Raw genomic sequence first — 114,328 nt, forward strand, 5'->3', positions numbered from 1 at the left:
GCCGGCGACAATCTACTGATTGAAGCGGCACGCCGGATCTCCAGCTGCCTGCGGGGCACCAGTACGGTTGCCCGACTCGGTGGCGATGAGTTTCTTGTCATACTGCCTGGTTTGACCGGCCCGGAGGCCTCATCTCAGGTTGCAGAACGTATTCTCAAGACGTTCGCACCACCCTACATACTGAATGGTCAGGAAGTATTCGTAACTACGAGTATCGGGATTGCGATCTTCCCGACAGACTCCGACAACAGTGGCACCCTGCTTCAGCACGCCGATGCCGCCATGTACCAGGCCAAGCACAAGGGCAAGAGCTCCTACGCCCATTTTGCCCCGGAAATGACCGAGGTGTCCCACGAGCGTCTGAAGATGGAATCCAGTATGCGGCGTGCCCTGGAGCTAAAGGAATTCGAGCTCTACTTCCAGCCCATCGTGAATACGAATTCCGGCAACCTTTTTGCTGTCGAAGCGCTGCTGCGCTGGAATAATCCCGCCATGGGCATGGTGATGCCGGATCGTTTCATCCCGTTGGCGGAGGAAACCGGCCTGATCACGCCCATCGGCGAGTGGGTTCTCGAGGAGGCCTGCCGGGCGGCAATGGGTTGGAAACAGTCTACCGGTAAGGACATCGGTATCTCCGTCAATGTCTCCCCCCGCCAGTTCCGGGATCCCGGATTTACCGAGACCGTAATGCATGCGCTCTCAGCCAGCGGCCTGGCGCCGGAACAGCTGGAACTGGAAATTACCGAACGCCTGATCCTGGACAACTCCATCGAGACAGCGGAAATCCTGCGCCAGCTCGACAAAGCCGGCATTCGCTTGTCGGTCGACGATTTTGGTACCGGCTACTCCGCGCTCAGCTATCTGAAAAGCTATCCGTTTGATACCCTGAAAATTGACAAATCCTTTGTCCAGGATGTCATGAAGGAGCCTGACGATGCCTCCCTTGTCCGGGCGATCATCAACATGGCCCATAGCCTGGGCCTGCGGGTCATCGCTGAAGGGGTGGAAGAAGAAGCACAGACCCATTTCCTGAAAAAGGAAAACTGCGACTTCTCCCAGGGGTATTTCTACAGCCGCCCCCTGCCAGCCCCGGAGTTTGACGCCTGGCTCACCAACAATCATCGGGTATAGATTAAAAACCGCCGGAACCTCAACTCCATGGAAGACACCATACTTGTCGTCAATTGCGGCAGCTCATCGCTGAAACTTGCACTGTTTGACGGCCAACACCGTAAACTGGCGTCGGCTCTGGCAGAGCGTCTTAATCAGAACGATGCCTTTGCACGCATTGCTGGCGATAAGGACACCATTCCCCTGAAGCCGGGCACATCGCATGATGCGGCACTTGAGGCAATGGTCAGTGCATTCCGGGACCGTCAGTTGATAACATCCGTGCCCGCGGCCATCGGCCATCGGGTGGTTCATGGTGGAGAAACCTTTCGCGAAGCGGTCCTTATCGACGAGGACGTTGTCAGCGCCATTGAAGAGTGCGCCGGACTGGCTCCCCTGCACAACCCGGTCAATCTTTCGGGTATCCGGGCAACCCTCGCGCTGTTTCCCGGTGTCCCCCAGGCGGCGGTTTTCGACACCGCCTTTCACCAGACCCTGCCAAGACATGCGTTCCTGTACGCCCTTCCGAAAGCCTGGTATCAGGACTGGGGCGTACGCCGCTACGGATTTCACGGCACCAGCCACGCCTTTATGGCCGTCGAAGCCGCCCGCTTGTTGGGCAGGACACCGGCAACCACGTCCATCATTTCTGCTCATCTGGGCAACGGTTGCAGCATTGCCGCCATCCGCGACGGCATCAGCGTGGATACCAGCATGGGGTTGACACCTCTGGAAGGCCTGGTGATGGGCACCCGGAGCGGAGATATCGACCCGGGCCTGTTTGATTTTCTCGGTAGTAAGGGCATTCCCGGCGACGAGGTTCATCGGGTTTTGAACCAGGAAAGCGGCCTGCTGGGCCTGTCCGGGCAGACCAATGATATGCGCTCATTATGCGAGCTCGCCGACCACGGCCATGAACCCTCTAAAACAGCGATTGATGTTTTCTGCTTCCGTCTGGCCAGATACATTGGTGCCATGATGGCATCGCTCAGGCAACTGGACGCCCTGGTTTTCACGGGCGGCATCGGCGAGAACAGTGCCCGGGTGAGGCAGGACACCATCAGCCATTTGCACCTCATGGGTTTTGAGCTCAGCGAGGATCTTAACAAACACCATGGTGAATTCAGCGACGGCCGGATTGAAAGTGCCGGTTCCCGGTTCCCGGTTCTGGTGATTCCCACCAACGAGGAGCTGGTTATTGCGCGGGAGGCCTCACGGCTTGCCGGCGCGGCAGATCCGGCCTGACCACCACGCGTTACCAGGAACACGATAATGGCAAAAAGTCTCTTTGTTGCACCAACCTCCATGGAGTCCGGCCTGACCTCCGTTTGCCTCGGGCTGTTACGCGCCCTTGAACGGGTTGGCGTGAGTGTCGGTTTCTATAAACCCTTCTGCCAGTCCGTCCACCGTGCTGAATCCATGCATAACGACGGCCAGGATTCATCGACGGCCTTTGTCCGGACCAGCAGTCACCTGAATCCACCGGACCCGATTCCTTTAAAGCAAGCCCAGCAACTGCTCAACCGGGGCAAATCCGATTTCCTGCTCGAGACAGTGGTGGGCGAGTACCAGAAGGTCGCCAAAAAGGTGGATGTGGTGATTATCGAAGGGCTGGTACCCGATCGCAGTGAGGCCTATATCGCACGGCTCAATGTGGAGGTTGCCCGGAATCTGGGCTCAGACGTCATCCTTGTCAGCACCACGAAAACCCTTGACGCACGCCAGATGGATGAGGAGCTGGACTTCGCCGCACGCCTCTTCGCCAGCCCGAGCGATCCCGATGTCATCGGGGTGATCCTGAACAAGGTCGGCGAGCCGGAGCAGTCCGGCCTTGAACCCCGTTCCAATACCAGTCACCCATGCACGACGGCCATCGATTACCGGGCCAGCTGTAAGGTGTTCCTCGAAGGCCGGTTTCGACTGATCGCGGAGATACCCTGGCAGCCGGAGCTTCTCGCGCCACGAGTGTCCGATATCGCCCGGGAGCTCGGGCTACCCGTGCTGAACGAAGGCCAGATGCACTCCCGGCGGGTTCAGAAGGTTTCGGTGTGTGCAAGAAGCATCCGGAACATGACAGAAACACTGAGGCCAGGCACGTTAATGGTAACGCCGGGAGACCGTGAAGACATTGTGGTCACAACAGCAGTTGCCGCGCTAAATGGTGTTCCACTGGCGGGATTGATGCTCACCGGCGGATTCATGCCGGACCAACGGGTGATAGATCTGTGCCACCGGGCCCTGGATACCGGCCTGCCGGTTCTCGGTTCCGATGCCAACACCTACGAGACAGCCCACATGCTGGCTAACCTGTCTTCCGCTATCCCCATCGATGATCCGGACCGCATCGAAAAGGCCATGGAAGCGGTTGCGACCCGAATAGACACAGACTGGCTGCAGCAGCACCTCAAGGTCGAACGCCAGAGCCGGCTTTCTCCCCCGGCTTTCCGGTATCAGCTTTCAGAACGCGCCCGCGCTGCCAATAAACGAATTGTCCTGCCGGAGGGCAGCGAACCACGAACCGTTCAGGCGGCCATCATCTGTCACCAGCGCAAGCTGGCCCGGTGTGCCCTGATTGGGAACGCGTCCGAGATTCGTCGGGTTGCCGCTTCCCAGGATCAGGAGCTGCCGGAAGATATCGAGATCATCAATCCTTCCGACGTACGTGAGCGCTATATCGGGCCGATGGTGGAACTGCGCAAACACAAGGGCCTTACCCCGGACATGGCCGAAGCCATGCTCGAGGACAACGTTGTCCTGGGCACCATGATGGTGGCTCTGGATGAAGCCGATGGGTTGGTGTCAGGCGCCATTCACACCACCGCCAACACCGTTCGCCCTGCCCTGCAGCTGATCAAGACCCACGACCACGCGAAAGTCGTGTCATCCGTGTTTTTCATGTTGCTTCCGCAACAGGTGGTGGTTTACGGGGACTGCGCCATCAACCCGGACCCGAACGCCGAGGAGTTGGCAGATATTGCCATCCAGAGCGCCGAATCCGCCGAAGCCTTCGGCATTGAGCCTCTGGTTGCGATGATCAGCTACAGTACCGGTGAATCAGGAAGCGGTCAGGACGTCGACAAGGTAAGAGAAGCCACCCGGATTGCCCGCCAGCGCAGGCCGGATCTGCTGATTGACGGACCCTTGCAGTACGACGCCGCAGCGATAGAGAGTGTCGCCAGAAGCAAAGCACCTGACAGCAAAGTGGCGGGCAAGGCCACGGTGTTTGTATTCCCGGATCTGAACACCGGGAACACCACCTATAAAGCGGTTCAGCGCAGCGCCAATGTCGTCAGTATCGGCCCGATGCTGCAGGGCCTCCGGAAACCGGTCAACGATCTCTCCAGGGGTGCGCTGGTCGAAGACATCGTCTTTACCATCGCACTCACTGCGGTCCAGGCAAAACAGGTTGAAAACGCGGGGCTCAACGGAAGCTGAGGCTATACCCCGGAATCAGCGCTTGAGACTCTTCTGGCGCTTTTTCTTCGGGCTGGGCCCCTGTTTCTGGTCGTTATCCTTTTTCACCTTCTGGCGCGGCGTCAGCCGATCAACCTTGCTGGCAAACGGGTTTTCCCCGGCCCGGAATTGAAACCGGATGGGCGATCCGGTAACGTTCAGCACCTTGCGGAAGGTGTTTTCCAGATACCGCTTGTAAGCGCCTGGCAGCGCGTCCACCTGATTGCCATGAACAACAACGACCGGCGGATTCGAGCCACCCTGGTGGGCGTAACGGAGTTTGATTCGCCGCCCCTGCACCATCGGTGGCTGATGCTGGGCAACGGCGTCCTGCAATAGTGCGGTCAGGCGATTGGTCGGCCACTTGGCCATGGCAGAGTCGTAGCAGGCCTCGACCGATTCATACATAACGCCAACGCCGGATCCGTGAAGCGCGGAGATATAGTGCTTGTCGGCGTAATCGAGAAAATCGAGGCGGCGCTTAACCTGCTCCTTCACCCTGGCCCGGTCTTCGGGGTCCATACCGTCCCATTTGTTCACAGCGATGACCAGTGAGCGGCCCGCATCCAGAACAAAGCCGATCAGGTGCAAATCCTGATCCACCAGTCCCTGCCGGGCATCAATCACCAGAATCACTACGTGGGCATCATCAATCGCTTGCAGCGTTTTGATAATTGAAAACTTCTCGACCACTTCGCTGACATTCTTGCGACGGCGAACACCGGCGGTGTCAATCAGCGTGTACTGTTTGCCCTGGCGCTCGTAGGGGACGTACACGCTGTCACGGGTTGTGCCCGGCATGTCGAAAACGACCACCCGATCCTCGCCAAGCATGCGGTTCACAAGGGTCGACTTGCCCACATTCGGGCGCCCCACCACGCCAATGCGAATACCCGGATATCGATCTGCCCGGTCCTCTTCTGCCCGATCTTCCTCGGAGGGCAAGAGAATCTCCAGCATTGACCGGATACCCCGGTTATGGGAGGCAGCTATCAGGAAGGTGGATGCGAAGCCCAGGCTGTAAAAATCGGCTGCCGCAATGTCCGGGTTCTGACCATCGGTCTTGTTCACGACCAGGTGAGCCTGCTTACCAGAACGGCGCATATGATCTGCAATGAGTTCATCGCCCGCTGTCAGCCCGGCACGGCCATCCACCAGAAACAGAACAATGTCGGCCTCTTCCACGGCCTGCATGGACTGCCGTGCCATCTCGAGATCAAGACCCTGCTCGTCTCCCGTGAGACCGCCGGTATCAATCACAATGAAACGCTGGCCCTCGTAGCTGCCCTCACCGTATTTGCGGTCCCGGGTGAGGCCGGGGAAGTCCGCAACCAGGGCATCCCTGGAGCGGGTCATCTGGTTGAACAAAGTCGATTTGCCAACGTTGGGACGTCCGACAAGGGCAATTACTGGGGTCATAATGGGTAATTAATCCTGCGGCTGAACCTGGAATACGGCCATCTTTCCGCTGTTGCCAAAAACCAGCAGGTTACCATTGGCTAGCCGCTGGGCCGGTACGCGGATACCCTCATCATCGAACTCAAGCTGCCCGACCAGGCTGCCGTCTTCACGATCGAGGACGTGCAGATAGCCTTCATAGTCACCGACCACCAGATAGCCTTCGTAGACCATTGGCTGAGTCAGCTGGCGCCACGCCAGACGATCCTGCATCCAGAGTTCCTTCCGGTCAGAGCCGCGAAGGGCAACCAGTTCGCCATTTGCCGATGCGAGGTATATGTCACCCCCGGCTATCATGGGCGAGTATAGGCTGGATGCTTCGCGGCTCCAGATTTCCTGCCCTGTGCGGATATCAACCAGCGCAAGCTTACCCTGGTAGCCTACCACCAACACGGCTGTTTCGATCACTAATGGCTGGCCCGCTACATCAACCAGTCGCTCAAGCTCGGTACGCCCCTTCGGCTGACCGACCTCATATTGCCACAGAGGCTGGCCCGAGTCCGCAGCCAGCGCCATCAGCTTGCCGTTGGCAAATGAAGCGATGACGACATCACCACCAACCAGGGGTGCTGCGGCCGCCCTGATCGAAAGCACGGGAACCGAGCCATCATACTGCCAGCGCTTTTCCCCATCCGCGGCATTGAAACCCAGCACCTGGCCACTAATTGTCTGGGCAACCACCAGTGAACCGTTTGACTGGGGTGCAGAGAGCACTTCAGTCGGCAGTGACTGCCGCCAGACTTCAGAGCCATCCTCTCGGGAAAGCGCAACCAGTTCAGCATTCTGAGTGGTGAGGTAAAGGTGTTCACCGTCGCCCCCGAGGCCGGAAAAAACCCGATCATCAAACTCGGTTTCCCAGATTACGCTGCCGGATTCGGGGTCAACAGCGTAAAGCTCGCCGTCTGCCGCGGCGGCGAAAATCCTGTCACCCGCGTTGAGGGGCGCAAGGTAGAGAAAATCGCCATCATGTCCGTCCCCGACCGACATGCTCCAAACCTTTTTAAACTCGGCGGACGCTTCAATGTCGGGCACCGGAACGGGCTGCTCAAAGGTATCGGTGGTGCTGCAACCGGACAGCCCGGCGAAAATCATCAGCCCAATGAGCAGTGCGCGACTCAACAACCTGTTGCGAAAATCCGGCATCAGGCGTCCTCCCCGACACCAAGGTCAGCCAGTTTCATTTCCAATACACCGCTCCGTCCCTGCTGGTTCTGTTCGCGGGCAGCAAGATAGGCCTCTCGAGCCCCCTCGCGGTTGCCCTGCGCCAGAAGAATATCACCGCGAAGTTCGGAATACATGGCGTCGAAAGCGTCGGCACTGCCTGCGGCATCAATTGTTGAAAGGGCTTCATCGTGCTGGCCGGCAGAAAACTGGGCCCGGGCAAGACGATTCCGGACAACCAACGCCAGAGCCTTGTTTTCGCCGGTCTTCTCCAGTGCCCATTTGAGAGAATCTATGGCCGCCTGAGCATCCGCTGCTTCCATCAGCTGCTGGCGGGCAAGAATCAGATTGCCATATACCGCATAGGCGCTATCCGAGTAGTCTTCCCGCAGTGTTTTTGCCACGAAGGCAACAGTTTCACCGCTGGTTTCATCGGCCTGGTTGCTGAAGGCATTGAGGAGGTTGGCAAACTGGTTAGCCGCTTCGGTCCGTTGCTGCGCCTGGTAGTTTTGCCAGGCCTGCCAGCCAAACACGATGGCCAGTGCGGCACCGATACCGAGAAGCAGTGAGCTGCCATTTCTCTTCCACCAGTCCTTGATCGCCTGGATCTGTTCTTCTTCGGTGCGCATCTCAGCCATGGGGACTCCTGTAGTCGTATTTTTTGCTTTTATATCGTGGATTTTTTATCAGATTCAGTTGGCCAGGGCCTTCGCCAGTGCTGAGGCAAGTTCGTCCTGGGCAATCTCGGTCTGGGGTTCATCGGCCCGCATGGGCTTCAGCCCGGCGGTGCCGTTGGCAATCTCGTTCTCCCCGAGAATCACCGTGTATTTCGCACCACTGCGATCGGCTTTTTTCATCTGGCTCTTGAAGCTGCCGCCGCCGCAATGGGAAACAATCACCCTGTCTGGCAACGCCGCTCGCAGATTTTCAGCGAGCGCCAATGCCGGCGCCAGCACCCCGTCACCCATTGCCGTAACGTAGACATCCGCGTCGCTGTTCACGTAACCGGGAACCAGATCCAGCGTTTCAAGGAGGAGAATAAGCCGCTCGAGGCCCATTGCAAAGCCAACCGCAACGGTTGCTTTTCCGCCAAGCTGCTCAACCAGACCATCATACCGGCCCCCGGCACACACGGTGCCCTGGGCGCCAAGGCTGTCGGTAATCCATTCGAACACTGTCTTGCCATAGTAATCGAGGCCCCGAACCAGCGCAGGATTAACGGAATAGCGGACACCCGCTGCACCCAGTAACGCTTTCAGGCGCTCAAAGTGATCCCGGGATTCGTCATCCAGGAAATCGTCCAGGCTTGGCGCACCTTCAAGGATCTTGCGGGTGGCCGGATCCTTGCTGTCGAGAATACGCAGCGGATTGGTGTCCAGCCGCCGCTGGCTGTCCGCATCCAGTTCAGCCTTGAACTGACCAAGGTAGTCCACCAGTGCCGAACGATAGACCCTGCGGGATTCGGAAGTGCCAATGGAATTGATCTCGAGGCGGGTGTGCCCGGCAAGACCCAGTTCTTTCCACAGCCTGGCCGTCAGAATCAGCAACTCGGCATCAATATCCGGACCGCTCATACCAAAGCATTCCACGCCAATCTGGTGGAACTGGCGATACCGGCCTTTCTGTGGCCGCTCGTGCCGGAACATGGGGCCGGTGTACCAGAGCCGCCGGGTCTGGTTAAACAGCAGACCATGTTCTTCCGCCGCCCGCACACAACCGGCTGTGCCCTCGGGGCGCAAAGTCAGACTATCCCCGTTGCGGTCCTCAAAGGTGTACATTTCCTTTTCGACAATGTCCGTCACTTCACCGATCGATCGCTTGAACAGGTCCGTCTGCTCAACGATAGGCATGCGGATTTCCTGATAGCCATACTGGGCCAACACCTTACGTACCGTGGATTCCACAAACTGCCATACGGGTGTCTGTTCCGGCAGGATATCGTTCATCCCGCGAACCGCCTGAATCTTAGCCAATTTAAACCCTTAACTCTGTCTGGATGGTGGTGCCTGAAAACGGAAACGGATCAGTGGTCGGAACGGGCAATAATCGACTCTTCCTGCTCCTTGCGACGTGCCACTTCTTCACGAATCAGACGTTCCAGATCGTCAGTCAGTGTGGCGTTCTCCAGCTTCTGGCTGGGCTTGCCCGCCATGTAAAACAGGTTTTTCGGGCTGCCGCCGGTCAGGCCGATATCGGCTACCTTGGCCTCTCCGGGGCCGTTAACAATACAGCCGATAATTGCCACATCCAGTGACGTGTTTACATCCTCAAGTCGCGCCTCCAGATCGTTCATGGTCTGAATCACATCAAAGTTCTGGCGGGAACAACTGGGACAGGCAATAAAGTTGATGCCCCGGCTACGCAGACGGAGGCTTTTGAGAATATCAAAACCAACCTTGATTTCCTGAACCGGGTCAGCCGCCAGTGACACGCGGATGGTGTCGCCGATGCCATCCATCAGCAGCATACCGAGGCCGATGGAGGATTTTACCGTTCCTGAACGGAAACCGCCTGCCTCGGTGATGCCCAGATGAAGTGGCTGCTCAATCTGGGACGCGATCTTGCGGTAAGCCGCCACCGTCATGAACACTTCCGACGCTTTCAGGCTGACCTTGTAATCCTGGAAATCGTGACGATCCAGGATATCAATGTGGCGCATGGCGGATTCCACCAGGGCGTCGGGCGTCGGCTCTCCGTATTTGCGCTGAAGGGATTTCTCAAGGGAGCCGGCGTTCACACCGATACGGATCGGAATATTTCCGTCCCGGGCCGCGCTGATAACTGCACTGACACGATCATCACGACCGATATTGCCCGGGTTGATACGCAGGCAATCCACGCCAAGCTCCGCAACTCGCAACGCGATCTTGTAATCGAAGTGGATGTCGGCCACCAATGGCAGCGATACCTGCTCACGAATCTTGCCGAACGCCTCAGCGGCGTCCATGGACGGCACCGAGACCCTTACAATATCTGCACCGGCCTCCTGCAACGCCCGGATCTGGCCAACCGTGGCCTCGACATCACAGGTGTTGGTGTTGGTCATGCTCTGCACCGCTATCGGGGCATCACCACCCACAGGAACATTGCCCACCATGATCTGGCGGGATTTGCGTCTGATAATCGGGGAATCCTGTTTCATGTCTTACTGACCGATATGGAAAATGTGATCAAATTTCAGATTGTCAGGGAAAACTCTGACCGGTTGTTGACGGCACGATAGTCACCCAGATCCAGCGGTTCACCCTGGAAACGGATGGATCCAACGGCATCAACGGCACCGATGACAACCCTGAGCGGTGCCTGACCGGAAACGTCAATCTCGTCTCCGTCACGCAGAAGGGAATTCACCAGCAGGTTCCCGGTCGCATCACTTACCTGAACCCAGCAGTCATCGATGAAACTGATCTGAAGCCGGACAATGTCAGTGGCCTCCGCCAGTCCGGAGCGGTTTTCCAGAACCGGATCCGGAGTCTCTACAACCGTCGGAATCTGTTCCGTCAGAGGCCCGGAGGACCTGTCCTCAGCGACCAGATTCTCAACATCCGGATCCTCTGAAGTGCCCGGTTCGCCTGGTTCCGCAACAGAGCCCGGCAACACTGACTGCCCTGAGGCGATACTTTCTCCGGAATCCGGGCCTGCCGGCACTTCGTCCTGATCTGCAGCGGGAACTTCCGAATTGGCATCGGTCGATTCTGCCAGCGCCGGCACCTCGGCGTTTTCGCCCTGGCCCTGGACGGCTTCGGATGCCCCTGACTGTACCCCGCCCGCTTCAGGTTCCGGCATCAGGAAAGCAAACGCCAGATAACCGGCGATACCCAGAATCACCAGGAAAAAGAGGGTCTTGGCGAGCTGACGTTTTCTGCGCCTGCGGCGTTCAATGTCCACCAACGGGTTGGCCTCGTGCTCCTGCTCACGCTGCTGACGGATCGGCTCCAGTTCCTGGTCAAGATCTGCTATCACTGCGTCGGCATCCAGCCCTACCTGCTTTGCATAGGTCCTGGCATACCCTTTGAGAAAGAGTTCACTGTCAATCTGGCTGTAATCCCCGGACTCGATAGCCTGGATCACCGACGGTCGCAGATGCTGCGCCCCGGCCACATCGCTGACACTTAAACCGGACGCTTCTCTTGCTTTCTGAAGCTGCCGCCCGACGGGCTCTTTCATCGCTGGCTGTGAATTCTCATCAGTTGCCATTAGAAATCAGCACCTTATATTGTTGATATTCCACTGACTCCGGAAAATTGTTTCTGAGCTGAAGCGCCAGACTCCCTTCCTGGTCACCGTTGTTGAAATAACGGGCAATGCGGATTCCGGTGAAAAGACTCTCTGCGGAATGGACGAGGCGTGGGTTCCGCTGCATCATGGACGTCAGCCTTGAGTAATATCCGGCGGCGCTTTCATAGTTGCCCACCTCGACAGACACCCGGGCAAGCGCCAAAAGCGGACGTGCATCGCCTCTCATTAACTCCACCGCCCGCCGGTAAGAAGTAGTCGCTGCTTCCAGTTCACCAAGTCTCTCCTGAGTCATACCCAGGTTAAAAAACACCGAGCCCCGATCGCCATACCCGGTATCCCTTGAAGCTGCGCGAAACTGATCCCTGGCGTCGTCCATCCGCCCCTGAGCAAAGAGAAAAGCACCATAATAGACCCGTGCGCGTGTGTACCCCGGATCCTCGGAGATGGACTTTTTGAAATTCCGTTCTGCCAGCTCGGGCTCGCCCTCAGCGTTGTATATGAGCCCCATCGCGGCCCTTGCGCTGGCGTCGTCCGCATCAAGCTTGAGGGCCCGGTCGAGGTGATGGCGGGCCCGTTCAAGATTGCCTTGCCCGATGTAGGCGGTGGCAAGCTTTACATAATTATCAACAGCTTTCTGGCGATCTGCTTCCCGGGAGAACCGACTGTCAGTGGTAGTGACACAGCCTGTGACAAGCAGGGTGCACAGCATAACGGCCAACACTGAGAAACGTCGGTTTGCTGGTTTGTTTGTCACAGTCTCCCCTTCCTCAATTGGGCTGTTTCAGGTTCCCGGCTCAGGAATTAACCTGCTGAGCCTGGATGTACCGCTGGCTCCGGCGTGTTCTGTCTTCAACCCTTCCCACAAGCTGTCCACATGCGGCATCGATGTCATCACCGCGGGTGGTTCTGATTGTCGCGATATAGCCGGCCTCATTGAGAACGGCCTGGAACCGACGGGTGGCGTTCATGCTCGGCCGGCGGAAATCACTCTCCGGAAACGGGTTAAATGGTATCAGATTGATCTTGCATGGCAGATCCCGTAACAACACCGCAAGCTCCCGCGCATGTTCCGGCTGATCGTTCATTCCCTCAATCACTGTGTACTCAATGGTCACCTTGCGTTTGTCCGGTAACCGGGCAAAGTACCGCTTGGTGGCAGCCAGCAACTCAGCAATCGGGTACTTTTTGTTCAATGGAACCAGCTTGTTACGCAGTTCATCATTCGGGGCGTGCAACGAAATGGCCAGTGAAACATCGGTAACTTCCGACAGGCGGTCCAGCGCGGGAACAAGGCCAGAGGTACTGAGGGTTACCCGACGCTTGGAAATCCCATAGGCCAGATCTTCCATCATCAGGTTCATGGCATCGACAACATTGTCGAAGTTGAGCAGAGGTTCCCCCATGCCCATCATCACAACGTTGGTGATCGGCCGGTCCGGGCCTGGTTCAAACGGCATGAAGGCTTTCCGGGCCACCCACACCTGGCCAATGACTTCCGCCGCCGTGAGGTTACGGTTAAAGCCTCGCTTGCCGGTGGAACAGAAAGTACAGTCCAGACTGCAACCGATCTGGGAAGAAACGCAAAGCGTGCCACGCTCCCCGTCCGGTATCAGAACGGTCTCAACACTGTTGCCGTTGTCCATACGCATCACCCACTTGCGGGTGCCGTCTTTGGACGTCTCGTCGTAAACCACTTCGGGGCCACGGATTTCTGCGACTTCTTTCAGCTTTTCCCGTAACGCCTTACTCATATTGGTCATTTGATCGAAGTCATCAGCGCCACGCTGATGAATCCACTGTAAAACCTGAGTGGCACGAAAGCGCTTTTCTCCCAGGGATTCGAAGAAAGCCTCGAGTTTTGCCTTCGGCATCCCCAGAAGATTGGTTTTTTCAGCGGCCGCTGTCATTTCATAACCTCGATCAGATAACCCATTCGGAGACGACCACCCGGTCGCCTCCGATCAACTAATCAGCCCCGCGGGCAGATTTCGTTGTCATTAAAGAAATAAGCGATTTCGCGCTCGGCAGAAGCCGCGGAATCAGAGCCGTGAACGGCATTGGCATCGATGGAAGATGCGAAATCGGCACGGATGGTACCAGCTTCAGCTTCCTTCGGGTTGGTCGCACCCATCAGATCACGGTTCTTCAGGACGGCGCCTTCGCCCTCCAGGGCCTGCACAACAACCGGGCCAGAGGTCATGAAGGCAACCAGATCGTTAAAGAACGGGCGCTCTTTGTGCTCTGCGTAGAACCCTTCTGCCTGCTCCTGGGTCAGGTGCATCATCTTGGCAGCTACAATGCTCAGGCCGGCTTTTTCAAAACGGCTGTAAATTTCGCCGATCACGTTTTTTGCTACCGCATCGGGCTTGATAATGGAGAGCGTGCGCTCAGTTGCCATGGTCTTTCTCCAGTTTGTTTATGGTAAAAATTCTGGCCTGCGATTATACGCAGTCCGGGGCAAACTTCCTACCGCACTGCACGGAGGCGGCTAACAACATCAACAATTTGCGAGCTGGCAAAAGCGACGTCCTCTTCCGTTGTAAAGCGGCCAAAGGAAAAACGCAGTGCGCGATGGGCCTGCTCATCGTTCAGGCCAATGCCACGAAGCACATAGGAGGGTTCTATTGTGGCCGAAGCACAGGCCGATCCGGAGGAAACCGCCAGATCCCGCAGCCCCAGCATCAGGGATTCCGCCTCAACACCGTCGAACGACAGGTTCACAATGCCGGGCACACGCCGGGACTCGCTCCCATTCAAACTGACACCCTCTAGGGGCCCCAGACCTGCCAGGAATGATTCGCGCAGTGTTTCCAGCTTTCGGACTTCATCCTCAAGCCCGGACTGGGCAATCGAAAACGCCTTCCCCATTCCGACAATCTGATGAGTTGGCAGGGTTCCGGAGCGCATCCCCCGCTCATGGCCGCCGCCATGGATCTGGGCCTCGATGCGAACATTGGGAGAGCGCCTGACATAAAGGGCGCCCACCCCCTTGGGCCCGTACACCTTGTGCCCGGAGAGTGCCAGCAGGTCGACGGGCATCGACGTAACATCGACCGCCATTTTGCCGGCCGCCTGAGCAGCATCGACATGAAACAGCACGCCCCGCTGCCGTAACTCGGAGCCGATAGCCGCGATGTCCGTGATAGTTCCCAGTTCGTTATTCACCAGCATGAGGCTGACCAGCACGGTATTGTCCCTGAGCGCATCCACCACCTGCTGACAGCTGATGGTGCCATCCGGCGCGGGATCCAGCCAGGTCACGTCTGTGCCATGCTGCTCCAGCCACTTGCAGGTATCGAGAACCGCCTTGTGCTCGATTTTCGACGTTACGATGTGGGCATCCTGGCGACCAGCAACAGCCCCCTTGATTGCCAGGTTATCCGATTCCGTGGCGCCGGAGGTCCAGACGATTTCCCGGGGATCGGCGTGAATCAGGCTGGCAACCTGCTTGCGCGACGACTCGACCGCCGCTTCCGCTTGCCAGCCAAAGGCGTGGGAGCGCGAAGCGGGATTGCCAAACACACCATCCGGCGTCAGGTACTTCAGCATTTCATCGGCGACAGAAGGATCAACGGGCGTCGTGGCCGCGTAGTCCAGATATACGGGCTTTTTCATGGCTTCCAGGAGTTTGTTGGTGTCAGGCCGGCGCCTGGTCAGACAGGCGTTCGGTATTGATCGTTTCAGAGCTGCTGTCAGACTGACGGCGGTTCTGCCGGTCCGCAACCTGGCGGATTTCATGTTTTCTCATCAGGTCTCCGAGACTGATCTCGCTGAGAAACTGATGAATCTGATCACTCAGATCAGACCAGAGATGGTGGGTCAGGCACTTCTCGCCGTTCTGGCAATCGCCTTTGTTGCCGCACCGTGTGGTATCCAGTGACTCACTGACGGCATCGACAACCTCGGCAATATAGACATCAGCCGCCGGACGGCTGAGCCGATAGCCTCCACCAGGACCACGAATGCTGGTAACCAGTTTCTGGCGGCGGAGACGGGAGAAAAGCTGTTCCAGGTAGGACAGAGAGATTTCCTGACGGGCCGAAATGTCGGCGAGACTCACCGGCCCCTGGTCTCCATGCAGAGCCAGATCAAGCATTGCCGTGACGGCATAGCGGCCTTTGGTGGTCAACTTCATAATGTCAGCCCCGTGACGGGAATGAATCTCGAAACGCAGGGACGAGTATGAATTGACCCACTAATCCAGTCAAGTATTCAGCTCCGGGTGTCACCTTCATCGCGAACGCAGTCAAAGTCCTCTTCATGCAGCGGTGGCAGCTCCCCATTCTGGTATTCGCTGTTCACCTTGCGGAGGGCCTTGCACATGTTCTCGATACGGTCATCCACCGCGTGCATGTGGTCGAGCAGCGACCGCATGGCCCGGGCGACCGGATCCGGCATCTCTTCGGTAACCCCGTAGGCATCGAACCCCATGCGCTCTTCCATTTCCTTGCGGCGAACATCGTCCTCGTTGTAGCTTTTAACAATAACGCGGCCGGGAATACCAACAACCGTTGCCCCGGCAGGGACCGCCTTGGTAACCACCGAATTGGAGCCGATTTTGGCCCCCTCACCCACTTCGAAGGGCCCGAGGATCTTGGCTCCGGCGCCAACCACCACGCTGTTGCCAATGGTAGGATGACGCTTACCCTTGTTCCAGCTGGTTCCTCCGAGCGTAACGCCCTGGTAGAGCGTTACGTCGTCGCCTATCACGGTAGTTTCGCCAATCACCACACCCATGCCATGGTCGATAAAAAAGCGGCGTCCGATCGTTGCTCCGGGATGGATTTCAATGCCGGTCAGCCATCGGGCTATGGTCGAAATCGTACGCGCCAGCCACTTCAGACCGAGCCCCCACAACCAGTGGCAAAACCGATGGAAGAGCAGCGCATGCAACCCCGGATAGTTGGTCAGCACCTCAAAGGTGTTCCTGGCGGCAGGATCCCGATGGAACACGCTGTTAATATCTTCCCGCAAACGCTCAAACATGGCCATTGTCCTGTTCCGTCGCCGTGCTACCGGCCTCAGCTGGTTTACTGTTGCCCCGGGCGCCCGCTGCCTTCTGTACGGCAGTGAGAATGCCCCGGAGAATATTGATTTCCATCTGATCAAGTCTGGCTCGCTGAAACAGTCGCCGCAAGCGTGTCATCAGTTGCCTGGGATTCTCGCGTCGATGAAAATCCACATCAATCAGCATCTGCTCCAGGTGCCCGAAAAACCCTTCCACATCCTCAACTCTGGCCGGCGGCACATCCCAACCCTCATCCCCGGGCCGGGTCATCGACTTCAGATATGGGCTCCCCTCCCCACCTTCAAGGCTGCGCAGGTAATACATCCGCAATTCATAGCACATCACCTGCACCGCCATCGCCAGATTCAGGGAGCTGTAATCCGGATTGGAGGGTATGTGAATGTGATAATGGCAGCGCTGCAACTCGTCGTTGCTCAGGCCATGGTTCTCCCGGCCGAACACCAGGGCAACCGGCCCGTCTTCCGCATGTCCGGCGGCGGCAGCGGCTGCCTCTGGCGGAGCGCAGACCGGCCAGGGCACCTTTCTTCCCCGGGCGCTTGTACCCATCACCAGAACACAATCCGCCAGCGCCTCATCCAGCGAGGAAACCACCTGCGCACGATCGAGAACATCGGATGCGCCCGCTGCACGGGCATAGGAGGTCTCATCCGGAAAAGTGCACGGATTAACCAGCCAGAGATTACCCAATCCCATATTCTTCATGGCCCGGGCCACAGCACCAATGTTGCCCGAATGGGAGGTCTCCACCAGAACAATCCGGATCTGATCCTGAAATGTCTCCGTCCCTTCCTGTGGAAGTGCGCTTTTGTGCATTGTAATCGGGCCCAAGGTTGTTGATCAGGGCGGCAATGATATCAGAAACCACCGGCACCCTGCCCCTCCAGAGAACCCGCAACCTCTGGTTATCCGTGCTATTGCTGAGTCAAAAAACATACAAGCGGGGTGATCTTTTGCTATCATACCCGGCCTCCACACACCCGGATAATGAACACTCAGATGCAACCAGCGATTAAAATGGCCCTGCGCGTCGCGCGTCAGGGGTCCGATTATCTGAAAGCCCATTTCGAGCGCCAGGAACCCACCGGCAAAGACGACTCAGAACGCCGTCTCCAGCTGGAGCGGGTTGAGCAGTCAATATACGACAATTTTGCCGAGCAACTCGAAAAGGCCTACAAGGACCACAGCATCGCCCCTCTGAATGAAGCGAATGCCGGCACCAGCGAGAAAAGCTGGCATATTTTCCCGGTTCTGGGCCGTGAAAACTTCCTCAGGGGCATCCCTGAATTTGCCCTGGCCCTTGCCCAGAAAAAGAATAACCGTGTTGAAAACCTGCTTCTGGTGAACCCCGTCACCGGCGAGGAATACTCTGCCAGCCGGGGCCATGGCGCTGCCCTGAACAGCCGTCGCGTACGCGCGTCGGAAATCAGGCAAGCGGGAAATGCAGCCATCGCCACCAACCTGCTCGACCAGGCACGCAAGAGCGAAGATCCTCTGCTCTGGGGTGAAATGGCCGCGGTTCTCGCGCGGGACTCCGGCATGTTCCGCACCTCCGGCTGCGTGGTACTCGATATCGCCCGTGTATCTGCCGGGCTTATGGACGCCGCAATCATTTTCCGTCCGGAAGCCGCGGAACTCGATCTCGGTGTCACACTGGCGATGGAATCCGGCGCACTGACTGGCGATTTTTCGGGCAACCCATCCACCGGCAACGCACGCCAACTGGTGGTAGCCAATCCGAAACTGTTCCGCGAAATCCTAAAGGTGCTTCATCCCTTCCGGGGGCGTTTACCCCGCTAAGACTTCAGACTCTTCCGGACACAAAAAAACCGCCAACGTTATGTGGCGGTTTTTTTGTGTCTGTGTCTACTAAGGGCGCAGAAGCTCCTATCCTACATCCGGTTCAGCCACTCCGGCGGCTGCTCTTCCTCGTCCGCATCCGCAACACCTTCTTTCGGCGGTATGATCAGATCTTCACGGGAAACACCCATCACCATCAGGAGGTTTGCAGACACATAGATCGACGAGTAGGTACCAACCACCACCCCGATAATCAGGGCAAGCGCGAAGTTATTGATCGCCTCACCGCCCCAAAAGTACAGCGCAAGCAGAACCACCAAGGTAGTCCCGGAGGTATTGATTGTCCGGCTAATGGTCTGGTGAATGGACTGGTTGATAACATCCCAGGGCTCACCAACCCGTATCTTCCGGAAGTTCTCACGAATACGGTCAGCGACAACAATGGTGTCGTTCAGAGAGTAACCGATGACCGCCAAAAGTGCCGCCAGAACGGTAAGATCAAACGTCCACTGAAACAGTGCGAACACACCAAGTACAATAATGACATCGTGAGCCAGCGGCAAGACCGATGCGATACCGAACTTGAACTGAAAGCGCATGCCCACATAAATCAGCACCACCGCCAGAGCGATCAGCAACCCCAGACCGCTGTCCTCTTTGAGCTGTTTGCCCACCTGAGAGCCAACGAACTCGGAACTGATCAATTCAAGCTCAACTCCGCCGGCTTGGAGCGTGCGGGTAACGTCAGGGGCAAGCTTATCGTTGCCGCCCTCGGCCATCCGTACCAGAACAATGGTGTCCGCGCCGAAATTCTGCACGGAAAACTGGTCATAACCCGCGGCGTCCAGCCTGGAGCGTATTTCATCGAGCTGCGGCGCCTCCGCATACTCGAACTCGACCGATGTGCCGCCAGTGAAATCCATGCCAAAGTTCAATCCACGGGTGGCCAGCAGGGCAACGGACACCAGGATAAGTGCGATCGAGACGACGGAAGCAATCTTCCGAAGCCCCATAAAATCAAACGGTTGTTTCTGATCTTCAGACATTGGCGAGCTTTCCTCCGATCGACAGGTTCTCGACCCTTCGGCCGCCATAAACCAGGTTAACAATGCTGCGGCTGATCATCAGGCCAGAGAACATTGACGTCAGGATACCGATACACAATGTTATCGCGAAGCCTTTGACCGGCCCGGAGCCCATGGCAAAGAGGATAACGGCCACCAACAGCGTAGTGATATTGGCATCAAATATAGACACGAACGCCCGGGAGTAACCGGCGTTGATCGCGGTCTGGGGCGGAGCGCCGGCCTTCAGCTCTTCCTTTATCCGCTCAAAGATAAGCACATTGGCATCCACGGCCATCCCGACCGTAAGAACGATACCGGCAATACCCGGCAAGGTGAGGGTGGCTGACAGAATGGACATGGACGCGATCAGCAACATCAGGTTGAGGGCCAGTGATGTATTCGCGATCATGCCAAAGCCCCGGTAGTAGGCCAGCATGTAAAGCATGACCAGGCCAAAGCCGAGTAAAACTGACATCATCCCGGCGTCAATATTTTTCTGCCCGAGGCTTGGCCCTATGGTGCGTTCCTGAACGAAATACATGGGAGCGGCAAGCGCACCGGCACGCAACAGAAGCGCCAGTTCCGCAGCCTCCGGGATCGAATCCAGCCCGGTGATACGGAAGCTGCTGCCCAGAGCGGATTGCACAGTGGCAAGGCTGATAATGCCCTTCTCCACAACGCGCTCTTCAAATTCTTTTGGTTCACCGTCGACCATGCGGGTTCCGGTCTCTGTCCGATACTCGATAAAGAGTACCGCCATCCTGCGGCCGATCGCGTTGCGCGTGGCCCGATTCATCAGGTCGCCACCTACCGAATCCATGGTGATATTAACCTGGGGCTGACCGTTTTCATCGAAGGCCTGCTGGGCGTTGGCCACGTTATTACCAGTGGCAATAACGTCCCGCTCAAGTCGTGCGGTTCGCTGGGGCTGGTCCCGGAAACTGAACTGTTCCGTTTCACTGGCCGGCGCATCCGGACGGGCTTCCATCCGGAATTCGAGGTTCGCCGTGGCACCGAGAACCCGCTTGGCCTGGGCGGTATCCTGCACGCCCGGAAGCTCGACAATGATTCGATCATTGCCTTGCTGCTGAACCAGCGGCTCGGCCACGCCCAGTTCGTTAACCCGATTCCGGATCGTTGTGAGGTTTTGCTCCAGAGCGTAATCCTGGATGGCCTGGACCTCAGCTTCGGACAGCCTCAGCTCCAGCAGGAATTCATCCCCCTCGGTCTGTTCATCCAGCAGAAACTCATTGTACTGATCGCGCACCAGATCGAAGGCTTCCGCACGGGAAGCTTCATCCCGGAAGGTGAGAACAATCTTGCGATCGTTCTCGAGATCACCGCCGCGATAACGAATGCGCGCTTCCCGCAATTCCCGCTTGATCTGGCCGGACATGGCCTCAAGGCGCTGGCTTACCGCCGTTTCCATATCCACTTCAAGGAGGAAGTGCACGCCACCACGCAGATCAAGACCAAGCTTCATCGGACCTGCACCGAGGCTTCTCAGCCAATCGGGTGTGGACGCTGCCATATTCAGGGCAGCCAGATACTCATTACCCAGGGCGGCCTGCACAAGGGGGCGGGCCCGCAGTTGGTCATCAGAACTGGTCAGGCGGATCAGAGCATCCCGATCCTGAAGAGTACTGCTTTTCACCTCAATTCCCTGACTCTCGAGGACATTAACGGCCCTGTCGAGCACACCGGCATTCACTTCGGTGCTGCTGCGCGCGCCGGTAATCTGGATGGCGTAGTCGTCAGGAAAGAGGTTGGGTAAAGCGTAGATAAACCCGATCACAAGCGCGACCAGGATAACCAGGTTTTTCCAAAGCGGATACTTGTTCAGCATGGGATCCCTTGTAGCCGACCAACGGGCCGGCCTTGGTGTTTCAGCCAGGAGGATTCAGTCCGGCCACCATGGATGGCCGGCCAAATGGCCCTCGCTCAGATGTCCTTGAGCGTGCCCTTGGGCAGGGCTGCGGCAACAGCGACTTTCTGGACCTTGATTTCGACATTGTCGGCAATTTCAACAACGATAAAATCGTCCGTTACCTTGGTGATCTTGCCGGCAACACCACCGGAGGTCACGACTTCGTCACCCTTGTTCAGGCCAGACATCAACGCCTTGTGCTCTTTCGCACGCTTGGACTGCGGACGCCAGATCAGGAAGTAGAAAATCAAGATGAAGCCGCCGAAAAAGATTACCTGACCCATAACGCCCATCCCCGGCGCACCCGGGTCCTGAGCCATGGCCAGCGCAGGCATCAGAGCCATCAGGCCGGCAACGAGCATTTTAATTGATTTCATTGAATATCTCCGTTGGTTAAGCGAATAGATCAAACATTGCCCAATGGCGGAGCTGTCTCTCCGCGCTGAGTATAGAAGTCGGTTACAAAGTCCGACAATGTACCTGCTTCAATGGCCCCACGCAATCCGGCCATCAGGTTCTGGTAGAACCGCAGGTTATGAATCGTGTTCAGTTGAGCGCCCAGCATTTCTCCACATTTATCCAGATGATGCAGATAACTTCTCGAAAAATTCTGGCAGGTGTAACAGTCACAACGCTCATCGAGCGGCGCGGTGTCATGACGGTGCCTGGCATTGCGGATCTTGACGATGCCGGTGGAGGTAAAGAGGTAGCCATTTCTGGCATTCCGGGTCGGCATTACGCAGTCAAACATATCGACTCCGCGCCGCACTGCCTCAACGATATCCTCAGGCCGACCAACGCCCATCAGGTATCTGGGCTTGCCTTCCGGCATTTTGGGCGGCAGATGGTCCAGAATCCTGATCATGTCTTCCTTTGGCTCGCCAACGGAAAGACCACCAATGGCATAGCCATCAAAGCCAATGTCTGTCAGTCCTTCCAGGGAACGGTCACGCAGGTTCTCATACATACCGCCCTGAACAATACCGAACAGTGCCGCCGGATTACCTTCGTGGGCATCCTTGCTGCGCTGAGCCCAACGCAGGGACAGCTCCATGGAATCCCTGGCCTGGCACTCTGTCGCGGGGTAAGGGGTACACTCATCAAAAATCATGACGATGTCCGAGCCCAGGTCACACTGAACCTGAATGGCGATCTCCGGAGACAACTCTACAGGAGAGCCGTCAACCGGTGAGCGGAAAGTGACGCCCTCTTCCGTAATCTTGCGCATTTCCCCCAGGCTGAATACCTGGAAGCCACCGGAGTCGGTCAGGATTGGTCCCTGCCACTGGGTGAAATCGTGCAGATCCCCATGGGCCCTGACCACCTCCGTACCCGGACGCAGCATCAGGTGAAAGGTATTGCCCAGAATAATTTCTGCACCAATTTCATGGATGTCCCGCGGTAGCATGCCCTTGACAGTGCCGTAGGTCCCCACCGGCATGAAGGCAGGCGTTTCAACCGTGCCCCGCGGAAAGGTCAGCCGGCCGCGGCGAGCACGGCCATCCTCACCCAGCTTCTCGAACGACATGAAACAGGTCTGTGTCACAAAGCCTCCCCGGCGTTACCAATACCGGTATCTATGGATTCCACGGCTGGGCCCAGCAACATACCGCGACTGGGTTCCTGGCCGGTAATGAGCATGGCGTCGCCGTAGCTGAAGAAACGGTAGCGTTCCCCGACCGCCTCCTTGTAGGCGCCCATCACATTGCCGTAACCGGCAAAGGCACTGACCAGCATGATCAGCGTGGATTCCGGCAAATGGAAGTTGGTCACCAGGGCATCAACTGCCTGAAAACGGTACCCCGGGTATATAAAAATATCCGTCTCGCCGGTGAATGCCGTGAGACGACCACCACGGCTTGCCGATTCAAGAGAGCGAACAGATGTCGTACCCACGGCGACCACGCGCCCTCCCCGGGCTCGGGTTCGCTCGACAGCATCAACCGCTTCCCGGGGAACGTGCACAATCTCGCTGTGCATTGCATGGTCTTCTATCTTGTCTACCCGCACCGGCTGGAAGGTGCCTGCGCCAACGTGCAGCGTGACAAAGGTACTTTCAATGCCGCAGGCGGCCAGTTTTTCCAGCAGTGCCTCGTCGAAATGCAGGCCGGCGGTGGGCGCAGCCACAGCACCGGCTTCCCGGGCGTACACCGTCTGGTACCGGTCCCGGTCAGTGGATTCGTCTGAGCGATCAATATAGGGCGGCAACGGCATGTGACCAATGCGCTCAAGTATATCCAGTATGGGTTCTTCAGATTCACACACCAAATGAAACAGTGTCTCGTCCCGGCCGGACATCCTTAAATATGTACCATCTTCAAGGATGACGTTCTGCCCCTCTTTCAGCGCCTTTGAAGCCCGGACATGGGCAATAATTTCGTGCTCTCCGGTTATCCGCTCAACCAGCACCTCTACCTGCCCGCCCGTTTCCTTTTTGCCAAACAGGCGCGCAGGAATCACCCGGGTGTTGTTGAACACCAGCAGGTCGCCGGGCTGAAGCAGTTCGGGAAGGTCGCTGAAGATCCGGTGATCGAGCTTGCCGGAAAGACCATCCAGACAGAGCAAGCGGGACGCACTGCGTTCTTTGAGCGGATAGCGGGCGATCAGTTCGTCCGGCAGGTCAAAATGAAAATCGGAGACATTCATGGAATGGACTGTTAACGACGCCGAAGGAAAAAAAGATGGTAGCGGCGGGCGGACTCGAACCGCCACGGGTTTTACCCCAACGGATTTTGAATCCGTCGTGTCTACCAATTTCACCACGCCGCCATCGGAGAGTGTGGGGGATTATACTGAGCTTAATCGCGAAAGCAATAAGCCAGCAGACACAACTGTCCACAGCTTCAGATATTTACAACCGATCAAACAGAGACAGCTGCGAAACCTGCGCAAAGGACTGCTGGGCCGCCTGAAGCACGAAGCTCTGGAAACTCAGGTTACTGATTGCTTCGGCGTAGTCCACATCCTGCAGTTGGGACCGGATTTCGTTGGTATAGACGGACGAATCCTCAAGAAAGGTCTTGGTAGACTCCACGGCGTTCATCCGGCCGCCCAGCTCGGTCTGCTTCAGGATGATACTTTCCTGGGCGTTGTCGAGGTTGGTCAGCGACTCGGCGATCAGGGCATCGTATTCGGCATCACCACGGGGGGAACCTTTGGCAATGCCCTCAAGCCCGTCAATCAGGTTTTTTATGGTGCCGAAGACGGATTGCCTATCGTTAATCCCCAGGGTGAACGAGTCCTGATCTTGCGAATCATTGATGGTGAGCTTTATACCCGCCACTTGAAACTCTTCTCCGACTACGGGATTCAGAGGCTCAGTTTGAATAGTGTTACCTGTTCTCGGATCTGTGACCGTAATTTCTAATACGCCGGAGCCATCATCATCGACACTAACTTCAAGGTCATCTGGCACATCGCTGCCAAAGGCATCCCTTAGATCTTTCGGCGCCACAACCTCAAGCCCCGAAATATAACCAGGAGGAGTAGGAGGGGTTGCACCATTAGACTTTGCCGTTACTGAGACCGCCTTGGGCACGTCTACAAAAATACCCTTACCGTGATCACTGATCGGCACGGTTACGCCATCATCAATTTCCAGTACCCGCTGACCTTCATCACCCTGATATGTCCAGTCACCTGCGCCATCCTTTGCGAAAGCAGGTGTCTGGCCCTGAAATCCACTGAAGATGTATTCACCCGAAGCATCCCGGGTATTGGCGATGTTTGCCAACTGCCCCAGACGCTCCTCCAGCTCTGAGGAAATGGAACGCCTGTCATCGGCTGACAACGACCCATTGCCCGCCTGCACCGTCAGTTCGCGGATGCGCTGGATCACGTCAATCGAGCTGGCCAACGCACTCTCTTCCTGCTTCAGGCGGTTGTCAGCCAAAGTGGCGTTGCGCTGATAGGTCTCGACCCGCGACAATTCCTGATCCAGTTTTAGAATACGGGCGGCCGCCACCGGATCATCTGAGGGCTTATTCACCCGTTTGCCAGTGGAGATTTGCTGCTGGGTGTTATTCAGGCTGGTATTGAGCTCCTGAAGGCGGTTGATGCCGCCGGAAAAAATCTGTTGTGATGAAATTCTGATCATGTCACATCACCTCAACCGTTACCGGAAACTCTGTAACAGGGTATTGAACAGGTCCTGAGCCACCGACATCACCTGGGCTGAGGCATTGTATGCGGCCTGGTATTGAATGAGCCGGCCGGCTTCCTCGTCCAGGTTGACTCCGGACACCGATTCCCGCTGGTTGGTTGACTGCTCCAGCAGGGTTTTGCCGGCATCCACATCCAACTGGCTCTGACGGGTTTTTACCCCGATGTCTTCCACCAGACCGGCATAACCCTCGGTAAAATTCTGGGTGCCACCATTCATGGTGTTCTGGGTACCCAAAGCCGCAAGTAGCTCGGCGTTGCGATTGTCGGATATGCCATTGTCGTTGTATTCAACAGTAAAAACATCGCCATTGGCGGGCTCACCCGTCATCTCGAACTGATAGCCCTGGTAAAGAGCACCGTCTGACGTGTCACCGCCAAAAACCAGATTGATCTTCTGAGGATCATAAGGCACCCCTGTTGGGTAATCAGAGGCACTGATTTCCGTGTCAGACCCATCGTAAACCCGGTACACGATGTCCGTACCATTATTTTCGAACGCGATTTTCATTGGCCCATTAGCCAGCTCGCCGCTATTCCTGAACCCCTCAAGCAATCCATTGGTATTAGGATTACGGACGTTCAGCATCTTCCCCTGATTAATCTGCCCGGTGCCCAGGTTATTTTCCCGAGTCTCAGTTGTATCGGGGTTATACCCCCCTTCCCTCGCCCGAATCGGGCTGGCAAGCGCCAAGTCTTCCTCGCGTCTCACTTCCAGGCCAATACTTTCGGCCGCATTCCGGCCGGGCTGGATCAGGTATTTGTCACCGGCGCTGAAGGTACCGCCCTCCACCCGGATGTTGAACCCGGGCATACTGATTTCGGACTGCACCGGATCCGGCAAACGTCCCTGGTTTTCGGTCTTGCCGGTTTCCTGATTGATCAGCTCATAGCTCCGGCCGTCACCGCTGAACTGTAATGTCCATCGGCCGGCTGGCAGCGCGGAACTGTCGGTTATTTCCACCGCCAGCTGGCCAGCGCCGGACACCTGATTGTTGCCATTGGGCACCACTCTGCCACGCTGGGCTTCAATTGAGTTGATATCGGTGAAGAACAGCCCCCCCAGGTCGCCCTCCAGATCCATGCCAATTTCATGCTGTTGGTTCATGGTATCCGACAGTGCAATGGCAATCCGGCCCAGCTCATCAAATGCCGGCTTGAGCCCCTCGTTATCAAACCGCAGGAGACCTCCGAGTTTACCCCCGGCAATCTGTTCGTCGACGTTCAAGGTGCGCCCGCCATTACTGAGCGTAAACTCCAGACGCGTCGGATCCTCGGCATTTTCCCGGGTTCCGAAGGTTGCCGCGTTGCTGCCAACCACCAGGGAAAGACCGTTCGAGAGCGATACGTTCACCTGGCTGCCATCTGTGGGCGTCACCTTGATATTCACCAGTTCCGAAAGCTGGCGCAGTTTTTCGTCGCGCTTGTCCAGCAACTCATTGGGCATCCTGCCCTGGGCGATGCCCGGGGACTCGGATATCGCCAGGTTCAGTTCTGCGATGCTCCTGATCAGGGTATTGGCATCCTTTACACCCTGCTGCATCTGAGTCTTGATGGATTCCCGCTGCTGGATGAACTCCTGGTTCAGCGCCTGGAACCGGTTAACGACCTGCTGGGCCTCGCTCAGCACCAGTTGGCGCTGAGGCAAAGACGTCGGGTCCTCGGCGGCATTCTGGAGACTGGCAAAAAAGTTATTCAGGGCTGTGTTCAGACCGGTGGACTCGCCCCCAAGCAGGTTATCAAGCCGGGAAAGCTCTGAATTGAGAGCTTCCTGTTCACCATAAAGGGTGCTGTCTTCCCGCACCTGCTGAACCAGATACTCATTGGCAAGGCGGCGGATATTGGCGACGTTAACGCCACTACCAATGGTTCCGGCTCCGGTACGCTGTCCTTTCTGGGTTTCAAACTGGACTTCCTGTCTGCTGTAGCCAGGTGTGTTGGCATTTGTGATGTTGTTACCCGTGGTATTCAGTGCCGCCTGATTACTGAGGATGCCGGTCAGACCAATGCCTATCAGCCCTGCCATAACGTTTACTCCTTCATCCCGTCACTGCCCATGGACAGTGTCATCAGTGAATCACGGTTCATGATCTGGCGGATTTTGCTGCCATAGTTCGGGTCGGTTGCGTAGCCGGCCTCCTGAAGTTTCTCCGCAAACACTTCAGGCTTGTCCGCCGCCGACAGCACTTCCCGGTAACGGGGGTTGGATTCGAGGAACGAAACATAGTCCCGGAAGCTGGATTCGTAATCCCGGTAGGCCCGGAAACTGGCCTGCTCTTTCATGGGCAGACCCTCGCGGTATTCCGTGGTGGTGAGGGAAACGGCATCGCCCTTCCACCGGCCATCCGCTTTGATACCAAAGAGGTTAAAGCTTGGCTCGCCCTGCTCTCCCCGGATCATATGCCGGCCCCAGCCGGTTTCCAGGGCCGCCTGGGCCACCATCAGTTTCGGGTCGATGCCGGTATCCCGGCTGATTCGCTTCGCTACCGGAAGCAAGGCACTCACGAAATGCTCCGGTGAGTCGAACCGGTCCGGCAATTCGGACACGTTTTTTCCCGGGGCCACGGCAGACTCTTGTGCCACCGAGGCGACTTTCTGAACCTGCCCGGGCAAGCTTGCCGAAAGCGCCGGCAAACTCCGGTCATAATCCGCGAGAGAAGCCTTGTGGCCAGCCAGCTTATCGCCTTCACTGTCCAGGCCGGGAATTTGTCGGCTCAGTTGCCGGACCAGCGCCTCGGCGAGACCGGTTCCCTGCCCACCGGCCATGGTCAGACTCATCTGGTTATCGAACATGTCGCGATACAGATCCGACTGATTGCTTTTCAGATAATTACCTTCGGAAAGCACGTCACCGGCCTTGCGCATGGACTTCAGCATCTCAGAAAGGAACAGGCTCTCGAACTGGCGTGCAACTTCTTCCAGCGCCGCCCTTTTGTCGGTTCGGGCCTGCGTTTTCAGCGCGTTCAGGCCGCTGAAATCGGTATACACCCGGGCCTGCTGAAGCGAATAGTCCTGCATCATGCCACCTAGATAACAATCAGCTCGGCACGCAGCGCACCGGCCTGTTTAAGAGCTTCAAGTACCGCCATAACGTCCCCCGGAGCGGCACCCACCTGGTTCACCGCCTGAACAATCTCGTTCAGGGTGACAGCCGGACCAAACTTGAACATCCTGGCCGGCTCCTCGGTGATTGCAATCTGGCTATCCGGCTCGAGGGCGGTGTCACCGCCGGCAAACGGATTAGGCTGTTTCACTGCGGGATTTTCCTGAATGGTCACCGTCAGGTTGCCGTGGGTCACCGCTGCCGGGCTGACTTTGACATTCTGCCCGACCACGATGGTGCCAGTGCGGCTGTTGATCACCACTTTGGCGGCGTCCTGGGCCGGGGCGACCTCAACGTTCTCAAGTATCGAAAGAAAGCTTACCCGCTGGGACGGATCCCGCGGCGCACGCACGGAAACCGATGTCGCATCGTGAGCGTACGCCATGTCCGGGCCGAGGCGTGCATTCACAGCCTCGACCACACGGCGGGCCGTAGTGAAATCTGGGCGCAGAAGGTGGAAGGTAATGGTGTCGCCCTGACTAAAAGGCGAGACCACTTCCCGCTCGATGGTGGCACCGTTGGGAATCCGGCCGACGCTCGGTACGTTCACGGTAATTCTGGAGCCATCCTGCCCCTGGGCACCAAAACCGCCAACCACCAGACTGCCCTGAGCCATGGCGTAGACGTTGTTGTCAGCGCCCTTCAGCGGGGTCATCAGCAGGGTACCGCCGCGCAGGCTGTCGGCGTTGCCGATGGAGGAAACCGTGATATCAATCTCCTGCCCGGCCTTGGCAAACGGTGGCAATGTGGCACTCACGGTTACGGCGGCGACATTGGTGAGTTTCGGGTTCACGCCTTCAGACAGAGTGATACCGAACTGGTTCATCATGTTCCGGAAGGTCTGATTGGTGAACGGTGCCTTGTCGCCGGTCCCGTCAAGGCCAACCACCAGTCCGTAGCCCACCAGCTGGTTGTTCCTTACCCCTTTGATGCGGGACAGGTCCTTCAGCCGGTCCGCCATCACCGGTGCCGCGACCACCGTCAGGGCAAGTATCCAGGCAAAAAAATGCCGCGGGCTCATAGCAGCCACCACTCACTGTTAAAGAAACGGGCAAGCCAGCCCATCTGGTTTGCCTGGTCGAAATCACCGGTACCGCCATAGGCAATACGCGCATCGGCAATACGGTTTGAGGCAACAGCGTTGTCCGGCTGGATATCCCGGGGACGAACCAGCCCGGTCAGGCGGATGTACTCCTCGCCATTGGTCAGCGACAGCCATTTCTCGCCCCGGATCCGCAGCACGCCGTTGGGCAGCACCTCGGTGACCGTGACGGTGATGCTGCCAGCAAGACTGTTGCTCTGATCAGCCCTAGCCTTGGTTTTAAAATCGCGCTCGTTGTTCAGTGAAGTGCCGATCCCGAAGTTGTTCTTACCCAGAATGTTTGGCTCCGGCAGCGTGATTTCGTTGTCCTTGGTGATGCGGGTGTCGGCATTCTTTTTGGCACGGGTGGATTCCTGGAGATTCACTGTCAGTACATCACCCACGTTGAGAGCGACGGTATCCCCGTAAAAGTTATAATTTCGGGAAACCTGGTAAATCGAACCAGACGCCCTGTCTCTCTGTGTCATGGCCTCAGGGCGTACCGGTGCAAACTCGGGATCATCCGGCATCGCCCGGGGCCGGCTCATGGCCGTGCAACCCTGTAGCAGGATCAGCACCACCAAGGTCACCAGGGTACTGGCGCCCCGGGTTATCCGGCTGGATGTCATCGGATTCATGACGTCACCTCTGGCGGCATTAGCCAATGTTGTTGGTAATGAACTGGAGCATCTGGTCCGTCGTGGAGACCACCTTCGAGTTCATTTCATAGGCGCGCTGGGTGGTAATCATGTTCACCAGTTCTTCCACAACCTCAACGTTGGAGGCCTCCACAGAACCCTGTTCGATGGTGCCAAGCCCGAGCAGACCCGCCTCCCCCTCAACGGGGTTCCCGCTGGCAATGGTTTCCTTGAACAGGTTGTTTCCGATGGCCTGAAGGCCCTGGGGATTGATGAAATCCACCAGGGTGATCTGGCCAAGGTTTACCGGCGCCGCCTGGTCGTCCGTTACCGCCGTTACCGTGCCGTCCTTGCCAATGGTGATATTGGTGGCGTTATCGGGAATATTGATGGCCGGCTCCAGGGGGTACCCGTCCGGATTCACCACATCACCGTTGGAGTTCAACTGGAACTGACCGTCCCGGGTGTAGGCAATCTGGCCATCCGGCAGCAGAATCTGCAGAAAACCCCGGCCATTAATGGCCATGTCCAGCGGCTGCTCGGTAATCTGGAGGTTGCCCTGGGAGAACTGCTTGACCGTGCCCACAACCCGGACACCCGTACCCAATTGCAGGCCGGAAGGCAGTTCGGAGTTCTGGGTAGTCAGGCCACCGGGCTGTCGGTTGATCTGGTACAGGAGGTCCTGGAAGACCGCCTTGTCCCGTTTGAAGCCGGTGGTGTTGACGTTGGCCAGGTTGTTGGAAATGGTGGACATGTTGGTGTCCTGCGCGCTCAAGCCGGTCTTGCTGACCCAAAGTGCTGGATTCATGCTGCTTACTCCATACCGGGGGGGGCAATCAGGCGGCCAGTTTTTGCCGCTTCAGGCCCGCCAGGCCAATGTGTTCGGTTGTTACTTAAAGGTTCTGCAACAGCCGTGCCGTTGCTTCGGAATTCTCGTTGGCGGTGGTCATTACCTTCACCTGCATTTCGTATTGCCGGGAAAGCTGCAGATTGGAAATCATCTCTTCCACCGCATTCACGTTGGAGCTCTCAAGAAACCCCGAGACCACTCTGAGATTTGCATCCGGGGGCTCAGGGCCATCGATTGCCTGGTCCGGTTTTCGGCGCATATGCCCGTCTAACCCCTTCTCCAGAGCTTCCGGTGGCGGGTTGACCAGCTTCAGACGATCCACCTCGACCAGCTGATTCGGCGGGCCGCCAACAGGAACAACAGAAATCGTGCCGTCAGTGCCGATTTGCACGTTGTCGAAAGGCGGCAGCGCAACCGGTCCACCATTGCCAAGCACAAGTTCACCATTGGCCAGGCGCACCAGACCATTCACATCAACCTGAAGACTGCCGCTGCGGGTAAACACCTCTTCGCCCTGATCGTTCTGGATGGCAAGCCACCCTTCACCTTCAACCGCCACATCCAGTTTGCGGCCGGTGTCCATCAGGGCGCCTGCGGAAAGGTCCGTGCCGGGTCGCTCTGTCATGGCATAGGCCCGGGTGGGATGGTGTTCCCCGAAGACAGGCATGCTACGGGCCTGGGCGAAGTCCTTCTTGAAGCCGGTGGTGCTGACATTCGCCAGGTTGTTGGCATGGGCTTGCTGGGCCAGCATGTTCTGCTTGGCGCCAGACATACCGATGTAGAGGGCTTTGTCCATGGGAAAACTCCTGCCGGAATTTTGACTGTTTCCAGTCTCCATGCAGGAGTCATGCCATGTTCGCTAGCTCACGAACTTAACGAAGGTTGATGATGGTCTGGGTGACCGCATCGGAGGTTTCAATGGTCTTGGCGTTCGCCTGATAGTTGCGTTGTGCAATAATCAGGTTCACCAATTCAGCAGACAGGTCCACGTTGGATTCCTCGACGGAGCTTGACGCAATCGAACCGAGGGTACCGGTGTCCGGCGCGCCAATGACAGGCTGCCCTGATTCAAAGGTTTCGACCCAGGAGGTATCACCCACCGGAGACAGGCCATCGGTGTTGCTGAATGTGGCGAGCGCCACCTGACCAAGCGCATTGGATTGCCCGTTGGTATACCGGGCGAATATGACACCATCATCCGACACATCCAGCCCGGACAGGCGACCCGTGGTATAACCATTCTGCTGCTGGTCATTGACACCGAATGCCGCGCCGTATTGGGTGGCATCGCTCAGATTCAGAACGAACGCGGAGCTGGTGGGTGGCTCCGGAATCGGGCTCACGACCGAGGTGGGATCTGCCGGAGGACCGTCCGCCCCATTAGGGTCACCGCTGGGATCCTTGGGAATCCAGTCAGCCACGATAATCTCACCACTGGGATTACCGTTGATGGAAGCCAGGACACCGTCCTGATCGAATATTGCAGTGTAAGGAGTCTGATCCGTGCCACCTACCGGCTCGCCGTCTACCTGAAGGTAAACAGACCACTGACTCTGGCCAACACCATTCCCGGGCGATGGCTCTTTGACATAGAACTGAGTCATCTCATGGGCGTTGCCCAGACTGTCGTAGATGGTGGTTGATGTGGCGTGGTTGTAAGTACGCTGATCAATGGGGTTGAAAGCGTTGATGCGCGTGGGCTGCGTGTTGTTATATGTCGCCACGAACTGAGAACCCACGGCGTCAGAGGCCACAGTATCCACACTGCGATTTGTGCTTACCGCGATCTCTCCAACGGTGTTCTCAATCGGGTTCGTACTACTACCGTCTCCCCACTGAACCTCAAGCGGTTCACCCGAGCTGTCCCGGACTAAAAGGTTGTCGCCATCCACATTGGCTGAGATGGAGTTATTGCCGAAGCTGGAAATAACGTTCGCCAGCTCATCCAGTGTCGTCACAGCGCTTACATTCAGGGGCTGACCATTGATTGAGAACTCCAGGTTGCGAGACGCAATCGTATTACTGAGAGTATCACCGGTCGTGACGCGATTGGCCGTAGAGTCTATTTCAGCTGTTGTGGTGCCGGAAGCACTGACACCGGAGGCCGCGGAAATCGCATCGGCAATCTGGCCCGCAGACGTTATCGGGCTGGGGATCACAACAGTCTCATCGGCTGAACCGTCAGAATAGGAAAAAGTCAGCGTTTCACCCGCCGTAAAGTCACCGGTCTGCAGGGAAAGGTCTCTCACCCTGCGTTCCAGCACGGATTCACGGGAATCCAGATTCACATCGGTCTGCAGGTTCGTGGTCCTGCGCGGAGCCAGGTTGGCGGTCTCAATCTGCAGGTCACCACGCACACCGGACAGGTTGCCATCACCATCAGCGGTATAACCCTGCACCTTCATGCCCTGGTTGTTGACCACAAAGCCGTCTTTGTCTACTCCGAACTGGCCGGCCCGGGAGTATCGCACTTCGCCGCCATTGTTCAGAATAAAGAAGCCATCACCGTCAATCGCCATATCCAGGCCGCTATCGGTGAAGCTGATATTGCCCTGGCCGAACGACTGCTTCACGCCCTGAACCCGGACACCGTCCCCGATCGGATTGGTGCCTGCGCTCAGGAAACCACTGGCATAAAGATCGCCGAACTGGGCCTTGCTGCCTTTGAACCCCACGGTACTGGCGTTGGCAATATTGTTACCGGTGACGTCCAGATCCACCGATGCCGCGCGAAGACCACTCAAACCCGTATTAAATCCCATGGTTCACCCCTTGGTGTTTCACCGGTATCAGTTAATTTGTTTTACATCAGACAGGGCGATGGAGCCCATACCTGCAAGATTCAGGGTAATGGAGCCACCCTGGCCCAGGGACACGCTGTCAACATTGGCACTTACCATCGTACCCAACTGCTGCGGCCCATCCGGGTAGGAAGCCTCGGCTACAATCTGGTAGGGTCCCGGCGGCAAGGGATTGCCGTTGCCGTCCTGGCCATCCCAGCGGAACGAGGTCACCCCCGCCGGACTACTACCCATGTCAATCTGGCGAACCCGTTCACCATTCTGACCCTGAATCGAAAGCCGAAGCCCGCCGGTCGATGCCGGCACTTCAACGGTGCCACTGATCTCACCGTCCGCACCCAGAATCCCGATCTGGGAAGGGGCAAGCACGGTTTTGCCGACCATGGCAGAGGCCTGCAGCGCCTGGGTGGAACGGAACTGGCCCGCCACATCCTCAACCGTACCGGAGAGGTTCTGCATCTCCTCCAGCGAGCTGAACTGGGCCAGTTGGGAGATGAATTCACCGTTGTCCTGGGGTTCCAGCGGGTTCTGGTTTTTCAGCTGTGCCAGCATCAGTTCCATGAACTCATTCCGGCCAAGCTCACTGGTGCCCTGGCCGCCATCCTGTTGCTTCAGCTGGTACTGGCTCAGAACATCCGACGCGTCTGTTGCATTTACTGCAGTCATGTTGTGCTCCTCACCGTATTACTGCTGACCAAGGGTCAGAATGCGCTGCATCATGGACTTGGCTGTGTTCATGACATCCACATTCATCTGGAAACTTCTGGACGACGACATCATGTCAGCCATCTCCTCAACCACGTTCACGTTGGGATAGAAGACATAACCGTCTTCATTGGCCGCCGGATGGTGGGGCTCGTAGCGCATCTGTAACTCCGCATCACTCTCAACAATGCCTTCAACCCTGACGCCGGCACCGGGACCTTCATCGGCAGCCATCGGCATGCCACCCTGCCCCGGGTTCAGGAGTGATTGCTGAACGGCTGAGAACACCGGCTTTCTGGCCCGGTAGGTTTCACCGGTACTGGAGCTGGCTGTTTCGGCATTGGCAATGTTGGACGCGGTTGTATTCAGCCGCAGCGATTGCGCTGTCATGCCGGAACCGGCGATATCAAAAATGCTGCCCAGTGACATGATAATTCTCCTTCGCTAACCCTGTGACTGCGGCTTATTCGCCCTTCAGGGCTTTGGTCAAACCGCTGAACTTGCTGTTCAGGAACTGGAAACTGGCCTGGAAGTCCATGGCGTTACGCATGAAGCGCGACTGCTCCTGCTGGGCATCCACAGTATTGCCGTCGACCGACGGCTGATGTGGCATCCGGTACAAAAGGTCGCTGTCTGAGGCAGACCGGGAGGTATCCATGTGGGCCTCGTTCGTTTTCGCCATCTGGAAGCCGCTGACGGACTCCTGGGCCTTCTGCATCATCGCCTGGAAATCCACATCACGGGCCTTGAAACCCGGGGTGTCAGCATTGGCCAGATTGTTTGCCAGAACTTCGGCACGCTTGACCCGCGCTTCCACCGCGTGCTGATGAATGCCCAGAGCCTTATCGAACGAAATTGCCATGTTGCCTCCCGAAAACTGCACCAGTACGCCGACCTGATTTTGCCGGCTGTGCTCTCTGACAGAACTAAAGCAAGGTAGATGCCAGAATTCGAAAGGCGCTCTAAAAAGGCGCCCTAAATAGCGCATAACCCCAGTATTGGCGGGATTAGCTGGGCTGTTGAGAGAAAGCGGGAGCGGATAAAGGGAAAGAAAGTCCTCGAAAGCGGCAAACCGCTTCCCCCGCCCACGCCGGGGGAAGCGACAGTTACCCGTTAAGGCCAGTGACGGACAAACTCGTCAACCCCGGGCCGGAGAACGGCAGGCTTTACAGCGGAGACACTCCCCGTATAAAGAAAGCCGACAATCTGCTCGTGGTCATCCAGCCCCAGCCCTTTGTGCACGGCTGAATGATAGGCGACAGCACCGGTGCGCCACATCACACCATAACCGGCATCCTGAAGGGCCAGCCCGAGAAAGCTCATGCCAGCAGCCGCAGACATCACCTGCTCCACTTCCGGAACTTTGGGGTGGGGGCTCGGCGAGGCAATACCAATAATGACCATGGGTGCCCGCAGAGGGGCGCGCCGGAGCTTTTCGATTTCCCGCTCGTCACTGTTGTTGGCACAGGTGGAGGCAAACAGTTCCCCGAGGGCCTCCAGCCCCTCACCTTCTACGACCAGATAACGCCATGGCCGCAACAAGGCATGATCCGGAGCGCGAGCGGCGCAGGCAAAGGCCTTGTTCAGGGTTTCCCTGTCCGGCGCGGGCGCCTCCAGCCTGGGTTCGGAGGACCGGTTAAGCAGGAAATCAGTAACTGCTGTCATATCGTCTCGCTATTTTATGACTGTGTGAAAATGGGCACGGGCACAATTGCTGGCTGTGAATTGTGGGTTGTACGTAATGCTGTTAATCTTTAGTCGTAGTCGGCGCTGCCAACAATTATAAAATGCCGCAGTCCTGCAACGGTGAGAAGCAACACAATGAGCAACCAGCGAACCTTCAACAGCTTTTCCGAATTCTATCCTTACTACCTTGAAGAACACAGCGATGTAATCTGTCGCAGGCTGCACTTTGTCGGTAGTCTTCTGGTTTTTCTGGTCGCTGTCTGGGCGATCACCTCCGGAAAACTTGCGTGGCTTCTGACCCTGCCGGTCATCGGCTATGGGTTTGCCTGGGTCGGCCATTTCAAGTTCGAGAAAAACCGCCCTGCAACCTTCAAGTACCCACTGTACAGCCTGATGGGTGACTGGGTCATGTTCCGGGACATGCTCATTGGCAGGATCCGTTTCTGAAATGATGAGCGTACCGGCCGATCTGCGCAATGCCAGCACCTCCGCTGTCAAGTCGATGGCTGCTGAAGGCCCCGGCAGTCCGATAGCCATACCGCCAATGCCGGATTACAACGGCCGAATACTGGCGTACACGTCTACGGCGGCAATTATCGTAACCGGTGTTCTCCAGGGTGCCTTTCCGCAGCCGTTACTGTGGCTGGTAGCAGGTGCTCTCACATGGCCACACATAGCCCATATACTCACCCGTAGAACCTTCCTGAGACATTCCGCACGCATCCGTCAGAAAATGCTCATTGTGGATTGTGTGATTGGCGGCGGGTTCATCGGTTTCATCGGCCTGATTGTCATACCCTCCCTGTCCGTGGCCCTGATGCTGATGTTCAGTTGCCTGATTGTTGGCGGCATCCGGCAGTGGCTGATCGGCACCGGTTTCATGGCCGCGGCAATTGCGATTGCTGTTGCCATCCTCGGCCTGGCCGACGGCCCCCACGCGCCGCTTTTGACCAGCATGGTGTCGATTCTTTCCACCGGGCTGTATATCTGCGTTACCGCCTATTACTCTCACCAGCAGGCCCGGGCACTGATGCTGGCCAAGACCCAGATCCAAAATCAGCGGGAACAGTCAATTGCCTTGTCCCACAAGCTGTCCAAGTACCTCTCACCCCAGGTGTGGCAATCCATCTTTACCGGGGAGCGGGATGTACGGCTGGAAACCCAGCGCAAGAAACTGGCGGTATTCTTTTCAGACATCAAAGGCTTCACCGAACTCTCCGAAGAGATGGAGCCGGAGGCGCTGACCGAGCTGTTGAATCACTACTTTAATGAAATGTCTGAAGTGGCCCTCAAATATGGCGGCACCATCGACAAATTCGTGGGCGACTCTATCATGGTATTCTTCGGCGACCCCACCAGCCGGGGCCAGCGGGAAGACGCCTTTGCCTGCGTGTCCATGGCCATTGAAATGCGCAAGCACATGAAGATCATGCGCCAGAAGTGGCGAAGCCAGGGCATCAAGACCCCCCTGGAAATCCGTATGGGGATCAGCACCGGTTACACTACAGTGGGTAACTTCGGTGCTGAAAACCGGATGGATTACACCATCATCGGCAAGGAAGTGAATCTGGCCAGCCGCCTTGAATCCCTGGCGGAACCCGGTGAGATCCTGGTGTCCTACGAGACCTTTTCGCTGATCAAGAACAAGATCATGTGCCGGGACAAAGGTGAAATAACCGTGAAAGGATTCGGCAAACCGGTGCCGATTTACGAGGTGGTGGATTTCCGGCGGGATATGGGGCCAAACCGCAGCTTCATGGAACACGAACACAGCGGCTTTGCCATGTATCTGGATTCGGACAAGATCACCGAAAAGGAACGGCAGGCCATTCTCACCGCGCTGGAAGATGCCGCGGACCGCCTCAGGCGGGAAGAAGACGTCTCCTGAGGCGCCGCCGACGCCTCATTTCACCCTGGTTACTGACGGATCAGCCGCGGCCCGGCACCCTGGCCGGTTTCGGTACTTCTCCAGGGATTGATATCCAGCCCGCCCCTTCGGGTGTATCGGGCGCAGACTGTGAGCGACTCCGGCTTGCAGCGGCCCATCAAATCCGTAAACACGGTTTCCACGCAGTGTTCGTGGAAATCCTGCTTCTGCCGAAAACTCACCACATACCGCAGCAACCCGGCCCGGTCGATTTTCGGGCCGGTGTAATGGATCAGCAGGGTTGCCCAGTCCGGTTGCCCTGTCACCGGGCAATTGCTCTTCAGCAGATGGGAACAGAGGTGCTCTGTCACTATTCCGTCGCCGGCGGAAAGTGAGTCCGGTGCATAGTCATAAACCACATCACTCACCGGTTCATCATCGATCAGCTCAAATCCCCCGGGGCGGCCAACCGCTTTGCCCGACTCATCAACGCTCAAAAGCCTCACCTGCACCGCGCCACCACAGGCACTGGAGAGATCCTGGGTGATCGTCTTCGCCATCTGGTCCCCGGTTGAATAGACAGCCTGATTCAACGAGTTCAGGTAGAGCTTAAGCGACTTGGACTCAATAATTGAGGGCGACGCAGCAGGAAAGACAATCTCTGCCCACGCCACCTCAGGCACGCCGCCCGGCCTCAGCCAGGAAATCTCCCAGGCCTGCCACAGGTCTTCCCCAAACCAGGGCCAGCGGCCATCGTCCAGGCCAAGGCGGCGACGGTTTTCCTCTCTCGCCACGGGGAACAGCAGGCCAGGGTTGTAGCTGTCCGGGTAGTCACTTGTTTTGCCAAGCGGTGCATCATTAAGTGCCATAGGTGTTCCCGAAATCAGTAGCGAATGCCTTTGCCCCGCTCCAGCATTTTCAATGCAATGACTGCCAGCACGGTGATGAAAACCAGAATCATACCAAGAGAAATGAACGGATTAACGTCTGACACACCCAGAATCCCGTAACGGAAGCCGTTTACCATGTACAGGATCGGATTGATCAAGGATACGCCCTGCCAGAACCCCGGCAACAGATCGATGCTGTAGAACACCCCGCCCAGATAGGTCAGCGGCGTCAGTATGAAGGTTGGGACAATGGAAATATCATCAAACTTGGTCGCCAGCATGGCGTTGATGAATCCGCCCAGGGCAAACAGGGCCGAGGTCAGAAACACCGTCAGAATCATCATTGGCAGGTTGTGTATCGAAAGCTGGGTAAATACCAGGGACAGCAGGGTAACAATAAGGCCGATCCCCAGCCCCCGGGCCATGCCCCCGGTCACATAACCGGCCAGGATGACCCAGTTCGGCACCGGTGAAACCAGCAACTCCTCGATACTGCGCTGGAATTTCATCGAAAAAAAAGACGACACCACGTTCGCGTAGGAACTGGTGATTACCGCCATCATGATAAGGCCCGGCACGATAAAGGACATGTAATCGAACCCGCCCATCTGGCCGATACGGGAGCCGATCAGATTGCCGAAAATAATGAAATAGAGCGTCATGGTGACTGCCGGCGGCAGCAGTGTCTGAGGCCAGATCCGGGTAAACCGGCGAACCTCCCGGATAACGATAGTGCCGAATGCCGTGAACAAGGCCTGTGGTGTCATGCTGCACCCTCCACATTCTTGCGGGAATCGACGGCGTTCTGCTCCACCATGCGAATAAACAGCTCTTCCAGTCGGTTGGCCTTGGTTCTCATGCTGATCACCTTGATGCCCATCTGATCCAGCTGCACAAACACCTGGTTCAGCCCCTGGCCTTTCTGGACCTCAACCTCCAGGGCCCCTTCCCCGTCCAGCCGGGTGTGGAAATCGCCCAGCTCGGGCGCGGCATCCAGAGGTGTCTCGGTATCCAGCACGAATGTCTCCAGGCTAAGCTGCTGAAGCAGCGCCTTTTTGCTGGTGTGCTTGAGGATCTTGCCGTGGTCGATAATGGCAATGTTGCGGCAGAGCGCCTCCGCCTCCTCAAGGTAATGAGTGGTCAGGATAATGGTGGTGCCCTGGCGGTTCATTTCCTCAAGGAAGGTCCACATCGAGCGGCGCAGCTCGATATCCACACCGGCAGTCGGCTCGTCCAGGATCAGCAGTTTCGGTTCGTGAACCAGGGCCCGGGCAATCATCAACCGGCGCTTCATCCCCCCGGACAGCATCCGGGCCGGGGTGTTACGCTTGCCCCAGAGACCAAGCTTTTTCAGATACTTTTCTGCGGAAACCGACGCCTGCTTCAGCGGAATCCCGTAATAGCCCGCCTGGGTGGTAACGATATCGAACACTTTCTCGAACTGGTTGAAGTTGAACTCCTGGGGCACAACCCCGAGGTTCAGCTTGGCATCGGAAAGGTGGGTGTCGATGTCGTACCCGAAAACCCGCACCTTGCCGGCTGTCTTGTTTACTAATGAACAGACGATACCCAGTGTGGTTGATTTGCCTGCTCCGTTGGGCCCGAGCAGGGCGAAGAAATCCCCCTCGGCTACGTGCAGATCAATCCCCTTGAGGGCCTCGAAACCGTCACCGTAAGTTTTGGTGAGGCCCTCAATTTCCAGTGCATTGGACATAAACGATCCCGATTCGGTAAAAAAACGGCAGGAAACGGCCCGCGCCCGCCCGCCAGAATTCAGATTGTTGTTTATTGTGACAAAGCCGCTTATTTCAAGGCCTTTGACGGCCTGAAAGTGTTCACCGGCCAAAACCGGAAACTGCGACAGGAATCCCGATATGAGGCAGTCCCCGCCCCTATAATGCGGTTACAATAATTTACAAAAGGGGCTGCCGCACCGCGAGTGCAGGCGCGCTGAATTGAAGGGAATATACGACAAACCATGAGATCCGTTCACCGCATCCGATTGTCACTCGCGCTTCTGAGCGCACTTGCATTCACCGGCTGCCTTGATGACGATAGCGGCTCTGGCGATGACACCAACGCAGGCCGGCTAAACTTCAATGGTTTCAGTGGTCTCAGCTACCAGACAGCCAGCCAGGCCGGTACCACCAACGCCGCGGGGGAATTCCGCTACTATCCCGGCGAAACCCTGGAATTCCGGGTTGGCGACCTGCCACTGAGCAGTGGGGTTCCTGCACAGCAATACGTCACCCTCCTCGAATTCTTTGAGACCACACGTACCACCCTGCAAACGCCCATGGTGGATGAAGAAGGCCTGACAACGCACACCCTTACCGAGCAACAGGTGCTGGAAAACACTACCCTGATGAATCTGACCCGATTCCTGATGCTGCTGAACTGGAGCGAGAACATCCCGGAGGGCGAAGGCATCGAACTCCGTAAGCGGGTCATCAGCCAGTTGAATGCTGCGCTGCCGAATCTGACCGGGCCCATCGACTTTACCGCGAGCGAATCGGAATTCACTGCCACAACCCCCTCGCTCTCCCCGGCCAACCAGCTTCTGGCGGCGATTTGCTTCTATCCGGAAGATGACGAGCGGTGCGAGGAGCCACCCTCCCAGGCTGAGATCGACAACGCGCCACCCAGGCCGGAAGACGCCGATGAGCGCGATCCGGATGTCGAGTACAAGGAAGATCTGCAAGCCAAGAAAGAGCGAATCGACAACTCGGTACGCTCGATGGAGGACACCAGTACCGAAGACGCCCAGACTTACCTCACGCGGGAACTGAAGGGCATCAGCACGGCCGTTGCCAAGCGTTACTACCTGGATGACGATGTTGCCAGCTATCCGGCCAGCGATACCGCCATCAAACAGGTGGCTGTGCGCCGGATTGGCGGGGGCCTGGCACTGGCTGAGCTGGAAGCGATAAGCACCCGCCCTCAGGATATTCAGGTGCATTCAACAGACTGGCAGAGCGCCGAGGTGGAGTACTTTGTGGCGGGCCCCACGGGCGGAGAGTCAGAACTGCTGCTGAGTTTCCGCCCGGAGAACACTTATCGGTGGGTTCGCAAGCAGCTGCGAGTGATTATCCGCTGATCAGCCTGGAGAGATTCCAGCGGGATTCCACTCCCGTCACGTCGTAGCGCGAGGGGTCCAGCCCTTCGGTGCCATGGGGTAGGCAACCCCGGACCCGGATCGTTTCTGCCGCCTCTTTTCCTTCGTTGTACCGGGCAAGATCGATAATTTTGGCGGTTTTAAGGGGCCTGGCGATGTTATCGGTCATCACCATCACCTGAGGCCAGAGCCTGCGCTCGGGAGAATGGGAAACAACAATCCCCCGCTGGCCGTCTGTCAGCTCCACCAGGCTGCCCGTGGGGTATATACCGATAGCCTGGATGAAGCTCTCCACCAGATCTTCCTGGAACTCGATGTTGCGCATCTCGTACAGCAAAGTCACCGCCTTGGCGGGTGTCATTGGCTCGGCGTGATCCCTTGGCCCAATCAATGATTCAAAAAACTCCGCAACCCCCGCAACCTTCGCCAGCAGCGGAATGCGATCACCCCGAACGCCTTCAGGGAAACCTGACCCGTTATGACGCTCCCGGTGGCCCTGAACAACACTCAGAACGGCCCGGGACAGCCCGCTGCCATCCAGCATACGAACTCCAAGGTTCACGTAACCCCGAAAGGTAATATATTCCTCAGCGCTTAACTGCCCTTCCCGGGCCAGCATGTCTGCCGGCAGTGCCGTTTTGCCAACCTGGGACAGCAAACAGCCCAGACCAAGATGGTTCAGAAGACCTTCGTTCAACCCCAGGTGACGCCCACACACCAGTGCCCACACCGCAGCGTTCAGAGCATGCCGGTACAGATAACTGTCGTGTGCGCGGGTGCGACTGAGCCACAACAGGGCATCCGGCTGACGAATCACACTGCTCACCATCTTGCTGGTGATGGTTGCAATGGTCTTCAGATCAGCCACGTCTCCTGAGCGAAGTGCCTCAAACAGGCCGGCCAGCGCAACTTCAACATCATCAAGCAGCCGCTTTGATGTCTTTATTTCCTTCTTGAGGCTGGTGTCCGTATCGTAAGTAACCGGCTCCCGGATGCTCAACGGTGGCAACTGCAGTTGTTCACGCCCACCACCACGCCTATTGGAGCTCTTGCCAAACACCGGCTTGTTACCGAGTTTGACTTCTTTGGATTCCCTGGCTTCTGCAATATCCACCATTACCCACTTGCAGTGGGAAACCAGCGCACGGATATCATCCTGGGAACGGATATGGAAACCCTGAATCGGGAAAGGAGTCTGGTGCCAGGGCCTGTCCAGATCAGACACGAACATGCCCACTTCCAGATCATGTACTGCCACTTTTTTCTGTTGGACACCCACGGCCCACCTCACAAACCAACTTGTCGATGGTTACCATTCTGACTGAACCGCGGGAAGACACAATTACAATATCGTATCGCCAGGCAACTCAAATGAGACAAAGCGTAACGATAATGTTCACGAGGAAACAAAATGTAGCAATGTGATGATGGTCACACATCAACGTCAGAAAGTGTCACTCAGCGTCACATGCCATTTCGTCGAACTCTGGCGGCCGTGCGTGCATGGCGCCACGGGGCGCCTTGCGTACGTAGACGGTGTAGGGCACCGACGACGCCCGGATGTAATCCAGGTTACGCGACTCGTCACCAGAACCTTCAGTAACAACGGCCGGCGTGCAGGAAACCAGCAATTCCAGTTTTCCGCCAACATCCGGGATACGGGCACCGGGATCCTCCGCCTTGATCGCCATGCACCGGGTGGATTCCGTGGCAGGTTTTCCTGTCCTGGCAACGAGGTCCATGCCGCTCTCCCCGCAGGCCCGGATGCCGGTGCTGCAGGAACCGGCATCCGCATCGTCGCCATCCCGCACACGCCAGACCCGGTCGCTGCACTGGGTCTCAACCTTTACCGACGTAGCCTCGTTGCGGGCAAACCACCAGCCAGGATACTCAGCACTCTGCCAGGACAGCCGTACCTGTCTGGATTCGCCGGAGGAATTCTCCGCAGGAAACATCGCAAAATGCGAATAATAGCTGGCACACCCCGGCATGGATGCCGCGATGAGAATTGCGATAACTGGCTTGTAAGCTCTGAAGAAGACTGAAAAGATCATCTGGCTGGCGCATTCCCTGACAGCAAATTCGTTGGCCCGCTCATTATCCACAACGGGCCTCGGGAATCCGCCTATCAGTTACCATTTTGATCAAACTGAAGGCCGTAACCGTCATTGGTTTTGCGCACCACCACCATATCCAGCACCGGAGCCGGCACAGGCAGGCCCTGCACCTGCACGGCCACCTTGTCGCCGATCCGCGGTGCAAAAGGCTCCGTGTCGACGACGACAAATACGCCGCCATCGGAAATATCGCGGGTTGAGAATATGAAGTCCCCAAGCTCCTCATGGACCAGCTTTACCTTCGCGCTCATGGTAGTGCGCATATGCTCTCTTCGATCGTTCCCAGCCATCTGCGGTTTCCACTACTTTTTGCATAGTTTTTATAGCCTTCCGAAGCATAACACCATTTTCAGGAAAATATGCCAAAGGAGATATTGACTACACACTTAATACAAATGAGAATGGTTGACGTTTTTAAAAACCCGTGGATCTCAGCCATGGGCCGAACATTCAGCACCACCCCAAAAGGATGCGACTATGCGAATGAAACTGGCTGCAACCGCCGCAATCGCCCTCACTGCCATGCCGATGTCCGCCTCTGCTGACGGCGAAGTAAACATCTATTCATACCGCCAGGCCTATTTGCTTAAACCGCTACTGAGTGCGTTTGAAAAGGAAACCGGCATCGAGAGCAATGTGGTATTTGCCAAACAGGGCCTGGCCGAGCGCCTTGAGCGTGAAGGCCGCAACAGCCCGGCTGACGTGGTAATGACTGTCGATATTTCCCGCCTCAACGAACTGGTCGAGCGGGATCTGGTTCAGAGTGTCGACAACGAGGTACTGGAAGACAACATTCCTGAAAACCTGCGCCATCCGGACGGCAAGTGGTTCGCCCTGACTACCCGCGGCCGCCTGATCTTCGTGTCCAAAGAGCGGGTTAAAGAAGGTGAAATCACTACCTACGAACAACTGGCAGACGACAAATGGGACAACCGCATCTGCACCCGCAGCGGCAAGCACCCGTACAACATTGCGCTGATCTCTGCCATGATCGCACACCACGGTGAAGCGGAAACCGAGAAGTGGCTCGCTGGCGTGAAAGACAACCTGGCTCGCAGACCCCAGGGTGGCGACCGCGACCAGATCAAGGCCATTGCCGAAGGCGTTTGCGATGTTTCCATCGGCAACAGCTATTACTACGGCAACATGCTGCAGGATGAGAATCAGCGTCCGATCGCAGAGCAGGTGCGCCTGGTGTTCCCGAACGCCGAAGGCCGCGGCACCCACGTAAACATCAGTGGCATCTCTCTGACCAGGAGCGCGCCCAACCGCGAAAACGCGATCAAGCTGATGGAATTCCTGTCGTCACCGGAAGCCCAGCGCATCTATGCAGAGGCCAATGCCGAATACCCGGCTAACCCGAAAGTAAAGCCTACCGGGCTGGTGGCCGAGTGGGGTGAGATCAACCCGGACAGCCTCTCACTGCAGGAAATCGCCAAAAACCGCGAAGCCGCAGTCAAACTGGTTGACCGGGTCGATTACGACGGCGAATAAGCCTCTTTATGGCGGGCGGGGGTGGTTCCGCCACCCTCCGCCCTGCTTTCCCCCGTTCTTTCCGGGGCCAACCATGACGCCAGTCATTGCAGGCATCAGGCCAGGTGTCTACAATCTGCACCCCTCAAACGGACAGCACACCCATTCACACACAGGACAGCTATGAGCGAGGCCGCAACCAGCGTTAACCCCGGGCTATCCCAGCCCCTGCTGGCAAAGCGCACCTCTCGCAAATGGCTTATCAGCGCCTTGCTGACCACCGCCATTGTTGCCTTGCCGGTCCTCTCGGTTATCTTTCTCGCGCTTTCTCCCGAAGAGAATATCTGGCCACACCTTATTGAAACCACACTGCCCCGCTATCTGATCACCACCATCCAACTGATGGCAGGCGTGGGCGCAATCACCCTGGCCATTGGCCTGGCCTCCGCCTGGGCCGTGACCATGTGCGAGTTTCCTGGCCGCAAGTTCTTCGAGTGGGCCATGCTTCTGCCTTTCGCGGTACCGGCCTATGTTATCGCCTATGTGTACACCAGCCTGCTGGATTATGCCGGCCCGATCCAGGGTGCCCTGAGGGATTGGTTTGGCTGGGAAAACGCCTCCGATTACTGGTTCCCGGAAATCCGCAGCCTGGAAGGCGCCACGCTCATGCTTGGCCTGGTGCTCTACCCCTATGTGTATTTGCTGGCCCGGGCTGCGTTCCTGGAGCAGTCACCCTCCCTGTTTGCTGTCAGCCGCAGCCTTGGCCACTCGGCCCTGAGCACCTTCTTCAAGGTAGTCCTGCCCATAGCTCGCCCGGCAGTTGCCGTAGGGCTCTCCCTGGTACTCATGGAAACCCTGAACGATTTCGGCACCGTCGATTTCTTCGCGGTACAAACCCTCACCGCCGGCCTGTTCGATACCTGGATGAATCTCGGCAACCTCGGCGGCGCCGCCCAGATTGCCACCACCATGCTCATCTTCGTGGTGATTCTGGTAACCCTCGAACGCTATTCCCGCAGGCGCCAACAGCAATACGCCGCCCGGGACAACCGGGAACCGATCCACCGTTTCACCATGTCGCTCCCGCGCCAGATGATCTGCGTGGCCGTGTGCGCGTTGCCTGTGCTGTTCGGGTTTGTGATTCCCGGTGCCACCCTCGGTCTCTACGCCTGGGAATACTTTGGTGAAAGCTGGAACCCGGACTTTATCCGCAACACTTTTAACAGCCTGTTTCTGTCTGGCACTGCTGCGCTGACAACCCTGCTGATCGGCATTACCCTTGCCTACAGCCGCCGCCTGCACAATACCCGGGGCATGCAGATACTGATGCGTCTCTCCAGCCTGGGCTACGCCATGCCCGGTGCGGTACTGGCGGTGGGTGTGATTGTGCCCCTGGCCGGGTTCGACAACTGGCTGGATAGCCTGATGCGGGATTTCTTCGGCATCAGCACCGGGCTGTTGCTCAGCGGATCGGCCTTTGCCCTGGTGTTTGCCTATACCGTGCGGTTCCTGGCGGTTTCCGCAGGCAGCGTGGAAAGTGCATTGCAGAAGATCACACCCAGTATGGACATGGCTTCCCGCTCACTGGGCCACAGCCCCGGTAAAACCCTGGTAAAGGTTCACCTGCCCATGCTGAGGGGAACATTGCTGACGGCTGCGCTGGTGGTTTTCGTGGACTGTATGAAGGAGTTGCCGGCCACCCTGATTCTCAGGCCGTTCAACTTTGAGACCCTGGCCACCTACGTGTACCAGTTTGCCTCTGATGAGCGCCTGTACCACAGCGCCCTGCCCGCCCTGATCATTGTTCTGGCGGGCATCATCCCGATTATTCTGATGAGCCGATCAATCTCCAACACCCGCTCGATTGCCTGAAAGCCGGGCCCTGAAGGTTCAGGGCATCAGGAATTCATCCGTGACTCCACATCCTGCACCACAAACCGTCCCTGGAAGACCGCCACGGGTTCAACCTCCGGCATGGCCCTGGGTTCGCCACAGAACACCTCGGCCGTGAGGTCCAGCCGGCCCTTGCCGTGCCGCGCCAGGCTTTTTCGGAAACGCCCGGGCACCTCATCACCGGGCAGGCGACAGATTACGTAAAAATCCGAACTGACCGGCTCCAGGTAATCAATGTTTCCGCTCTGGACCACCACATTCCCTCGCAACCCCAGATCCCAAAGTGCAAGTTCTGTCAGGCTCCAGGCGGCGGTGACCGCGGCGCAATAGATACTGCCGCCGAACCCGGTGCCCTGATGGTTGCGGTTGGGTTCCAAAGGCGCGCTAAGCAGCAGAGAATGGCCGTCCCACGAATGCAGTTTAATCCCCAGCGCCCGAGACAGAGGAATCTCGTCGTGGATACGTTTCTGGAAAAGAGACAACTGGCTCATAACATCCTCCTGATATCGTTCCAGTTTAGGCCGGCTTATTCCTTTTCCCTATGCGACTAACGTCGGTTTTTCCACTATGAAAAAGGCCCGGCAAAGCCGGGCCTGATTACAGTCCGAAAAACAACCGCAGATGTTTACTGCCAGATAACGGGCTGGCGATGCGCATACCAGTTGTCCACTTTTTCCTGGTAGGCATCTTCAACCACATTACGTTTGAGCTTCATGGTCGGTGTCAGGAAGCTGTTTTCGATGGACCACTCTTCGCTGACAACGGTGATGAAAGCCAGTTGCTCATGGGGATCCACCGTTTTGTTCACATCGGCGATCAGCTGCCTGAAGCTTTTCTCGATTTCCTTGCGGAAGGCTTCATCAGCCATCTTCGGCCGGGACTCCTCGGACAGCATAACCAGCGCATGTGGCTGGGTCTGATTGGCGCCGGAGACACACACCATCTCAATGGCATCGTGCGACATCAGCCGGTTCTCGATGGGTGCCGGAGCAATATACTTGCCCTTGCTGGTCTTGAAGATTTCCTTGATACGGCCAGTAATCTTCAGGCGGCCCATCTCGTCAATCTCACCCTTGTCACCGGTTTTCAGGAAACCGTCCTCAGTGAAGGCTTCGCGGGTCTTCTCCTCATCCTTGTAGTAACCCATCATGGTTGCCGGGCTATTGATCTGAATCTCGCCTTCTGGGCTGATCCTGGTCTCGACACCGGGCAGGGATTCACCGACGTAACCGATCCGGGAGCGGCCAGGTTTGCTCATGTGCGAGTAGGCAAAATTCTCAGACATGCCGTAGCCTTCCAGCAGTTCCAGGCCCAGATTGCGATACCATTCCAGCACATCGCTGGCGAGCGGTGCAGACCCGCTTCCCGCCAACTTGACTTTGTCCAGGCCAAGGCCCTTCAGGATCTTCTTCTTGATCAGCTTGTTCACCACCGGAATCTTGAGCAACCGGTCCAGCTTCTTCTTCGGCAGCTTCTGGAGCACACCATGCTGGAACTTTACCCACAGCCGCGGCACAGACAGGAAGAGCGTTGGCTGGGCACGCCGCAGATCCTGCACGAACGTCTCCAACGACTCGGCAAAAAAGAGCTGGAAGCCGGCATAAAGAGAAGCCAGCTCCACAAAGGTCCGTTCGAATACGTGAGCAAGAGGCAGGTAAGACAACATGCGCTCCTCGGAGCCGACACCCAGCACCTCCATGCCGCCTTCCGCAGCAAAGGCCATGTTGCCAAAACTGAGCATCACGCCCTTGGGCTTGCCGGTGCTTCCGGAGGTATACACGATAGTGGCCAGCTCATCCGCATCGCGGTGCACGTCCTCCTCGAGGGGCGGGTACTTGGCAACGATGTCGTCCCAGGTTTCAAAATCGTTGGGCGGGCTCAGCGGGAAAGAAATGCAGCGCACGGATTCCGGCACACCCGGCTTCATCATGTCCCAGTCATCCAGCTTGCCGACAAAAAGAACGTCGCACTCCGCATGGTTCAGTATGTAGTTCACGGTATCTGCGTTCAGGGTGGGATACAGCGGCACCGAAATATGGCCGGCCATCCAGATAGCCCAGTCGGTCATAATCCAGTGGGCGCAGTTCTTGGAGATCAGACCGATGCGGCTCTTCTCCGGGAGGTTCAGGGATTTCAGGTAAGACGCCATGCGCCTTGCCTCATCCACTGCCCGGCCCCAGGTATACTCCACCACTTTGCCGTTCCCGATGGGCTGCGTCATATACAGCGAGTTGGTCTTGGATTTTTCCCAGTGGCAGACCATATCCAGGGGAAGCTTGTTTGTTGTGTCCATGGACCTTCCTTGTAGTTCATTATTCGAGTTATTGATGACTTATTATTAGACTTTCGTAGGGTATTTCAACATAACCTGCGGCGTCAAAACGTGAAACAAGCGAAATTATTTTCAACTGCACCTATTTACGTCAAGCCGGGAGCCGGTTTACCGCAAGTTCAGTAGCCCTCAAACCCTGTGCCTGTGGTAAACTTCCACTCCTTTTTGAAGTGCAACATACCAGTTAACCTACCCGGAGATGGGCATATGGCCAAGAGAACCCTGCGCACCCTGTTTGGTGCCACCCTGCTGGCAATGGCAACCCTCGTTCAGGCACAGGAACCCCGCATTGTCGCCATCACACAGATTGTGGAGCACCCGGCGCTGGACGCCGTCTACCAGGGCGTGAAAGACGAACTCGCAGAGCGTGGCTATAAGGAAGGTGAAAATCTCACCATCATGCACGAGAGCGCTCAGGGCAATGCCGCCATTGCCTCCCAGATTGCCCGCAAGTTCATCGGAGAACAACCCGATGTGATCGTTGCCATCGCAACCCCCTCGGCGCAAACCGTGGCCGCGGCGGCTCGCAACACCTCAGTGGTGTTCTCGGCGGTTACCGATCCGGTCGGCGCCAAGCTGGTCAGTAGTCTGGAAGCCCCCGGCGCCAACATCAGCGGCGTGAGCGACATGCTGCCCATCGACAAACACCTGGATATGCTCCTGCGTGTGATGCCAGATGCCAGACGTATCGGCACCGTCTATAACCCGGGCGAAGCCAACGCCGTGTCTCTGGTTAACCTGCTGGAAGAGCGGTTGAAAGCCCGGGGGCTGACTCTGGAGAGAGCCGCCGCCACCAAAACCTCCGAGGTGCTGGGCGCCGCCCGCTCCCTGGTGGGCAAGGCCGATGCCATTTACCTGACTACCGATAACACCGTGATCAGCGCGGCAGAAGCCGTGATTGCCGTCGGCGAACGGGCGGACATCCCGGTTTTCGCCGCTGACACCGCCACCGTTCAGCGCGGAGCTGTCGCTGCCCTCGGGTTTGACTACTACGATCACGGTCGCCAAACCGGCATGATGGTCGCCCGGGTACTGGACGGCAAAAAACCCGGCGGCATGCCGGTAGAAACCATGGAAAAACTGGACCTGTTCGTTAACCCGACAGCGGCCAGGCGCATGGGCATCACCCTGTCCGATACGCTGGTTGCTGAAGCCGAAAAAGTCATCGACAGCGCCAAGTAACCCCTGAACCCCACGGGCGGCCCTCACAAGGGGCCGCCCGTTTTCATTAATGGTGATACCCGACCATGCTGAGTGACATTGCCCTTTACGGCGCCATCGAAACCGGCCTGATATACGGCCTCGTGGCCTTTGGCGTCTACATTTCCTTCCGAGTTCTGGATTTTCCCGACCTCACAGTGGACGGCAGCTTTCCGCTGGGCGCCGCAGTGGCTGCGATCCTGATAATCGACGGCGTAAACCCCTGGCTGGCCACTGGCGCCGCCGTATTGGCCGGCATGGCGGCCGGCGCAGTAACCGCCATCCTGAACGTAAAGCTGAAAATCCTGAACCTGCTGGCCTCCATCCTCACCATGATCGCGCTTTACTCCGTAAACCTGCGCATCATGGGCCGCCCGAACGTGGCGCTGCTTACCGAAGAAACCGTACTCACACCCTGGTATGACCTGGGGCTGGCCTACCATCAGGTACCGGTGGTGCTGTTTATCATCGTGATCGCCATTTCCCTGGTGCTGCTGTGGCGGTTCATGAAATCAGAAACCGGTCTGGCCATGCGCGCCACCGGCGCCAACGCGCGCATGGCAAGAGCCCAGGGCATTGCTACCGGTGCCATGATCATCCTCGGCGTGGCACTTTCCAACGGCCTGGTGGGCCTCGCCGGCGCCCTGTTCGCCCAGAGCCAGGGCGCAGCGGACGTCACCATGGGCGTGGGCGTGATCGTAATCGGCCTGGCCTCCCTGATTGGTGGCGAAGCGGTTATTACCCCCTCCTCGGTGCTTCGGGCGCTGATTGCCTGCGTGGCGGGTGCCATTATTTACCGCCTGGCCATCGCCTTCGCACTGAACGCCGACATGCTGGGGCTGCAGGCCCAGGATCTGAACCTGATTACCGCCGTGCTTGTGACCCTGGCCATCGTATTGCCGGGCGTGCGCAATTCCGTGGTTAGCAAATTCACGCGCGACAAGGCCTGAGGAGGCAACATGATCAGTGCAACCGATCTCCGGCTGACCTTTGGCAAAGGCACACCGCTGGAAAACCCCGCGCTCCGGGGCATGAGCCTGACGGTTAACCAGGGCGAATTTGTAACCGTGATTGGCAGCAACGGCGCGGGCAAATCCACCTTTCTGAATGCCCTGGCCGGCGAAGTGCTGGTCGACACTGGCCAGATCATCGTGGACAACCTGGACGTGACCAAACTGCCCACCCATAAACGGGCTGGCCGCGTTGCCCGGGTATTTCAGGACCCACTGGCCGGCACCTGTGAAGGCCTCACTATTGAGGAAAATCTGGCCCTCGCCATCAAACGGGGCCAGCCCCGGGGCCTGACCACCGCTGTGAAAAAGCAGTACATGGAACAGTTCCGGGACAGCCTCTCGTCCCTCAATCTGGGCCTGGAGAAACGCCTTGGCGACAAAATGGGCCTGCTCTCCGGCGGCCAGCGCCAGGCCGTGAGCCTGCTGATGGCCAGCCTGACCCCCTCCAGCATTCTGCTGCTGGACGAACACACCGCGGCTCTGGATCCGAAAACCGCTGCTTTCGTACTGGAACTCACTACAAAGATCATCGAGGAACAGGAACTCACCGCCCTGATGGTGACCCACAGCATGAAACAGGCACTGGAAGTTGGCAGTCGCACCGTGATGCTGCACCAGGGCCAGGTCGTGTTTGATATCGAAGGACGAGACCGCGAAGGCCTTGAGGTGAAAGACCTGCTCGGCCTGTTCGAGAAACAGCGCGGGCTGGAAGTGGACGACGACAGCCTGCTATTGGGCTAGACTGATGCATGCAGGGAAGCGGAAAACGGGGCCTTGTTCGGCCCCGTTTTTTGCTGGAAACACTCAGTGCCCGTATATACGCATGGCGGTATTGGATATCGCCAGGTTGTCCAGCGCGACCGAGCCGATGGATGTGCCACCAATCAGCACCCCACCAATTCTCATGTCTGCCTCGAACGTTTCCATATCCACAGCCAGCACCTCTGTACCGGCTGCGTTGGCGGCCTTGTAGATATCCAGCTCCACGTTCGCAAACACCCTCAGCGGCTGCGGTGCAGACAGATCATAATCTGCCCCGGTGAGCTCAAGATCCCGGATGCCCATTGCGAGAAACGGCACGTCGAAATCCATGTCGTCAATCGCGATATCCGTGAGCAGGTTGAGTTTGTCCGTCGCGGTATCGATCCGGATGGTGCCGGAGCCAATCAGCATGTCCATATTGAAGTTATCAAGAATGGTCGTACTGCCTCCGGTTCCGGTCAGATTCCAGGCGCCCGTGCTCATCCGAAAATCCACGGCGTTGAAAGTGATCGGCAGGAGGTTGATGATGGCGTCACCGTCCCGGGCAATATCAATGTTGATCCGGATGTTATCCAGCCGGTCATTGGCTTGACCATTGAGGTTCAGATTCATCTCGGAAAACATGTCGGTTCGGTTGGCACCTCCCACGAAGATATTATTGACCTCCAGCGACCCTTCATCGGTATAGATGAAGCGATCGATGTTCAGCTTGGTTTCCAGCTCAATGGTCACACCGGCCTGGCCGGTGATCATGCCCATCGCTGAATCATCCAGACTGTGGATCTCGGCCATGGCTGCAGGTGGAACACCCGCAACGCAGAGCGCTAGCAAGGTAGGTTTCAGGCCTTTCATTTTTGTTTCCTTGTTTTTAGTCTTTGTCACATCCTGTGGGCCACTGCAGTTTTCGACACCACATCAGTACTTTAGCGACACGTTCAGACCGGGTACGTGCAGGTGTCACAATTTGTATGACTTTTCTAATCGCTTAGGGCCTGACCGGTTTTTTAACCACAACATGTAGTGGTTTTGAACCTTTTCATCCAAATCGCTGTTTTAGAAAAAATTTCCCCTTTTCAAGCCGGTTTTGATTGATTTTCTTTGCCTGGAAGCGTCTGTCAATAGTTGCGTTCTTATTCACAGAACACTATATCCTGTTATACTCATCAAAGAATAAACCCATATATAGTGGTTAAAAAGAAAACAGGGCCCAGGCCCAATGCACGAATTCAAAGGGGTATGGCGCCGCCGGCACAAGGGGGCGCCATCAAAAGAAGACATACCGGAAGACAGAGGGCGGCAATGAACGCTAAGGCACAGGCAGTGGTTACAACAATCCCGATGCAGGAAGCCTCGATCGACATCTGGCACAGCAAGTACCAGTTGAAGACCAAGACCGGCGAGCCCGTGGACAAGGACATCAACGCAACCTACGAACGTGTTGCCAAAGCCCTTGCCGAGGTGGAAAACAAATCCGTACGTACCCAGCACATGAAGAACTTCATCTGGGCCCTGCAGAACGGCGCTATTCCGGCCGGCCGGATTACCTCCAACGCCGGTGCCGAAGCGCACAAGCCGGCCACCTCCACCATTAACTGCACCGTTTCCGGCACGGTTCAGGACTCCATGAACGACATCCTGGAAAAGAACCACGAAGCTGGCCTTACCCTCAAGGCAGGTTGTGGTATCGGTTATGAGTTCTCCACCCTGCGCCCGAAAGGCGCCTACGTGGCCGGCGCCGGTGCCACCACCTCCGGCCCGCTGTCGTTTATGGATATCTTCGACCGCATGTGCTTCACCGTGTCGTCTGCCGGTGGCCGCCGCGGCGCCCAGATGGCCACGTTTGATGTACACCACCCGGATGTCATCGACTTCATCCAGGCCAAGCGTGAAGACGGCCGCCTGCGCCAGTTCAACCTCTCCCTGCTGATCACCGAAGACTTCATCGAAGCCGTGCGCAACGGCGACGACTGGCACCTCTCCTTCCCCGTTACCGAAAAAGAAGTGGAAGACGAGCAACTGGACCTGAGCGATGAAAGCCGGTTTGTCTACCGTGATTTCCCGGTGCAGAAAGGCTATGTAATTAACGATGAGGGCAAGGTTGCCTGCCGCATCTACCGCACCCTGAAAGCCCAGTTCATCTGGGACACCATCATGACCAGCACCTACGACTACGCCGAGCCGGGTTTCATCCTGATCGACAAGGTCAACCAGATGAACAACAACTGGTTCTGTGAAGACATCCGCGCCACCAACCCCTGTGGCGAACAACCCCTGCCCCCGTACGGCAGCTGCCTGCTGGGCTCCGTGAACCTGACCAAGTTTGTGGACTACCCGTTCACCGACAAGGCCAGCTTCAACTACGAGAAATACCGCAAGGTAGTGGGCATCTTCACCCGCATGCTGGATAACGTGGTAGAGATCAACGGTCTGCCGCTGGCCGAGCAGCGCCACGAGATTACCTACAAGCGCCGCCACGGCATGGGCATCCTGGGCCTGGGTTCCACCCTGGCCATGCTGCGCATGCCCTACGGTTCTGAAGAATCCGTACAGTTCACTGAAGAAGTTGTGCGTGAAATGGCCGTGGAAGGCTGGCGCCAGTCCCTCACCCTGGCCGAAGAGAAAGGCGTGGCGCCGATCATGGACGATGAGTTTGAAGTAACGCCGAAGATGCTGGGCAAGTGCCCGCAGCTGTCTGAAGACGGCTACAAACTGGGCGACAAAATCAAAGGCCGCATCCTGCACGCCAAATACAGCCGCTACATGCAGCAGATTGCCAACGTAGAGCCGAAGCTGGTGGAAGAACTGGCCGAAAAAGGTGGCCGCTTCACCCACCACACCTCCATCGCGCCCACCGGCACCATCAGCCTGTCACTGGCCAACAACGCCAGTAACGGCATCGAGCCGAGCTTCTCGCACCACTACGCGCGCAACATCATCCGCGAAGGGCGCAAGACCAAGGAAAAAGTCGACGTATTCTCCTTCGAGCTGCTGGCCTACCGCCACCTGGTGAACCCGGGCGCCATGCCATTCTCCGAAGAGGACGACAAAAAGCTGCCGCCCTACTTCACCACCTCTGACGACGTAACGCCGGCGCAGCACGTAGACATTCAGGCCGCTGCCCAGAAGTGGGTGGATTCCTCGATTTCCAAAACCGCCAACGTTCCGACAGACTTCGACTATCAGGACTTCAAGGGCATCTACCTCTACGCCTACGACAAGGGCCTGAAGGGTTGCACCACCTTCCGCTTTAACCCGGAAGCCTTCCAGGGCGTACTGGTTAAGGAAAAGGACCTGGAGAACACGATGTACGAGTTCACCCTGGACGACGGTAGCAAGGTGACCCTCAAGGGCAACGAACAGGTAGAGTACGACGGCGAAATCCACAACGCCGCCAACCTGTTTGACGCGCTTAAAGAAGGCACCTACGGCAAATACTGACCCGGGAACCGACACAGGACAACGAACATGACCGTTAAAATCAGCAACAAAATCGTCGGCTACCGCGTAAAGAAAGCCGACCCAGAAGCCACCATCGAACACCCGGCACCGGTGCAGGCGGAAGCCAAACCCGTTCAGATGAACGAATACATCGAGCGGCCGGACTTCCTCCTGGGCACCACTTATAAGATCAAGCCGCCGATCGCCGAGCATGCGATGTACATCACCATCAACGACATCCTGCTCAACGAAGGCACCGACCACGAAAGCCGGCAGCCGTACGAAGTGTTCATCAACTCCAAGTCGATGGAACACTTCCAGTGGGTTATCGCCCTCACCCGCGTAATCTCTGCGGTATTCCGCAAGGGTGGCGACGTGACCTTCCTGGTGGAAGAGCTACGCAGCGTGTACGACCCCAACGGCGGCTACTTCAAGAAAGGCGGCGTGTTCATGCCCTCCCTGGTGGCTGAAATCGGCGCTGTGATCGAAAAGCACCTGAAGGCCATCGGCCTGCTGGAAAGCGAGGAAATGAGCGAAACCACCAAGCGCATCCTCGCCGAAAAACGCGCCGAGTTCGAAGCCAGCCACAGCACGGCCACGAACGACGAAAGAGCCAGCGACTACCCGCCCAATGCCACCATGTGCGGCAAATGCAGCACCAAGGCGGTGATCGTGATGGACGGGTGTGCGACCTGCCTGTCTTGTGGCGACAGTAAGTGCGGTTGAGGTGATTGACCTATAAGTGGCGAGAAGGCCTGGAGTGAAAGCTTCGGGCCTTTTTGTTTGGAGTGATTGTTTTTACCAACGACCGGAACGACTCATAGCATTGCGGCAAAAAATGATCGTAACGACCGTTTTTGTCGGCCACTTTGAGACAAAATTCGGCCACAAGACTTTGAACTTACGCGCTTTTCGGCTAAGTTGAACGTAATTTCGTGTTGAAATAGTGGTCGCGGAAAAACGGTCACCGAGACCATGATACAAATGTTAAATCAGTAGTGGTACCGCAGCTGGGCAATGAACAAAGCATCATCCGTGACCTTGTAAACGATGCGGTGTTCTTCGTTAATTCGGCGGGACCAGTAATCAGCGAGGCTATGCTTGAGCGGTTCTGGTTTACCGACACCTTCAAATGGTCCGCGCTTGGTTTCTTTGATCAGCTTGTTGATTCGGTTAAGGATCTTTTTGTCAGTTTTCTGCCAATACAGATAGTCTTCCCAGGCGTTCTCGGAGAAGATGAGTTTCATTCAAGAAGTTCCTTTTCCTGACCACCGCCTTGCTCAAGTTCGGCAACCGATTCCAGCAAACGACGGGCGTTCTTTGGTGTGCGCAGGAGGTATGCGGTCTCTTGCAACGCCTCATAGTCCTCAAGAGAGATCATGACCACGGATTGCGACTTGCTCCGGGTGATGATCACAGGAGAATGGTCTTCACAGACCTGCTCCATGGTTTTTGCTAGATTGGTTCTAGCGGCTGTGTAGCTAATGGCATCCATGAGGTTGCTCCTGTACAGAATGTTGTTCCTGTGCAGAATAACGTACATAAAAGGATTTAATCGGGTAGCCGAGGGTATCTAACCCTCAGCCCCCACAACACCCTGCATGCGGGACCGCACAGGGCGTTTCCCGGAAATGTTTAAAGTAAAATGGCCGATTAGCTCCGCTTACCCCAATGATGGCTTCACCGACTGAGCGGTGATCTTCCCACAGGGGACTTTCACCCCATTAGTTCATGCCCATGCTGGGCGTACACCAAGCCATGCACCGGATGCCGTACCCTCCGCTTCGCTGCGGTTTTGTTACCGGTGATGGCCAAGGCCAGAAAGATGGTCTTCCATACTGGAAGCCAGTTTTGGCTTCTTTCGGGGTATCGGCAACGTGCCCAGGTTGTGGGGCCACACAGGTACAACACCTCAGCCTCCATGAACGCCCACTTCGGATGGGCGTTGCCGATCTTGTTGCCCTGGGTGCCATAGCCCTTGCCAGCGGATTCCGCCTTGCACTTGATGAGTTAGGTGCCATTATACCTCCCGGAGCCTTGCTATTGTGGGCTTTGCAGGCAATTCAAGCCGTGCGAAGTGACGGATTCAGGGTTGTGTCAGGCGGTGTTGTTTATCGACTTCGCGAAGCGGAAGCAATCCGGCATCGGAGGTGATATGGCCGCCGGAAGAACCGGCTTCAATCTGGCGGCGGGACAGTGGCGAGAAGGTCAGTTTTCCAGGTATCATTTTGGATAGCGGCGGTTGGTGTTGGTTCCGTGTGTAGCACCTTGAAATTATAGTACTTTCCGCCGTTTTCTTTTATCCCTTTATGAGAAATCCGGGCTGGGGACCAGGGATCTTTCAAGATGGTCTTTGTCGTTGTTTGTGGGGCGAATCACTTCAGGCTCTACAAACTCCGGCAAACAGAACTATCTGGTTCCAGGCATTCATGCACCACTTTTCAAAGAGTCCGTTGAAACTATGCTTTCCCAATTGTTCCAGGCCATTGATAACCAGGATGCCACCGCCTTCGCCGGTTTTCTAACTGAAGATTGCACCTTCTCGTTCGGCAATCAGCCTGCCGTTTGTGGCAAGGAGGCGGTGCGTGATTTTGTTGCCGGCTTCTTCGCCTCCATCGAAGCCGTGTCTCACAGCCTTTCGGAATCCTGGGAGGTGGAGGACGGCTCCATCTGCCAAGGTACCGTCACCTATACCCGTAAGGATGGCTCTACCCTCACCATACCCTTTGCAAACATTCTGAAATTCAAAGAATGTCTGGTCTGCGACTATCGGATATTTGCTGACACCTCGGAGCTATATCGGCCAAGGTGAGGGAAAAACCGGGACAGATCTATTTTTCCCGTCCTGGCCAAGAACGAAGACCGTCCGGTCACAGAGATTATCAACGGGCTCCGGCCTGAGCCGGACAAATTTCAGGCAGACTGGCCGGATGGATACAGCTACTCGGTAGGCGGCGAAACCGAAGAAGCCGCGGAAACGTTTGACTCCGCTGGGACCGCACTCGTGGTGGCGATCATTCAGATTTTCGGTGTGCTGGTATTGCTGTTTGGCTCCTTCCGTCAGGCACTGATTCTGCTGGCGAGCCTTCTCTTGGCGATCGGTAACGAAATGTGGCGCCCATTGTGTTTTGCGGTCATATTCGGGTTGCTGGCGTCCACCGTGTTGTCGTTGATTATCATACCCTGCCTGTACAGGCTGTTTACGCCGCCAGAAGCCGGGTAGGAAGTCAGCCTTGATTAGTGAGCGAGAAAGCTGATGGCCAAGAAACGAACTCAGCATGGCACTGCGGGGCGTTATTGCGCTGTTTCCGCGTACCTGATTTTAGCGTTGAGTCTGTCAGGTTTTGCACAGGGGGCAGACAGCGCTGAGCCCGTGATGCCTGAGCTTTCCCCTATCGAGGTTCCGGAGGCTCCGGAAACGCCCGCACCGGTGGCGATTGATGCGTTGTCAGAGTCCCGGTCGGGTATCCAGGCAGAGATTCGTTCGTTGGAGGAAGCGCTGACACAGCGGCAACAGGCACTGGAGAATACACGGGAACGACTTGCCTTTGCCGAAACCTGGCGGGAGCGACTGGATGCTGAGTACCAGGGGCTGCAACGGCGGCTTGAAACCGCCGGCCTGGATCTGACCCAAGAGTACGCCAATCTGCTTCGCCGCCGGTTGGACCGGCTGGAACGGCAGCACCTGGCCGACAATCTGACGGCGACCATCAAAAGCCAATTGGAAGCGGCACGCATGGAGCAGTTCCGTCTGGAGGAATTCGATGCCCTCCTGCGGCCACCGGCCACAGCCAATAATCGCCTGGCTCAGCGCAGGGCGGACCTTCTGGCGAAACTCGGTACAGCCGTAACGGCCCATCTTGAAGCACTGAATAACTATTTTGTGTCGGTCAATGCCACCCAGGAACTCATTATCGCCTATCAATCCCTGTTGCGGCAGCGACTGTTCTGGCTGCCCAGCACCGAGCCCATACGCGTTCAGTCTTTCCCAGAGCTGGCCGCCGCCACCGGGTGGTTGCTGAGCCCCACCCAGTGGTACGAGCTATTGCAATCAACGCCGAAGGCATTGCGGACCCATCCGGTTCCGTTGGTGGTACTGACATTACTTTTGGCAGGGTTTGTGGCCACCAGGGCCAGGGCCCGGCACGCGCTGGCAGCGGCAGGGGAGAATATTGGCAACGTCGCCCGGGATCGCTTCCGCCATACCTTTGCGGGCCTGGGTTACTCCATCATCCTGGCTCTGATGGGCACCGTTGCGCTGGTGTTTCTGGCATTACTGGTCTCGCAGGGGGGAGAATTTGGCGCGGCCCTGTCCACGGGGCTCGGGAACGCCGCGTTTCTGTTTTTTCTGCTCAGCATGGTTTACCAGGTTGCCCGTTCCGGCGGACTTGGCGAGCGTCACTTCAAGTGGCATGCCGACACCCTCAAGGCCATCCGCCGCGGTATGCCCAGGCTCATGGTTGTTATGGTGCCAGCGGCAATACTGACCCCCTTGACCGAGGCCGCCATCGGAGAGTCGTTTCGGGACAGTCTTGGCCGTGTCATCTTCGCACTGGCGTCCATCGCGCTGTCGCTGTTCGCCCACCGGGTTCTGAAACCCGGTCTGGCGCGAGATGTGGACGGCAGGGTGCGCCTGATGTCATGGCTGATCTATCTGGCTGTTGTCGCCACACCACTCGTTCTCATGGGGTTCTCGCTCTATGGCTACCATTACACAGCGGTCCAGCTTGAGGGCACCCTGTTTATAACTGCCTGCTGGGTGGCCATCGTCGCCCTGCTTTACTACCTGGCCCTGAGAGCACTGTCGGTGCGGGAACGGCGAATGGCGCTTGAGCGGCTGAGAGAGAAACGCGCCGCCCAGCAGGAACTGGCGGCGGCAAGAGAAGCCGCCGATGCATCCGGAGAGGGGCTGCCGACGACGCTGGACATGCCGGAGATGGACTTGCAGGCCATCAGCAGCCAGAGCAAGGCGTTGTTGCGGATACTTGCTGGGGCGCTGATCGCCGTCGGCCTCTGGCTGCTTTGGGCCAATGTCTTTCCCGCCTTCCGGTTCTTGAATGAAATCACCCTCTGGACCGTTGCGCCCCTGACCGAAGGGGGCCAGGCCCTGGCGGTAACACTGGAAGATCTGCTGCTATCGTTATTGTTCGGTTTGGCAACGGTTCTGGCGGCCCGTAACCTTCCCGGCACCCTGGAAGTGGCGGTGCTCAGCCGAATGAAGCTCGCGCCGGGCACTGGCTATGCCATCACCACACTGGTCACCTACGTGATCATCATCGTTGGTGTTGTGGTGACTTTCGGTGCCCTTGGCGCCCAGTGGTCCAAGCTTCAGTGGCTGGTCGCTGCGCTGGGCGTGGGGCTCGGTTTCGGGTTGCAGGAAATCGTTGCCAATTTTGTCTCCGGCATCATTATCCTGTTCGAGCGGCCCATTCGTGTGGGTGATACCGTGACCGTGGGTGGAAAAACCGGCACCGTTGCGCGAATCCGTATCCGGGCAACCACGCTGATCGACTGGGACCGGAAAGAACAGATTGTTCCCAACAAGACCTTTGTGACTCAGGATCTCACCAACTGGACACTCTCGGATTCCATTACCCGTGTCATCGTGCAGGTGGGCGTGGCCTACGGTTCGGATATCGACACGGTCCAGAGTCTGCTCAACGATGTCGCCACGGCCAACAGCCGGGTGGTCAAGGATCCGCCTCCGGCGGTGTTCTGCGTGGCACTGGCGGACAGCAGCATCAACTTTGAAATGAGGGTGTTCGTGAAATCCATGCTCGACATCATGCCAGTCTCTCACGAGCTGCATGCCGCCATCACCCGGACCTTGCGCGAGGCGGGCATTCAGATTCCGTTCCCGCAGCGGGATATCCACATAATAACCGGCGCTCAGAGCACAGACTCGTGACTCAACATGAGTAGCAACTCGTCCTTGGTTGCCGGCTTGGCCAGATAGTCGTCCATTCCGGCCTTGAGAAACGTTTCCTGATCTCCAGGGATGGTATTGGCCGTCAGGGCAATAATGGGCTTGCCGTTCATTTTGCCGGCATTACGAATAATTCGCGTAGCTTCCAGGCCGCCCATCTCCGGCATGAATATATCCATGAGGATAACATCGTAATCAAGAGTGCGCAGTGCCTCGACGGCTTAAAGATGTCTTCCAATGCCGCCAAGGAATGGTTCGGTACCTTCAAGGAGCTGGGCGAAAAGCGGGACAAGCTGATACAACTGATTCGCCACAATCGGCGTGAACATCACGAACGGGATGAAGCCGAAACCGAAGCTGAGCTGGACCGGGATATCCGCCGGGCAAAGACCGCCCTCTCCCTGGACGAATCCTTGAAGAAAGTGGACCATTTCCTAAAGACGAACCGCCCAAGGATGGGCCAGGGGCAGCTATACTGTCTGGCGCATAGTATTGAGAAGTTGGCGAATTATGGACAGTTACGTCCAATGGCAGATTCAACCAGACTAAGCAGATCGTAGCTGTGAGGAAATCATGAATGAGTCAATCATTCAGAAGTCCGCAGTGGCCTCCATGGTCAAGGATCTGAAATTGCAGGTCCCCGGCGGAGTTCGGTGCATAGCATGGTGTGCAGGGCTGGTGTTTGCGAGTCTTGCCACCCTCACCCTGGCCCAATCACCATGCCCCGGAATTCACGTGAAGATTCTGGACATCAGAAACAGCGCTGGAGCGGTAGCTTGCGCGCTTTTCGAATCACCAGAGGGTTTTCCTACTGAGTTTCTGCGCTCCGCAAGCAATATCATGATAATAAAAGTTCGGGATACGCAGGCGCGTTGCGACTTTGAAGACATCCCGCCGGGAACGTATGCGCTTGCCGTCATTCATGATGAAGATTTGGACGGCAAACTTGGCACCAACTGGCTGGGGATCCCCACGGAAGGCTACGGTTTTTCAAACGACGCAAAAGCCTTTATGGGTGCACCTTCGTTCGATGCCGCCAGCTTTCCGTACGATGGGCGAAACCTGGATCTGACCATCAGCTTGAATTACTGAGTGCTTGTTGTGTGAACACCGGAGGTTTTTGCTTTCCTGCTTCAATCCAGCACACCCATTCACGGTTGTTACTCTTTAGATCAAGTGGGGCGAGACAGAGGTTGCCCGCATTATTGAAATCATTTTTCGGGCATCCTGATCTGATCTATATTAATAGAGTGACATTCGCGTACGTTGTTTCGGATTAGTATCAAGTGCAGGCACGGCGACGCCCTTTACATTGCGCCTTCGTCTCCCTTCCAGGGGCGCGCATGATGCAGGCGCCAGCTGGGAAAAAATAAGGAGCAGTGATGCAGAACCCGACGGAACCAAAATACGTGCCAGCACTGGGCTACCACTGGCTTACTCCCTACTACGACGCTGTCGTTGGAACCACAACACGGGAGCGTAGTTTCAAACACGCCCTCATCAAACAAGCTGGCTTCGAGCCGGGGCAGCAAGTACTTGATCTGGCGTCTGGAACAGGCACCCTGGCAATCTGGATAAAACAATACCAGCCACAAGTCCACGTTACCGGAGTTGACGGCGATCCGGCCATCTTGTCTCTTGCGACCCGCAAGGCACAAAAAGCAAAGGTCTCGGTGCAGTTCGAACGCGCACTGTCCTACAGCCTGCCATATCCGGCGGCACATTTTGATCGGGTTGTTTCAAGCTTATTTTTTCACCACCTGTCATGGGAAAACAAACAACGCACAGTGCAGGAGCTGTTCCGGGTTCTCAAACCGGGAGCAGAGCTGCACGTCGCCGATTGGGGACGTGCCAGCAACATTTTGATGCGAGGGTTGTTTCTGTTCGTTCAGCTTCTCGATGGTTTTAAAAACACCCAGGATAACGTGTCGGGAAAACTCGTCACACTCTTCGAGCAAGCCGGGTTTGTTGACGTAACGCAGCGACAAACCTTCAGCACCATCTACGGAACAATGGCGCTCTATAGTGCGGTCAAACCCTGTTAACACGACGCTCAACCTGACTCGCTGCGTCGGCGTTGATGTTGAGCACACAACCCCTGGCCAGCAAGTCACTGTTAACAGATAGGTTTTCTGGCTTTTTTTGGGCGTCAGGCTGCAACACGAGGTACGCCATGGGCGCAAACAGACAGCACGAAGAGCAAGCGCCCATCGTGAAGGAGTACGCCCGGCTCGCGGTGGAATACGACACGAGGTGGTCATTCTACATCGAGGCCACGACACGGGAGACCATGAAACGGCTAAGCTTGCTGCCGACAGACCGGTTGCTCGATGTTGGCTGTGGCACTGGCGCTTTGCTTCACCATTTGTCGACAACACATCCGGCCGCGCAGCTGTCCGGCGTTGATCCCGTACCGGAGATGCTGGCAATCGCACGCCGCAGGCTTTCGCCATCCATCGAGCTCCGTGAGGGGTGGGCTGAGCACCTGCCATTCGCGGAGCAACAGTTCGATGTCATCGTTTCATGCAACATGTTTCACTATATTCGTAAGCCCGTCGCCGCGTTGCTCGAAATGAAGCGGGTGTTGCGTCCAGGCGGTCAGCTGATCATCACGGACTGGTGCGACGACTACTGGGCTTGCCGGGTTTGCAATCTGTACCTGCGTCTGTTCAGTCGCACCTACGTCAAGACCTATCACGAGCGGGAGTGTGTTCAGCTAATGAAGGAAGCCGGGTACACGGTCAAGACTATTGATCGCTACAAAATCAACTGGCTGTGGGGAATGATGACGGTCAAAGCTACGAAAGACGCACCCAGACAAGTCGGTTGAATACCGGGGTCGGGTTCCCGATACACTGGCGCCTTGGGTTACGAATCCGATTCACGGGACTGTTGTCCCGCCAGGGAACCCGCGGCAAAACAACATTGGTAATGTCCACTGCAAAGAAGGCAAAACGCTATGCAATGCGCTCTCGTCTATGACTTCGACGGCACCCTCGCCCGCGGAAACTGCGCCGAGCATGGTCTGATGCCGGCTTTGGGTTTGAGCGAACAGTCCGATTTCTGGCCCGAAGTGAACCGAAAGAACCGCGAGCGGGATGGCGATGAGATCCTCACCTACCTCGGCGAGCTGGCCAAGCGCGCCCGCGATGTGGGCAAGCACGATGAGTTGACCCCTGAAAGACTCCGGATGCACGGCCAGTCCATTCCCCTGTTCCCCGGTGTGGTGGACTGGTTTGATGCCATCAATCGCTTTGCCAGCGACCAGGGCATTGCCCTGAGCCATTACATCGTCTCAAGCGGGCTGGAGGAGATGATTCGCGGAACGCCGGTGGCGAAGCATTTCAAGAAAATCTTCGGCTGCCGCTACCACTACGATGAAAACACCGGGCACGCGAAGTGGCCCGCCGTTGCCATCGACTATACCACCAAGACCCAGTACCTGTTCCGCATCAACAAGGGCATTGAGAACAGCTGGGATAACGTCACCATCAATGAATACATCGAACCCGGGGAACGCCCCTTCCCCTTTGATCACGTTATTTATTTTGGTGACGGCGACACGGATATTCCGGCCATGAAAATGGTGAAGACGCAAGGCGGATGCAGTCTCGCGGTGTTCGACGGTGAGAAATGGGGCGAGCGGAGCACACAGGAAAAGATCGGGAAGCTCATCTCTGAAGAGAGAGCAAACTATGTGGTGCCGGGTGATTACTCCACAGGCAGTCAGTTGGACGTTACTGTGAGGGGTATCCTTCGGCTGTACAAACGAAAGCACGGCTGAATCTCATATCAACACCGGCGCCCGACCCTCAGGTGGTAGCATTGTGAAGAAACTCTTGCTGATTCTCGGTGTGGCATTGCTGATCGCGCTCATCTCGGCCGTCAGCTCCAGCCCCATGCCCATCGAGGAAAGGCTGATCAGAATTCAGGCGGAGGATACCCTCCGCGAGTTCCCCCGGATCGAAAACGAACCGCTGGAAGTGCAGGCGGCTTTGCTGGACATGGCGGACGACGAATTGCTCCTGCTCAAGGCCCGCGCCGCGTACCTCCGGTACCCGGAAATGACCCGGGAGATCTTTCCCCTGTATGGCCCAGAGGATGAATTCCGTGAAATCCTTCGGCGCTATGGCGAAAACATCCTCCCTCCCATCCACTATTTCCTGGGCAGGCCCATCGGCTCGATCGAGCTGATGAATACCCTGGCCAACAAGTACCAGAAGGCCAAGGACTACTTCACGGGAAGCGACAAGTCACAGTCTGCTGAAGAACAAGGCACCGCTGAAACCGACAATCTGAGTCCGGCGGAGCGTGGCTGGTACGCCGTCCGCTTCATCCAGGAGGAAGGCCACGATTTCCTGGGCCAGTTTGTTGTCAGTGCGCAGGGAGAGATCACCTGGGTAAGGACTGAACGGGTACTGGAGAACATAAACCAGTTTTTCGCCAGCGGAATCCGCAACCTTGAGATCCGGCACCGCACGGGTGAAGACGTGTCCGCAACGGACATTGGCTGGGCGTCGGTGGATGTGCTCGTGTTCGCCAGCGCATTGAAGGTACTGCGCGTGGGACGCACTGTGGCGGTTTCCACTAAAGGTGCCACCAGAAGCACCCGCTCAGCAGCCCTCGCCACCCGAGTGGCCAACAGCGGCCGGATGTTGCTGAACAGCGCCCGATACGCGAAATGGCCAGCGGCAATAGCCGTTGGGTACCTTGTGGTCTCCCACCCCAGTATCATTAATGACTTTTTCGCCGAGGTGGCTGACGTGCTGGGCTATCCCGTTAAGCTGGTGCAGTTTCTGGGTTGGTTGGTGATACTGCTGCCGGCGCTTTACGTCGGCAGTTGGGTTATGCGGCTTCTGGTTCGGCCCACGATTGCGCTGCTGCATGTTGGCGGAGGTAAATAAACCACTCCCTGCTACTAACCCTGTTTTACAGGCCCGGAGATATTGAGGATATCGAGGTTCGGCTTGTAAACATCGGTACGCACATCAAACAGCCCCAGCAGCGTGTGGAATACCCAATCCTGATTCATGGTCCGGTCCTTGCTGGCTTGCAGGGCTTTCTCGTTCACGCCGGAAAAGTTGTCGGAGAACCACATGACCACCGGAACATGACGCTGGGCCTCGGGCGCAATAAACAGCGGCAGGCCGTGCAGGTACATGTCAAATTCACCCAATGATTCACCGTGGTCACTCAGGTAGAACAGCCCGGCTTCAAACTCGGCCGTGTTACGCCTGAGCACATCAATCACTTTTGACAGAAAAAAATCGGTATACAGAATCGCGTTGTCATAGGCATTGTTGATGGATTCCTTGCTGCAGTCCTCTAGCTGGTTGGTTTGGCAGACCGGCGTGTACTTTTCGAACGCCTTGGGATAACGCTTGTAATAAGCTGGCCCGTGATTGCCCATCTGGTGCAGCACGATCAGGATATCCCCTTTCGGATGGGCATCAATGTACTCCTGCAGGTCCGTCAGCATTCCGGTGTCCCGGCACTCTTCATCATTACACTCCGGATTGTTCTCCGATGTTTTGAAATCATGGTACGTTATCCGATCGGCCACGCCCTTGGAGTCGGAATTATTGTCGAGCCACAGTACGTTAACGCCGGTGCGAGCCAGAATATCCAGTACGTTTTCGGTAGATTCGGCTTTTTTCTGATCGTAGTCCGACTGGCCATACACGGAAAACATGCAGGGTACAGACACAGCCGTCGACGTTCCGCAGGACCAGAAGTCCGAAAAGCTGATAACATTGTCCTTCGCCAGTTCCGGGTTGGTCTCACGCTCATAGCCATTCAGTGAAAACCGATCCGCTCTTGCGGTCTCGCCAACCACCATAATAATCAGCTCACGCGAGCGCTCCGCCGGTGCGGCCTTAGCATCCTGGGCAATCATTTTAAACGGCAGGCTGCTGCTTTCAATGGCGCTACCGGCAAACTTGAAGGTCGAGACAAGGTAAAAAGACGGATTGGCATAATACCTCAGTATCTTATGTTCCCGGATAAAAGAGGCATAGAAATTACTGAAGATCACGACGGTCAGCACGCCAACACCCAGAGAGATTGACGCCAGTTTGACGGTTGACAGAATATCCCGCCGAACCGTTCCGGTAGTGAGTTGGACGCGGTACACAAACAATGACGGCAGAATACCCAGCAAAATCACGTACACCGCCAGGGTGCCTGACATCAGATCCGACGCTTCAGACACATTAGTCTGCGCCACGTTACGCAGCATGTCGGTATCAATCACCGTGTTATAGCTGTCCATGAAATAGGCGGCAAAGGAGGAGAGCATCAGGATCGTGATCAATACCGGCTTGGTGGAATAGCGATAACACACCAGAGAAAGAATCACGATCAGGGCAGCACCGAAGACTACCGCCAGGGAGACCAGAAACGCGGCATTATCCAGGTTAAGCGGATAGACCTCAGTTATGTTCGAAAAGAACGCACGGTTATCGAACGCCATCAGGAATATGGACACCAGAACAATCAGTGTCGATTTATTCATGACAGTCAGATTCTGCCAGAAACGTTTCATGCTACCTCAGATAAAAAAACAGGTTGTCCGCGACCATCGGGGCGGGACTGCGGAAAACCCGCAGGCCCTTACCAGACGCCGACAGTTTGGCAGACAAACCTTAATTGAAACTTAACCGCGGTCTCGGAGGAATGGCCAGGATTTGATGCTACCCGCCGGCCCGCTCGGAAACCCCCAAACATCCCCGATGGGGTTTTCCAGCAGCCTGTCGGACTTAAGTGATCGTCACGAGCAAGGTGGGAAAGCGAGCGCAAATTTTTTGGAATTTGAGGCGCATAGTGGTTCTATGTAACGAAAAATCCGGAAAATTTGAGCCGCTTTCCCACCGGCACAGTAGATCAGCCTTAAGTCCGACAGGCTGCTGGGATTGAGCAAGCGTAAGAACCGGTTCAGCGACACCAGTGATGCTTCCGATGCGTTTCAGGACAATGGAGCCTGGGCTTATAGGTAGGTCTGGGTTACAACTTGTGTTAAAGCGCTGGCTTAAAGAGATGGGGGTCGGGGCCGTTGGCCAGTTGGCCATCATTGGCGCCACGCCCATAGAGCCGCTGGACGCCGCGCAGATCGCCGGGCTGCAGCTCGGCGAACGCTTCGGTATATCGAAACCCCATCACTTGCCCGGATGGTCCTGGGTGATCCAGGCCAATGGCGTGACCGATTTCATGAATCAGCGTATAGCGGATATCGTAGACATCGTTGTCGCCGTCAAACCCGACCTTCCACTTGTGGTCGGGGTTCAGGCACACGAGGGACTGGTCGATGGCGCGCACGCCCTCTTTCTCATCGGGCCCGTAGGACACATTGGCGAAAGCCTGCATGCGCGGCTGACCTTGTGCACCGAGAATGATATCCGCATCCCGGATATCGGCAACCCGGTGGAATGAGAGATCAGCAGCGCGTTCCCAAACCCGAAACGCCTCTTCCGTCTCCCGCACCAGCCTCTCGAAGGGGATATCCTGCCCGGAAAGCGCCTTCATCGGCGCCAGATCACGACAGTTGCGCGCATCATCGAACCGCAGCGTCTCGTCGGCAAAGGCGTAGCTGATGCTTGCCCCTACCCCTAATGTCTGCTCGCCCCACTTGACCTTGTAGCCGTCCAGTTCAAGTAGCCGATAACCGCCTTCTCCGTTATCGGCAGACGATGGAAGCGCCAGTGGCAGGAGAACGCCCATTATCAACGTTTGCTTGAAAAGGCGTGCAGCCGTGACTGTTCGCACTGCAGTCTCCGAACAGAGATAACTGAAAACACCGGAATCGACCCAGTCAGAGCGCTTTTTTGAAGGTGCGTGGGGACTCAGGTACCGGACAACGAGTAGGTGCACCACCGCACCGACAAAGCCTTCGCTTATGCCCAAACCAGATGGGGCATTCCCGCGATATCAAGACTCGAGTCGCCAGGTAAGGTTACTGACAACCCCAAGACGTGTCGATCGTAGATTGGTAAGGAAATGTTGTTCGGAAAACGACCATCCCAGCCGGGTAAAGGCAAACAATCCGGTCAATGAATGCGCGCGGCGTTCGATCTGCGCACGCAGCAAGCCGGCCCTATTTTCTCTTTTTTTACTCTGTGTGATAGCGAACAGACCAGATAACACTGATAACCTATTCTGTGCCTGGATGAGGCGAAGGAACAGCCTAAACAGGACGTTACATCATGCGCCGCAAGGACGAGGGCGCAACCAGGATTCGGGATTTGGAAGCCAAGGAGGTGCGCGTGAACAATATCATCTATATCGTCGGTGCCGTGGTTATCGTTTTGGTGATTCTTTCCTTTGTTGGCATTGGTTGAGTTGGGTGCCTTTAAAGGCCCCTAATAGCAGAATGGCTATGGACCCTCCAAGAGCCTTTTCTCAACGGCCTCGCCCCCAGCGACGGCCGTTTTTTCTTATGAAGCCAACAATCTGCTTTACCACTGTCCGGTTTCCGGATATCCAACTCCTATATTGAGGATGAAGCAGACAGCAGAGGCTTTCGCCCCTGCTGTTTACTCATCCGCCCCCTAAATGAGGGGCCAGGTTTCACTTCTGCTTTTTATACTCCGGTGCAGAGAGCAGAGCGTCACGGCTCTCGTCAATCCGCAGTTCCTGCTTATCAGCAGTGCCGGATTTCATCACTTTATCCCAGCTAATCGCCACGTTTTTCTCACCCATGCCCAGAAATCCGCCGACGCCAACTACGATAGCAACGACTTGACCGTTCTTGTCAATAATCAGGTCACTAACCGACCCCACGTTTTCCTCACCGGTGGTTTTAACCTCAGCACCAATCAGCTTGCTCGCGTGCATACCATTAGCCGGGGCAGCGTCCATATAACTCCGGCTCTGCATGCCGGCCTGGTCGTTCATTTTCTTGTCAGCTTGAAGATTCGCGGTCGTTGACTTGGTCGCGTCCTGATCCTGCTTGTAACCCTGCTGTCCCTGGGAAACCTCCGAGCCAGTCGTTGGCTGGGCAGCAAGTACTACGCCTGAACCTAACGCTATGGTCGGTGTAACCAACACATAAAATGCGAATGTATGTAATCTTTTCATAGGATTCTCCATCGAATTGGGTATGCAAGTCAGACAAAATGTCCTGGATAGGCGGTACGGGGCCGCTCCCTCAGAAGGAGTCAGTATCGAAAATGTTATCCAAGGTGTACTCTGAATAACCGGGCCAGTCATCCGCTCTGATCTCCAGGAGCCTGCCCCATGCCTCAGGAGTTTTTGAAGGTAAACCTGCTGGCATGGGGTAAAGAGCTATGTGTCCGGCGTCTTACTCATAACTTGCAGCCCAACTGGTGCGGCCGAGCTCTGTGGCGCGCGCAACGTCTGTTTCCGGAACCACCGACCTGTCCCCCAGTTCTCTCGGGTCGTAATGAAATACACACAAACGCGAAGCAAACTCTGCGAATGGCAGCGACGCTTCGCCATGGCGCTCACCATTCTTTTCGGTTGAGCAGCTAATGCCCTGGCCCCAATCCTGGCCGCTGTCGTTATTGGGATTGAAAAAGTAGGTGCGCATCTCGCCGTGGCCATCAAGGTTAACCCGGATGATTGTTATGGCATGGCGTCCAACGAGTCGCCCTCCACTATCGGTTACCGCGATGCCGGCGGGTTGCGGATGAATAACGGGAATATTGCCGTTGAAATACGGGTGATAGCAGGCATAGAAGTGGCGGATGAACTCGTCGTACTCATGGATCTTCCCTGTCTCCCGACTAATGACGCTTAGAAAGCCATGCCCTACCCACCAGCCATACATTTCCGGATTGATCCAGCGATGCAGGTCGTCATCGCGTACCCCGCATAGTCGCCCCATTTCGGCATAAATCCGGTCAAGATGAGGTGTCAGAATCAGTGAAACCGGATCGACATCGGTTGGAGGTTCTTTCGCAAGGCCTGCTTCCAGGTGTTGCGAGGTGATCGTTTGGCCCTCAAAGCGCATAACGACATCGTCATCACGGGCGGCCCAGGCCACCAACTGCAGCAGAAAATCGGCGTCGTTGAACGACCACATGGAAAGGCCGATGACCGATTGGCAGGTCGGGTTATTACCCTGGCCAACACCCAACGGCTGCCCCAGAAGGCTCAGTATACCAGCCAGCAAATACACCCTTGGAGGGTGCGCATCACCGAAAACTGCGCTCAGTCTGTCGGACGCCGCTTGGCACAATTTCAGTTCGAGTTGCCGCCACAGGCCTGCAGCTACTGGAGGTGTGAACAGAGAGCCGCGTTCAAGAAACATAGCCAGGCCATAGACAGCCTGACTGGTTTCCGGATGAACAACTTCGTCAATCAGTTTGAGCACGATCTGACGATAGCTTTGGAGGACATCGTTGCCGGTGATACTCAGGCCCAATGCCAGAGGTATCAGGTCATCCCGGTGTCCCCGCAAGTGTCGTAACAGCATAGGATGATAAGAGGAAACCATGCCCGTATCATGCATCGCGCTGGCAAAGCCTTGCGCCTCTTCAGCTAACGCGTGTTCGTCCATGGCGGCCAGACGTTCGCCGTAGATCGCAAAGCCCGGATCATCGCGGCAGCCTATCGTTGGACCGAACAAAGCGCTGACAAGACGAGCGGCTTTGTCCATGCCCGATGTCTCGATTGCCGGATCAAACAGGCATTTGGCAATCTGGCTGACCATCTGCTTGATGCTGTCTGTTTGTATTGGGCGCTGGGCCAGCAGACGGCGTACTTCATCCACCAGGCTGTCGAGAATACTCTCATAGCCAAGCCTGTTGAGCAGGTACTGGTAGAGCAAATTGACGATGTGTCCAAGCCCTTGTGGCCGCTCTCTATCCGCTTCGCTCATCTGACCTGATAGCAGGTCCAGGTTCAGCGCGGTCACTTGGGTCAGAAAGTTTCTGGCCTGTTCCGCTGAAATTCCGGGGTGGCGATAATCACCCATGGCCACGGCAAGCAGGCGAAGCTCACTCAGGGCTTCGATGGATGTATAGGCCGGAGCCCCATGCCGTAACGTTCGCACGGCCAGCGCAGGCCGCAGAATGACAGGCTGGTCCCAGTCACTGTTGGTAAATACGCCCTTGGCTTCCATCGCCGGTACCCGAGCGTACAACGCGTCTAGTCCGTCGGGCGCTTCTATAACATGAAGTGCCGCTTCCAGCACCTCTGTATTAGGCGCCTCGGGGTCGCTCTGGTGCGTAAGCGCAAGCTGCTCCAGGGCCTCGTCAAACGCCTCTACAATGGCGTTGGTGTCGGGATCGGAACCGGGATTAGCCACAATAATTTCCTTGCCTGCCATAAGCCGTTTGGGATCACCCAAAGATGCTCTTAAGGCGTGTCGGAAGCAAATGATTCCAGGGCTTTCGTTTCTATTTAGTGCCCATCCAGAAACTAACTACGGACAGTATTTTAAGAAGCTGTCAGGTGTCTGCGATGTCGGGGGCTTGCCACAGCCCGGTTTTTACTGCGATCCACTCCAGATATGCAGGTTAAAATTGTGATGAAATTATTACTGAGCCTTCAAATTATGGAATCGCGTTCGTTCCGGTTTCTGGTTGATTCCGGCGGTCATGGCCAGCGTGGTTTTCTCGATGACGTTGGCCGCCCTTTCGCAGCCTGTCGGACTTAAGTGATCGTCACGAGCAAGGTGAGAAAGCGAGCGCAAATTTTTTGGATTTTGAGGCGCATAGTGGTTCTATGCAACGAAAAATCCGGGAAATTTGAGCCGCTTTCCCACCGGCACAGTAGATCAGCCTTAAGTCCGACAGGCTGCTGGTGTCCCGTCTCAGTTGGGACCCCGTTTGCACGGCCCTTCAGCCGTATAAACGAAAACATGGCTGATTCGCACATATAAAGGACAGCCTGCAGGTTATTCTTCTTCCTCATCGCTGAAAGCAGAGCGGTGGAATTCTGCCGCATTTTCTGCTTCCCTGACGCCCATTTCCCAGACTTTCGGCACGTCGCCGCCTGCCAGCGTCTCAAGCACCGCATGCACCCCTTTAGAAAGCGACGTCAGGCTGTAACCGCCTTCCAGAACCAGTGCCAGTCGTCCTTCACAGTGCTTTTCGGCGATCTCCTGAACGATTCGGGTGATCACCCGGAAGCCGTCGTAGGTCAGGTTCAGCGCCATATCGTTACGGTGTGGGTCGAACCCGGCCGAGACCAGCACAAGATCCGGTTTAAAGTAATCGGCAGCAGGCACCAGAATGTCGCGAAAGACTTTCTCAAAGGCAACGTCACCCGCAGTTTCCGGCAGCGGAACATTGATGGTGTAACCCTCCCCGAGACCGTCACCGACCTCCTCGATGTGGCCCGAACCCGGATAAAAGGGCGCCTCGCAATGGGTGTCAAAGAACAGCACATCCGGCTCTGCCCAGAAGATATCCTGGGTACCGTTACCGTGGTGGGCGTCCCAGTCAATGATCAGGATACGTTCACAGCCCAGTTTGGCCTGGGCATGGGCCGCCGCTACGGCAACGTTGTTGAGCAGACAGAAACCCCGAGCCCGCACCGGCTCAGCGTGATGCCCGGGGGGGCGCACCAGGGCGAACGCGCTATTGCATTCACCCTTCAAGACACTTTCTACGGCAGCAATGGCATTTCCGGCCGCTGCGGTGGCCGCGTTAATGCTTTCCGGTGAAACGGCTGTTGTATCCTTGTCGAGCCAGGCACGCTTGCCCGCCAGTGAAAACATGTGATCCAGGTAGGAGGCGGTGTGTACTCGCGCCAGTTGGTTGTACATTGCAGAGGCGGCTCCGGTCCTGACCTGGACACCCTTTATGGGATGCTCATCGAGGTACGCCTTGATTGCAGTCAGCCGGCCCGGATGTTCCGGATAACTCCATTTGAAATCCAGCCCCTTGAGAATGGACCTGACGCGCTTTTCCACCCGGCTGGGCATGAACGGCAGATCCACCTCAGGGTTGTGTCCCAGCATTACCTCATCATAAAACACATGTACACTGCGATCGCCGATCATGAGACCTTCCCTTTCTTTGTCATTGCCACTACGCCAGGGCTTGTTTCACCGTTGAGGTGAAAGCCGCGGCGCGAATGCCCGTGGGCCTGAAACCCAATTTGGTCCACGCGGCCCTGGCCTCTTCGTTAGAGGCGGAATATTCGAGAATCAGCTCGGGAACGTTGTGGCTCTCCGCAAACGCCACCAAATCCCGAAGCAGAGCTTTAAAAATACCGCGATTCCGGAATTCGGGCTCGACCCAGACATCATCAATCATTCCCGACTTGAACTCCACTGGCTCAGTCTGCGCCCAGATGCCCTGGCTACTCCAGACATAAACGTAGCCCATTCCTACCAGTCCTGCCTCGGTACTATCTGCCACAACCAGGTGTTTATCCTGAGCCTTCAAAGAGGAGCTCAAAGCCTTGAGAAGCCGTTTGCGCTCGCTCTCCCTGAGATCCTGCGGTTCTTCCCCTGAGACATGCAGCGCCAGTTTGACGAGGAAGCCTACCATTAACGGGAGGTCCTCTTCCCGGGCCTCCCTTATGACGAACCCGTTATCAGTTTTCTTTCTGCCCATAAATAACTCCTGTAACCCCATCGCGCAGAGCAAACCGAGGAACAATCGGGGCCGGCTTCGCCTTTTCCAGACAGGTACCAATCCGAGACACTATCAGTAGTCTAGTCGCTCTCCATACCCGGGACAAAAGTCCGGTCCCTGGAACTGCACTTGGCATAGAATCCGGATCATCCAGCGGGTAACAGCGCCGATATGCCAAATGGCCGGTGGTGGTGGGTGGGCTACCTTGTGGTCACCCACCCCGGCATCATTAGTGACTTTCTCGCCGAGGTACCGGAAGTTCTGGGCTATTCGGTATGGCTGGTGCAGTTTCTCGGCTGGCTGGTGATACTACTGCCGGTGCTGTACATCGGCAGTTGGGTAATGCGGCTAATCGTACGGCCCACCATTGCTGTGCTGAGTGGCCTGGTTGCTGGATTGTCGCGGCTGAACCGGCGTAAATCTCTCAACCGGATCGACTGGCAGGCCGGAACCAGGCATCATTGAAAAAAACAGTACTACAACATCTTCATTGGGGAACTAGCTTGACCGTCGCCCTCTGGTTTGTATTGATCGGAAGCCTGTTGATCATGATCGGTCTGCGGTCATCCCTTCTGAAGCGTTACCACCTGACACCGACGCTGGTCTACCTGGCTGTTGGCGTTGCCCTGGGACCGACAGTGTTTGGTGCCTTTCATTTCAACCCGCTGAAACAAGCGCATTTTCTGCAAGTACTGGCCGAAGTCGCGGTGCTGGTGTCGTTGTTCATTGCTGGCATGAAGATGCCAGTCTCATTCCATTGGCGGGAATGGCATGTTCCCGTGCGGCTCGCATTTGTTTCCATGACCATCAGTGTCGCCCTGACTGCCGTTTTTGGTTACTACGTCCTGGCCCTGCCTCTGGGGGCGGCCATTCTTCTCGGTGGCATTCTGGCGCCCACCGACCCCGTGTTGGCGACGGAGGTTCAGGTTCGGCATGCGGGTGATAAGGACCCGTTGCGATTCACCCTGACCAGTGAAGCCGGCATGAATGATGGCAGTGCCTTCCCGTTTGTCATGCTCGGGCTGGCCCTGATTAGCGCCCCGGCAAGTTTTGAACTGCTGGGCACCTGGGTGTTGAAGGACGTATTGTGGTCGACGCTCTCTGCCCTGGTTGTTGGGCTGGTGATGGGGCGATTGTTGGCGCAAATTGCACATAAACAACGCTTTCTGGAAAGCGAGGGCCCGTTGCTGGATGACTTTCTTGGTCTGGGCTTGATCGGAGTGGTTTATGGCATCTGCCTGGTGCTTGATGCCTGGGGGTTTCTGGCGGTTTTTGTGGCGGCTATTTCTCTCCGGCAATCGGAACTCAGACTCGCCGGTGAAAACGCCTCTGACCATAACGCTGACGCGGTATCCGAATATCCTGATGACACGGCGAGACCGAAGCCGCAACTGAACCCCCAGGTGTCCCAAGGTTCCCTGCTTTTCAAGGAACCCCTGGAGCGGCTCTCAGAACTGGTGCTCGTTCTGTTACTGGGCGGGATGCTGTTTGTTAACTCCTGGAGCTTCAGAGCCGTCGGCTTGGCGCTGTTCCTCTTTGTAATCGTTCGCCCTGTCAGCGTTTTCCTCGGCCTGCTGGGTTCCGGAACCCCGTTCAGGCTGCAGATGCTGGTCGGCTGGTTCGGCGTGCGCGGCATCGGCTCGATCTATTACCTGATGTTCGCAATCGTCTTTGGCCTGCCGGAAGAGCTCTCCGTAGAGTTCATCCACATTACGCTGGTTGTTATCGTGCTCTCGATCATCATCCATGGCATGACTGCCAGGCCGATGATCCTGAAATGGTGGCCGTAAGAAGAGCTGTGTGTCAGGCTTCCGGGTGGTGCAAGCAACCTTACGAGGCCCTGTGTGTTTCCCTCCCTGACTACCGGCATTATCGCTTTTGTCATTGCTTCCATCGTCATTGTTACCGCCGGCAGCCGGCTGGCGCGGGTGGCGGATGAACTGGCTGATCGAACAGGCCTGGGTGAGGCGCTGTTCGGGATCTTTCTGCTGGCAGGGGTAACCTCACTGCCTGATTTCGCCGCCACGCTCAGCGCAGCGATGGATTCCAGGCCCGACCTTGCCATGAGCAATATTATGGGCAGCATGGCGGCGAACCTCGTTTTTCTGGGCATTGCGGATATCATTTACCGCAAGGCCAACCTGGAACACGCGGCCGCCTCTCCCACCAACCTGATGCTGGCCGCCTTGCTGATCGTACTGCTGACGCTGCCGCTGCTGGCAATCGCCAGCCCGCCGGTTTCCCTGTGGGGAGTGCATCCGATCACACCGGTGATTGCCGCGGCCTATCTGTTCGGGCTGCACCTGGTTCGCAGCACTGACAGTAAACCCATGTGGTTTCCTCGTCTTACCCATCAAACCGTGCCCGACACGCCCGAGCATTATCTGCGTGGCGGCCTGGCCCAGGCCTGGATCAGTTTCATCGTGCTGGCTGCAGTAACAGGCGTTGCCGGCTGGGTACTGATGGAAGGTGCCAAGGTCATCAGTGACGAAACGGGCCTGTCCGATACCCTGATCGGCGGTCTGTTTACAGCGCTCGCCACATCTTCGCCCGAACTGGTCACTACCATTGCAGCCATTCGCAGGGGCGCTCTCACCCTCGCGGTGAGCAACATCTTCGGCACCAACTGCTTTAATATGCTGGTGATCGCTTCCGCCGATGTGGGCTACCCGGGCGGTTCCATCTATCACGACATCACGCCAATCCAGATGACCTGGGGCCTTGTAACCATTCTGATGACGGCTACGCTGCTGATGGGAATGGTGCGGCGCCAACTATATGGCATTGGCCGGATCGGCTTTGAGAGTGCACTAATACTGACGGTTTATACCGTGGCGTTAGTCATAGTGATAGTGAGCGGATAGTACCGGTTGATCAACGAGGGCACGTGAGCAGGCATTGAATCATCCGTAGAAGACCGACCAAGACGAACGCCTGCAAAAACTGGATAATGCCCGCCATTAAAACCCATGGCGCGCCAAATTCTCCGATCCAGGTATCTTTGTAATGGAAATCAACGTCAACTTTCTCGAGAACCTAAGACTTGAAGCCAGGTTTGACGATTTCACGGTCGTGACCGACCAGCCCATCCGCTACAAGGGCGACGGCTCGGCGCCCAGCCCGTTTGATTACTTCCTGGCTTCCTCGGCGCTGTGTGCGGCCTATTTTGTTCGGGTTTACTGCCTGGCGCGGGACATTCCCACAGAGAACATCCGGCTGTCCCAGAACAACATCGTCGACCCGGAGAACCGCTACAACCAGATCTTCAAGATTTCCGTGGAGCTGCCGGAAGACATCTCCGAGAAAGACCGCCAGGGCATTCTGCGCTCCATCGACCGCTGCACCGTGAAAAAGGTGGTACAGACCGGCCCGACCTTTGAGATTGAAACCGTCGAAAACCTGGATGCAGACGCCCAGGCGCTACTGATGACGCAACCGGAAGGCGGCAGCCAGACCTTTATCGAAGGTAAGGACCTGCCCCTGGAGCAGACCATCGCCAACATGACCGGCATCCTTAAAGATCTGGGCATGAAGATCGAGATTGCCTCCTGGCGCAACATTGTGCCGCATGTGTGGTCCCTGCATATCCGCGATGCGGCCTCGCCCATGTGCTTCACCAACGGCAAGGGCGCCACCAAGGAGAGTGCCCTGTGCTCAGCACTGGGAGAGTTTATCGAGCGGCTCAGCTGCAACTTCTTCTACAATGACCAGTTTTTCGGGGAAGCGATTGCCAGCAGCGAGTTCGTCCACTACCCGAACGAAAAATGGTTCAAGCCGGGACCGGATGACGAGTTGCCGGAGGGCATTCTGGATGATCACTGCCTGGCCATCTACAACCCGGATGGCGAGCTGTGCGGCTCCAACCTGATCGACACCAATTCCGGCAAAGCCGAGCGCGGAATCGTATCCCTGCCCTTCGTGCGCCAGTCCGATGGCGAAGTGGTGTATTTCCCCTCCAACCTGATCGAGAACCTGTTTCTCAGCAACGGCATGAGTGCCGGTAACACCCTGAACGAGGCAGAGGTGCAGTGCCTCTCGGAAATTTTTGAGCGGGCGGTGAAGAAGCAGATTATCGAAGAGGAAATTGCCCTGCCGGATGTGCCCCGGGAAGTACTGGAGAAATACCCGGACATCCTCGAAGGCATTGAAGCCCTTGAAGCCCAGGGCTTCCCGACACTGGTGAAAGATGCCTCCCTGGGCGGCCAGTTCCCGGTGATGTGCGTCACCCTGATGAACCCGGGAACCGGTGGCGTGTTTGCCTCCTTCGGTGCCCACCCGAGCTTTGAAGTGGCCCTTGAGCGGAGCCTGACCGAACTGCTGCAGGGTCGCAGTTTCGAAGGTCTGAACGATGTGCCAGCGCCGACGTTCAACAGCCTCGCGGTCACCGAACCGAACAACTTCGTGGAGCACTTCATTGATTCCACCGGGGTGGTTTCCTGGCGTTTCTTCAGCGCGAAAGCCGATTACGACTTCGTCGAGTGGGACTTCTCTGGCACCAATGTGGAGGAAGCTGCGTGTCTGTTCGGAATCCTCCGGGAGTTGGGCAAGGAAGTGTATGTCGCAATTTATGAGGAACTGGGCGCACCGGTCTGCCGGATTCTGGTACCGGGGTATTCCGAGGTGTATCCGGTCGAGGACCTGATCATGGATAACACCAACATGGCCCTGGACTACCGGGAGGACATCCTCAACCTGCACCGTCTGAATAATGAGCAGCTGGCCGATCTGGTGGAGCGCCTGGAAGCCAGCCAGCTCGACAACTACATGACGATCATCACCCTGATCGGCGTGGAGTTCGATGAGAACACCGTGTGGGGCCAGCTCACCATCCTGGAGCTGAAAATCCTGATCTGCCTTGCCCTGCAATGGCATGAGGAAGCGCTCGAGTTTGTCGACATGTTCCTGCAGTTCAACGACAACACCGTCGAGCGTGGCCTGTTCTACCGCGCGATGTATGCGGTACTGGAAGTCACCCTCGACGACGACATGGGGCTGGGCGACTACCTCACCAACTTCACACGCATGTTCGGTGAGAAAACCATGGAGGCCGTTGTGGGCTCGGTGGATGGCACCGTACGTTTCCATGGCCTGGAGCCCACCAACATGAAGCTGGAGGGGCTGGAGAAGCACCAGCGGTTAATCGAAAGCTACAGGAAACTGCATACCGCCCGTGCTGTAAAAGCCGGTCTGCGATAATTTCCGGATTTTTTCTGGAATAAATCCTTACCTGGTACGTCCTCCTGATGAAAGCAACCCGAAACGGGAAAACAGGAGGACGTAACCATGAAAAAACACCTACTGACACTCGCAATCTGCTCACTTCTGTCCACCGGCGCCTTTGCAGCTGAAGGCGCTGCCAGCGCCAATGCAAAAGCGGACGCCAACATGAGTGCCGAAGCCAGCACACAGAACGGCGTTTCCGCCCAGGGTGGCGCATCAGCCAGTGCCCAGGGCAATGCGGATGGCAAAGCCGCCCGGGACGAAGCACGCCAGAGTGCCAGCCAGGCCATCAGCGCCGGTGTTGAGGCCGGTCAGCAGGTACGGAGCACAGCTTCGGCAACGGCAACCGCCGCCAGAGGCGAGGCCAATGAAAGAGCCGATCAGGCGAAAGACCGGATCAACAAAGCCCGAAACGCCGGGATCCGCGCTGAAACCAATCAGCAGATCGGCACGTCTGTCTCCGACAGCGTTAAAAGCGAGGTCCGGAATTCCGTGCGGAGCACTATGAAAGGTTCCGCCAGCGGTGGGCTGCTTTAAGAAGTCCGCAAAATCCGGACAGCCGGGCCTTTCTGGCCCGGCTCCTTTTTTCCAGCTCAGGAGGAACACGCAGCCATGCAGCTCACGCGACCCGCCCCCTATGTCGTCTCGGTTTTCAGCCTCATGGTACCCCTTGCATCTTCTGCCGGGGCCGTCGATCAGGCGGCTCTGAACGGCCACCTCTCAACCGGTTTCGAGCAAGACAGCAATGTCTCGGTCGATGACCTGAATGCCGCCTCGAACAAAAGTGACCAAGCCTGGGTTTTTGATGCGGGCCTCGAAGGCGTGCTGAAGCCAGTGGAGCGACTGAATCTTACCCTCGGATATTCCCTGTCCGGCAGTCGCTATCAGAATCTTGACCAGTTCGACCAGGACATTCACCTGCTCTCTGCAGACCTCAGTTACGATTTCGACCCGGTGACCATTGGAACCAGTTATCACTACTCGCAATCTACCCTCGGCTCAGAACCCTTCCTCGATTTCCGCAGGGCCAGCGCCTACCTTGGCAGTCTCATCGGTGACGACGTGTACCTGTTGGCCAGCCTGCAGGACAAGCAAAAAGAGTATGAGCAGAGCAACGCCCGCGACGCAGACATCCGAGGGGCGAGCCTGGATTCGTTTTTCTTTTTCAACAACGCCCGGAGTCATTTCCTCATCGGCCTGGACTACGATCAGGAAGATGCCCAGGCGGACGCTTTCGACAACGATCTCTGGCGTGTCAGGGCGGTTTTGCTCAACCGGTTCTCGCTGGGCCGCGAGGAGAACCGGTTTCGCCTTGGCTGGAGGTATGAAACCCGGGAGTATGACCAGCCTGCGGTCTCTGCCTCCAATCCCTTTCTGGACAACCCGTTCACTGGCGATTTCGTGGATGCGTCAACCAGCCGTCGGGCGGAGCGGGTCCATGTATTTGAAGCCAGCTGGCGAATTGGCCTGAATGAGACCTTCAGCCTAGAGCCCTCGGTATCGCACGGTATCTACCGGTCGGACGAGGATTCGACCGATTACACGCAGACCATTGCCGGCCTGACGTTCAGGGCGGGTTTCTGACCACGGCTGTTCAATACGGCAGGAAACCGAAGCCAAACAGACTGTCACGACCAGGCTCACCCAGATCCTGGGCCTGGTCAATCAGCGCCGCCAGAGCCGCCTCTGAATCACCACCACTAACGCTACAGGCCAGGGCAGCCGTAACCACGGGAGCCGCCAGCGAGGTTCCGCTATCCGTTATCACGCCACCGTCTGGATGGGGAACGTCAACCGCGACACCATGTGCCGCAAACATCACCTGTTCTCCCCGGTTTGCCCACCGGTACAAATCGCCCGTTCGGGACGCTGCGGTAACACCCACGACCTCGGGATAGGCAGCCGGATAAAGTGGTGGCGCGGCAGGCCCCTCATTGCCTACCGCAGCAACCAGCAACGTGCCCTGTTCCCGCAGCTTTCTGACGGCTCCTGCCAACAGCAGGTTATCCGGGCCGGTAAGGCTGATATTGATCACGGGCAGTTTCTGAGTTGCCAACCAGTCCAAGCCCTCTAACAGATGCCCCAGCGTGGCACCGGAGAGGTCTTTCGTTCGGCTGTAAAAAACCGAGGCGTTAAACAGGGTTGCCGCTGGCAATCGGGCCTTCCCCGATTCGCCCCTGCGACCAACCAGTTGGCCCGCGACCGCTGTACCATGCTCCGTCACAGGGGCGAGGTCTCCCCTCCCACCCTCAGTCGACAAAAAACGTTGCTCAATGATCCGGGCATCCTGAAAAGCGGGATGTTCGGTTGCCACCGAGGTGTCAATCATTCCTATCCTGACGGGGCCCTCACACAGGCTTTCACCCGGGCTGGCCTCAGCCTCTCCCGGGTACTGGGACTGGCTAATCTGTGGGCTGTAGACGTGATTACGGTCCAGGCGGTCTGCCAGTCCTGGCAGAAGGGTTCGCAGGGTCTCGAGTGAGTCCATGTCGGCACGAACCCTGAATCTCGCGACCATCATGCCGAGCCCGGATAACGTCGTCCGTTCCAGAACCGTAATCCCGGGACGATCCAGGCCTTCAATCTCCTCCGCTGTGCCTGTCACCAGCCATTGCCGCTCTACCGCCCTGAATCCATCCTTGAGCGCGACATCATTGAACGCTTTGTGCCCCGTTGCCGTGTAGACAGGCAGGACCTCGGGCAACGTCTTAAGGCTGCCCTTGAGGGAGTCAGTCTGTTTCTTTAAACGGTTATCGATTCGCCGGTTTGCTGCCCGCTCAACCAGGCGCTCTGCATTTCTCTCCACCTGTCGGGTGATGCTGCCGGCCGGGTTGTCCAACACCCCGCCTCCGGTCAGCGCCACCCCCGGTATCGGCGCGCAGAAGAAAACCACAACTGACAAAACTGTCGGTTTGAAAACTGGCTTCATTATATACAATCCAAATTCCGGAACGTTTCACTTACTCTAACGGCCCGATCTGAAAAAAATTCCATCCAGCATGGAATAAACCGTTTGCCAGATCGTCTACCCGATAACTCCGACTCACAAAGAGCACTATGCAACAGGAAATCACCGAACTACTACCAGGTCTTCGAAGGTTTGCCTACTCGCTGACCGGCTCAATGGCAGATGCCGACGACCTGCTCCAGAATACCGTTGAACGACTTCTGACGCGCGATATGCCGGGTGATGTTGATCTCACCAAGTGGGCCTTCCGGATATGCCGCAATGTCTGGATCGACGAGTGCCGGGCCCGAAAGGTTCGGCGTGAGGCCGCCGAGCAGCCGGAGCTGAGCGATGGCCTGGTGACCAATGGCGAGCACCAGACAACCAAAGAAATCGAGTGGAACCGGGTGGAGTCCGCCATGTCGCGGTTACCCGAAGACCAGCGCCAGATCATTTCGCTTGTTGCTATCCAGGGTATGCCCTACAAGATGGTGGCGGAAATACTCGAGGTGCCCAAAGGCACTGTCATGAGCCGGCTGGCCCGCGCCAGGGCCGCACTGAGCCACGCCCTGTCACCTACAACCTTGAGGACCGATTCATGAAGATAACAGACGAAACCCTGTCAGCTTTCCTTGACAGTGAACTCAGTTCAGCGGAAATGGCCGCGGTCAGGGAACAACTCGCCGTTGACCCTTCGCTGGCTGACCGGTTGGCAGAGCTGGCAGCCGTGGATTCGGAACTTCAGGGACACTACAGCTCAATTGACGACCGCCCCCTGCCAGCAGCCGTGAGCAGGATGCTGGCAGAAGAAGACCGGAGGGCCGCGTCAGGGGCGAATGATCATGTCATCGCATTTCCGTGGTGGCGGAGACTGCGCGAGCACTCCGGCAAAGCAATTGCCGCCGCCGTGGTTGCAGGATTTGCGTTGGCTCAGTGGCTGACACTGCCATCTGACGGCAATCCTGCGTGGCCAGCGGTCGCTGAAATACTGGAGAGCCAGCCCAGTGGCCAGGCGTATTCCGCCAGTGACGATGCCATGCTGACGCCCCGCTTAACCTTCAGGAACCAAACCGGAGAATGGTGCCGACAGTTCGGGCTCGACGCCGGAAACACTGCCTCGGAGCAGATTGCCTGCCGCACGCAATCAGGCACCTGGGAACAGAGAGTTCAGGTAGAAACCGGCCAGCCAGTTACTGCGGACGGCTACCAAACCGCCAGCGGTGGGAGCCTTCTTGACGACCAGCTCGACCAGATGATGTCCGGGCCACCGCTTGGGCCTGAGGCCGAAAGCGCATTGCTTGGGCAGCAATGGAAACGGTGATCATCAGCGGCGTGCGTTACGCCGGCGTGCTTGATCCTTCCGCCTGATCCTCTTTACTGGCCGCCAGAACCCGAACCCGTTCGAAATCCTCCTCGGCAAAGACTCCGTTCACCCCGGAGATGGCGGCCAGCTTCATGCCATGTTTCAGGCCCAGCCTGTAGATCTCCCTTACCTTCTCCCACTCGATATTGCGGCCCAGGGTGAAGTTCTCAAAGCGCGCTTCCAGCGCCAGCACCACGGTTTCCGCCAGGCAGGCATAGGCGATCCCTTTGGGCAGGCCGATGTCTTTCATGCGCACCTCGCCCGGTAGCTGGATCTCGCCGGATTCAATCACCAGTACATCCGGGCGCTTGGCCACATCTTCCGCGGGAATATCCAGCGGCCGGGCCACGTCGGTAATCACGCAACCCGGCTTCACTTTCATGATGTCCAGGATACGTTTGCCAGCGCCGGAGGTGGCGGTCACGATCATGTCCATGTCTGCCAGATCGCGCTCCGCGGAACCGGCAACGTGCACAATGGCGCCTGGTGTTTCCTGCTCAATGCTTTCCTTCAGTGCGAGCAGCTTCGCAGGCTCCGGCGCTGCGAGATAGACTTCGTCCACTGCCTTGGCCAGCAGGCGCGCGCAGACAGACCCAATGGCACCGGTGGCGCCCACGACCATGGCCTTGCCGGCTGCTTTGCCACTAGGGCCGATACTGACCCGCCCTATTATCTTCATGGCATCATGGGCCGCCCAGAGGGCGCCGGAGGCACTGTAGCTGTTGCCGGTGGTGATCGGCAGCGGCGCCCGCTTGGCCACCGTAATACCGGCATCACCCACGACCTTGGTAAACGCGCCGAGGCCCATGATCTGGGCACCAAGCTTTTTCGCCAGTTTTGCCGCCTGCAGCAGCCTTGCGTAGGTAAACTCCGGGCCGTGCGCCATGATCTCCCGGGGCGTGCCACCGACAGTAATCAGCCAGCCCTCCACTTCATCGCCCGTGGGTGACCTGATGCCGGAAACCTTCGAGTAGATAAACGGCGGTGTATAGGCCACGGCCTTCTCAACCAGATTCATCACCATCGGAGGCGACACATTGGCAATCCAGTCCAGGGGCGGCGTCTTGGTGAGGTACTGCTGCGAAAGCGGGTGGATCACAAAAGCGAAGCGGTTCACCCGGCGGTATCCGTTGGGGTACAGAATTCTGGGCTCGATACCAAGGCTCTGGATCACATCCAGATAGTCATCCGGCCCCAGTTGCTCCGGCGTCCGGGAGAGCGCCGCACTGATCATCGCTTCCATCACGTTGACCCCAACCGGCCGGCCTTCCAGCCAGGGGCTGTAGTCCACCACCATGGCCACTCGCCTGGAACGCATCCAGTCAAGGGAGGACTCAGTAACCCGAGACGTGATTACGGTTTTGCCATCCAGCTCTTTCTGGCTGAAGTGCTCCAGGTCTCCGATAGCCGCCACAATCACGTGGGCTTCGGACACCGCGTGATGCAGGGAACCCTTAACAAGACCCTCTCCGAGGCGGTACAGCGGTGTGCGCAGAATGGTCTCGACGGTTTTCACCGCCGCAGGCCGGAACATGATGGGCGCGGTCAGCGAGGTGTAGGTTTCGAGCTGTTTCAGGGACGTAAGCAACCTTGGCACGCCGAAATCGGTGTAGGGGTCGGCAAAAAACAGGTTTTCAGTGTGTTCGGATAACGCCCTGGCAATGCGATAACCCGCCTGCCCGTTCATGAAGACCACCCGGGCGTTATCAAAGAAATGCCCGAGTCCGGACTGGGTGTGGCGCACCGCCCACTCCTGCAGAATACCCCGCAGGCCCGCGCCGGTTGTGACCGGCTTATCCGGAACGCAGGCCTCCAGCCGGGCGGTATCCGGGTGTTCAAGCTGTTCCCGGCCCACCTCGTAGTGGTCGTGAATCATGCTCAGGCCGATGGCGTCTGCCTGGGAATGCACCGATTCCAGCACCGCTTCCGCCCGGGACAGATCACCGTCTGTGCCGATGCGGATAATCCGGAAAGGCTGGCCCAGAAACTCGGTTTCCAGATCGTAATCGTATTCGGATGATCCCTGGCTGACACTGACAACGGTTTTCATACTCAGGCCTTCCCTTTTCCTGTTGTTATTAAATACAGCCTAATGCAGTACCTCGGTTTCTGCCTTAGCCCAGATCAAATTCCAGACCGCTATTCAGCGTCTACAATTAGGTGGCGGGCCGAACGACCACTCAGACTGTTACGGATCAATCAGGAGCTTACTATGACCATTCAGGAAGAACTGAACGCCACCGTCCGGGAACTGGTGCAGCCGGGCAAGGGAATTCTCGCCGCCGATGAGAGCCACCCCACCATCGCCAAGCGCTTCAAGGCCGTTGGGGTTGAGTCCAGCGAAGAAAAACGCCGGGAGTACCGCAGCCTGATTTTCTCAGCCTCGGGTCTTGGGGAGTTTATCAGCGGTGTGATTCTGTTTGAGGAAACTCTGGGCCAGAACAGCCTGGACAATGAGCCCATGCCAAAACTGCTTGCCAGCAAGGGCATTGTGCCGGGCATCAAGGTGGACAAGGGCAAGCAGCCCCTGATTAACGCTCCGGGTGACGAGATCACAGTTGGGTTGGATGGCCTTGAAGACCGCCTGGAAATCTACAAGCACCAGGGCACCCGGTTTGCCAAGTGGCGCGATGTGTTCCACATCTCGGACACCCTGCCCTCGCGGCAGGCCATAGAGGCCAATGCCGAGGTTCTCGCCCGCTATGCCGCTATCTGCCAGTCCCTGGGCATCGTGCCCATTGTGGAGCCGGAGGTACTGATTGATGGCAACCACACCATCGAGCGCTGCGCGGAAGTGAGTGAAGCAGTGATTCGCGAGGTATTCCACGCCCTTTACCGCCACAAAGTGGCGCTCGAACAGATGATCCTGAAGCCCAGCATGGTGACACCCGGCAAGGAAAGCCCGAAGGCCTCGCCGGAACAAGTGGCAACGGCAACCCTTGGCGTTTTTCGTCGGGCGGTGCCGGCAGCGGTACCGGGCATCTGCTTCCTCTCAGGAGGCCAGACCCCGGAAGAAGCCACCATCAACCTGAATGCTATGAACAGTATGGGCGCCCAGCCCTGGGAGCTGAGCTTCTCCTACGGCCGGGCCTTGCAGGAGCCGGCCCAGAAGGCCTGGGCCGGCAACCTGGATAACGGCCCGGACGCTCAGGCCGCACTGATCAAGCGCGCCCGCCTGAACGGGGCCGCCCGCTCGGGCAAGTACCGGCCAGAGATGGAAGACTGATTATCCCCGGCCGCGAGCCAGGCTTTTCTTCAGTTGCAGCCAGAGGCTCAGTCGTCCGCACCATTAAACGCCATGGCGCGGCCACTCAGCGATGATACCGGTAGGCAGGACAACGCTGGCACCCGTCCTGGCTGCTTCAGGCAGGCCATCATGGGGGCCACCCGGCGGATCTTGCGGGCCTCTGGCCAGAGGGCTTCAGCCTCGGCGAAACCCTGGCGCAGGAAGTTGAGCCATTGCTTGATGCGGCCGGTCACGTAGCGGTCCTCCAGCCAGCCTTGCAGAACCGTGGCGTACTCACGAACCAGGGCCACAGCTTCCTGCCAGGTCATATCCGGTACCGTTTCGCCCTCCTGGCTTGCCTTGATCTGCCGGGCCAGGTCTGGCCGCGCAATCAGGCCACGGCCGATCATCACATCGTCGCAACCGGACACCTCACGGCATCGCCAGTAGTCCGCGACGGTCCAGATCTCGCCGTTGGCAATAATATGGGTCTTCACCGCTTCCCGTGCTTGGGCGATTTCCTCCCAGTAGGCAGGCGGTTTGTAGCCATCCACTTTGCTGCGGGCATGGATAACAATCTCTTCCGCTCCGGCCGCTTCCAGGGCCTGGGCGCAGGCCACGCCCATGGATCGATCGTCATAACCCAGGCGCATCTTGGCCGTTACCGGCACCCGCTTTGGCACGGCCTGGCGCACCGCAGCCACAATCTCATGCATCAGCTCCGGCTCACGCATCAACACGCACCCTCCCTTGTGCTTGTTCACGGTTTTGGCCGGGCAGCCAAAATTGATATCCACCTGGGTTGCGCCAAGTTCCGCGGCACGCACGCCATGGCGGGCCATCTGCTGCGGGTCTGAACCCAGCAACTGGACAGCCACGGGCGTGCCCACTTCGGTGAGCGACTGGTTATGAAGTTCCGGGGCGTATTTGTAGAACACTCTCGGCGGCAGCATGCCATGGGTTACGCGAACGAATTCCGTCACGCACCGGTCAATCCCACCGACCTTGGTCAGTGTTTCACGGATAGGTGCGTCGACCAGCCCTTCCATCGGGGCGAGAATGATTCGCATGAGTGCTCCAGCAGAAAGAGGGGCTGTTCAGGGTGAGACTGATCAATAATCAGACGGAGCGGATTGTAAGGAATTTGGCGGGAAGTTGGTAGACGGGCACCCCGGTACCGGGATGCCCATTCACTTACCGGCAGGTCTTATTTAACGTCAAAACGGTCGGCGTTCATGACCTTGGTCCAGGCGGCAACAAAGTCCTTCACGAACTTCTCCTCGTTGTCGTCCTGGGCGTACAGCTCTGCGTAGGCACGCAGGATGGAGTTGGAACCGAACACAAGATCAACACGGGTCGCGGTGAATTTGGTATTGCCGTTCTTGCGATCCACAATGTTGTACGAGTTCTTGCCAGTGGGCTCCCAACGGTTGGCCATGTCGGTCAGATTCACGAAGAAGTCGTTGGTCAGCTGGCCAACGCGATCCGTGAATACGCCGTGCTTGGTGCCACCGTGGTTGGTGCCCAGCACCCGCATACCCCCGAGCAGAACGGTCATTTCAGGCGCGGTCAGGCCCATCAGCTGGGCGCGGTCCAGAAGCATTTCTTCCGGCTTGACCACGTAATCCTTCTTCTGCCAGTTACGGAAGCCGTCAGACAGCGGCTCCATGGGATCAAAGGATTCAGCATCCGTCATTTCGTCGGTGGCATCGCCACGGCCCTTCAGGAAAGGAACGTGAACCTCGTGGCCGGCGGCTTTTGCTGCCATCTCGATACCCAGGTTGCCGCCGAGCACGATGACATCAGCGACGCTGGCGCCGGTGTCCGCAGAGATTTTCTCGTAAACCTTCAGCACCCTGGCCAAGCGATCTGGCTCATTGCCTTCCCAGCCCTTTTGCGGAGCCAGGCGAATGCGCGCACCGTTGGCGCCACCGCGCATGTCCGAACCGCGGAACGTACGGGCGCTGTCCCACGCGGTGCAGACCAGCTCGTTCAGGCTCAGGCCGGCTTCGGCGATTTTCTCTTTGACCACTTCCTCAATGTAGTTGGTCTCGCCCTGGGGAACCGGATCCTGCCAGATCAGATCTTCGGTCGGTACGTCCGGGCCGATATAACGGGCTTTCGGGCCCATGTCCCGGTGAGTCAGCTTGAACCAGGCGCGGGCGAAGCAGTCCTTGAAGTATTCGGGATCTGCCATGAACTTTTCACAGATCGCACGGTACTTCGGGTCCACCTTCATGCCCATGTCCGCATCCGTCATCATCGGCTTGCGGCGCACAGAGGGATCGGTGGGATCAACCGGCATGTGCTCTTCTTTGATATCCACCGGTTCCCACTGGTTTACACCCGCCGGGCTCTTGGTCAACTGCCACTCGTAGCCGAACAGCAGATCGAAGTAGCCCATGTCAAACTTGGTGGGGTTTGTGGTCCAGGCGCCCTCAATGCCAGAGGTAACGGCATTGGTCGCCTTTCCCTGCAAGTTGGGGTTTATCCAGCCAAAGCCCTGGGTTTCCACGTCTGCACCTTCCGGCTCTGGCCCCAGGGCATCGGCGTCACCGTTACCATGGGCCTTGCCGACGGTGTGGCCGCCAGCCGTCAGCGCAGCGGTTTCTTCGTCATTCATCGCCATACGAGCAAAGGTCACACGTACCTGCTCAGCGGTTTTCTGCGGATCCGGCTGACCGTTGACCCCTTCCGGGTTCACGTAGATCAGTCCCATCTGGACTGCGGCCAGCGGGTTTTCCATGGTGTCGGGCTTTTCGACGTCTTCGTAACGGCTGTCGGACGGCGCCAGCCACTCTTTTTCAGCCCCCCAGTAAATGTCTTTCTCCGGGTGCCAGATGTCCTCACGGCCGTAGGAGAAACCGAATGTCTTAAAGCCAAAGGACTCGTAAGCAACGTTGCCGGCCAGGATAAACAGGTCAGCCCAGCTCACTTTGTTGCCGTACTTTTTCTTGAGCGGCCACAGCAGACGCCGGGCTTTATCGAGGTTACCGTTATCAGGCCAGGAGTTCAGTGGTGCAAATCGCTGGTTACCCGTACCTGCGCCGCCACGGCCATCGGCCAGTCGGTAGGTACCGGCAGCGTGCCACGCCATACGGATCATCAGGCCGCCATAGTGCCCCCAGTCAGCAGGCCACCATTCCTGGCTGTTGGTCATCAGCTCGTGCATGTCTTTTTCAAGCGCTTCGTAGTCGAGCTTTTTGACCTCGTCCCGATAATCGAATTCCTCACCGAGGGGATTCGTTTTGCGGTCGTGCTGATGAAGAATGTCAAGATTGAGGTTTTCAGGCCACCAACCGGCTACGTCGGCCTTCTCCTGCGTGTTCGAGCCATGCATTACGGGGCACTTTCCACCCGTACTGTTGTTGTCTGTCATTTCTCTCTCCTCATTGGGGTTGGCAAAACGACACTGCTTCGATTTCGGCACCTCTAACTATAGGACACAACAAACACTCTGCTCTGAGTATTTCTTATATCCGGGATAGCGTGTGCCTATAGGGTTTCCCGCAGACTCTGCGGGCTTCATTCCGGTTACTGGGCACAAGCATAATCGCTCGAGTAATCTGCCAGGATTCCGAGAAAATCCGGCCAGGCGATAGAATGACTGAGTGAAAACACATCTGACATGGACCTGCTCCTGCCTGACGAGAACAATCTCACCATAGCGTGAGGCAGAGCGCGCAATACAATTAATTAAAAATAAAATTGTGAAAGCTTTTGTTTATGGATGGTGTATTCGGCTGATCAAAGCCGTTCGATGGAGGAGAACTTGCCGGCATCGTCAAACACAATGCGGAAACTGCCGCGAATACCATCGCGAAGGTAGAAACGGAAAAGGATACGGGCCGGGAACCGGACAGAGCGTCCGTCCCGGGCCGTGGTGTGAACATCGGTGGCAACGCCCTGATAGAGTTTGATCCACTCATCAGGGCTGATGCTGATATCCACTATGATCTGCTGCATAGGCGCTTAGTTCGCCAGTTCCAGCAACAGACGGTTCAGGCGGGTTACGTAGGCCCCCGGGTCCTGGAGCTGCTCACCGCTGGCAAGGGTGGCTTGGTCAAGCAGTACCGCCGAGAGCTCGCTGAACCGCTCATCGCCCTTCTCGCTTTCCAGGCGCTGGACCAGCGGATGGTCCACGTTGATTTCAAAGATTGGCTTGCTGTCCGGCACTTTCTGGCCGGCGGCTTCCATGATCTTTTTCATCTGCGCGCCCATGTCGAAGTCACCCACAACCAGGCACGCCGGTGAGTCGGTCAGGCGGTTGGTAACACGCACTTCCTGAACCCGGTCGTTCAGGGCGTTCTTGATGCGCTCAAGCAGGTCCTTGTGCTCCTCGGCGGCCTCTTCCTTGTGCTTTTTGTCTTCCTCGGTTTCCACTTCGCCAAGGTCCAGGTCCCCCCGGGCCACGTCCTGGAACTGCTTGTCATCGTATTCGTTGAGGTAACCCATCATCCATTCGTCGATACGGTCAGACAGGATCAGTACCTCAATGCCCTTCTTGCGGAACACTTCAAGATGCGGGCTGCTCTTGGCGGCGGTGAAGTTGTCGGCAGTAATGTAGTAGAGCTTCTTCTGACCTTCCTTCATGCGGCCGATGTACTCATCCAGAGACACGTTCTGGGTGCTCTCGCCGGTATGGGTAGAGGCAAAACGCAGCAGGCCGGCAATTTTCTCGCGGTTGCTGAAATCCTCCGCCGGGCCTTCCTTGAGAACGGTGCCAAACTCGCCCCAGAACTTCTGGTACTGCTCCGGATCCTTCTTCGCCAGCTTGGACAGCATGTCCAGAACCCGCTTGGTGACCGCGGTACGGATGCTTTCCACCGTGCTGTCGTTCTGCAGGATCTCCCGGGACACGTTCAGGGACAGATCGTTGGAATCGATCACGCCCTTCGCAAAGCGCAGGTACAGGGGCAGGAACTGCTCGGCGTCGTCCATGATGAACACACGCTGCACGTACAGCTTCAGGCCACGGGGCGCTTCCCGGTTGTACAGGTCAAACGGCGCACGGGCCGGAATGTACAGCAGGCTGGTGTAGTCCAGCTTGCCTTCCACCTTGTTGTGGGACCAGGTCAGCGGGTCTTCGAAATCGTGGGCGATGTGCTTGTAGAACTCCTTGTACTCCTCGTCCTTGATCTCGGTACGCGGAAGGGTCCAGAGCGCCGTCGCATCGTTGACGGTCTCGTACTCGTCTTTCTTTTCGCCCTCGTCGGATTCGGCTTTCATCACCACCGGGAAGGAAATGTGATCCGAGTACTTCTTCACCAGACTGCGCAGTTTCCAGCCGTTGGCAAATTCCTTGGCGTCGGGTTTCAGGTGGAGGACGATCTGGGTGCCCCGGTTCTCCAGGTTCACCTGCTCAATGGAGAACTCACCGTCGCCTTTGGATTCCCAATGCACGCCCTCTTCGCCAGGCGCACCGGCACGACGGGTGAACACATCAACTTTGTCGGACACGATAAACGCTGAGTAGAAACCGACACCGAACTGACCGATCAGCTTGCTGTCCTTTTTCTCATCACCGGACAACTGCTGCAGGAATTCGGCCGTTCCGGAACGGGCAATGGTGCCGAGGTTCTGGATAACGTCGTCACGGGTCATACCGATGCCGTTGTCGGTCAGCGTGACGGTATTGGCCTCTTCATCGAAATCCAGACGAATCTTCAGCTCAGGATCGCTTTCATACAGGCCGTCATCCTTCAGCGCCGCGAAACGCAGTTTGTCTTCGGCATCCGAGGCGTTCGAAATCAGCTCGCGAAGAAAGATTTCCTTGTTGGAATACAGGGAATGGATCATCAAATGAAGCAGCTGCTTCACTTCGGTCTGAAAACCCAGGGTCTCTTTTTGCGTTTCAACCGTCATGGCGTTTGGCACTCCTGCTTTGTTTCAATCGGTGGAGCGGCGCGGGTAGGAAGGGCTTTCCAAAACACGCTGTGAATACTTCCCTGTACGCTCGGCTCCGCCATCCATGGCTCCGCACGGTTTTGGAAAGCCCTTCCTACCCGCGCCACCTGGCTATCGAGTTCGTGTTGAACAGGAATTGGGGGCACACCGGGGCATTTCAAGCCCCGGTGTATCGGCAAAGTCAGTCTTCGAGGAGGAAGTGGGCCCGGGCAGTTGCTATGGGTTGCGAACGGGATTTCTGCCAGGCGCTGACCATCACGTTGGCCACACGATTGCCCTGGCGGGTCAGGCGGCATTCGGCGTAGGTTTCGCGGTTGAGGCCCGCCCGGAGGTAATCCAGGGAGAAGTCGACGATGCGGGGCATGCGAAGGCTTTCCTGGGACATAATCAGGTAGATATTGGCGGCCATTTCCATAAAGCCACCAATCACACCGCCGTGGATGGCCGGCAGGATCGGGTTGCCGAGGTTGGAATCCTTGCAGGGCAGGCGGAAAATCAGGTCGTCTCCGAACCGCTCACAGTGCAGGCCGATCCAGGTGGCGTAGGGAATACTTTCAAGCATCCGGCTGAAGTCGCCGGTTTCCTGGGTATACCGGAGGATTTCCGGATCGGTCATTCTTCACCTCCTGTAATCAGGTCCCGGTAATGTCTGGGGCTGGCATCCTTTCCAATGCGCATGAAGGTGGCTACGCAGTTTGCAATCGTTTCACCCCCCTCCTGGTAAGCCTCACAGCGGGTAAAGATAATGTTACGGGTTACCCGGTAGGTTTTGGCCCGGGCATAAACCGGCTGGTGGGGCTGCGCCGGGCGCATGTAGTCCACCCGCAGGTCCAGCGTCGGGCAGAGTTCGAAGTCCTCCAGGGTGCACAGAATCACGCAACCTGAGGTTGTATCCATCAATGTCGTTATGGCACCGCCATGAATCACGCCCGTGTCCGGATTTCCGATGATCCGGTCACTGTAGGGCAGGCACAGTGTCAGGTTGCCTTTTTTGGCCCTGGTAACCGTGAGGCCGAGCTCCTTGGCCTGGTTGAGCGTATCGATAAAACGGGTAACCCGCTTCCGTCGGATGTCATCGTTCATTCAGGTTCAACCTGTCGGTCAGCTTTTGGGTTTGGGGCTGTTCTCGGCCTTGCCGGGGACCGGTTCATCGAACACCTTCCCGGCCCGCAGGGCTTCAAGGGCATTGGAACAGAATTCCCGGCGGTAAAGTACGATAACCACCAGCGTCGAGGCGGCCATGAAAACGAGCGGGTGGATAAACCAGCCAACCACAGCCAATGCATAATAGTAGGAGCGCAGGCCAAGGTTGAAGGCGTCCCCAGCCAGATTACAGACGTTGCCGGCACTCCGGGCGAAGGCTTCGCGGCCCGCCGGGCTGGTTTTGGTGTCGTCCGGCGGCGGCGCACTGCCGACCATCACCGACACAAAGTTGTACATTCGCATCGACCAGGTGAATTTGAAAAAAGCGTAAATAAAGACGACGAGCAGCACCACCATGCGCAGCTCCCAGATTTCGCGAGTTGGCAGTTTGCCGAATGGCATGGTGCTGAACACTTCCATGACTTCCTGGGTATAACCCAGGGCAGTGATAATACCGGCCAGAATCAACAGGCAGCTGGAGGCGAAAAAGGCGCCATTGCGTTCGAGATTGCCAACCACGGAAGCATCGGCAATGCGGTTCTCCCGCCGCAGCATGACCCGCATCCAGTCTTCCCGGTACATATCGAGGGTGTTGGACAGGCAGGGGCGATCAGCAGCCCGACGCTTGGAGTATTCGGTGTAGCCAAGCCAGCAAGTCAGGAACCAGAGCAATGCAATCAGTTCGAGCAAATTACCCATTGGCGGCCTTAGAGTGAAAAGTGCGAAACGGCGCGGGAACAGAAGCTTATGATACGCCAAGGACCTGCTTGCCACCACCGCTGAGACATGCCGGGTAATCCAACTCCAGGCAAAGTTGTGCTATAAACAGGCCATTCAGGATTCGGGCACCCGACGCAATCCGTGCCCGTCATTGCATCATTAATAGGGAGTTCACTGTGAACCTGTCCGCTATAAAAATCAGCCTATTCACAATTGCCCTGACTTTCACACTGGGCGGTTGTTCGGTCAACCCGGTTACCGGAGAAAAGCAGCTTTCGCTGATCGGAGAGAACCAGGAACTCGCCATGGGCGCGGAGCAATACGTGCCCACCCAGCAAATCCAGGGCGGCCAGTTTTACATTGATCCCGAGCTGACACTGTATGTGCGGGAAGTCGGCCAGAAAATGGCGGCGGTAAGCGATCGTCCGGATCTGCCCTATGAGTTCGTGGTTCTTAACAGCAGCGTTCCCAACGCCTGGGCCCTGCCCGGTGGAAAGATTGCCATCAACCGAGGCCTGCTGACAGAGCTCGGCGACGAGGCCCAGCTGGCGTCGGTCCTGGGCCATGAGATTGTTCACGCGGCGGCGAGGCACAGTGTCCAGCGAATGCAGCAGGGCATGTTAATCAGCGCAGGTGTTGCCGGCCTTGGTTTTGCACTCTCGGATAACGAGTGGGCCGGTCTGATTATGGGTGGCGCTGCGCTGGGCACCCAGCTTGCATTGGCGCAATACAGCCAGGGCGATGAACTGGAATCCGATCACTACGGCATTCTCTATATGAAAGAAGCGGGCTACGATCCGGCCGCCGCGGTTGAACTCCAGGAAATCTTCCTGAAATTGTCGGAAGGCAGGCAGTCCGGTTTTATCGACGGCCTGTTCGCCACTCACCCGCCCTCTGCGAAACGGGTGGAGGAAAACCGGCAACTCGCCCGGAAAATCGGGACTGGCGGCTACCGTGGCAAGGATGTTTACGACCGCAGAATGGCCAAACTTCGCTCACTGCAACCTGCCTATGATGCCCACGACAAAGCCATGGAACTGGCTTCCAAGGGCGAGATGAAAGCGGCTCTGGACAAGGTGAATGAAGCCATTCGCCTGCTGCCACGGGAAGCGATGTTTTACGCCCTGCGCGGCCGCATTTATCAGGAGCAGAAACAGGATGACAAAGCGAGTACCGATTTCGAGAAGGCGGTGGAACTCTACCCCGAGATGTTCAAGTATCGCCTTTACAACGGCCTGAACGCCCTGAGGCTCAACAATCTGGACAAGGCCCGGGAGAACCTCACGAAAGCCAATGAGACGGTCCCCACATCCATTGCCTTCCTGCGCCTGGGCGATGTTGCCGTTAAACAGAACAACCGTAATGAGGCAATCGCCTACTACAGCAAGGCCGCTGAAGCCGGCGGTGATGTTGCCGAAGAGGCCAAACGGAAACTGGCTGCGTTGACTCAGTAATTTCCTGTCAGATCAACTCCTTGAAAAGGCCGGAGTCCAGCGGGATTCCGGCCTTTTTGGTTTCACCGAAGGCTGGTTGCCGGTGCGACGCGCATCTTCTGTCATCGTCTCCATTGACTTTTAGAGCAATAACTCTAAAAATCACATGACATCAACAACGATTGGATGACGGACATGTTAGCGAAACGTATCCAGCCCATGGTTTTCCAGGCGCGCCGCTTGTATGTGGAACTGATGTTCCAGGTGATGGGGCGGGCCCTGCAGGCGGTGAGCGAGGTGGATGAGAACGTCCAGAATGAAACACGGGCCCTGCCCGACGGCTTTCTGTTTGAAATGATGGTGATGCCCAATGGCTCCCGGCTGATTGTGGAGCATACCGGCCAGGGGCGATTCCGCTACCATGGTAACACCGCCCCCCGTCCGGTGGACCTGTCGATTCAGTTCAAGCACATAGCCCATGCCTTTCTGGTGCTGTCCTTCCAGGAGAAAACGTCGGTGGCGTTCGCCAATGACCGCATGCTGGTAGACGGCGACATCAGCCACGCCGTGCGGATGACCCGGGTTCTCAATCGCCTGGAATCCTTCATCCTGCCAAAACTGGTTGCCCGGCGTGCCGTCAAGGAATACCCGGCGGACCTGCACCTGCCGGAAAAACTGATCAGTGCCGCACGTATTTACCTGAAAGTCGCCACCAATTTCATCGAGACAGCGAGAGCATAATGACCAACAAATACTATGAGTTCTTCTGCCCGGTAAAAGTGATTGCCGGCAAGGCCGCCCTCGAGCACATTCCTTATGAGCTGACTGGCATGGCCGCCAAACGACCAATGATTGTCACTGACAAGGGCGTGCGCGCCGCAGGCCTGCTGGAGCCGGTGATTGCCGCCTGCGAGGAAAGCGGGCTGGAAATCACCGCCATCTACGATGACGTGCCACCGGATTCCTCCACCACCGTGGTGCGCGATATTGCCGGTATTTACCGCCAGGAAAAATGCGACTCCATCATCGCTGTCGGGGGTGGTTCGGCCATAGATACTGGCAAGGCGGTCAACATCCTGGTGTCCGAGGGTGGTGACGACATTGCCAGGTACAGCGGCGCTGGCGTGCTCAAACATCCCCTGAAACCGTTTCTGGTGGTTCCGACCACCGCCGGCACTGGCTCCGAAGTAACCTCGGTGGCGGTGATTACCGACGAGGGCAAGGGCGTAAAGCTCCCGTTTACCTCCTCGTTCCTGCTGCCCAATGCCGCGATCATTGATCCGCGCATGACCCTCACCCTGCCGCCGCATATCACGGCGGCAACGGCGATGGATGCCATGACCCATGCAACGGAAGCCTTTACCTGCATGGCCAAGAATCCGCTGAGCGATGCCTACGCTACGGCGGCAATCAAGAAGGTCAGCAATTCCCTTCTGAAGGTCATGGACAACCCAAAAGACAGTGACGGCCGGCTGGAACTGGCCCAGGCTTCCACCATGGCAGGCATTGCCTTCTCTAACTCAATGGTGGGCCTGGTGCATGCTCTCGGACATGCAACCGGTGCCATCTGCCACCTGCCCCATGGGTTGTGTATGAGCCTGTACCTGCCTTACGTGCTCGAGTACAACCTCGAAACGATCCGGGAGCCCCTGGGCGAGTTGCTGCTATACCTGGAAGGACCGGAAGTCTACGCCGCTACCCCGGCAAGCCGCCGGGCCGAGGCCAGTATTTCCGCAATCCGGAAATTACGGGATGCTCTGTACAAACGGTGTCAGCTGCCGCGCACGCTGAAAGAAACCGGCAAGGTGACGGAAGCGCAGCTGGACGCTATCGCGGAGATGGCACTGGATGACGGTTCCATCATGTTCAACCCGAAGGAAGTCAGTCTTGAAGATGCCCGCGCCGTACTGCGTCGCGCCTGGGCCTGACCATTGCTGTTTATTCGTTAAACGGGGCCGTTCATCGGCCCCCTTCCTCCGGTTGTCTGAACATAGATTTCAAGTCATTGAAATTGGCCAACAAAGGAGTGACAATCCCTGCTACTGGCAGGAATCTTAGCCGGGTTCGTTTTTCCACCTACAGTTCTTTCCGTAGAGAGCCCCTCCGCATGAAATACCGACGCTCCTGCCGTCTCCCCACTGTTCTCAGCGCCCTGCTCCTCACGCTGGCGCCCCTTATATTCAGTGCCGCCGACGCCCGGGAACAGAAAGTCTTCCACCTGAACATTTCGCCCAATGGCTACCCGCCGTACCTGATTGTGGATCAGGGCGCGCCCTCGGGAATCATCTGGGATGTGGTTTCCCTGATTACTCAGCGGCTTGGTTACAGCGTGGTTGCCGAGCAGATTCCCCGGAAGCGAGTCGACGAGATGCTGCTTGGCGGGCACATCGACTGCACGCCAAGGGCCAGGGAGTGGACAGACGATCCCGACAACTTCGTGTTTACCGACCCGATTGTGACCATCGAGGAAGTGTTTTTCTTTCCGAAGCGCTCCGAGTTTGTCTATGAGACTCCGGAAGATCTTTTTTCCAGAACCGTCGTCACCCATCTGGGGTATCTCTACCCACAGCTGGAGCCCTATTTCTCTGAAGGCAAGATTCGCCGCTTCGATGTCTCCCGGCACCGTGATATGTTCACTTTCGTGCTTCACGGCGACCGGTTTGACGTCGCCGTCGCAGACAGGCTGGTCGGCAAATGGATCTTGCGTAACGAAGGCTTGCAGGACCAGTTCTCAACGTCCCGCAAGGGCATCAGAGAGTACGGACTCCGGCTGATGCTCCGGCCGGAATGGCAGTCCTTTGCCAATGAGTTCAATACTGAACTCGCCCGCATCCGGGCAAGCGGCGAACTGGATGCCATCCTGGCCAATTACCGTTAACCCTCCGGTCCCGCCCGGAGTTTATTCCAGGCGTCTCAGCAAGAGCATCGGCGACACGCTCAACACCGGCCGCAATTGCCATCGGCCAAACAGCGCCAATACAACCGCGCTGATCAGAGGGATCGACAAGACCACACGCCAGTGCCATTGGAAGGCTCCTTCAAACATCTGGAACTGAAGTGCCCAGACGGCAGCCTCGGCCGCAACCACCCCCAGAATCCCGGCGAAACCGCCTAGCAAGGCAAACTCGAGCATGGTGCTGCGCACCAGCAGGCTCTGCCGGCCGCCCAGGGTTCTCAGCAGGGCGCCCTCCCGCTGCCGGTCACGGAGCGTGGCGCTGACCACAGCGGCCATCACCACCAGTGCGGCGGCAAGAATAAGCGCCAGAATCGCTTCAATGGCCTGGGTAACCTGCCGGACGATCTCCTGAATCCGGTCGATGATGTGGTCAATCTCCAGTACGGACACCGTCGGGAATCTTCGGGAGAATGCATTCAGGGCATCTTTTTTGTCCATGGGCAGATAGAAACTGGTGATCCAGGTTGCTGGCATATCCGACAGACCGCCGCCAGGCGGAAAAGCCATGTAGAAGTTGGGCTTCATGCTGTCCCATTGAACGGTGCGAATACTGGTCACGGTTTCGGTGACTTTTTCGGAGCCGATGGTAAACGTCAGCGCATCACCCAGAACGAGACCCAGCTTTCCCGCCAGTTCGGACTCCACAGAAACCCCGCCTTTCTGCCCCTGCCGGAACCAGCTGCCCTCCACAATCCGGTTATCGTCTGGCAGTTCCGACATCCAGGTGAGGTTCAGCTCTCGGTTGAGGGCACCAATACGCTCATCCTTGCTGACCACCTCCTTCACCGGCTGGCCATTGAGCCCGGTCAGACGGCCGCGAACCATGGGATAAAGTTTATCCAGTGGCTGACCACGCTCCTGCCAGAAGGCGTCGATTTCATCGACCGTATCGGGCGCAATATTGATCAGGAAGTGATTGGGCGCGTTGTCGGGCAGTTGTGCCTGCCAGTCCGCCAGCAACGATGTCCGCACCAGAATCAGCGTGGCTGCCAGCATAAGGGTCATCGCAAAGACCGCAATCTGGGACAGGCTGGCTTTGCGGTGTCGGTAAAGACCGACAAGAGCCAGGCGCCAGGAATTGCTGCCACCACGGACCCGGTGAAGGGTCGCAACCAGCAGCCAGCCGGCCAACCCGAGCGCTCCCAGCAACAATGCGAGACCACCGAGCAGAGACACCACCAACGCCAGTTCACCGGCGTACACCCACACCAGGCCGAACACCGCCACGATGGCGATAACCAGATCCGGCAGCGCTTCACGGCCGGTTTCCCCGGGCTGACTACGCAACACCCGCATGGCCGGTACGTTTCGGAGCCGGCGCACCGGAGGGTAGGCAAAGGCGAACAGGGAGACCAGTGCAGTGAGCAAGGCGGGCACCAGAGCTGAGGGGTCAAGCTGAAAACCCACCGGGCGCTCCAGCACCTCGCTCAGCATACGGGTCAGCAGCCAATACAGCGGAAGTGCAACCAAAAGGCCGCCGACAATCCCGGCCACCCCCCAGAGCGCCAGCCGCCGGAGATACAGGCCTCCGATACCGGCACCACTCAGGCCAAGAGTCTTGAGCAGGGCCACGGTGTCACGCTGGGATAACGCGTATTGCCGGCTCGCCACTGCAACAGCCACGGCGGCGAGCAGCACGGCCAGGCTGCCACCGAGCAACAGGAAACGTTCTGCGCGCTCCAGCGACTGGGAGAAGGTTTCGCCGTCACGTACACTCTCCCATTCATGGCTGGGCTCAAGCCGGGGCTGAAGCCATTGGTAATAGGCGTCGAGAGAGGCCTCTTCGCCGGCAAACAGATACACAAACTCAACCCGGCTACCTTCCTGAACAACGCCGGTAGAGGACACATCGTCGACATGCATCATGACCCGGGGGGCCAGGGCTGAAAGACGGAAACCGCCGTCCGGCTCGCGAATCAGCAGGCCAGATACAGTCAGGCTTCGGCTTCCCACTTCCAGACTGTCACCGATTTCCAGTTCCAGGAGACGCAACAGGCGAGGATTGATCCATACTTCACCTGGCGCCGGGCCCTGTTTTACCCGCTCCCTCGGCCCCTCAGGGTTCTGCTGGATCTCAATATCGCCTCTCAGGGGGTACTCGTTACTCACCGCCTTGACGGACACCAGCTGGAAGTTGTCAGCACCGAACACCATGGTCGAGAACTCCACCATGCGACCGGTTTCAAGGCCACGCTCCGTTGCCTGCTCCAGCCAGGATTCCGGAATCGGACGGCCGTTTTCAGCTTCGAGCTGACGGTCGGCGGCCAGAAAGGAACTGGCCGAGGTCACCAGGGTGCGCTGCAGCTGGCTGGCAAAAAGGGCAATGGTGGCAACCGTGGCAACCGCAATGATCAGTGCCGCCAAAACAACGCGCACATCCCGCTCCCGCCAGTCCCGGCGGACAGACATCAGTTTTTTTGCAGCGGCCATCAGTGCGCCATCTCCTGCGCCGCTTCAGGTTCGGTAAGGACGCCGGCTTCGATATGCAGCTGCCGGCTGCAGCGAGCCGCCAGGTGCTCATCGTGGGTTACCATCACCAGTGTGGTGCCCTGCTCCCGGTTCAGCGCCATCAGCAGGTCGGAGACCGCCTGGCCGGTGCGGTTATCCAGGTTGCCCGTGGGCTCATCGGCAAACAGGATCAGGGGGTCCGAGGCGAACGCCCGGGCAATCGCCACCCGCTGTTGCTCACCGCCGGAGAGCTGCCTTGGTGTGTGGGTCAGGCGCTCGCCCAGCCCTACCCGTTCCAGGAGCTCCCGCGCCCGCTTCTCCGGCGCTTCCATTCCGGCCAACTCCAGTGGCAGCATAACGTTCTCAAGCGCCGTCAGAGCTGGCAGCAGTTGAAATGACTGAAACACAAATCCAACCCGGTGGGCGCGGAGTTTCGCCCGCTCGTCCTCGCTGAGCTTACTGATCACCGATCCGTCCAGCTCAACCGTTCCGTCGCTTGGTGTATCAAGACCCGCCAGTAGTCCCAGCAACGTGGTCTTGCCGGAACCGGAGCGACCGATAATGGCTACGGACTCTCCCCGATTGATTTCCAGACTGACCCCCTGCAGGATCGTTAGCGTATCGGTTTCGAGGCTGACGCGATGAGTCAGGTTTTCCACCCGTAACATGGGGCTCTGGCTTTCCGGGTTAACATTGGTCATCTGATTCACGGAATCTCCCGATCCTGGGTCCTGAAAACGGAATAAGGTGTATTAACTTTCTATGCATACGGCATCGGCGTACGTCAGATCAATTCTTTTTCTCGCGGTTGCCCTGCTGGCCCTGCCGGCAATGGCCAGCCAGAACACACTGCTTATTGTCGGTGACAGCCTCAGCGCAGCCTATGGCGTACCCTCCGAGACTGCCTGGGTGCAGTTACTGCGCAACCGTCTGCAGAGCAACGGGCTGGCCGGCTGGGAAGTGGTCAATGCCAGCATCAGCGGGGAAACCACCGATGGCGGTGCTCGCCGGCTGCCAGAACTGATAGCGGAAAACGACCCCGAGGTTGTGATTATCGAACTTGGCGGCAACGATGGCCTTCGCGGCTTCCCTCCCAACGTCATCGAATCCAATCTCGCCTCCATGATCGAACAGGTTCAGGACTCCGGCGCCCGCGCCGTGCTTGTCGGCATGCAGATACCACCGAATTACGGACAACGCTACACGGAAATGTTTGCCGAAATATACCCGAAGCTGTCAGACCGCTATAACACCGATCTGGTTCCCTTCTTTCTTGATGGCATCTACAACGAGGATGGACTGATGCAGGATGACGGCATCCACCCAACCGAAGAAGCCCAGGCCAGGCTGCTGGAAAATGTCTGGCCGGTAATCGGGCCGATTCTGGAGTGATGCAGGTTCACGCTAATGCCTGAAGGAATGCCAGAGCCCGACGTTCTGACCAGTAGAAACCATCACGGCCATGCTCAACGAAGCCAACATGCCCGCCCCAGCGCGGGGACTCCAGCCGAACGTGCGCACCCAGCACGCTGCGGGATTCCGGAAAGCACTGCGCGGAGAGGAAGGGATCATCCGCCGCATTCACCATCAGTGCCGGAACGCGGATATCCCTTAGCCTCCCGAGCGCCGAACACTGGGCCCAGTAGTCCTGGGCATCCCGGAACCCGTGCAACGGGGCCGTGTAGCGGTCATCGAATTGGTGAAAACTACGGATCGAATCAAAACCGGAAACATCAATCAGATCCGGGAATTTTTCTGCTTTTTCCTGAATCTTGACCTTAAGATCCCGAAGAAATCGCTGCATGTAGATCTTCCGGCTGGGCAGTGCCAGCATGTCCGCGCTGCCTGCGAGGTCACAGGGCACGGAATAAGCAACAGCGCCGCAGATTCTGCTGTCTACCTGCTCGCCCTTTTCGCCGAGATAGAGCAACGTCAGGTTACCGCCCATGCTGAAACCAGACATAAACAATGCCTCGTAAGAGTCAGCCAACCCCCGATTAATCACCAAACTCAGATCCTCAGTGGCGCCGCTGTGATAGAACCGTGGCTGGTGGTTCATCACGCCGCCGCAAGAGCGGAAATTCCAGGCCAGGACGTCCCATCCCTCACGCAGCAGAGCCCTGGTCAGGCCCAGAACGTAAGGCCGACGGCTATGCCCCTCCAGGCCATGGGAGACAATCGCCAGGCGGCTACTCCCCTGGCGGTACCAGTCAAGGTGCAGCTCATCATGGTCTGGCGTGGACAGTATTTCGGGCTCTGGATCCATTATCGGCACCCGACGAAACAGCGTGGGCCAGACAGACTGAACATGGCCATTACGCAACCAGGGCGGCGGACGGTAGTGAAGTGTCTTACTTTCGTACAATTTTTAGCCTTTCATATCAGGGGGTTGACCCCGCAAACCAAAGCGCTTAATATGCGCGCCACTTGATACTGTTCCCCGATAGCTCAGTTGGTAGAGCAACGGACTGTTAATCCGTTTGTCGCTGGTTCGAGCCCAGCTCGGGGAGCCACTTCTTCCGAAATGCCGCTGTTTCTTTTGAACCAGCGGCATTTTTCGTATCAGGCTTCAGAAAACCTGCTCACGCTGCATGAACTCCGTCAGCACACGGAACAGGGTGAAGCCGTCCTCTGTGCCAATCAGCTCGCGGATGGAGTGCATCCCGAACTGGGGCACACCAATATCCAGCGTGGTCACGCCCAGGTTACCCGCTGTCAGCGGACCAATGGTACTGCCACAGCCCATGTCGCTTCGCACCACAAAGGTCTGATGCGGCAGCCCCAGCTCGTCACTGATATGGCGATACACCGCGGCCGAGCGGCTGTTGGTGGCATAGCGCTGGTTGTGATTGACCTTGATCACAGGCCCCTGATTCAGGATCGGCCCGTGATTCTCATCGTGTTTGTCCATGTAATTCGGGTGAACACCATGGGCGTTGTCGGCCGACACCATCATGGAACGGGCAATGGCCCTGGCTTTGCCCGGACCGGCCCAGCGGTCCAGAACGGCAGTCAGGAACGGGCCCTGGGCACCCTCGGCCGACATGCTTCCAACTTCTTCGTGATCGTTACATACCAGCAGTGCGGCCTCGTCGCCCGACGCCTTCAGCAAGGACTGAAGACCAATGTAACAGCTCAGCAGGTTATCCAGCCGGGCGGAGGCAATGAATTCGTCCCGCAAGCCAACGAACGAAGCCTCACGGGCATCGTAGAAACTCAGTTCATAACCCAGCACCTTGCGGACATGGAGGCCGGATTCGGCCTCAATCTGATGCGAGAGCAGATCAGCGAAACTGGTGGTGTCGCTTTCCGGAACCTGCATCAGTATCGGCGGCAGGTCGGTCTGGGCGTTGACGGTGCGATTGCTGTTGGCCTCACGATCCAGGTGAATGGCCAGGCTCGGAATAAAGGCCACGGGTTTGCGGAAATCCACCAGGGTGTCCCGAACCTTGCCGTCCCCATCGAGCACCGTTACCCGGCCGGCCAGCGAAAGATCCCGATCAAACCAGGGATTGAGCAGAGCGCCACCATAAACCTCGACGCCAAGCTGGAAAAAACCCTTGCGGCGCAGCTCTGGGTTTGGTTTCACCTTCAGGCAGGGACTGTCAGTGTGGGCGCCCACCATACGGATACCGGATGTGGTGACGTCCTTGCCGCCGGTGCGAAACGCCACAATCGACGACCCGTTGCGAATCACGTAATAGCCCTGCCCCTGCGCCAGAGACCAGTTCTCCCGCTCATCCAGTTCCTGAAACCCGGCCGCTTCAAGCCGTTGTTTCATCGTCGCCACGGCATGCCAGGGTGTGGGGGAAGTGTTCAGAAACTTCAATAAATCTTTGTTGAATTCAGCGTGTTCCATGATGTCCCTGATTGAAAGATAATTGCCACAACAGTATGGCATGAAGCCGTAAAGCCTCATACTGGGTCAACGGACTTTCCCCATAACCGGGCCACAAACCAACCACCACCGGGAGCCCACTGTGCCTGCACCGAGATTTCTCGATATCGAATATTGCCAGACCGACGACGCCCTGTTTCCCACCGCCATGGCCTGGTCGCTGGAAGATGGCCGCATGAAAACCGTCGTGATCGCCCCTTCCGATGACTGGCTCCCGGAAGACGGCGACCTGGGCGACGTCGACCTGCGGTATCTTGAAGAACAGGGCGTGCCCCTGATCGAACTGACCCGGGAACTGCACCAGGACCTGCCAGACCAGACCGTGTACGTCGATGGCCTGGACCCGGACGAAATCCTGATCGACCTCATTTTCACCGCCGTGGCCCAGGAAGCTCCGTTTGAAATTGCGCCCATCGGAGAACTCATCACAGGCCTGGACAGTGAAGCCCTGGAAGACCGCCGCCGCCAGCTCCTGTTCGAAGAGAGCCTGGAACCCCAGCTGCCGGAAAACGGCGTCTACGCCCTACTCCTGATGGCCCGTGAAGAAAACCTGCTCGACGAGGACCTGTAACGGGGACAAAACCGACACAGGGAAGTGTGACACGGGTCGACGTAACAAACGGTTACACGAGGCAGAATCAGCCCGTATTCGCCTACGTCAGGAAACCCCATAACAATGAACACGGTTGTGCGAACGCCCCTATCCACCGCATTGGTAACCGCCCTGCTTCTCGCGTCCCAGGCCGCTCTGGCCGAGGAAACACCCAGGGCAGACAAACACTACATTGGCCTGATGGCGACCACCTTCAATCACCGCTCCATCGGCGAAGGCAGAAAAGAAACCGCCTGGGGCAGCGGCGGCACTCTTGTGGTAGGTGGCCATATAACCGATCTGTTCCACGCCGAACTCCGCGCCGGCGGTGGCTTCAAAGACGCCGAAGTCCCCAACAGCGACCTCAGCCTCGCCGTGGACTACTACGCCAGCTGGTACATGGGCCTGCACTACCCCATCACCAACTACACCAACGTCTACGGCCAGTTCGGCTTCTCCTACATCCAGGGTAAAGCTGAAATCAGCGACCCCGGGAACGACCGCAACAAGGCCTTCCTCGACCTCGAAGGTGAATTCCCGGACAGCGGCTTCAGCGTAAGCTGGCTTGCCGGCCTCGATTTTGAAGTAATGGACGACACCTACCTGGTGTTTGAAGGTGGGAAGCTGTTCAAGGACACCGGTTCGGATGTGAATACATTCCAGTTCTCTGGTGGCTTAAGGTACGAGTTCTAGAGAACGGCTGGCCCATGAGTTTGCAGAGGCAGGAGGGCCACAGCCCCTCCTGCCGATACTCTAATATTCAGGCCTTGTGGCGAATATGCCAGCACCGATGAATCCGCGGGTTCCGCTGAAAATCCCTATCCAGGGTATCCCGCGTAACCTCAACAACCTCAAACTCGCTCTCCAGCGCCTCATCCAGCCTGAACCGCCGGAAATTGTTGGAAAAAATCAGCAACCCATCGGAACTCAGCCGCGCCATGGCCTGCCTGACCAGCCTCGGGTGATCCTTCTGGATATCCAGTACCCCCGCCATCCTGGCTGAATTCGAAAAAGTCGGAGGGTCCATGAAGATCAGATCAAACCGCTGGTCTGCAGATGGCCGCTCCGCCAGCCAGGCCAGGCAGTCAGCCTGCTCTACCCGGTGCTTCTTCGGATCGGCGCGATTCAGGGCCAGATTGTCCTCAGCCCAGCTGACATAAGTCTTCGACATATCCAGGCTTAGCGAACGGCTCGCGCCACCCACCGCCGCATGCACTGTCGCTGCACCGGTGTAACAGAACAGATTCAGGAACCGTTTGTTAACCGCATGCTGCTGAATCCAGTGACGCACAGGCCGGTGATCCAAAAACAGCCCGGTATCCAGATAGTCCTTCAGGTTCACCTTAAGTACACAGCCGTACTCGTGCACCTTGAAAAACTCACCGCTGGCCGCCTGCTTCTCGTACTGATTAGTACCTGTCTGACGCTGGCGCTGCTTACACACCATGTTCTCACGCTCAATATCCAGAGCCTCCGGGATCACCGCAAGGGCTTCCGCCAGGCGTTCACGGGCTGAGCGCTCGTCTACCGACTTTGGCGCCGCATACTCCTGAACGTGTACCCGCCCCTCATAGACATCGATAGCCAGGGCAAACTCCGGCATATCCGCATCGTATAACCGGTAGCAGCCAATGCCCTGCTTTCTCGCCCACTGGCCGATGGTCCTCATGTTCTTCTTCAACCGGTTGCGCAGCATAGCGGCGCGCTCCTCGCTGGCAATACGAGGCGTGACCTCTCCGGGAACGTTGGGCTCCCTCGGGGTCATGGCGCTGACCTCATCCACCTGAAACAACAGCAACTGAGCCGGCAACTTCCCGTTGAACAACCGATACTGCTTGTAACTACGCAGACCAATGGACTTACCGAACTCCGGCACACCCGTAAACACGCCGAGACGCCAGCCGGGCACGGTCCGTTTCACTGTGTTGCCCAGAGCCCGATAGAGGGCTCCCAGTTCCTTGCGCTCACTCAGACGCTCGCCGTAAGGGGGATTGGTCAACACCAGTCCCTGTTCCGACCACTCAGCTTCCAGTTGCAGGGCATCCACAGGGCAGGTTTCAATGTGCACAACGCCCTCCAGCCCTGCCCGTTGAATGTTTTTCCAGGCTGCCTCAATCACCCGGCTGTCCTGATCAAACCCGGCCAGCCTGGGAATGCGGCCCTGCTTGCCTTCGTGGGCACGACGCTCCGCTTCCTGCCGGAGAGACAGCCAGAGATCAGGCTGATGGCCCGGCCAATGCTCAAACCCGAACCGTTCCTGCTTCCGACCCGGAGCCATATCAAGCGCCATCATGGCGGCTTCAATCACCAACGTGCCGGAGCCGCACATGGGGTCTACGAAGTCACCGGCGGCGGCGATCTCTGGCCAGCCTGCTCGTATCAGCAGAGCCGCTGCGAGATTTTCCTTCAGCGGCGCAATGCCTTTGTCGGTCCGATACCCCCGCATGTGCAGACTGTGACCGCTGAGGTCGATGCCGAGCGCCAACCGACCCCGGTTAAGGCGGGCCGATACAGTTACATCAGGATTTTTGGCATCCACCGAGGGCCGTGGGCCACCATTGGCCTGGAACCGGTCAACAATGCCGTCCTTGACTCGCTGGGCGCCATACTGGGTGTTGCGGATGGCATCGTTCTGCCCCAGGAAGGTAACCCGAAAACTGCCCTGTACCGGAATGTGCTGCTGCCAGTCCATGTGCACCACGCCGTCATAGAGCTCATCGCCACTGGTGGCACCAACTTCATCTATGTGAAGGATCACCCGGTTGGCCAGGCGCGACCAGAGACAGGCCCGGTAACCGCTCTCCAGGGGACCTTCCACCCAGACGCCGGCCGGTGCATGGCGCACGGTGTCCAGCCCGAACGTGTTGAGCTCGTCCGCCAGAAGGTATTCCACGCCTTTCGGGCAGGTTACGAAAAAGACAGATTTGGACAAGATCAACTCCTGGTTCATTGGCGGCTTGGGGGTAAGTTTCGGGAATAGCAGCCGTTACCGGATTCCAGCGCCATTCGTTATTTCATAAAACTATAAAAAAGTCGTCACATAGACGAAATAAATAGTGTACATCCGCGCGAGCTTCGAATTACCTTGTAAATGACGCGTCGTTCCGGAAGGCAAAAACCTTCCGTTAACAGGATCCTGACTGCTCTGGCTTAAGCTGACAATAGTGGGTTATCCCTGAGTGGATAACACTCGTCATGGCCACTGCAGATGTGTACACGCTTGTTCTGTTAATCCATCAGTGAGGAACGGCATGAAAAGACAGAAAAGAGACATGTACGCTCGTGCATATAAGCGGGGTTATCTCGCTGGCGTGTCCGGTAAATCCAAAGAAAGCTGCCCGCTCGAACAAGCGGAAGTCCGCCAGGAATGGCTGAACGGGTGGCGAGAAGGCCGTACAGATCAATGGGAGGGCATGACCGGCGTATCCGGCATCCACAAACTGGCCAATGTTACGACGGCGTGACGCCTGAACTAACCCCGACTATCTTAATCTGATCTTTTTCCACACAATTTGACGCAGTACTCAGAGCAACCCAAACGGGGCCTCCCGCCCCGTACCATGCGATGAAGCGCCACGGGGTTCATTCCCCGCAAGGGCCCGCTCAGCGGGCCCATCTTCGTTTTATGGCACTCAGATTATTTCACCTGCCTGATGGCTTCCACCGCTTCCCGAATCAGATCTGGACCACGGTAAATAAAGCCGGTATACACCTGCACCAGTTTTGCGCCTGCACGAATCTTTTCCGCAGCGCTCTCGCCATCAATAATGCCACCCACTCCGATAATTGGCAGGGAATCACCCAGCTCAGCGTAAAGCCCCCTGATGACTCTCAGAGAGGCCTCGCGAACCGGTGCACCACTGAGGCCGCCAGCTTCGTCGGCATGGCGATGGCCTGCAACGGCATCGCGGTTGATGGTGGTGTTGGTCGCGATCACACCGTCCAGACCGGTTTCCCGCAATGCGGTAGCGACAAACCGGATGCCCTCGTCGTCCATGTCCGGAGCAATTTTCACGGCCACAGGCACGTACCGGCCATGCTGTTTCTCACATTTGAGCTGCTCATCCTTGATCGCCACCAGCAGACCCTTCAGGGAATCACCGAATTGCAGATCGCGAAGCCCCGGTGTATTAGGCGAGGATACATTCACCGTAATATAGTCAGCCCGGGTATAGACCGCGGAAATGCCCTTGCGGTAGTCCGACTCGGATTCGTCGTTGGGCGTATCCTTGTTCTTGCCCACGTTGATTCCGAGCACGCCCTTATAATGGCGGTTATCCACACGCTCCAGCAGGTGTTCCAATCCTTCGTTATTGAAACCCATGCGATTAATGATGGCCTGATGCTCCGGCAATCTGAACATACGAGGCTTGGGGTTGCCAGGCTGCGCAATTGGCGTAACCGTACCCACCTCTATAAATCCGAAGCCCAGGCCCCCCAGGGCATCGAGATGGTCGGCGTTTTTATCCAGTCCCGCAGCCAGCCCGACCGGGTTCGGAAAGTCCAGCCCCATAACATTTACTGGCAATGAATCTATCTTGGGCGCGAAAGCGCTCAAAACGCCCAACCGTTGCGCAAGATCAAGACCGCTCAAGGCAATATTGTGGGCCTGCTCCGGTGGTAACCGGAAAAGCAGGTTACGGATAACGCCGTACATCTGAAAAACTCCCTTAGTCCAAGTGGGCGGAGTATACCGGAAGTTTTCCACAGCATCCCGGAGCAGAACAAAATCAGCGCTAAATGACTGTATGATGGCAGTCTCACAACCTTTTCCACGGAATCTGTGGATAACCCTGTTGAAAATAGCGGGGCAACGTTTGCCATCCCTTGATAACTGCGCCAGCCTACAGATTGATCATTTTTTGATCAGTTATTTTTATCTTTATTTTCAATATGTTATATGTTTTTCGTATTGCTATCGACAAAACCTGTACAAAATGTTAACCCATCACCATTCTGCAATGATGTGTATAAATCACAGCAATTCCGGGCCTTGAGCAGACCTGCCACAACCGGACCGAATAACGTTATACTGCCTCCTGTCGTCTGATCCGGAGTGCCCCTATGCAACAACCCATCTCCCCCGCACAACAACACCGGGATAACCTGGCAGTTGAAATGAAAGAGGCATCGCGGGTCACGATTATCGGAATGATTCTGGATGCCGTTCTCGGTATCATTAAAGTCGTCGGAGGTACACTTTTTCATTCCCAGGCCTTGATCGTGGATGGCATTCACTCGTTTACCGACGTCGCCTCGGATCTGGTTGTCCTGGGCGTGATGAAGGTTTCCCGCCAGGAGCCTGACGAGGATCACCCCTACGGCCACCAGCGAATCGAAACCTTTGGCACCCTGGTACTGGGCAGCATCCTCATTGCCGTCGGTGCCGCCCTGGCCTGGGAAAATACCCTGCGCCTCATCGAGGGCGGCGTAGAAACCGTTCCGGGCTGGCCGGTTCTGGTGGCTGCAGCGGCGTCCGTTGTGGGCAAGGAATGGATTTACCGTTACACCCGCCAGGTCGGCCTGGCCATACGGTCAGACCTGATTATTGCCAATGCCTGGCACAGCCGTACCGATGCATTTTCTTCCGTGGTAGTCGTGGTCTCCACCGCCGGGGCGATGCTTGGACTGGTGTGGCTGGATGTGTTTGCGGCCGTGATAATTGCAGGGATCATTATTCACATTGGCTGGAAATTCACCTGGGACAGCGTCAAAGAGCTGGTGGACACGGGGCTCTCTCCCGAAGACACGGAAATGCTCAAGAGCATCGCCCGGGATACCGATGGTGTCCGGAACGTTCATGAACTCCGCAGCCGCCGGATGGGCCATGATATCCTGCTGGACATTCATCTTGTGGTGCGGCCGGAAATCAGCGTCTCGGAAGGGCATCAGATTGGTATGCAGGTAGTCTCTGGAATGAGGGATGCCCTGGACAACATCCGGGACATCAACTTCCACATTGATGCCGAAAATGACGAAGATCAGCCCCCAACCTCGGAACGCCTGCCTTCAAGGGAAGATATCCGGGCCATCCTGGCCCGGCATTTGGGGGAACTGCCCCAGCACAGCCGATTGCGACTTCATTACCTGAAGAACAAGGTGCACCTGGAGCTGTTCCTGGACGAGCCGGAAACAAAGACCCCCTTTACCTCGGAAAATATCCGGGATCAGCTACGGGACTATCCGTGGTTTGGCAGTATCCGGGTCTGGGTAGCTGGTGGCCCCTGAGATCGACCCGGCGCCTGCTAACGGCGCCGATTCTCCTCCATCCGGGACAGGAACTCCTGCATGATCAGGGTGTACAGCTCCCCTCCCAGAAATTTGTCTTCAACACCGGCATCAATGCTCGGGTTGTCATTCACTTCGATCACGGCAACCCGGTTTCCGGATTGCTTGATATCCACGCCATAAAGTCCGTTACCAATCAGCTTTGTTGCGTTCAGCGCGGCCTGAATGACGTTCCTTGGCACCTCATAGGTCGGCATGGTCTCGAAACCACCACTTTCGCTTGCGGATTCGCCGTGCTGGTATATCTGCCAGTGGCCTTTCACCATCATGTACTTGCAGGCGTAGATAGCCCGCCCGCCCAGTACACCGATTCGCCAGTCGTAATCCGTGTACAGGTATTCCTGGGCC

General features: G+C 57.2%; 105 protein-coding genes, 2 tRNA genes and 3 pseudogenes (2 of these 110 only partly in view). 43 read left to right on the top strand and 67 right to left on the bottom strand.

Annotated features, from left to right (window positions below; genetic code table 11):
- The 3 genes in view from AC13C0_RS09450 to pta are tightly spaced (at most 27 nt apart) and all read left to right on the top strand, a layout consistent with a single transcriptional unit that may run on beyond the window.
- A protein-coding gene (locus AC13C0_RS09450; protein ID WP_117620230.1) for a bifunctional diguanylate cyclase/phosphodiesterase crosses the window boundary here: on the top strand, window positions 1-1,131 show its 3' end. Its footprint begins 1,281 nt before the window's first position; the window shows 1,131 of its 2,412 coding nt (coding positions 1,282-2,412); its start codon lies beyond the left edge, outside the window; the stop codon is at window positions 1,129-1,131.
- A gap of 27 nt (window positions 1,132-1,158) precedes the next feature.
- Window positions 1,159-2,355, top strand: coding sequence for an acetate/propionate family kinase (locus AC13C0_RS09455; protein ID WP_117616932.1), 1,197 nt, complete (start codon window positions 1,159-1,161; stop codon window positions 2,353-2,355).
- Between the two features lie 27 nt (window positions 2,356-2,382).
- The gene (gene pta, locus AC13C0_RS09460; protein WP_482954309.1) at window positions 2,383-4,545 is read left to right on the top strand and encodes a phosphate acetyltransferase; all 2,163 of its coding nucleotides are present in this window, start codon (window positions 2,383-2,385) and stop codon (window positions 4,543-4,545) included.
- Between the two features lie 15 nt (window positions 4,546-4,560).
- Here the strand turns inward: pta and der are convergent, their stop codons facing one another.
- The 13 genes from der to trmJ form a co-directional block, all read right to left on the bottom strand.
- The gene (gene der / locus AC13C0_RS09465; protein ID WP_117616930.1) at window positions 4,561-5,982 is read right to left on the bottom strand and encodes a ribosome biogenesis GTPase Der; all 1,422 of its coding nucleotides are present in this window, start codon (window positions 5,980-5,982) and stop codon (window positions 4,561-4,563) included.
- A 9-nt stretch (window positions 5,983-5,991) separates the two neighbouring features.
- Window positions 5,992-7,164: an outer membrane protein assembly factor BamB gene (gene bamB, locus AC13C0_RS09470; RefSeq protein WP_117616929.1), complete on the bottom strand. Its 1,173-nt coding sequence runs from the start codon at window positions 7,162-7,164 to the stop codon at window positions 5,992-5,994.
- Window positions 7,164-7,820 carry a YfgM family protein gene (locus AC13C0_RS09475; RefSeq protein ID WP_482954310.1) on the bottom strand — a complete coding sequence of 219 codons (657 nt, stop codon included), beginning with the start codon at window positions 7,818-7,820 and terminating at the stop codon, window positions 7,164-7,166. The genes bamB and AC13C0_RS09475 overlap by 1 nt, the downstream gene beginning before the upstream one ends.
- Before the next feature lie 54 nt (window positions 7,821-7,874).
- Window positions 7,875-9,155, bottom strand: a complete 1,281-nt coding sequence (hisS, locus tag AC13C0_RS09480) for a histidine--tRNA ligase (RefSeq protein ID WP_117616927.1) — start codon at window positions 9,153-9,155, stop codon at window positions 7,875-7,877.
- 50 nt (window positions 9,156-9,205) lie between these two features.
- On the bottom strand, window positions 9,206-10,324 hold the full coding sequence (gene ispG / locus AC13C0_RS09485; RefSeq protein WP_117616926.1) for a flavodoxin-dependent (E)-4-hydroxy-3-methylbut-2-enyl-diphosphate synthase: 1,119 nt from the start codon (window positions 10,322-10,324) through the stop codon (window positions 9,206-9,208).
- Between the two features lie 35 nt (window positions 10,325-10,359).
- Entirely contained in the window at window positions 10,360-11,379 is a 1,020-nt protein-coding gene (locus AC13C0_RS09490; protein ID WP_117616925.1) for a RodZ domain-containing protein, read from the bottom strand.
- Window positions 11,369-12,130, bottom strand: a complete 762-nt coding sequence (gene pilW / locus AC13C0_RS09495) for a type IV pilus biogenesis/stability protein PilW (protein WP_205422310.1) — start codon at window positions 12,128-12,130, stop codon at window positions 11,369-11,371. The genes AC13C0_RS09490 and pilW overlap by 11 nt, the downstream gene beginning before the upstream one ends.
- Window positions 12,131-12,215: 85 nt before the next feature.
- Window positions 12,216-13,328 (bottom strand): dual-specificity RNA methyltransferase RlmN, encoded by a 1,113-nt coding sequence (gene rlmN / locus AC13C0_RS09500; protein ID WP_117616924.1) that lies wholly within the window; start codon window positions 13,326-13,328, stop codon window positions 12,216-12,218.
- A gap of 62 nt (window positions 13,329-13,390) precedes the next feature.
- Complete coding sequence (ndk, locus tag AC13C0_RS09505; RefSeq protein ID WP_117616923.1) at window positions 13,391-13,819, bottom strand: nucleoside-diphosphate kinase; 429 nt, start codon at window positions 13,817-13,819, stop codon at window positions 13,391-13,393.
- A gap of 68 nt (window positions 13,820-13,887) precedes the next feature.
- Complete coding sequence (locus AC13C0_RS09510) at window positions 13,888-15,036, bottom strand: IscS subfamily cysteine desulfurase (RefSeq protein WP_117616922.1); 1,149 nt, start codon at window positions 15,034-15,036, stop codon at window positions 13,888-13,890.
- Window positions 15,037-15,058: 22 nt separating this feature from the next.
- Entirely contained in the window at window positions 15,059-15,556 is a 498-nt protein-coding gene (gene iscR, locus AC13C0_RS09515; RefSeq protein WP_117616921.1) for a Fe-S cluster assembly transcriptional regulator IscR, read from the bottom strand.
- A gap of 77 nt (window positions 15,557-15,633) precedes the next feature.
- Window positions 15,634-16,407: a serine O-acetyltransferase gene (gene cysE, locus AC13C0_RS09520; RefSeq protein ID WP_117620228.1), complete on the bottom strand. Its 774-nt coding sequence runs from the start codon at window positions 16,405-16,407 to the stop codon at window positions 15,634-15,636.
- Window positions 16,400-17,263 carry a tRNA (cytosine(32)/uridine(32)-2'-O)-methyltransferase TrmJ gene (gene trmJ / locus AC13C0_RS09525; protein WP_341581881.1) on the bottom strand — a complete coding sequence of 288 codons (864 nt, stop codon included), beginning with the start codon at window positions 17,261-17,263 and terminating at the stop codon, window positions 16,400-16,402. Before trmJ ends, cysE begins: the two co-directional genes overlap by 8 nt.
- Before the next feature lie 183 nt (window positions 17,264-17,446).
- Here trmJ and AC13C0_RS09530 point away from each other — a divergent pair, with 183 nt between their 5' ends.
- Window positions 17,447-18,247: an inositol monophosphatase family protein gene (locus AC13C0_RS09530; RefSeq protein ID WP_117616919.1), complete on the top strand. Its 801-nt coding sequence runs from the start codon at window positions 17,447-17,449 to the stop codon at window positions 18,245-18,247.
- A 92-nt stretch (window positions 18,248-18,339) separates the two neighbouring features.
- Here the strand turns inward: AC13C0_RS09530 and secF are convergent, their stop codons facing one another.
- The 18 genes from secF to AC13C0_RS09620 form a co-directional block, all read right to left on the bottom strand.
- The gene (gene secF / locus AC13C0_RS09535) at window positions 18,340-19,293 is read right to left on the bottom strand and encodes a protein translocase subunit SecF (protein ID WP_341581879.1); all 954 of its coding nucleotides are present in this window, start codon (window positions 19,291-19,293) and stop codon (window positions 18,340-18,342) included.
- Entirely contained in the window at window positions 19,286-21,160 is a 1,875-nt protein-coding gene (gene secD, locus AC13C0_RS09540) for a protein translocase subunit SecD (protein ID WP_341581878.1), read from the bottom strand. Before secD ends, secF begins: the two co-directional genes overlap by 8 nt.
- A gap of 95 nt (window positions 21,161-21,255) precedes the next feature.
- Entirely contained in the window at window positions 21,256-21,561 is a 306-nt protein-coding gene (yajC, locus tag AC13C0_RS09545) for a preprotein translocase subunit YajC (RefSeq protein WP_376788074.1), read from the bottom strand.
- Between the two features lie 86 nt (window positions 21,562-21,647).
- Window positions 21,648-22,769 carry a tRNA guanosine(34) transglycosylase Tgt gene (tgt, locus tag AC13C0_RS09550; protein ID WP_482954333.1) on the bottom strand — a complete coding sequence of 374 codons (1,122 nt, stop codon included), beginning with the start codon at window positions 22,767-22,769 and terminating at the stop codon, window positions 21,648-21,650.
- A 14-nt stretch (window positions 22,770-22,783) separates the two neighbouring features.
- Entirely contained in the window at window positions 22,784-23,887 is a 1,104-nt protein-coding gene (gene queA, locus AC13C0_RS09555) for a tRNA preQ1(34) S-adenosylmethionine ribosyltransferase-isomerase QueA (protein ID WP_482954311.1), read from the bottom strand.
- 36 nt (window positions 23,888-23,923) lie between these two features.
- Window positions 23,924-24,010: transfer RNA gene (locus AC13C0_RS09560), tRNA-Leu, on the bottom strand.
- An 82-nt stretch (window positions 24,011-24,092) separates the two neighbouring features.
- Window positions 24,093-25,337, bottom strand: a complete 1,245-nt coding sequence (gene flgL / locus AC13C0_RS09565) for a flagellar hook-associated protein FlgL (protein ID WP_117616914.1) — start codon at window positions 25,335-25,337, stop codon at window positions 24,093-24,095.
- Window positions 25,338-25,355: 18 nt separating this feature from the next.
- Window positions 25,356-27,428 carry a flagellar hook-associated protein FlgK gene (flgK, locus tag AC13C0_RS09570; RefSeq protein WP_117616913.1) on the bottom strand — a complete coding sequence of 691 codons (2,073 nt, stop codon included), beginning with the start codon at window positions 27,426-27,428 and terminating at the stop codon, window positions 25,356-25,358.
- Between the two features lie 5 nt (window positions 27,429-27,433).
- Window positions 27,434-28,420 (bottom strand): flagellar assembly peptidoglycan hydrolase FlgJ, encoded by a 987-nt coding sequence (flgJ, locus tag AC13C0_RS09575; protein WP_117620226.1) that lies wholly within the window; start codon window positions 28,418-28,420, stop codon window positions 27,434-27,436.
- Between the two features lie 8 nt (window positions 28,421-28,428).
- Window positions 28,429-29,526, bottom strand: a complete 1,098-nt coding sequence (locus AC13C0_RS09580; RefSeq protein WP_341581876.1) for a flagellar basal body P-ring protein FlgI — start codon at window positions 29,524-29,526, stop codon at window positions 28,429-28,431.
- A complete protein-coding gene (flgH, locus tag AC13C0_RS09585) occupies window positions 29,523-30,224 on the bottom strand; it encodes a flagellar basal body L-ring protein FlgH (protein ID WP_376788061.1) in 702 nt (233 codons plus the stop codon). Before flgH ends, AC13C0_RS09580 begins: the two co-directional genes overlap by 4 nt.
- A gap of 19 nt (window positions 30,225-30,243) precedes the next feature.
- On the bottom strand, window positions 30,244-31,032 hold the full coding sequence (flgG, locus tag AC13C0_RS09590) for a flagellar basal-body rod protein FlgG (RefSeq protein ID WP_117616911.1): 789 nt from the start codon (window positions 31,030-31,032) through the stop codon (window positions 30,244-30,246).
- An 85-nt stretch (window positions 31,033-31,117) separates the two neighbouring features.
- Complete coding sequence (locus AC13C0_RS09595) at window positions 31,118-31,870, bottom strand: flagellar basal body rod protein FlgF (RefSeq protein ID WP_117616910.1); 753 nt, start codon at window positions 31,868-31,870, stop codon at window positions 31,118-31,120.
- Between the two features lie 76 nt (window positions 31,871-31,946).
- Window positions 31,947-33,836, bottom strand: coding sequence for a flagellar hook protein FlgE (locus AC13C0_RS09600; RefSeq protein WP_341581875.1), 1,890 nt, complete (start codon window positions 33,834-33,836; stop codon window positions 31,947-31,949).
- A gap of 27 nt (window positions 33,837-33,863) precedes the next feature.
- Window positions 33,864-34,541, bottom strand: a complete 678-nt coding sequence (locus tag AC13C0_RS09605; protein WP_117616908.1) for a flagellar hook assembly protein FlgD — start codon at window positions 34,539-34,541, stop codon at window positions 33,864-33,866.
- Between the two features lie 18 nt (window positions 34,542-34,559).
- Window positions 34,560-35,009, bottom strand: a complete 450-nt coding sequence (gene flgC, locus AC13C0_RS09610; RefSeq protein WP_117616907.1) for a flagellar basal body rod protein FlgC — start codon at window positions 35,007-35,009, stop codon at window positions 34,560-34,562.
- Window positions 35,010-35,043: 34 nt separating this feature from the next.
- On the bottom strand, window positions 35,044-35,442 hold the full coding sequence (flgB, locus tag AC13C0_RS09615) for a flagellar basal body rod protein FlgB (RefSeq protein ID WP_117616906.1): 399 nt from the start codon (window positions 35,440-35,442) through the stop codon (window positions 35,044-35,046).
- 251 nt (window positions 35,443-35,693) lie between these two features.
- Window positions 35,694-36,245 carry a nitroreductase family protein gene (locus tag AC13C0_RS09620; RefSeq protein ID WP_117616905.1) on the bottom strand — a complete coding sequence of 184 codons (552 nt, stop codon included), beginning with the start codon at window positions 36,243-36,245 and terminating at the stop codon, window positions 35,694-35,696.
- A 156-nt stretch (window positions 36,246-36,401) separates the two neighbouring features.
- Between AC13C0_RS09620 and AC13C0_RS09625 the strand changes: the two genes are divergently transcribed.
- Window positions 36,402-36,713, top strand: a complete 312-nt coding sequence (locus AC13C0_RS09625) for an Mpo1-like protein (protein WP_117616904.1) — start codon at window positions 36,402-36,404, stop codon at window positions 36,711-36,713.
- A 1-nt stretch (window position 36,714) separates the two neighbouring features.
- Window positions 36,715-38,154: an adenylate/guanylate cyclase domain-containing protein gene (locus AC13C0_RS09630; protein WP_117616903.1), complete on the top strand. Its 1,440-nt coding sequence runs from the start codon at window positions 36,715-36,717 to the stop codon at window positions 38,152-38,154.
- Window positions 38,155-38,183: 29 nt separating this feature from the next.
- On the opposite strand, the gene queF is transcribed toward AC13C0_RS09630, so the two are convergent.
- The 3 genes from queF to AC13C0_RS09645 are packed head-to-tail and all read right to left on the bottom strand — an operon-like array spanning window position 38,184 to window position 40,737.
- Complete coding sequence (queF, locus tag AC13C0_RS09635) at window positions 38,184-39,002, bottom strand: NADPH-dependent 7-cyano-7-deazaguanine reductase QueF (RefSeq protein WP_341581873.1); 819 nt, start codon at window positions 39,000-39,002, stop codon at window positions 38,184-38,186.
- Between the two features lie 14 nt (window positions 39,003-39,016).
- Entirely contained in the window at window positions 39,017-39,790 is a 774-nt protein-coding gene (locus tag AC13C0_RS09640) for an ABC transporter permease (RefSeq protein WP_117616901.1), read from the bottom strand.
- Window positions 39,787-40,737, bottom strand: coding sequence for an ABC transporter ATP-binding protein (locus AC13C0_RS09645; RefSeq protein WP_341581872.1), 951 nt, complete (start codon window positions 40,735-40,737; stop codon window positions 39,787-39,789). Before AC13C0_RS09645 ends, AC13C0_RS09640 begins: the two co-directional genes overlap by 4 nt.
- A gap of 264 nt (window positions 40,738-41,001) precedes the next feature.
- Between AC13C0_RS09645 and AC13C0_RS09650 the strand changes: the two genes are divergently transcribed.
- Window positions 41,002-42,120 (top strand): organic solvent ABC transporter permease, encoded by a 1,119-nt coding sequence (locus AC13C0_RS09650; protein ID WP_117616900.1) that lies wholly within the window; start codon window positions 41,002-41,004, stop codon window positions 42,118-42,120.
- Here AC13C0_RS09650 and AC13C0_RS09655 read toward each other — a convergent pair.
- From AC13C0_RS09655 to AC13C0_RS09665, 3 genes are all read right to left on the bottom strand, one after another.
- Window positions 42,110-43,417: a cyclic di-GMP phosphodiesterase gene (locus tag AC13C0_RS09655; RefSeq protein WP_341581870.1), complete on the bottom strand. Its 1,308-nt coding sequence runs from the start codon at window positions 43,415-43,417 to the stop codon at window positions 42,110-42,112. The two genes, AC13C0_RS09650 and AC13C0_RS09655, sit on opposite strands and share 11 nt — an antisense overlap.
- Before the next feature lie 175 nt (window positions 43,418-43,592).
- Window positions 43,593-44,243, bottom strand: a complete 651-nt coding sequence (locus tag AC13C0_RS09660; RefSeq protein WP_227539388.1) for a hypothetical protein — start codon at window positions 44,241-44,243, stop codon at window positions 43,593-43,595.
- A gap of 23 nt (window positions 44,244-44,266) precedes the next feature.
- Window positions 44,267-44,545, bottom strand: coding sequence for a PilZ domain-containing protein (locus AC13C0_RS09665; protein ID WP_341581868.1), 279 nt, complete (start codon window positions 44,543-44,545; stop codon window positions 44,267-44,269).
- Window positions 44,546-44,732: 187 nt separating this feature from the next.
- Between AC13C0_RS09665 and AC13C0_RS09670 the strand changes: the two genes are divergently transcribed.
- Together AC13C0_RS09670 and AC13C0_RS09675 are read left to right on the top strand one after the other, a co-directional pair.
- Window positions 44,733-45,749, top strand: coding sequence for a Fe(3+) ABC transporter substrate-binding protein (locus AC13C0_RS09670; RefSeq protein WP_341581866.1), 1,017 nt, complete (start codon window positions 44,733-44,735; stop codon window positions 45,747-45,749).
- 162 nt (window positions 45,750-45,911) lie between these two features.
- Window positions 45,912-47,600, top strand: coding sequence for an ABC transporter permease (locus AC13C0_RS09675; protein WP_117616896.1), 1,689 nt, complete (start codon window positions 45,912-45,914; stop codon window positions 47,598-47,600).
- Between the two features lie 26 nt (window positions 47,601-47,626).
- On the opposite strand, the gene AC13C0_RS09680 is transcribed toward AC13C0_RS09675, so the two are convergent.
- Window positions 47,627-48,112 carry a thioesterase domain-containing protein gene (locus AC13C0_RS09680; RefSeq protein WP_117616895.1) on the bottom strand — a complete coding sequence of 162 codons (486 nt, stop codon included), beginning with the start codon at window positions 48,110-48,112 and terminating at the stop codon, window positions 47,627-47,629.
- 134 nt (window positions 48,113-48,246) lie between these two features.
- Entirely contained in the window at window positions 48,247-49,914 is a 1,668-nt protein-coding gene (locus tag AC13C0_RS09685; protein WP_482954312.1) for an AMP-binding protein, read from the bottom strand.
- Window positions 49,915-50,160: 246 nt separating this feature from the next.
- Here AC13C0_RS09685 and AC13C0_RS09690 point away from each other — a divergent pair, with 246 nt between their 5' ends.
- From AC13C0_RS09690 to AC13C0_RS09700, 3 genes are all read left to right on the top strand, one after another.
- Window positions 50,161-51,135, top strand: a complete 975-nt coding sequence (locus AC13C0_RS09690; protein WP_117616893.1) for an ABC transporter substrate-binding protein — start codon at window positions 50,161-50,163, stop codon at window positions 51,133-51,135.
- 65 nt (window positions 51,136-51,200) lie between these two features.
- Window positions 51,201-52,103, top strand: a complete 903-nt coding sequence (locus AC13C0_RS09695) for an ABC transporter permease (RefSeq protein WP_117616892.1) — start codon at window positions 51,201-51,203, stop codon at window positions 52,101-52,103.
- 9 nt (window positions 52,104-52,112) lie between these two features.
- On the top strand, window positions 52,113-52,907 hold the full coding sequence (locus AC13C0_RS09700; protein WP_482954313.1) for an ABC transporter ATP-binding protein: 795 nt from the start codon (window positions 52,113-52,115) through the stop codon (window positions 52,905-52,907).
- A gap of 63 nt (window positions 52,908-52,970) precedes the next feature.
- On the opposite strand, the gene AC13C0_RS09705 is transcribed toward AC13C0_RS09700, so the two are convergent.
- Complete coding sequence (locus AC13C0_RS09705) at window positions 52,971-53,780, bottom strand: DUF6160 family protein (protein WP_117616890.1); 810 nt, start codon at window positions 53,778-53,780, stop codon at window positions 52,971-52,973.
- Window positions 53,781-54,227: 447 nt separating this feature from the next.
- On the opposite strand from AC13C0_RS09705, the gene AC13C0_RS09710 reads away from it, so the two are divergent.
- Together AC13C0_RS09710 and AC13C0_RS09715 are read left to right on the top strand one after the other, a co-directional pair.
- Window positions 54,228-56,366 carry an adenosylcobalamin-dependent ribonucleoside-diphosphate reductase gene (locus AC13C0_RS09710; RefSeq protein ID WP_341581855.1) on the top strand — a complete coding sequence of 713 codons (2,139 nt, stop codon included), beginning with the start codon at window positions 54,228-54,230 and terminating at the stop codon, window positions 56,364-56,366.
- Between the two features lie 27 nt (window positions 56,367-56,393).
- On the top strand, window positions 56,394-57,092 hold the full coding sequence (locus AC13C0_RS09715; RefSeq protein WP_341581853.1) for a TSCPD domain-containing protein: 699 nt from the start codon (window positions 56,394-56,396) through the stop codon (window positions 57,090-57,092).
- 266 nt (window positions 57,093-57,358) lie between these two features.
- On the opposite strand, the gene AC13C0_RS09720 is transcribed toward AC13C0_RS09715, so the two are convergent.
- The 4 genes and pseudogenes from AC13C0_RS09720 to AC13C0_RS09735 form a co-directional block, all read right to left on the bottom strand.
- Window positions 57,359-57,613 carry a Txe/YoeB family addiction module toxin gene (locus tag AC13C0_RS09720; RefSeq protein ID WP_341581851.1) on the bottom strand — a complete coding sequence of 85 codons (255 nt, stop codon included), beginning with the start codon at window positions 57,611-57,613 and terminating at the stop codon, window positions 57,359-57,361.
- Complete coding sequence (locus AC13C0_RS09725; protein WP_117616886.1) at window positions 57,610-57,861, bottom strand: type II toxin-antitoxin system Phd/YefM family antitoxin; 252 nt, start codon at window positions 57,859-57,861, stop codon at window positions 57,610-57,612. Before AC13C0_RS09725 ends, AC13C0_RS09720 begins: the two co-directional genes overlap by 4 nt.
- Window positions 57,862-58,259: 398 nt before the next feature.
- Window positions 58,260-58,376 (bottom strand): annotated as a pseudogene (locus AC13C0_RS09730) (IS110 family transposase); the annotation flags it as partial.
- A gap of 82 nt (window positions 58,377-58,458) precedes the next feature.
- Window positions 58,459-58,593: pseudogene (locus AC13C0_RS09735) on the bottom strand (IS1380 family transposase); the annotation flags it as partial.
- A 234-nt stretch (window positions 58,594-58,827) separates the two neighbouring features.
- Between AC13C0_RS09735 and AC13C0_RS09740 the strand changes: the two are divergent.
- The 3 genes from AC13C0_RS09740 (at window position 58,828) to AC13C0_RS09750 (ending at window position 62,274) form a co-directional block, all read left to right on the top strand.
- Window positions 58,828-59,178, top strand: coding sequence for a nuclear transport factor 2 family protein (locus tag AC13C0_RS09740; protein WP_341581849.1), 351 nt, complete (start codon window positions 58,828-58,830; stop codon window positions 59,176-59,178).
- A 192-nt stretch (window positions 59,179-59,370) separates the two neighbouring features.
- Window positions 59,371-59,589 carry a hypothetical protein gene (locus AC13C0_RS09745; protein WP_341581847.1) on the top strand — a complete coding sequence of 73 codons (219 nt, stop codon included), beginning with the start codon at window positions 59,371-59,373 and terminating at the stop codon, window positions 59,587-59,589.
- 33 nt (window positions 59,590-59,622) lie between these two features.
- On the top strand, window positions 59,623-62,274 hold the full coding sequence (locus tag AC13C0_RS09750; protein WP_341581845.1) for a mechanosensitive ion channel domain-containing protein: 2,652 nt from the start codon (window positions 59,623-59,625) through the stop codon (window positions 62,272-62,274).
- Here the strand turns inward: AC13C0_RS09750 and AC13C0_RS09755 are convergent.
- A complete protein-coding gene (locus AC13C0_RS09755; protein WP_341581843.1) occupies window positions 62,256-62,471 on the bottom strand; it encodes a response regulator in 216 nt (71 codons plus the stop codon). The two genes, AC13C0_RS09750 and AC13C0_RS09755, sit on opposite strands and share 19 nt — an antisense overlap.
- Before the next feature lie 36 nt (window positions 62,472-62,507).
- Between AC13C0_RS09755 and AC13C0_RS09760 the strand changes: the two are divergent.
- From AC13C0_RS09760 to AC13C0_RS09785, 6 genes and pseudogenes are all read left to right on the top strand, one after another.
- A pseudogene (locus AC13C0_RS09760) lies at window positions 62,508-62,762 on the top strand (IS1182 family transposase); the annotation flags it as partial.
- Window positions 62,763-62,865: 103 nt separating this feature from the next.
- On the top strand, window positions 62,866-63,384 hold the full coding sequence (locus AC13C0_RS09765) for a DUF2141 domain-containing protein (protein WP_482954314.1): 519 nt from the start codon (window positions 62,866-62,868) through the stop codon (window positions 63,382-63,384).
- 290 nt (window positions 63,385-63,674) lie between these two features.
- Window positions 63,675-64,337, top strand: coding sequence for a class I SAM-dependent methyltransferase (locus AC13C0_RS09770; protein WP_117616883.1), 663 nt, complete (start codon window positions 63,675-63,677; stop codon window positions 64,335-64,337).
- Window positions 64,338-64,465: 128 nt separating this feature from the next.
- The gene (locus AC13C0_RS09775; protein ID WP_341581838.1) at window positions 64,466-65,122 is read left to right on the top strand and encodes a class I SAM-dependent methyltransferase; all 657 of its coding nucleotides are present in this window, start codon (window positions 64,466-64,468) and stop codon (window positions 65,120-65,122) included.
- Between the two features lie 129 nt (window positions 65,123-65,251).
- A complete protein-coding gene (locus tag AC13C0_RS09780) occupies window positions 65,252-66,076 on the top strand; it encodes an HAD family hydrolase (RefSeq protein ID WP_117616881.1) in 825 nt (274 codons plus the stop codon).
- Window positions 66,077-66,119: 43 nt separating this feature from the next.
- Window positions 66,120-67,196: a hypothetical protein gene (locus AC13C0_RS09785; protein ID WP_482954315.1), complete on the top strand. Its 1,077-nt coding sequence runs from the start codon at window positions 66,120-66,122 to the stop codon at window positions 67,194-67,196.
- Between the two features lie 14 nt (window positions 67,197-67,210).
- Here AC13C0_RS09785 and AC13C0_RS09790 read toward each other — a convergent pair whose 3' ends face one another.
- Together AC13C0_RS09790 and AC13C0_RS09795 are read right to left on the bottom strand one after the other, a co-directional pair.
- Window positions 67,211-68,836, bottom strand: a complete 1,626-nt coding sequence (locus AC13C0_RS09790; RefSeq protein ID WP_482954316.1) for a phosphoethanolamine transferase — start codon at window positions 68,834-68,836, stop codon at window positions 67,211-67,213.
- Window positions 68,837-69,306: 470 nt separating this feature from the next.
- Window positions 69,307-70,053 (bottom strand): matrixin family metalloprotease, encoded by a 747-nt coding sequence (locus AC13C0_RS09795; protein ID WP_482954317.1) that lies wholly within the window; start codon window positions 70,051-70,053, stop codon window positions 69,307-69,309.
- Window positions 70,054-70,490: 437 nt separating this feature from the next.
- Between AC13C0_RS09795 and AC13C0_RS09800 the strand changes: the two genes are divergently transcribed.
- On the top strand, window positions 70,491-70,625 hold the full coding sequence (locus tag AC13C0_RS09800) for a hypothetical protein (protein WP_264756457.1): 135 nt from the start codon (window positions 70,491-70,493) through the stop codon (window positions 70,623-70,625).
- 229 nt (window positions 70,626-70,854) lie between these two features.
- On the opposite strand, the gene AC13C0_RS09805 is transcribed toward AC13C0_RS09800, so the two are convergent.
- From AC13C0_RS09805 to AC13C0_RS09820, 4 genes are all read right to left on the bottom strand, one after another.
- Window positions 70,855-71,364, bottom strand: coding sequence for a PRC-barrel domain-containing protein (locus AC13C0_RS09805; RefSeq protein WP_341581829.1), 510 nt, complete (start codon window positions 71,362-71,364; stop codon window positions 70,855-70,857).
- A gap of 223 nt (window positions 71,365-71,587) precedes the next feature.
- Window positions 71,588-73,579 carry a hypothetical protein gene (locus AC13C0_RS09810; RefSeq protein ID WP_482954334.1) on the bottom strand — a complete coding sequence of 664 codons (1,992 nt, stop codon included), beginning with the start codon at window positions 73,577-73,579 and terminating at the stop codon, window positions 71,588-71,590.
- Window positions 73,580-74,149: 570 nt separating this feature from the next.
- A complete protein-coding gene (locus tag AC13C0_RS09815; RefSeq protein WP_117616876.1) occupies window positions 74,150-75,259 on the bottom strand; it encodes a histone deacetylase family protein in 1,110 nt (369 codons plus the stop codon).
- A gap of 28 nt (window positions 75,260-75,287) precedes the next feature.
- Window positions 75,288-75,818, bottom strand: coding sequence for a GNAT family N-acetyltransferase (locus AC13C0_RS09820; protein WP_227539384.1), 531 nt, complete (start codon window positions 75,816-75,818; stop codon window positions 75,288-75,290).
- Window positions 75,819-76,010: 192 nt separating this feature from the next.
- Between AC13C0_RS09820 and AC13C0_RS09825 the strand changes: the two genes are divergently transcribed.
- From AC13C0_RS09825 to AC13C0_RS09850, 6 genes are all read left to right on the top strand, one after another.
- Window positions 76,011-76,304, top strand: coding sequence for a hypothetical protein (locus AC13C0_RS09825; RefSeq protein ID WP_227539383.1), 294 nt, complete (start codon window positions 76,011-76,013; stop codon window positions 76,302-76,304).
- Window positions 76,305-76,342: 38 nt separating this feature from the next.
- On the top strand, window positions 76,343-77,629 hold the full coding sequence (locus AC13C0_RS09830; RefSeq protein ID WP_117616875.1) for a cation:proton antiporter: 1,287 nt from the start codon (window positions 76,343-76,345) through the stop codon (window positions 77,627-77,629).
- 54 nt (window positions 77,630-77,683) lie between these two features.
- A complete protein-coding gene (locus tag AC13C0_RS09835) occupies window positions 77,684-78,703 on the top strand; it encodes a sodium:calcium antiporter (protein WP_117616874.1) in 1,020 nt (339 codons plus the stop codon).
- Window positions 78,704-78,845: 142 nt separating this feature from the next.
- Window positions 78,846-81,035 carry an OsmC domain/YcaO domain-containing protein gene (locus tag AC13C0_RS09840; protein WP_341581821.1) on the top strand — a complete coding sequence of 730 codons (2,190 nt, stop codon included), beginning with the start codon at window positions 78,846-78,848 and terminating at the stop codon, window positions 81,033-81,035.
- Between the two features lie 87 nt (window positions 81,036-81,122).
- Complete coding sequence (locus AC13C0_RS09845) at window positions 81,123-81,596, top strand: hypothetical protein (protein WP_117616872.1); 474 nt, start codon at window positions 81,123-81,125, stop codon at window positions 81,594-81,596.
- Window positions 81,597-81,671: 75 nt separating this feature from the next.
- Window positions 81,672-82,643, top strand: coding sequence for a surface lipoprotein assembly modifier (locus AC13C0_RS09850; protein WP_482954318.1), 972 nt, complete (start codon window positions 81,672-81,674; stop codon window positions 82,641-82,643).
- A 10-nt stretch (window positions 82,644-82,653) separates the two neighbouring features.
- On the opposite strand, the gene AC13C0_RS09855 is transcribed toward AC13C0_RS09850, so the two are convergent.
- The gene (locus AC13C0_RS09855) at window positions 82,654-83,988 is read right to left on the bottom strand and encodes a S8 family serine peptidase (RefSeq protein ID WP_482954319.1); all 1,335 of its coding nucleotides are present in this window, start codon (window positions 83,986-83,988) and stop codon (window positions 82,654-82,656) included.
- 128 nt (window positions 83,989-84,116) lie between these two features.
- Between AC13C0_RS09855 and AC13C0_RS09860 the strand changes: the two genes are divergently transcribed.
- Both AC13C0_RS09860 and AC13C0_RS09865 read left to right on the top strand, forming a co-directional pair.
- A complete protein-coding gene (locus tag AC13C0_RS09860) occupies window positions 84,117-84,608 on the top strand; it encodes an RNA polymerase sigma factor (RefSeq protein ID WP_482954320.1) in 492 nt (163 codons plus the stop codon).
- Window positions 84,605-85,327: an anti-sigma factor family protein gene (locus AC13C0_RS09865; RefSeq protein ID WP_341581812.1), complete on the top strand. Its 723-nt coding sequence runs from the start codon at window positions 84,605-84,607 to the stop codon at window positions 85,325-85,327. Before AC13C0_RS09860 ends, AC13C0_RS09865 begins: the two co-directional genes overlap by 4 nt.
- Window positions 85,328-85,343: 16 nt before the next feature.
- Here the strand turns inward: AC13C0_RS09865 and AC13C0_RS09870 are convergent, their stop codons facing one another.
- The gene (locus AC13C0_RS09870; RefSeq protein ID WP_341581810.1) at window positions 85,344-87,419 is read right to left on the bottom strand and encodes a dehydrogenase; all 2,076 of its coding nucleotides are present in this window, start codon (window positions 87,417-87,419) and stop codon (window positions 85,344-85,346) included.
- 162 nt (window positions 87,420-87,581) lie between these two features.
- On the opposite strand from AC13C0_RS09870, the gene AC13C0_RS09875 reads away from it, so the two are divergent.
- Entirely contained in the window at window positions 87,582-88,595 is a 1,014-nt protein-coding gene (locus AC13C0_RS09875; protein WP_341581808.1) for a class I fructose-bisphosphate aldolase, read from the top strand.
- 47 nt (window positions 88,596-88,642) lie between these two features.
- On the opposite strand, the gene AC13C0_RS09880 is transcribed toward AC13C0_RS09875, so the two are convergent.
- From AC13C0_RS09880 to AC13C0_RS09910, 7 genes are all read right to left on the bottom strand, one after another.
- Window positions 88,643-89,665 carry a tRNA dihydrouridine synthase gene (locus AC13C0_RS09880; RefSeq protein ID WP_341581806.1) on the bottom strand — a complete coding sequence of 341 codons (1,023 nt, stop codon included), beginning with the start codon at window positions 89,663-89,665 and terminating at the stop codon, window positions 88,643-88,645.
- A 137-nt stretch (window positions 89,666-89,802) separates the two neighbouring features.
- Complete coding sequence (gene katG, locus AC13C0_RS09885; protein ID WP_482954321.1) at window positions 89,803-91,974, bottom strand: catalase/peroxidase HPI; 2,172 nt, start codon at window positions 91,972-91,974, stop codon at window positions 89,803-89,805.
- 368 nt (window positions 91,975-92,342) lie between these two features.
- Entirely contained in the window at window positions 92,343-92,561 is a 219-nt protein-coding gene (locus AC13C0_RS09890; protein WP_482954322.1) for a DUF2835 domain-containing protein, read from the bottom strand.
- Between the two features lie 6 nt (window positions 92,562-92,567).
- Window positions 92,568-94,460, bottom strand: coding sequence for a molecular chaperone HtpG (htpG, locus tag AC13C0_RS09895; protein ID WP_341581801.1), 1,893 nt, complete (start codon window positions 94,458-94,460; stop codon window positions 92,568-92,570).
- A gap of 223 nt (window positions 94,461-94,683) precedes the next feature.
- Window positions 94,684-95,118 carry a PaaI family thioesterase gene (locus tag AC13C0_RS09900; protein WP_117616863.1) on the bottom strand — a complete coding sequence of 145 codons (435 nt, stop codon included), beginning with the start codon at window positions 95,116-95,118 and terminating at the stop codon, window positions 94,684-94,686.
- Entirely contained in the window at window positions 95,115-95,585 is a 471-nt protein-coding gene (locus tag AC13C0_RS09905) for a PaaI family thioesterase (RefSeq protein ID WP_482954323.1), read from the bottom strand. The genes AC13C0_RS09900 and AC13C0_RS09905 overlap by 4 nt, the downstream gene beginning before the upstream one ends.
- A gap of 18 nt (window positions 95,586-95,603) precedes the next feature.
- Window positions 95,604-96,344 (bottom strand): DUF599 domain-containing protein, encoded by a 741-nt coding sequence (locus tag AC13C0_RS09910; protein WP_117616861.1) that lies wholly within the window; start codon window positions 96,342-96,344, stop codon window positions 95,604-95,606.
- A 197-nt stretch (window positions 96,345-96,541) separates the two neighbouring features.
- Here AC13C0_RS09910 and AC13C0_RS09915 point away from each other — a divergent pair, with 197 nt between their 5' ends.
- The 4 genes from AC13C0_RS09915 (at window position 96,542) to AC13C0_RS09930 (ending at window position 100,676) form a co-directional block, all read left to right on the top strand.
- Entirely contained in the window at window positions 96,542-97,819 is a 1,278-nt protein-coding gene (locus AC13C0_RS09915) for a M48 family metalloprotease (protein WP_341581796.1), read from the top strand.
- 174 nt (window positions 97,820-97,993) lie between these two features.
- On the top strand, window positions 97,994-98,539 hold the full coding sequence (locus AC13C0_RS09920; RefSeq protein ID WP_482954324.1) for a hypothetical protein: 546 nt from the start codon (window positions 97,994-97,996) through the stop codon (window positions 98,537-98,539).
- Window positions 98,539-99,726, top strand: coding sequence for an iron-containing alcohol dehydrogenase (locus tag AC13C0_RS09925; RefSeq protein ID WP_117616859.1), 1,188 nt, complete (start codon window positions 98,539-98,541; stop codon window positions 99,724-99,726). The genes AC13C0_RS09920 and AC13C0_RS09925 overlap by 1 nt, the downstream gene beginning before the upstream one ends.
- 179 nt (window positions 99,727-99,905) lie before the next feature.
- Entirely contained in the window at window positions 99,906-100,676 is a 771-nt protein-coding gene (locus AC13C0_RS09930) for a substrate-binding periplasmic protein (RefSeq protein WP_117616858.1), read from the top strand.
- A gap of 21 nt (window positions 100,677-100,697) precedes the next feature.
- Here the strand turns inward: AC13C0_RS09930 and AC13C0_RS09935 are convergent, their stop codons facing one another.
- Window positions 100,698-103,184 (bottom strand): ABC transporter permease, encoded by a 2,487-nt coding sequence (locus AC13C0_RS09935; protein ID WP_117616857.1) that lies wholly within the window; start codon window positions 103,182-103,184, stop codon window positions 100,698-100,700.
- Window positions 103,184-103,903, bottom strand: coding sequence for an ABC transporter ATP-binding protein (locus tag AC13C0_RS09940; protein WP_117616856.1), 720 nt, complete (start codon window positions 103,901-103,903; stop codon window positions 103,184-103,186). Before AC13C0_RS09940 ends, AC13C0_RS09935 begins: the two co-directional genes overlap by 1 nt.
- 61 nt (window positions 103,904-103,964) lie before the next feature.
- On the opposite strand from AC13C0_RS09940, the gene AC13C0_RS09945 reads away from it, so the two are divergent.
- Window positions 103,965-104,594 (top strand): arylesterase, encoded by a 630-nt coding sequence (locus tag AC13C0_RS09945; RefSeq protein WP_117616855.1) that lies wholly within the window; start codon window positions 103,965-103,967, stop codon window positions 104,592-104,594.
- A gap of 7 nt (window positions 104,595-104,601) precedes the next feature.
- Here the strand turns inward: AC13C0_RS09945 and AC13C0_RS09950 are convergent, their stop codons facing one another.
- The gene (locus AC13C0_RS09950; RefSeq protein WP_341581788.1) at window positions 104,602-105,468 is read right to left on the bottom strand and encodes a YheT family hydrolase; all 867 of its coding nucleotides are present in this window, start codon (window positions 105,466-105,468) and stop codon (window positions 104,602-104,604) included.
- A gap of 171 nt (window positions 105,469-105,639) precedes the next feature.
- Between AC13C0_RS09950 and AC13C0_RS09955 the strand changes: the two genes are divergently transcribed.
- Window positions 105,640-105,715: transfer RNA gene (locus tag AC13C0_RS09955), tRNA-Asn, on the top strand.
- Between the two features lie 56 nt (window positions 105,716-105,771).
- Here AC13C0_RS09955 and AC13C0_RS09960 read toward each other — a convergent pair.
- On the bottom strand, window positions 105,772-107,061 hold the full coding sequence (locus AC13C0_RS09960) for a M18 family aminopeptidase (protein ID WP_117616854.1): 1,290 nt from the start codon (window positions 107,059-107,061) through the stop codon (window positions 105,772-105,774).
- A 121-nt stretch (window positions 107,062-107,182) separates the two neighbouring features.
- On the opposite strand from AC13C0_RS09960, the gene AC13C0_RS09965 reads away from it, so the two are divergent.
- Both AC13C0_RS09965 and AC13C0_RS09970 read left to right on the top strand, forming a co-directional pair.
- Entirely contained in the window at window positions 107,183-107,671 is a 489-nt protein-coding gene (locus AC13C0_RS09965; protein ID WP_117616853.1) for a hypothetical protein, read from the top strand.
- 105 nt (window positions 107,672-107,776) lie between these two features.
- Window positions 107,777-108,385, top strand: a complete 609-nt coding sequence (locus tag AC13C0_RS09970) for an outer membrane beta-barrel protein (RefSeq protein WP_482954325.1) — start codon at window positions 107,777-107,779, stop codon at window positions 108,383-108,385.
- A gap of 67 nt (window positions 108,386-108,452) precedes the next feature.
- Here the strand turns inward: AC13C0_RS09970 and rlmKL are convergent, their stop codons facing one another.
- The gene (rlmKL, locus tag AC13C0_RS09975) at window positions 108,453-110,642 is read right to left on the bottom strand and encodes a bifunctional 23S rRNA (guanine(2069)-N(7))-methyltransferase RlmK/23S rRNA (guanine(2445)-N(2))-methyltransferase RlmL (protein ID WP_264756456.1); all 2,190 of its coding nucleotides are present in this window, start codon (window positions 110,640-110,642) and stop codon (window positions 108,453-108,455) included.
- Window positions 110,643-110,943: 301 nt separating this feature from the next.
- On the opposite strand from rlmKL, the gene rmf reads away from it, so the two are divergent.
- Entirely contained in the window at window positions 110,944-111,156 is a 213-nt protein-coding gene (gene rmf / locus AC13C0_RS09980) for a ribosome modulation factor (protein WP_117616851.1), read from the top strand.
- A 173-nt stretch (window positions 111,157-111,329) separates the two neighbouring features.
- On the opposite strand, the gene AC13C0_RS09985 is transcribed toward rmf, so the two are convergent.
- Entirely contained in the window at window positions 111,330-112,349 is a 1,020-nt protein-coding gene (locus AC13C0_RS09985; RefSeq protein ID WP_482954326.1) for a quinone-dependent dihydroorotate dehydrogenase, read from the bottom strand.
- 407 nt (window positions 112,350-112,756) lie between these two features.
- Here AC13C0_RS09985 and AC13C0_RS09990 point away from each other — a divergent pair, with 407 nt between their 5' ends.
- Entirely contained in the window at window positions 112,757-113,920 is a 1,164-nt protein-coding gene (locus AC13C0_RS09990; protein ID WP_482954327.1) for a cation diffusion facilitator family transporter, read from the top strand.
- 17 nt (window positions 113,921-113,937) lie between these two features.
- Here the strand turns inward: AC13C0_RS09990 and AC13C0_RS09995 are convergent, their stop codons facing one another.
- Window positions 113,938-114,328 carry the final stretch of a RimK family protein gene (locus AC13C0_RS09995; protein WP_117616848.1) on the bottom strand. It continues 1,109 nt past the right edge of the window, so the window shows 391 of its 1,500 coding nt (coding positions 1,110-1,500); the start codon falls outside the window, past its right edge; the stop codon is at window positions 113,938-113,940.

This window comes from Marinobacter sp. B-21 (assembly GCF_056857895.1).

Excerpts from the sequence above, each read along its gene's own strand:
- AC13C0_RS09455 (WP_117616932.1), top strand. The coding sequence starts at position 1,159 with ATGGAAGACACCATACTTGTCGTCAATTGCGGCAGCTCATCGCTGAAA.
- pta (WP_482954309.1), top strand. The coding sequence starts at position 2,383 with ATGGCAAAAAGTCTCTTTGTTGCACCAACCTCCATGGAGTCCGGCCTG.
- der (WP_117616930.1), bottom strand. The coding sequence starts at position 5,982 with ATGACCCCAGTAATTGCCCTTGTCGGACGTCCCAACGTTGGCAAATCG.
- bamB (WP_117616929.1), bottom strand. The coding sequence starts at position 7,164 with ATGCCGGATTTTCGCAACAGGTTGTTGAGTCGCGCACTGCTCATTGGG.
- AC13C0_RS09475 (WP_482954310.1), bottom strand. The coding sequence starts at position 7,820 with ATGGCTGAGATGCGCACCGAAGAAGAACAGATCCAGGCGATCAAGGAC.
- ispG (WP_117616926.1), bottom strand. The coding sequence starts at position 10,324 with ATGAAACAGGATTCCCCGATTATCAGACGCAAATCCCGCCAGATCATG.
- AC13C0_RS09490 (WP_117616925.1), bottom strand. The coding sequence starts at position 11,379 with ATGGCAACTGATGAGAATTCACAGCCAGCGATGAAAGAGCCCGTCGGG.
- pilW (WP_205422310.1), bottom strand. The coding sequence starts at position 12,130 with ATGCTGTGCACCCTGCTTGTCACAGGCTGTGTCACTACCACTGACAGT.
- rlmN (WP_117616924.1), bottom strand. The coding sequence starts at position 13,328 with ATGACAGCGGCCGCTGAAAAAACCAATCTTCTGGGGATGCCGAAGGCA.
- ndk (WP_117616923.1), bottom strand. The coding sequence starts at position 13,819 with ATGGCAACTGAGCGCACGCTCTCCATTATCAAGCCCGATGCGGTAGCA.
- AC13C0_RS09510 (WP_117616922.1), bottom strand. The coding sequence starts at position 15,036 with ATGAAAAAGCCCGTATATCTGGACTACGCGGCCACGACGCCCGTTGAT.
- iscR (WP_117616921.1), bottom strand. The coding sequence starts at position 15,556 with ATGAAGTTGACCACCAAAGGCCGCTATGCCGTCACGGCAATGCTTGAT.
- cysE (WP_117620228.1), bottom strand. The coding sequence starts at position 16,407 with ATGTTTGAGCGTTTGCGGGAAGATATTAACAGCGTGTTCCATCGGGAT.
- trmJ (WP_341581881.1), bottom strand. The coding sequence starts at position 17,263 with ATGCACAAAAGCGCACTTCCACAGGAAGGGACGGAGACATTTCAGGAT.
- AC13C0_RS09530 (WP_117616919.1), top strand. The coding sequence starts at position 17,447 with ATGCAACCAGCGATTAAAATGGCCCTGCGCGTCGCGCGTCAGGGGTCC.
- secF (WP_341581879.1), bottom strand. The coding sequence starts at position 19,293 with ATGTCTGAAGATCAGAAACAACCGTTTGATTTTATGGGGCTTCGGAAG.
- secD (WP_341581878.1), bottom strand. The coding sequence starts at position 21,160 with ATGCTGAACAAGTATCCGCTTTGGAAAAACCTGGTTATCCTGGTCGCG.
- yajC (WP_376788074.1), bottom strand. The coding sequence starts at position 21,561 with ATGGCTCAGGACCCGGGTGCGCCGGGGATGGGCGTTATGGGTCAGGTA.
- tgt (WP_482954333.1), bottom strand. The coding sequence starts at position 22,769 with ATGTCGTTCGAGAAGCTGGGTGAGGATGGCCGTGCTCGCCGCGGCCGG.
- queA (WP_482954311.1), bottom strand. The coding sequence starts at position 23,887 with ATGAATGTCTCCGATTTTCATTTTGACCTGCCGGACGAACTGATCGCC.
- flgL (WP_117616914.1), bottom strand. The coding sequence starts at position 25,337 with ATGATCAGAATTTCATCACAACAGATTTTTTCCGGCGGCATCAACCGC.
- flgK (WP_117616913.1), bottom strand. The coding sequence starts at position 27,428 with ATGGCAGGGCTGATAGGCATTGGTCTGACCGGCATCCTCAGTAATCAG.
- flgJ (WP_117620226.1), bottom strand. The coding sequence starts at position 28,420 with ATGCAGGACTATTCGCTTCAGCAGGCCCGGGTGTATACCGATTTCAGC.
- AC13C0_RS09580 (WP_341581876.1), bottom strand. The coding sequence starts at position 29,526 with ATGAGCCCGCGGCATTTTTTTGCCTGGATACTTGCCCTGACGGTGGTC.
- flgH (WP_376788061.1), bottom strand. The coding sequence starts at position 30,224 with ATGAATCCGATGACATCCAGCCGGATAACCCGGGGCGCCAGTACCCTG.
- flgG (WP_117616911.1), bottom strand. The coding sequence starts at position 31,032 with ATGAATCCAGCACTTTGGGTCAGCAAGACCGGCTTGAGCGCGCAGGAC.
- AC13C0_RS09595 (WP_117616910.1), bottom strand. The coding sequence starts at position 31,870 with ATGGACAAAGCCCTCTACATCGGTATGTCTGGCGCCAAGCAGAACATG.
- AC13C0_RS09600 (WP_341581875.1), bottom strand. The coding sequence starts at position 33,836 with ATGGGATTTAATACGGGTTTGAGTGGTCTTCGCGCGGCATCGGTGGAT.
- AC13C0_RS09605 (WP_117616908.1), bottom strand. The coding sequence starts at position 34,541 with ATGACTGCAGTAAATGCAACAGACGCGTCGGATGTTCTGAGCCAGTAC.
- flgC (WP_117616907.1), bottom strand. The coding sequence starts at position 35,009 with ATGTCACTGGGCAGCATTTTTGATATCGCCGGTTCCGGCATGACAGCG.
- flgB (WP_117616906.1), bottom strand. The coding sequence starts at position 35,442 with ATGGCAATTTCGTTCGATAAGGCTCTGGGCATTCATCAGCACGCGGTG.
- AC13C0_RS09620 (WP_117616905.1), bottom strand. The coding sequence starts at position 36,245 with ATGACAGCAGTTACTGATTTCCTGCTTAACCGGTCCTCCGAACCCAGG.
- AC13C0_RS09625 (WP_117616904.1), top strand. The coding sequence starts at position 36,402 with ATGAGCAACCAGCGAACCTTCAACAGCTTTTCCGAATTCTATCCTTAC.
- AC13C0_RS09630 (WP_117616903.1), top strand. The coding sequence starts at position 36,715 with ATGATGAGCGTACCGGCCGATCTGCGCAATGCCAGCACCTCCGCTGTC.
- queF (WP_341581873.1), bottom strand. The coding sequence starts at position 39,002 with ATGGCACTTAATGATGCACCGCTTGGCAAAACAAGTGACTACCCGGAC.
- AC13C0_RS09640 (WP_117616901.1), bottom strand. The coding sequence starts at position 39,790 with ATGACACCACAGGCCTTGTTCACGGCATTCGGCACTATCGTTATCCGG.
- AC13C0_RS09645 (WP_341581872.1), bottom strand. The coding sequence starts at position 40,737 with ATGTCCAATGCACTGGAAATTGAGGGCCTCACCAAAACTTACGGTGAC.
- AC13C0_RS09650 (WP_117616900.1), top strand. The coding sequence starts at position 41,002 with ATGAGATCCGTTCACCGCATCCGATTGTCACTCGCGCTTCTGAGCGCA.
- AC13C0_RS09665 (WP_341581868.1), bottom strand. The coding sequence starts at position 44,545 with ATGGCTGGGAACGATCGAAGAGAGCATATGCGCACTACCATGAGCGCG.
- AC13C0_RS09670 (WP_341581866.1), top strand. The coding sequence starts at position 44,733 with ATGCGAATGAAACTGGCTGCAACCGCCGCAATCGCCCTCACTGCCATG.
- AC13C0_RS09675 (WP_117616896.1), top strand. The coding sequence starts at position 45,912 with ATGAGCGAGGCCGCAACCAGCGTTAACCCCGGGCTATCCCAGCCCCTG.
- AC13C0_RS09680 (WP_117616895.1), bottom strand. The coding sequence starts at position 48,112 with ATGAGCCAGTTGTCTCTTTTCCAGAAACGTATCCACGACGAGATTCCT.
- AC13C0_RS09685 (WP_482954312.1), bottom strand. The coding sequence starts at position 49,914 with ATGGACACAACAAACAAGCTTCCCCTGGATATGGTCTGCCACTGGGAA.
- AC13C0_RS09690 (WP_117616893.1), top strand. The coding sequence starts at position 50,161 with ATGGCCAAGAGAACCCTGCGCACCCTGTTTGGTGCCACCCTGCTGGCA.
- AC13C0_RS09695 (WP_117616892.1), top strand. The coding sequence starts at position 51,201 with ATGCTGAGTGACATTGCCCTTTACGGCGCCATCGAAACCGGCCTGATA.
- AC13C0_RS09700 (WP_482954313.1), top strand. The coding sequence starts at position 52,113 with ATGATCAGTGCAACCGATCTCCGGCTGACCTTTGGCAAAGGCACACCG.
- AC13C0_RS09705 (WP_117616890.1), bottom strand. The coding sequence starts at position 53,780 with ATGAAAGGCCTGAAACCTACCTTGCTAGCGCTCTGCGTTGCGGGTGTT.
- AC13C0_RS09710 (WP_341581855.1), top strand. The coding sequence starts at position 54,228 with ATGAACGCTAAGGCACAGGCAGTGGTTACAACAATCCCGATGCAGGAA.
- AC13C0_RS09715 (WP_341581853.1), top strand. The coding sequence starts at position 56,394 with ATGACCGTTAAAATCAGCAACAAAATCGTCGGCTACCGCGTAAAGAAA.
- AC13C0_RS09720 (WP_341581851.1), bottom strand. The coding sequence starts at position 57,613 with ATGAAACTCATCTTCTCCGAGAACGCCTGGGAAGACTATCTGTATTGG.
- AC13C0_RS09725 (WP_117616886.1), bottom strand. The coding sequence starts at position 57,861 with ATGGATGCCATTAGCTACACAGCCGCTAGAACCAATCTAGCAAAAACC.
- AC13C0_RS09740 (WP_341581849.1), top strand. The coding sequence starts at position 58,828 with ATGCTTTCCCAATTGTTCCAGGCCATTGATAACCAGGATGCCACCGCC.
- AC13C0_RS09750 (WP_341581845.1), top strand. The coding sequence starts at position 59,623 with ATGGCCAAGAAACGAACTCAGCATGGCACTGCGGGGCGTTATTGCGCT.
- AC13C0_RS09755 (WP_341581843.1), bottom strand. The coding sequence starts at position 62,471 with ATGGATATATTCATGCCGGAGATGGGCGGCCTGGAAGCTACGCGAATT.
- AC13C0_RS09765 (WP_482954314.1), top strand. The coding sequence starts at position 62,866 with ATGAATGAGTCAATCATTCAGAAGTCCGCAGTGGCCTCCATGGTCAAG.
- AC13C0_RS09770 (WP_117616883.1), top strand. The coding sequence starts at position 63,675 with ATGCAGAACCCGACGGAACCAAAATACGTGCCAGCACTGGGCTACCAC.
- AC13C0_RS09775 (WP_341581838.1), top strand. The coding sequence starts at position 64,466 with ATGGGCGCAAACAGACAGCACGAAGAGCAAGCGCCCATCGTGAAGGAG.
- AC13C0_RS09780 (WP_117616881.1), top strand. The coding sequence starts at position 65,252 with ATGCAATGCGCTCTCGTCTATGACTTCGACGGCACCCTCGCCCGCGGA.
- AC13C0_RS09790 (WP_482954316.1), bottom strand. The coding sequence starts at position 68,836 with ATGAAACGTTTCTGGCAGAATCTGACTGTCATGAATAAATCGACACTG.
- AC13C0_RS09800 (WP_264756457.1), top strand. The coding sequence starts at position 70,491 with ATGCGCCGCAAGGACGAGGGCGCAACCAGGATTCGGGATTTGGAAGCC.
- AC13C0_RS09805 (WP_341581829.1), bottom strand. The coding sequence starts at position 71,364 with ATGAAAAGATTACATACATTCGCATTTTATGTGTTGGTTACACCGACC.
- AC13C0_RS09810 (WP_482954334.1), bottom strand. The coding sequence starts at position 73,579 with ATGGCAGGCAAGGAAATTATTGTGGCTAATCCCGGTTCCGATCCCGAC.
- AC13C0_RS09815 (WP_117616876.1), bottom strand. The coding sequence starts at position 75,259 with ATGATCGGCGATCGCAGTGTACATGTGTTTTATGATGAGGTAATGCTG.
- AC13C0_RS09820 (WP_227539384.1), bottom strand. The coding sequence starts at position 75,818 with ATGGGCAGAAAGAAAACTGATAACGGGTTCGTCATAAGGGAGGCCCGG.
- AC13C0_RS09825 (WP_227539383.1), top strand. The coding sequence starts at position 76,011 with ATGCCAAATGGCCGGTGGTGGTGGGTGGGCTACCTTGTGGTCACCCAC.
- AC13C0_RS09840 (WP_341581821.1), top strand. The coding sequence starts at position 78,846 with ATGGAAATCAACGTCAACTTTCTCGAGAACCTAAGACTTGAAGCCAGG.
- AC13C0_RS09845 (WP_117616872.1), top strand. The coding sequence starts at position 81,123 with ATGAAAAAACACCTACTGACACTCGCAATCTGCTCACTTCTGTCCACC.
- AC13C0_RS09850 (WP_482954318.1), top strand. The coding sequence starts at position 81,672 with ATGCAGCTCACGCGACCCGCCCCCTATGTCGTCTCGGTTTTCAGCCTC.
- AC13C0_RS09855 (WP_482954319.1), bottom strand. The coding sequence starts at position 83,988 with ATGAAGCCAGTTTTCAAACCGACAGTTTTGTCAGTTGTGGTTTTCTTC.
- AC13C0_RS09860 (WP_482954320.1), top strand. The coding sequence starts at position 84,117 with ATGCAACAGGAAATCACCGAACTACTACCAGGTCTTCGAAGGTTTGCC.
- AC13C0_RS09865 (WP_341581812.1), top strand. The coding sequence starts at position 84,605 with ATGAAGATAACAGACGAAACCCTGTCAGCTTTCCTTGACAGTGAACTC.
- AC13C0_RS09870 (WP_341581810.1), bottom strand. The coding sequence starts at position 87,419 with ATGAAAACCGTTGTCAGTGTCAGCCAGGGATCATCCGAATACGATTAC.
- AC13C0_RS09875 (WP_341581808.1), top strand. The coding sequence starts at position 87,582 with ATGACCATTCAGGAAGAACTGAACGCCACCGTCCGGGAACTGGTGCAG.
- AC13C0_RS09880 (WP_341581806.1), bottom strand. The coding sequence starts at position 89,665 with ATGCGAATCATTCTCGCCCCGATGGAAGGGCTGGTCGACGCACCTATC.
- katG (WP_482954321.1), bottom strand. The coding sequence starts at position 91,974 with ATGACAGACAACAACAGTACGGGTGGAAAGTGCCCCGTAATGCATGGC.
- AC13C0_RS09890 (WP_482954322.1), bottom strand. The coding sequence starts at position 92,561 with ATGCAGCAGATCATAGTGGATATCAGCATCAGCCCTGATGAGTGGATC.
- htpG (WP_341581801.1), bottom strand. The coding sequence starts at position 94,460 with ATGACGGTTGAAACGCAAAAAGAGACCCTGGGTTTTCAGACCGAAGTG.
- AC13C0_RS09900 (WP_117616863.1), bottom strand. The coding sequence starts at position 95,118 with ATGACCGATCCGGAAATCCTCCGGTATACCCAGGAAACCGGCGACTTC.
- AC13C0_RS09905 (WP_482954323.1), bottom strand. The coding sequence starts at position 95,585 with ATGAACGATGACATCCGACGGAAGCGGGTTACCCGTTTTATCGATACG.
- AC13C0_RS09910 (WP_117616861.1), bottom strand. The coding sequence starts at position 96,344 with ATGGGTAATTTGCTCGAACTGATTGCATTGCTCTGGTTCCTGACTTGC.
- AC13C0_RS09920 (WP_482954324.1), top strand. The coding sequence starts at position 97,994 with ATGTTAGCGAAACGTATCCAGCCCATGGTTTTCCAGGCGCGCCGCTTG.
- AC13C0_RS09925 (WP_117616859.1), top strand. The coding sequence starts at position 98,539 with ATGACCAACAAATACTATGAGTTCTTCTGCCCGGTAAAAGTGATTGCC.
- AC13C0_RS09930 (WP_117616858.1), top strand. The coding sequence starts at position 99,906 with ATGAAATACCGACGCTCCTGCCGTCTCCCCACTGTTCTCAGCGCCCTG.
- AC13C0_RS09935 (WP_117616857.1), bottom strand. The coding sequence starts at position 103,184 with ATGGCCGCTGCAAAAAAACTGATGTCTGTCCGCCGGGACTGGCGGGAG.
- AC13C0_RS09940 (WP_117616856.1), bottom strand. The coding sequence starts at position 103,903 with ATGACCAATGTTAACCCGGAAAGCCAGAGCCCCATGTTACGGGTGGAA.
- AC13C0_RS09945 (WP_117616855.1), top strand. The coding sequence starts at position 103,965 with ATGCATACGGCATCGGCGTACGTCAGATCAATTCTTTTTCTCGCGGTT.
- AC13C0_RS09950 (WP_341581788.1), bottom strand. The coding sequence starts at position 105,468 with ATGGATCCAGAGCCCGAAATACTGTCCACGCCAGACCATGATGAGCTG.
- AC13C0_RS09960 (WP_117616854.1), bottom strand. The coding sequence starts at position 107,061 with ATGGAACACGCTGAATTCAACAAAGATTTATTGAAGTTTCTGAACACT.
- AC13C0_RS09970 (WP_482954325.1), top strand. The coding sequence starts at position 107,777 with ATGAACACGGTTGTGCGAACGCCCCTATCCACCGCATTGGTAACCGCC.
- rlmKL (WP_264756456.1), bottom strand. The coding sequence starts at position 110,642 with ATGAACCAGGAGTTGATCTTGTCCAAATCTGTCTTTTTCGTAACCTGC.
- rmf (WP_117616851.1), top strand. The coding sequence starts at position 110,944 with ATGAAAAGACAGAAAAGAGACATGTACGCTCGTGCATATAAGCGGGGT.
- AC13C0_RS09985 (WP_482954326.1), bottom strand. The coding sequence starts at position 112,349 with ATGTACGGCGTTATCCGTAACCTGCTTTTCCGGTTACCACCGGAGCAG.
- AC13C0_RS09990 (WP_482954327.1), top strand. The coding sequence starts at position 112,757 with ATGCAACAACCCATCTCCCCCGCACAACAACACCGGGATAACCTGGCA.